Below are 115,343 nucleotides of genomic sequence, written 5' to 3' on the forward strand. Positions count from 1 at the left end.
CTGACCTAATGTATTATATATAAAATTAGTAACAAATCCCTGATGGTCTGTTTTCTTAGTCACAAATCTCTTTGTAACATCATACTCATCTGTAATCGTTCTTGGTACAGGAGGAGTTGGTGCTGCTGGTGCACTTACTGTTTTTGTTAATAAATTACCCAGTGAATCATAGGTCATATCCTCAACAATTGGATATGTGTTGTGTCCTTTCTTTTCAGTTTTAGTTAGATTAGATCCGGTATAAGTATATTTTTCTTCAGAAGTACGGTTATCTCCTGTATAAACGGTACTGGAGGAATTAACTTTTTTAGGTCGCCCTATATAATAAGAACTGCCTGCCCCGGTTGGATTATTATCATAATCAGTATCTACAGTGGTTGTTCCCTGCAAAGTCGCGCTGCTAAATTGTTTTGTTACACTTTGTGTTTCTAAACCAAAATAATTTGTACTTTGAACAGTACCGTCATACGTGAAAGTTGTTTCAGTTTTAGTATCGGTCAAATGATCTATAGAAGTTTGTTTTTTCAACAAAACATTATAAACACTGCTGTTTGATGAAGGCGCTGTTCCAGCCGCAACCAAAGGATATGCTCTAAAACTACTACCACTGGTCCCTTTTGCATTAAAACCAGGTTTTAAAACTACCTGAGCTGCCTGATAATTAACATTTAAATTATCATTTACAACTGAGGAAGCTGTGATACTGTTATTAGCCATAAAATTTTGACTTGTAACTACGGCACTGGTTATACTAATTTGGTCCGTATATGTATTTGATGGTACATCCCCACCTGTCGTAGATACCGCAAACTCATTTGTTTTAGTACTTAATAAATTATTTGGCATACTATTAAAAACAGTTGTCCCATCCGTACTACTCCATGTGATAGTATTAGCACCTCTAAGAGCAACATCATTGTATTGTGTCGTCCATATTTTAGCATCAGAATCACTTAAATACCAACTGCTTCTGGAGGTTTTTATAAACCCAACAGTTCCATAATTAAAATTTGATACAAATCCTCTGTATCTAAAATCTTGATATTTAGAAACGCCATTTATAGTAGCAGTGAGTTTTGAAACTAAATAACTTATAGGGTTTCTGATAATCTCAATATTAGGATAAGCAACGCTGTTACCTGAAGAATAAAAATCAGTAGAAGAATTACCAAGACCTCCATCTACAGCTTCCATTGGTTTATAATCAACAATTTGCTTAATATTTCCGCTTGATTCCGTTACAGAAATCAATCTATTTTCAGTATCTACATTTTTATTGAATTGATAATATTCAATAAGGTTTTTATGTCCTCTAACCACAACAAGATCAGTATTAGAACCATTATATTTATAATTAGAAGTAATAGGTATAGGAATATCAGGTGAATCTGCGTCAAAAACTCCCGAATCATATGTTTGTACAAAACTTGCTCCTCCAACTTTACCTACATTATTTGTAAAAGTCGTTACCTGCCACTGTGTGTTGTGATCATTGATAGTCCACTTTGGTTTATAATATTTTCTCCAAACACGAACTAAATCTGACTTTCCGTCTCCATTAATATCCATTGCATAATAGGTACTAAATTGTACCTGTGTATCGAAAGAGGTACCATCTTTGCTAGTATCTGGCCGATATTCTACAATATCATGAGATTCTTTAGTGAAAAATTCTCCTCCTGCAGGATTAGCATTACTGTAATAGATATGCCATTTTATTTGCCCCGCTCCTCCTTCACCATCTGGAAGCATAATATCCATCTTACCGTCTCCATTATAATCTCCAAGAAGAATTTGTTTTTTACCGGAATATTTATCTATAGTTCCTGAACCTAATAATTGAACTTCTGTCCAAGGAGCAGTATTTAATTGATTAAAACTAATTATCTTATAGGTTTTATCATCTTTAATTGTTAAAATATCTGATTTTCCATCTCCATTAAAATCTCCTACAAACTTTCTGCTATAACTCGGTGTACCATTAATTAAATTTCCTCCATAACTAATATTGGATGCGTTAATGATTTTATGAAATCCCTTGGAATTAAGATTTGTAGAAGAATTTGGATTTAAATCTACAATGTAATATGATATATTTGAAAAAGTGTATTCTGCGGTACAAAATTGGCAACTTCCTTGAGGAGTGGTGACATAGGTATTGTTGCTAATATTATATTCATTATCAAAATGTTCTATCAACACCTCACTAATTCCATCTCCATTAAAGTCTCCCTCTGTATAATTAGTTGAAAGTCCTGAACTAAGAGGAGCACAATTATTGGTACCGCCACATATATAATACGGGTCTTCATTGCTATAAACATCAGTATAAGTATCTTTATTTATAACCGAATTATTAATTGATAATGTTTTTACAAAATCAGCAACAACAGCATTATTTAAAAATTTATAATATCTGAAATTAATTCTATCATCCAGAGTTTCTGCATTAATTATAGAATTAAATTGATTTAGTACTCCTGTTGATAATGTAGTAGCAGTAAACGTCTGAGATGTATTATAGACATTAGAAATAAAAGGTAAATTGATGGGTGCATTTCCACTATTCTCTTTAAATAAGTTAATATAGAGTTTGTCATTTGCTACAAAATCTAATCTTCCATCGCCATCAAAATCACCTGTCAAATCTATTTTGTCAAAAGCGAGGTTATTTGTGTATTCTTTTACTGACCTTTGCTTGTTTACAGGACTTGAATCGTATTTAAACTCTACAGGGTTTGATACCTCATTTTGAGCATTTATTTCCTGAACATTTGTTATTCTTTCGTATCCCAAACTTGTATCCTCTAAATGTGTAAGTTTATAGGTTCTGAAAATATTATTATTTGCAAATACCTGAATATTCGATAATATTTGAGTAGCATAAACCGGAACTCCTTTTAAATAATCCCTCTCTACACGCTTAGCATCCCTGTAATTAAAACTTATTTTATTCTGAGCTGCAACTCCTGCAACACTGTTCCCACTAAAAGCAATATTGTCAATATACAACTGATTTGTTCCAGCGTAAGCAACCGTTTTATAATTATAATCTATAAAATTTCCATTTACATCTTCATAATGAACAATATACCAGGAATTAAGAGATACTGAATTTTGCAAACTTCCGGAACCTTTTGAGCCGTACCAGCTTCTTGATCCATCAGGCGCAGTTACAATAAAATAAACAGTTGAACCTTCTGTCTTTAATTCAATTCGTGTATTACTTTTATATTCTGTTTCATAGGTAGATCCGCTTGCCCAATATGTTCCTGTTTTTATTAAAAGACGCTGACCATCTAATGCTAACTTATCATTATCATCAAAATCGACTCCGTCAACAAAACCATCAATATCGCGTCGAGTCGAAATTCGACTTATTGCAGAAATACTATTAATACTCCAACCTTGTCCGGCAATACCTCCCCTAACTCCACTGCTGTAAGTAAGATTAATTATTGGTGCAACACTTTTTATACTTGGAGGAGTAGCAATAGGCAAATTGTAAGTTGCTGTTCCGGATACTGAAATTTGCAACTCTCCTTTAGTGTCGGTAAAATTTTGAGAAAAAGTAAAATTCGATATTAAAATAAAAATGAAAAAGTAAAAATGCTTCATATGTTTTATTGCTTGATAATTTTTATAGATTTCTGATCTCCATTTTTGTAATACAGCATTACAGCATATACACCTCTTGGATATTCCTGAAAAGGAATATTTTGCGAAGTATTGTGCAAGTTTGGACTATAGCTTCGCAATAGTTGACCCGTTAGAGAAAAAACCTGAATCGATGTAATGTAATTACCTTCTTGAAGTTCCCATTTTATATACAATTCCTCCTTAACTGGATTTGGATAATAAGAAATAACATCTTCTGATGAAAATTTCAATAGATCATCCTCAGTTAGTGCCGCTATCTCTTTCACCTCTTCTGCTTGTTTTGCTGATTGCGAACAACCGGACAAACACAATTCACGAAGAATTTGATTTCCAGCCGAATCGTAATTAAAAGTGATTTTTTGTTGTGCTTTGGTTAAAATGGAAAATCCAAATACTAAAAATGCTACATAATATCTCATACTTCATTGATTTTAAAAATATTTTTATTTTATTTTTTTATTGACAACAGTAGCTTTACCTGAGATTTTAATTCTTCTATTTCTTTATTTTGCTGGATTAAATAAAGAGTCAATTCTTCTATTTTTTCTTGTTGAATTTTAGCCATTTCTCCAAGTTCAAGTCCATTTTTTGTAATATCGCTCGCTGATGGTACATTTTGTAAATGACCATTTTTCGCAATATAATCTTCAACTTCTTTTAAGCTTGACAATGTATAACTTGGGCTAAAAACATAATCTGCCCAGGTATTATAAACTTTTACTTCTTCGGCTCTTACTTTACCTTTTACAGAAAGTCTATAAGTATCTGCTCCATCTGTAAAGTTTGAAGTTCCTATACCGATATTAGTGTCAACATATAAATTTCCTTCAAATCTTGAGTCACCATTTTTTACCATTAATTTATAAGGAACTGGCCAAACTTGCCTGCCACCAATTGTAAGATAAGAATTAGGTTTTGGCAAAAATAAAAAAGTACTTGTACCATCTTCATGTAAGTCAAAAACTGCCGATTGTGTCTTATCACTAATTTTCAGCGTACTTGATCCATTAGCTATTGCATTATGCTTAAACCTGTTTGCATCATTTCTATCTTCTATTGCAAATATCGTTTGTGCATTTGCTGAAATATTTGAAGGTGGTACATCATAAAAAGTTAGTAATCTAGTACCATTATTAGATGTTGAATTTTCTCTCAAACTACCAATATTCAATAAAATACTTTTCATAAATGAGTCTGATTCGCTCGAAAAAACATATGTGGTATTAATTGCTGGAAATCCATTGATATCTAATTTAGCAATCGGATTATTTATTCCTATTCCCAAATTTGTATTTGTATTTGGAGTATTAGACAAAATACTTACTGCTCCGGTTCCAGTACTAATTTGTGCATTAGATATTGCTACGATTAGAAAAAAAATAATAGAATAAATTTTTTTGGTAATTTTTCTCATGTTATTTACTTTATATAAAATTGATTACTTCAAATTTAGTATAAAAATAATGCTCAATAAAAAACAGTTATTTTTTTATTAAGAATTTTATTAACAATATAACATTAAAAAAAATCGAATATATTCCTCTCAAATCAAACTTTTTCGAAAATATACAGCAAGAACAATAAAATAAATAAAATTATCTAAGGCCTGAGCCATAACAACACCTTCAATTCCATAATGATTTATAAAGACCAAACTTAAAAAATATAAGATTGTTAACGAGAATAATTCTGAAACAACAAAGGCAATAGTGAGTTTTTTTGCAAAAAATTGATATCCCAAAATAAGAGAAGCAACTTTAAAAACATCTCCGGTTAATTGCCATAAAAACAAATTGGTAACTGGCAAAAATTCTTTCGTAAACAATAATCTAACAATAAAAAAACGGGAAAAATAAATAAATACTAAACCAATTACAAAAACAGGCAGAATAGATTTATAAAACTGCCAAAAAACAACTTTAGTTTCTCTGTTTTCTTTTGCCATAGATAATTTTGGCAAAAAATAAACCGTTAGAATTGTACTGATAAACATTAAATAATAAGACGATATTCTAGTCATCGATTCCCAATAACCAGCCTGATCAATGCCTAAGTTTTTAATAACATTGTTTCGAATTATTAGAAAAATAATAGGCCCAAAAACAGATGAAATCAAAGCCATCAGTGAATATGAAGACAGATTCTTTATAATATTAAAATCAAATAAACGCAAACGAATTGAACCTCTGAAATTAATTTCTTTATTTAAAAAATAGAATGTGACAAAAAACAAAATTGCCGGAGTAATTACTATTGCCAATAAAGCACCAATAGTTCTAAATTGCAAAATCATAAAAACAGAGACTATCAAACCAACTGCATTGCCAATAATATTAATAGCTATTACTTTTTTGAACCTGCTTAATCCATTTAAGACAGCTAATAAAAAGACAGAAACAGCATACCAAGGCAAGACTAATGCTAAAGCTTTAAAAATAAGAGAATAATCAAAATGATTATTAAAAATAGTATCATTCCAAAATGCTGCGAAGAAGTATAAAATAAAACTTAAAACAACAGCAATAGTTAGCAAACTTATAAAAACAGTAGAAATTATCTTTTGAAGTTCAACTTTATTTTTTTGATTTTCAGCTACATATTTCACAATTCCGTTATTGAAACCAAGTGTAGAAATACTCTCTAAAGAAGTTAAAAAATTACGCAAATTCCCAACTAATGCCATTCCACCAGGACCAATAAAAATTGCCAATATTTTTGATGTAATTAAACCAGTTCCTATTTTAAGTACAACACTAAAACTGTTTAAAGTGGTGATTTTAAACAATGTTGTTTGAGTTATTTTTTTTAAAGAATCCAAAAGTTAATACTTATTTAAAACTTCAATAACAAAACTAACTTCACTTTCTGTTAAAACAGGACTTATTGGCAAACTCAAAACTTCATTATGAATCTTCTCAGTAACAGGAAAAAATAAATTATTAAAATCTAAAAGTGCTTTTTGTTTATGTGGAGCAACCGGATAATGTATAACAGTCTGAATGTTATTTTGACTTAGATACTCTTGTAAATCAACTCTGTTTGAAGTTCTTACCACAAACAAATGAAAGACATGATTAGTCGAGAAATCCCAAACCGGAAGTACTATTTTATCATTTTTTATTTCTGCTAAATATCGTTTTGCAATAACTCGGCGTTTGTCATTATCAATATTTAAATTGGCTAATTTTAAATTTAAAAATGCCGCCTGAAGTTCATCTAATCTTGAATTTACACCAATATAATCGTTATAATATTTTTTCTCAGAACCATAATTGCGAAGCGAAAAAAGAACTTTGGCTAATTCCGGATCATTTGTGGTTATTGCTCCGCCATCACCTAAAGCACCTAAATTTTTTCCCGGATAAAAACTATAGGCAACAGCTGATTTTAGAGTATAAGTGTTCGGTTTTAGAGTACTAATTGCGCCGTGAGATTGTGCTGCATCTTCAACAATTAATAAATTATTCTGACTTGCAATTTCCTTTATTTTATCCATTTCTGCCAATTGTCCGTAAAGATGAACCGCTAAAATGGCTTTTGTTTTTATGGTGATTTTTTCCTGAATTAAATCCGGATTTATATTGTAAGTTTCTAATCTGGGTTCAATCAAAACAGGAATTAAATCTGCTTGTAAAATCGCTAAAATACTAGCAATATAAGTATTTGCAGGTACAATAACCTCATCTCCTTTTTGAAGTTTACCCAGTTGGATATATCCTTTAAAAATTAAAACTAAAGCATCAAAACCATTCCCTACCCCAATACAATAATCTGTTTTGCAATATTTAGCAAAAGCTTTTTCAAACGTTGCCAATTCATTTCCCAAAATATACCAGCCATTATCCAAAACTGTTTTCAGTTTTTCCTGAAAAGCAGCTTCATAAGGCTCATTTATTTTTTTAAGATCCAGAAATGATATCATATTATTTTTTATTAATAAACAAAAATACCTTTTAACTTTTTATAATTGACAGTTTGAAGTTCGTAGAAATCGTGAATTATAGTACTTGCACCAAAACTTTCTTTCCAATATGATAATCCTTCATTTAGGTTTTTTCCCTGATTTTCGTTTGAAATACCAAAATCAAAAAATCTCTTTTCAGCAAATCTTTCCTGAATTAAATGATAAAAAAGAAAATCTAAACTACCCAGGTTTTCCTGATCTTTATCTTTCGAAATATATTGACAATGCGCTACAGTCTGAGTTTCAAAAACAGTTGTTCCTGCCACAATTTTATCTTTTGAATAAACATTGAACTGATAAATGTTTTTAGGGAAAACTGACTTTAAATAATTCATTTCTTCTACAGAATGAACAGGTTTTGCATTATGCCTTTTATCTAAATTAGGAATCAATATTTCATTCCAGAACGATTCAAAATGAGTTTCTTCTTTTATTATCAATTGATTTGAAACGCCTTTTTGAAAACCTCTTTTTCTAATTTTTGAAGTAATATTCTCTTGTGATAAATCAATTACAGAAAGAGAATCGCGACGTACTAATTTTGCATCACTTAAAAACAAGGCATATAAAACTTCATCAGCAGGTTTTAAATGATAAATAGAAGGAAGTGCTTTAAATTGTAAAATTTCAATCTTATTTTCATGCAGAAAAAATAAAATCGCCTGAAAAATTTCTATAACAACCGCTAATTTAGTTTGCTCTTTATACACTAAACTTCCATATGTAAGCCCTTGATGTGAGTATATAATTTCTTCGGATTTATTTGCAGGTAAAACAGAAACCAACTTTTGATCTTCAAAAACCAAAAGCGAAAAATCATTAAAACGATCCTGATGATATTCCATAAAATCGCGATGAAACAAAAATGTGGCGTTTTTAGACTGAGCTACAAAATCATTCCAGATTTTATAGTCATTTTGCTCATATCTTTTTACAATATATTTTGTCATTCTTCTTCCACTTTATTTACTGATTCATTAAGGTTTTAGCCTAAAAAATCTTATTTCATTATAATTCTGTGGCTAATATCGTTTAAAAAATCTTATTTATGTTCAAATGCCGGTAAATACCATTTGAATTTTACTGCTAATAATCGAACTGTAATAATCACAACCGATGTTAATAAATACAAAACGTCGTCATCTAAGTTTAATTTTTTTAGAGCAAAAAATACAATTCCACCAAAAATGCAAATCGTAGCATAAATTTCACGTCTGAATATGGTTGGAATCTCAGTACATAAAATATCACGTGTAACACCGCCAAAACAAGCTGTCATAGTTCCTAAAGCGATACAGATTACGGGGTGTAAACCAATCATGATTCCTTTTTCAAGACCTATTAAAGTAAAAACACCTAAGCCAATAGTATCAAACAAAAACAAAGATGTTCTTAATTTGTCAAACTTTTTTCTAAAGAGAATGGCAAGGCCAAAACCCAAAATAATTACATAAACATATTTTAAATCCTGCATCCAGCCCACTGGCGTTCTGCCAATTAAAACATCACGAAGCGTCCCACCGCCAACTGCCGTAACAAAAGCAATAATAAAAACACCAAACGGATCCAGTTTTTTATGCATTGCCGTTAAAGCGCCGGACATAGCAAAAGCCATCGTACCGATAAGATCTAATAAATGAAACATTCTTTTTTTTTAAGGTACAAAGGTAAAGAGATACTAAGATTATGGGATTAGATTCGTAATTTAATTTAAAATCTTTAAATTTCAATCTTACATTACATATTCTGGGTGTAAAAATTGTAATCTTTCAGGATTACTCTCAAAAAATCACTGCTATTCCCTGATTGATTTTTGATTCCGGTAACACTTTCAATCTTGGCTACCAATTTATAAATTACTTCATGATCATTTCGTGCGACCGCATTTTGAAAAGTTTCTTTAATAATTCGCATATCATTATCAGATAGTTTAATTACCAAAGGATATGTAGGAACATATGCATCGCCAATTTCTTCAAGAATTGTATGACTTATATTGATCTTATTTTTTAACGTTATCACAGCAGTTCCCGCAACCATATCGCCTAATCTTTGGGCTTTTTTACTCGAAACTACACTTACTATCGCCACAATTCCGTATAAAAGTGTAATATCAATTAATCTGAAAAACCAACGCATTAAATAATCGCCAAATCCGGCTTGATAACCATCTATTTTTACGACTTTTATCTTCACTAATTTTTTCCCGATAGTCTGTCCTTCAAAAATACTTTCCAGGGTTAAGGAATAAATAAAAAACGGAAAATAAAGAATTAAAATGATAGAAGTTTTTGACCAATTGTCTAATGTCTGGAATAATTTATCGAAATTTAACCCATAAAAAAAGATTAGGGAAATCACTGTTACATAAGCGAGTTTAATAGCCAGATCGATAAAATAAGATCCTATTCGTTCGCCGGGTGAAGCGGCAATAAAATTTATTTTAACATTTTGTGTTGTATTAATAGATAATTCTGACATATTTTATATTTTAGCCTGTAATGAGAGAAGTTGCCTTCATAAAACAAAATAAAGAAAAATGGCTGGAGTTTGAGCTCGCTATTTTTGGTAAAGCTAAAAAAAATCCTGATGAGTTAGCAAATTTGTACATTCAAATGATGAATGACTTGTCATATGCCCAAACGTATTATCCAAAAAGTAAGACAGTTGTATATTTAAATCATCTTGCTTCTCAGATTTATCAAAAAATTTATAAAACCAAAAGAACCGAAAAAAACAGATTTCTGGAATTCTTTAAAACCGAAGTTCCTTTGATTCTTTATGAATACAAGCGATATTTACTGTATGCATTTATTTTGTTTTTCCTGACAGTAGCGATGGGAGTGATTTCGGCAAGATATGATCAAAATTTCGTGAGGCTTATTTTGGGAGACGGTTATGTAAACATGACTTTAGAGAACATCAAAAAAGGAAATCCAATGGCAGTTTACGGTTCCGGAAGCAACTGGGGAAGTTTTATTGGCATCACCATGAATAACTTGTATGTAGGTGCAAGATGTTATATTTACGGCATCTTTGGCGGATTGGGAACTTTTTATATTTTTCTCCAAAATTCATTGATGTTAGGTTCATTTCAATACTTTTTTTACGAACAGGGCGTTTTCTGGAAAAGTGTCCGCGGAATCTGGATTCATGGATCTATGGAGATTTTTGCAATTGTAATCGAAAGTGCGGCCGGATTTATTTTAGGTGCTTCTATCCTTTTTCCTAAAACTTTTTCGAGGTTAAATTCATTAAAAATAGGTTTTAAAAACAGTTTCAAAATATTTCTAAGCACATTTCCTTTTACCATAAGTGCTGGATTTCTTGAAGGTTTTATAACCAGATATTCAATAGATATCCCCAATTGGCTCAGCAGCCTAATTATTTTATTTACATTAGGAATAATTTCATTTTATTATTTGGTTTATCCATTCATTGTTCACAAAAAAATAACTTCATTATAATGTTTGAACTTTACAAAAAACGACAACTGGGTGACTATATAGTAGACTCTTTTACCTTTTTTAAAACTTTTGGAAAGCATTTTTTCAAGATCTTTTTTATCATAAATGCCACTATGTTACTTGTTACCGGTGCTTTAATGTATTGGTTTTTAAAACTTAATTTTCAGTTTCTATCAAATGATGCTGTACAAAAAGCGAATCCCAATCAATTTTTAGATTACTTAGGGAGTTCTCCAGCTATATTGGCCTTTACAATAGTTTCCATTATTATTCTGGTACTTATCTCCCTGTTTAATTCCGCTTATCCCATTTTGTATTTAAAATTAATAGCCCAACAAAATAACAATGATTTTACGGCAAAAGAGGTGCTGAAAACATTCAGGCAATCTATCTGGAAAATATTTAAGTTTACCATTGGACTTCTGTTTATTGTAATGCCTGCATTATTTATACTTATAATTGCATTGTTCTTTCTTTGTTTTGCTTTAGTGGGCATACCATTGATTATAGTTGCTATTCCTACTCTTTTTACTTTTGTACATCTTAGCTATTATAGCTATTTAACAGAAGAAAAAAGCTTTTTTGAATCTTTAAATCATGCTTACATTTTAGTAAAAGAAGATTTTTGGTCTACGATTGGAGCAAGTTTTATTGTCATGATTATAATTCAGATGGTTCAGGCATCAATTACTATGTTCTTTTATTTTGTGGGGATATTTGCCTTTATTTTCTTTGCTATAGCAAATCCTGATTTCGAAAAATCATCTTTTCAGGTTTCTCCGGTAATTATAATTCTCCTGACAATAGTCTTTGTATTAATTCTTGTATTGAGCAATATTTTTAATAACATACTAGTCATTAATCAAGGAATTATCTACTATAGTTTAGGGTCAGAAAATAAAATTTCGGCAACTGAAATTGAATCAATTGGAAGTAATAATGAATAAAATTTTCCTCATTATATCTTTCCTCTTCTTTTCCGGCATTTCGCATGCCCAGGATTCTTTGGTTACAGCCGAACCTCCAAAAGTTGCATCTATAAAATATACAGAAAAAGATATTCAAGTTGATTCCAGTACTATAGAAGCCAAAACCTTCACTAAAAATTTCAAGAAAAAATATACCGGATCAGATTTCGTTTACGAACAAAAAGCACCAGAAAAATCTCTTTGGCAGCGTTTTATCGAATGGCTCGCCCGTATTTACAGAAGCCTTTTTAAAGAACAAAATGCACAGACCTCTGTTGATTTTGTTACCGTTTTTTTAAGAACGATAGCTGTTTTAATTATAGTCTTTGTAATCTATTTAATTGTAAAAGCCCTGATCAATAAAGAAGGACAATGGATTTTTGGAAAAAACTCCAATAAAAGAAACATCTATTATTCTGATATCGAAAAGAATATTCATCTTCTTGATTTTGAGAAATTAATCCAGGAAAGTATTCAATCTGGAGAAAAAAGAATTGCTGTTCGCTATTATTATTTGTGGTTACTAAAAGTAATGGCGCAGAATCGCTATATCGAATGGGATATCGAAAAAACGAATTCAGATTATTTATACGAACTTCAAAAACCCGCTCATAGAGAAGAGTTTACTTATTTGTCATACTTGTATAATTATATTTGGTATGGTGAATTCGAAATTAATGAAAACTCCTTTATAAAAGCCGAAAATAGATTTAAGAATGCCATAAAAACCTTTAGTAATGGATAAAAGCATGAAAATTTACATTGCTGTTCTGGTTTTTATTTTAACCTTGATTTTAATAATAGACCGCGACCAGCCAAAGCCAATAGATTGGCGCCCAACCTATTCTGTCAATGACAAAATCCCTTACGGATTGTATGTTTTTGACAAGGAAATCAATGGTCTTTTTAAAAATAATAAAGTAGAAAGAATCTCAACCGTAACGCCTTATGAGTTCTTAGATTCTAAGTATGATGAAGATACTCTGGTAGAAAATTATAAAATAAAAGGCAGTTTTATAAATATATCAGAAGCAAATACAATAGATGAGCAATCTATTAAAGAGATATTTTATTTTGTTTCTCATGGAAATAATGCTTTTTTGAGCATGAAAAATTTTCCTAAATATTTACTCGACACTTTAAAAGTAGAAGTCCAATCTGATTTTCAAAATACAGGAAATACTTCTGTATGGCTCGCGAATAAAAAAATAAACACTAAAAAGTATAAATTTTCTCAAACATTAGAAGATTATTTTTCTAAGATAGACACCTTAAACACAACCGTTCTGGGATATCAGGGAGTAAAACAAAAGCATATTAATTATATAAAAGTTCCTTACAGAAACGGATATTTTTATTTGCATACACAACCTGTTGCTTTTACAAACATTAATTTATTAAAAGCAGATCATTATCAATATGCAGAAAGCATTTTATCGTATGTGCCAAAAGGGGATGTTTTTTGGTACACCAAAGGTCAAAATGATGAAAATATTTCTCAGTCACCCTTAAGATACATATTAAGTCAGCCCGGATTAAAATGGGCATGGTATTTCTTTTTAATCGGAATGTTGATTTTTATTATTTTTAATGCCAAGCGAAAACAACGTATTGTACCTATCCTTAAACCTTTATCAAATTCAACTGTAGATTTTACAAAAACAATCGGGAATTTATATTATCAGGAAGGCGATCACAACAATATTATTGATAAAAAGATCATTTACTTTTTAGAAAAAATAAGAAATGAATATTTGATTGACACCACAAAACTGGATGACACATTTATTCAAAAATTACATCATAAAACAGGAAAAAGTGTAACCGATATTCAGGAACTTGTATTTTTGATCAACGAACACCGAAACAGTTATCACGGAAGTCTTGAAGAAGATTTAATTAGAATTAATAATGCAATAGAAAAGATTATACATTAGATAAAAAAATACGATTTCTTGTCATTTCGACGAAGGAGAAATCACACACGAAGAGAACACAAGTAAAATAGCACAAAGAGAAAAAACGGTGCGGAATATTGGATGTGATTTCTCCTCCGTCGAAATGACAAAAAGTAATCAAACTATAAAAGAAAACAGACCAAACATGGACGATATCAATACAACACAAAACGAAATCACAAATGAAAATGTGAATTTTGAAACCAGAATAAATTTAGCGCCGCTTTTAGATCATGTAAACAGTATCAAAAAAGAACTGGAAACTGTGATTGTAGGACAGCATAAAATGATCGATCAGCTTTTGGTTGCCATTTTATCAAACGGTCACGTTTTACTAGAAGGTGTTCCTGGAGTTGCTAAAACAATTACAGCAAAATTATTATCTAAAACATTGAATATAGGCTTTAGCCGAATTCAGTTTACACCAGATTTAATGCCGTCTGATATCTTAGGAACTTCGATTTTCAATCTTAAAACTTCAGAATTTGAGTTTAAGAAAGGCCCTGTATTTTCGAATTTAATTTTAATTGACGAAATCAATCGTGCGCCTGCCAAAACACAAGCTGCACTTTTTGAAGTTATGGAGGAGCGCCAGATCACAATTGACGGATTTGCTTATCAGCTCGAAACACCATTTTTGGTTATTGCCACACAAAACCCAATTGAGCAGGAAGGAACATATCGTTTACCGGAAGCACAATTAGATCGTTTTTTATTCAAAATCACAATTGATTATCCTAAGCTTAACGAAGAAATTCTAATCATTCAAAGAGAGCATTTATTGCAGGATCACGGAAAATTAGAAGCGATAAAAACGATACTTTCTGCAGCTGAAATAAAAGAATATCAAGGATTGGTAAAACAAATTAGAGTCGAGCAAAATCTACTGGAATACATTGCCCGAATTGTAGTTAACACGCGCGAAAATGCTTTTTTATACTTAGGAGCTTCGCCTCGCGCCTCAATCGCAATCCTAAATGCATCAAAAGGTTTTGCAGCTATTCGAGGACGCGATTTTGTTACTCCTGAAGATATTAAAGAAGCCGCAATTCCAGTTTTGCAACATCGTGTAATTGTAGCTCCTGAACGTGAAATGGAAGGAATTACAAGCTCAGAAATTATTAAGCAAATTATAGAAACTGTAGAAATTCCCCGATAGTTTCAGTCGCAGTGACACTTATCAGTTATTACACTTAAAATATTAAACTTTTTTAAAATGAAATTTTCTAAATTATTATTCCTTTCTTTTATATGCATGCTATTGGTAAGTTTTAAACCAATAAATACTAAAACTTTAAGCAATAGAAATACGTCAATATATTTTTTAAGCGACAAACAACAACTTGAAACATTGATGAGAAAAGCTTATGAGTGGATCGAAACAAAAAAAACACAAACCGACTTTGATGTTGTTGAAAACAAAAAAGGAGATAAATATGTTGGATTAAATTTAAAATCACACAACAAAATAGTAGAAGAGCTTAAAAAATCTAACTTTTTTGCACAACAATTTATCGACAATTACAATAAAATAGGTCTAAAGATTGGAGATAATCTTAAAACCAATAAATGGGAATATTTTGTAGGCGAACTTCCTCCGTATGGGAATGACAGCAATCCTTGGTGCGATTGTCAGGACAATCCTGATGCATTTTGGAAAACCATGAAACTAAACAATCTAAAAGTCGAAAATAATAAAGCTACATTTTACTGGACTTGGACGGAATGGAAAGAAACTCCTAAATATAAAGTAACTGCAGTTAAAGAAAATGGAGTTTGGAAAATAGCCTATTTACAAGGCTTTGATTCAAAAACATATTTCTAAATAATTTCATCTAAACACTAAAATATTTAAAATTGAAATTCATAAAAAGCCTTTACCTCAATAACTTCTTCTTCTATATGCTGCTTGGCATTATAGGAATGTTTGTCTGCGCTTTTATTTTTCCAAATTTATATAATGCCGTTTGGTTTGTGGTTTTGATTTTATTCACTTTTTTAGTGCTTGATATTTTAATTTTATATGCAACAAAAACCGGAATCGAAGCTGAAAGAATCACAGCCGAAAAACTTTCAAACGGGGATTTAAATCCTGTAACAATCAGTATAAAAAACTATTATACTTTCAAAATTTCAGTTAAAATCATAGACGAAATTCCGTTTCAGTTTCAGGTACGTGATTTTAAAATTGTAAAAACAATTAAAGCTTCAGAACAAAAAGAAATTGGTTATGATTTGCGCCCAACAGAACGAGGTGAATATTATTTTGGATATCTGAATGTCTATGTTTCTTCTCCTTTAAAATTAATTTCGAGAAGATTTTCTTTCGATAAGGATAAAATGGTGCCCACATACCCGTCTTATATGCAGTTGAGAAAATATGATTTATTGGCTTTTTCGAATAATCTATATCAATATGGCATCAAAAAAATCCGTCGTATTGGTCACACCATGGAATTTGAACAAATTAAGGAATATGTTCAGGGAGATGATCTTAGAACTTTAAACTGGAAAGCAACAGCAAAGAAAAGTTCTTTAATGGTTAATCAATTTCAGGACGAAAAATCACAATCTGTTTATATGGCGATTGATAAAGGCCGTGTAATGCAAATGCCTTTTGATGGTTTGAGTTTATTAGATTATGCTATAAATTCGACCTTGGTTTTATCAAATGTAATTCTGAAAAAACAAGACAAAGCCGGAATTTTTGCTTTCTCAAAAAAAGTAGAAAACAGAGTTTTTGCTGAGAAAAGATCTTCGCAAATGCAAAAAATCCTGGAGACTTTATACAACATCAAAACCGATTTTTTCGAAAGTGACTACAGTCGTTTATATGTTGATATCAAGAAAAACATCAATCAGAGAAGTTTGATTATTCTATATACCAATTTTGAAACAATGGACGGTTTAAATCGTCAATTACCTTACTTAAAAGGAATTGCAAAAAGTCATTTATTGGTTGTCGTATTTTTTAGTAATACGGAACTGAATAGCATCATCAATAAAAAAACAGATACAATTCAGGAAATCTACGATAAAGTCATAGCCGAAAAATTCATGTTCGAAAAACGCTTAATCGCAAATGAACTAAAAAAATACGGAATTTATTCGGTTCTTACCCAACCTGAAAATCTGACTTTAGATACTATTAATAAATATTTAGAGATTAAAGCAAGAGGGATTTTGTAATTTTTACCTTGTATTAATTTATAGTTACATTACGTTATCACGTAAAAATTGATTAATTAAATTAAGTAGTTTTGAAACAAATTCTAACGAATCAATGTAATTTCAAATTAATAAAAAATGAAAAAGTCAATCCTAATTCTGTTCATTTTATTAAGCTATAAATCTCAGGCACAAAAAACAGAAAACATTATCGTTATCACTACAGACGGTTTTAGATGGCAGGAAATTTTTAAGGGAATAGATGCTGCAATTGCTAATGATAAAAAATTTAATCAGGGCGACAGCACTTATATTTATAAAAAATATGCAGGTTCTGACTTCCGGGAATCCCGAAAAAAAATCATGCCTTTTTTATGGTCAAAAATTGCTGAAAAAGGGCAAATTTATGGCAATCGTGATTTGGGTAATAAAGTAGATGTTTCAAATCCATACTGGTTTAGTTATCCGGGATATAGCGAAATCATGACAGGAAATGTAGATGTTGCGGTGAATTCTAATAGTTATAAAGCGAATCCAAATATAAATGTTTTGGAGTTTTTAAACCAGCAATCAAAACTAAAAGGAAAAGTTGCCGCTTTTGGTGCGTGGGATGCTTTTGACAGAATCTTAAATGAAGAAAGAAGTGGATTCCCGGTAATTTCTGCTTTTGATAATGTGGGAGGAAATAAACCAACAGCAACTCAGAAATTATTAAATGAAATGCGAAATAATTCATTTAAACCTTTTCATGAAGATGAATGTTTAGATGTTTTTACGCATTACCAAGCTTTGGATGAATTGAAAACCAAGAAACCAAAAGTACTTTATATCGCCTACGGAGAAACTGATGAATGGGCACATTCCGGACATTACAGATCCTATCTTGACGCTGCAAACCAAGTAGACAAATGGATTAAGGAAATCTGGGATTTTGTACAAAATGATCCGCAATACAAAAACAAAACTACACTACTAATCACGGTAGATCATGGCCGCGGAGACAAAACAAAAGCACAATGGACAGATCATGGAGCTGATGTTGTTGGTGCATCACAAATTTGGTTTGCAGCAATTGGACCAGAAATTGCGGCAAAAGGCGAAATCAAAACCGAATCGCAATTGTATCAAAAACAAATTGCCCAAACCATTGCAAAAATCATGGGATATACTTTTACAACGTCGCATCCTGTTGCGAATGAGATCACAGAAGTATTTCAGAAATAATTGAAACAACCAAAATAATAATCAACCAAAACCAATTTATTCAAATGAAAAAAACGTTACTATTTCTTTTTTTAATTTCTATTTTCATTCCTAAAATAATAGCGCAAAAAAACGATACTATTGCTGCTTATTATGACAAAGTCGAAAAATCATTTAAATACGAAACTGGAAAAATCAGTTTAGCCGAAGGTGAAGGAACGCTTAATGTTCCTAAGGGATTTAAATTTCTGAATGCAGAACAAACACAGAATGTCTTAAGCAATTTATGGGGGAATCCTGAAGATAAAACCGTTTTAGGATCTCTCGTACCTGACGGAAAAGGCGTTACACACAGCAACAGCTGGATGTTTGTAATTAGTTATCAGGGAGATGGTTTTGTAAAAGATGATGATGCAGGAGATATTGACTACGATGATTTGCTTAAAACCATGAAAGAAGATGTTGTGGCAGAAAATGAAGAACGTAAAAAAGGCGGTTATGAAGAAGTACAATTAATAGGCTGGGCATCAAAACCATATTATGACAGTACTCTAAAAGTATTGCATTGGGCAAAAGAACTGAAATTTGGAAAAGACGAAGCGAATACTTTGAATTATGATTTAAGAGTTTTAGGTCGAAAAGGAATGTATAATATTTCTGCAGTTGCCGGAATGAGCGAACTTGCAGAAGTAAAAGCGAGTATTCCGGGAATCTTAAAAAGTGTAGAATTCAATGACGGACACAAATATCTGGACTTTGACGCTGATACAGATACAGTTGCAGCATGGACTATTGGCGGATTAGTGGCTGGAAAAGTGTTGGCAAAAGTGGGATTCTTTGCTATTCTGGCAAAATTTGGTAAAATCATTTTTTTAGCGATTGCAGCAGGATTCGCAGCTGTTAGAAAATTTTTCTTTGGCAAAAAAGATCAGGTAACAACAAGACCTCAAGAAGAAGAAACTGCTTTATTAGAAGAAAACAACCCTACAGAAGAATAGATATTTTGCCATGAATTTCACAAATTATTACGAATTAATATTTCGCTTTAGCGAATAAAAATTTGCGAAAATTTGTGAAATTTGTGGTTAACTTTTTTATTTCTAATTCAATAAAACATTAAGATTTGGCACTTATAATTCACTAAGTTATAACCATAAAGTGTTGAGAACATATTAAAAATTCTATTCAAAACATAATACCTTTGTAATTCTTATAATTTTAATTTTATAGAATAAAAATGATGAGTATTAGACTGAATTTAATCGCTGACCTTAAATCATTCCCTCAAAAATCACACAATCAATATAACCTAGATAAAACAGTTGATCGAAATAATTATTTTGATTTAATGAAACGTGTAAATTTACTCAAAAAAGAAGACTTTGAATCTGAAGAAAAATACAAATATTTTCTAAATTTTATTAAGCAGCCACAAAACCAAGCTGACAGATATGTTTTTGAAATCAATTTTACTGAAAATCATTTAGAAATTCATTTGTTCTTATGGATGGTTAGCTATGTGTCTCGATTAACAGATTGGTTAAAGTAAATTCAATAATTACTAACCAAAGACATCATGAAACTCTTGCAGAAAAAAGCCTCTGAATCTTTGTCCCTCTGAACCTTTGTAACTTTACAAAAAAACTCAGTATCTTAGCGCCTTAGAAACTCAGTAACTTTCAGAATGAAACAAATTACCTCAATACAAAATCCGTTTATAAAATCACTTGTTTTACTGCAGGAAAAAGTAAAAGCCAGAAAACAAACCGGAACATTTTTGATTGAAGGATTACGTGAAATTTCATTAGCCATAAAAGGCGGTTACGAAATAGAAACCGTTTTATTCCTACCCGAATTAGTAACTGAAAATGAAATTAATAAATTGGTTAATTCACCAGTTCAGTTAATCGAAATTAATAAAGAAGTTTACCAAAAACTAGCGTATCGCGATACGACCGAAGGTATTTTGGCTATAGCCAAAACCAAATCGATGTTGCTATCTGATTTAAAATTATCTGATAATCCATTGATTATAGTTGCAGAAGCACCAGAAAAACCAGGAAATATTGGTGCACTTTTACGTACGGCCGATGCTGCAAATCTGGACGCCGTTTTGATCGCAAACCCAAAAAGTGATTTATACAACCCAAATATTGTTCGCTCAAGTGTTGGCTGTTTGTTTACAAACCAAATTGCTACGGGAACAACAGCTGAAATTATCGCATTTTTGAAAGAAAAAAAGATTGATTTTTACTGTGCAACTTTACAAAACTCGACATCATATCATACACAGGATTTTACTACTCCAACCGCATTGGTTGTGGGTACTGAAGCTACCGGATTAACGCAGGACTGGCGCGATGCAGCAACTCAGAATATTATTATCCCAATGCAGGGTGAAATTGACAGTATGAATGTTTCAGTGGCAGCTGCTATTTTAATTTTTGAAGCCAAACGTCAAAGGGGTTTTAACTAAATTATCTACATAAACTATTTTGTTTTCTACCAATATGTAGATTCTGTCTCCCCTTTTTTTGTCCCGTTAGGGACTACACCTGCATTCAATCAAACTCAGAAAAATTCAAGAATCTCCCCTCTAAAATCCAAAATATAAAATATAAAATCAACCCTCTATTCCCTTGTGTATGTTCAAACTTATTGCTATTTTTAGTACTTGAACTATGCCGTTATGATAGAAATAGATATTGAAAAAGAAAATAAAGCAATTGCCCAAGAGTATAAAGAATTACTTCGCATCAGTTATCAGACTTTAAGTCCTACTGATAAAAAATTAATCCGGAAAGCATTTGATGTTGCAGTAGACGCACATAAAGAACAAAGACGTAAATCTGGTGAAGCGTATATCTTTCATCCTATTGCAGTTGCAAAAATTGTAGCTTCTGAAATAGGTTTAGGAGCAACCTCTATTGCTGCGGCTTTATTGCATGATGTTGTTGAAGACACTCCAATAACTGTCGAAGATATCGAACGATTATTCAACCCAAAAGTGGCTCAGTTAGTTGAAGGATTAACAAAAATTTCCCTGGTTCAAAAAGATCTGAATGCCTCCATGCAGGCAGAAAATTTTAGAAAAATGATTCTTACACTGAACGATGATGTTCGTGTAATACTGATTAAACTGGCAGATCGCTTGCATAATATGCAAACCATGGATTCGATGGCAGAATACAAACAAACTAAAATTGCCTCGGAAACGCTTTATATTTATGCTCCCCTCGCCCACCGTTTAGGACTTTACAATATTAAAACTAAACTCGAAGACCTAGGTTTAAAATATACAGAACCCGCTGTTTACAATGATATTGTAAGCAAAATAAGAGAAACAAAAGAAGAACAAGATGCTTACATCAAAGACATTTCGGATGTATTGAAGAAATCTTTAGATAATGAAGGCATTGATTACATTATAAAAGGGCGCCCGAAATCTATTTATTCGATTCGCCGAAAAATGCGTGCTCAAAATGTGAGTTTCGATGAAGTTTATGACAAATTCGCTTTAAGAATAGTTTATAAATCAGATCCACACGATGAGAAATTTGTCGCCTGGAAAATTTATTCTATTGTAACAGATCATTACAGACCAAGCCCAAGCCGTTTGCGTGACTGGATTTCATCTCCCAAATCAACCGGGTATGAAGCTTTGCATATTACTGTTATGGGACCAAAAGGCCGATGGGTTGAAGTACAGGTTCGAAGCGAGCGTATGGATGAAATTGCAGAGAAAGGATATGCCGCACATTATAAATACAAAAATGGGGCGACAGAAGAAAGCGGTTTAGATGTCTGGCTGAATTTACTTCGTGAAGCACTTGAAAATCAGGAAACCAATGCGGTTGACTTTGTAGAAGATTTTAAAATGAATTTATATTCTAAAGAAATCTTCGTATTTACTCCAAAAGGGGAAATAAAATCTCTGCCAAAAGGCGCCACTTCACTTGATTTTGCGTTTAGCATTCACTCAGAAATTGGAATAAAAACCAGAGGAACACGTGTAAACGGACGTTTGGTTCCGCTAAATCATGAACTAAAAAGTGGCGATCAGGTCGAAGTTATAACTTCCGCAAATCAAAAACCAACCGTAAACTGGTTAGAATATGTAACAACTTCAAGAGCTAAAAATAAGATCAAAAACGTTCTTAATGAGAACACCAAAAAAATTGCTGAAGAAGGAAAAGAATTACTTACCAGAAAACTTCGCCATTTAAAAATAACTATCAGCGAACAAGTCATCAATGAATTGGTCAACTTTTTTAAACTAAAAACAAGTTTAGATCTATTTTACAGAGTTGGTATTGGCGCTATAGAAAATCAGCAATTAAAAGATTATGCAGCCCAAAAAGGCAATACGTTTATCAATTTCTTTAAAAATAAAATCAAAAGAAATAAAGATACAACAGCCGCTGATGATATTCACAAACCCGTTATCAGCAGTAATTATGATATGCTGGTTTTTGGAACTGAGCATGATAAATTAGATTACAAACTTTCGCCTTGCTGTAATCCGATTCCGGGTGATGATGTTTTTGGTTTTGTAACTATAAACGAAGGAATTAAAGTTCATAAAAAAGATTGTCCAAACGCTATCGGAATGCAATCAAATTATGCTTACAGAATTATGAGCGCCAAATGGATAGACTCTTCTCAGGAAGAATTCAAAGCCATTATAAACATAACCGGAATGGATGTTTTGGGACTTACAAATCAATTGACAAGAGTTATTTCGAACAACATGAGCGTGAATATTCAAAGTATTTCGTTAAGCACAGATGCCGGAATTTTTCATGGTCAGATTGCAGTAATTGTTCAAAACAATACTATTTTGAAAAAAATGATCAATGCTATCAAAAAAATTGACGGAGTTGATAAAGTTACAAGAGAATACAGAACATAAATCAGTCGAAGTTTAAAGCTTTAAAGTCAAAAAAAGAACACTATATCGTGACTATTTTGCTTAAATTATTGATATAAATATTTTTTTCATGAAAAGCATTTCCTTAGAAATAGAAATCCCTAAAGTAAATTTTGGCGAAAACGGAGAACTTTCAATTGTTGCTTCTGAATCTTCGTCAAAAGATGATTTTGATTTTTTTCAGGGAAAATCAGTTATTCGGAACAAAAAATTAAAAAAGAGGTTTGCAAATTGTACCGAATGGCTTGAGTTTTCTTCTACTCAGGAAATGTACAAGATTTTAAACGGAATTGGCAATATTGATAATTTCCTGGCCACTTTTGACGGTGAACCTTTTGAAGGAATGACCGTTCGATTGTTTAACCCTGCAACAAGATTGTGGAGTATTTATTGGGCAGATTCAAATACAGGAACTTTAGACAGACCTGTAATTGGCTCTTTTGAAAACAAGGTGGGACATTTTTTCTCTAAAGATATTTTTGAAGACAAAGATGTTTTACAAGTTTTTCGATGGGATGCCAGAGACGAAAACAATCCTGTATGGAGCCAGGCCATGTCTGATGACAACGGAAAAACCTGGGAATGGAATTGGTACATGTATATGACAAAAACGAAGTAAAAAAATGTTAGTTTTATCATAAATAAAAATAATTATGTTAATTAAGTTCCTTGGAACTTATTAAAATTTAATGCTGTAAATGCCTGTATTTGATGCATTACAAAGAATCAAATACAGACCTTAACGTTAAACTTTAAACCCGAAACTTTTATTCATTAAAAATAAAAAATTATCTTTGCCGGATATGACACTCATTTCAACTGACAACACTAAGAATCAAGAAATTGTAAAAAATGTTTTTACAATGTATCTTGAGCAAAAAGGGCATCGCAAAACTCCTGAGCGTTATGCTATACTTCAGGAAATTTACGATAGCGAAGAGCATTTTGACATAGAAAACTTATATATCAAAATGAAAAACAAGAACTATCGTGTTAGTAGAGCTACATTATACAACACGATCGAGTTATTGCTAGACTGCGCTTTGGTTAGAAAACATCAATTTGGACAAAATCAGGCTTACTACGAAAAATCATATTTTGATAAACAGCATGATCACATTATCATGACTGATTCTGGTGAAGTAATAGAATTTTGCGATCCAAGAATTCAAACCATCAAAAAAACAATCGAAGAAATATTTGATATCGAAATTACGAATCATTCACTTTATTTCTACGGAAACAAAAAACAAAAGCAATAATCCTCAAAAGGCATTATTTAAAAATAAAAAAAAAGAAAATTAACTACATTAATCAGTAGGGCAACTCAAATTGCCCCAACGCAAATTAAAACAGAATGACCGTAGATTTATTACTAGGATTACAATGGGGAGATGAAGGTAAAGGGAAAATTGTTGACGTTCTTACCTCTAATTATGATATTATTGCACGTTTTCAAGGAGGACCAAACGCAGGACATACATTAGAATTTGACGGAATCAAACATGTACTTAGAACCATTCCTTCTGGAATTTTTCATAAAAATTCAATAAACATCATTGGTAATGGTGTTGTAATAGATCCGGTAGTTTTTCAAAAAGAAATTGAAGGTTTGGAGAAATTTAACCTTGACATCAAAAGCAAATTGATCATTTCAAGAAAAGCACATTTAATTTTACCAACTCACCGTTTACTGGATGCAGCATCTGAGGCATCAAAAGGAAAAGCAAAAATTGGTTCTACCCTAAAAGGAATTGGACCAACTTATATGGACAAAACCGGTAGAAACGGTTTACGTGTTGGTGATATCGAATTAGAAGATTTTAAAGAGCGTTACAGAGCATTGGCAGACAAACATGAAGCTATGATTGCTTTTTATGACGTAGCGATTCAATATAATTTAGCAGAGCTTGAAAAAGAATTTTTTGAAGCTATCGAAGAATTAAAAAAATTAGACTTTATTGACAGTGAAGAATATATGTACCAAGCTCAAAAAGCTGGTAAATCTATTTTATGCGAAGGAGCTCAGGGATCATTATTAGATGTTGATTTTGGAACTTATCCTTTCGTAACTTCTTCAAATACTACTGCCGCCGGAGCTTGTACAGGTTTAGGAATTGCTCCTAACAAAATCAAGGAAGTATACGGAATTTTCAAAGCTTATGTAACTCGTGTTGGTAGCGGACCTTTCCCAACGGAACTTTTTGACGAAGTTGGTGCAACAATGGCAAGAGTTGGTAACGAATTTGGATCTGTTACAGGAAGACAAAGACGTTGTGGATGGTTAGATCTTGTAGCTTTAAAATATGCAGTTCAGGTAAACGGTGTTACACAATTAATGATGATGAAAGGTGACGTTCTTTCAGGATTTGAAACTTTAAAAGTTTGTACAGAGTACAACTACAAAGGACAAAACATTTCTCACTTTCCTTATAACATCGAGCCGGAAAACGTAACTCCTGTTTATAAAGAATTTAAAGGATGGCAAGCTGATTTAACAGGATTGACAACTTACGATCAATTACCTATCGAGCTAAAAGAATATATTGAGTTTATTGAAGAAGAAGTTGGAGTGCCAATTAAGATTGTTTCTGTTGGACCGGACAGAAAACAAACAATAACAAAATAACACCTCTAAACGCTCTGATAACCAGAGCGTTTTTTTATACAAAACATTTCTAATCATGAGAAATCCAGAAATTAAAGTTACGGAAACAAAATTGCTTTCAGACAATTGGTATATACTAAACAAAGTAACTTTTGATTATCAAAAGAAAGATGGTAAAGTAGAATCTCATATTCGTGAAGTCTACGACCGTGGCAATGGAGCTGCTATTTTACTATACAACTCCTCTAAAAAAACGGTAATCCTAACTAGACAATTTAGACTGCCTACTTATCTTAACGGAAATAAAACCGGAATGATGATCGAGGTTTGTGCAGGACTTTTGGATCAGGACAATGCAGAGGATGCTGTTATTCGTGAAACTGAAGAAGAAACAGGTTATCGTCTAAAAAAAGTCGAAAAAGTTATAGAAACTTATATGTCTCCGGGTTCTGTCACAGAGATTTTATATCTTTTTGTTGGCGAATACGATGAAACGATGAAAGTAAATGATGGTGGAGGATTAGATGCTGAACAAGAAAACATTGAAGTGCTTGAATATACTTTTGATGAAGCATATTCTATGATTGAATCCGGTGAAATTACAGATGCTAAAACTATTTTATTATTGCAACATGCTAAAATAAAAAACCTTATTTAGGATTATTATTTATTTTTGATAAAGACTGATTAAATTTTCAACACCCCAAATTTTAAATAATTTTATTGAAGAATAATAAGCAAAACAAATATTATGTCTTACACAGAACTCGAACATATCTTGAAATTAATTGATACAAAATAGAATGAAGGTTTTTAAAAATCGGAGAAATTTTATCCTAATAGTAGCCATTATTTTTATAATAATTAATATTATAGCTTTTATTCATGCTTATAAATTCACTCATTTTGCAGAAAATGGATCAATAAAAACTAAGAGCCCCGAAAGATTATCTTCGTTTGAAAAAACCAAAACTTTAATTTTTGGGGTCAATAATCCCAAACCAAAAAACACAAAGTTTCCGCTTCAAAAATATCAAACCATAAAACTAAAAAGTAACAAAAAAATTGAATGTTGGTTAATTAAAAACCAAAAATCAAAAGGAACAATTATTCTGTTTCATGGTTATGGCGCCGAAAAATCTTCAATGATAGATAAATCAAATGAATTTATAAAACTCGGCTTCAGTACTATACTTGTTGATTTTATGGGAAGTGGTAATTCAGAAGGAAATCAAACTACAATTGGCTACAAAGAAGCTCAGGAAGTAAAGAGCGTATTTGATTATTTAACTCAATCAGGAGAAAAAAATATCTATTTATTTGGTACTTCAATGGGTGCTGTAGCAATCATGAAATCCATTACCGATTATAAAATAAAACCAAAAGGGATAATCATTGAATGTCCGTTTGGTTCCATGTACGAAACAGTTTGTGCGAGATTTAATAAAATGAACGTACCAAACTTTCCAATGGCTGGAATTTTAGTTTTTTGGGGCGGCATTCAAAACGGATTTTGGGGATTTAGTCATAATCCAGCAACATTTGCAAAAAATATAACTTGCCCCACTCTATTATTATATGGAGAAAAAGACAAAAGTGTAACCAGAAAAGAAACCGATGAAATTTACAGTAATTTAAATGGATATAAAAAACTAGTCATTTATAAAAATACGGGACATGAAAACTACCTGATAAAAAACAAAATAGAATGGACTAAGAATGTTTCTGATTTTTTAACAAAATGAGAATCAAACAAACAATTCAAAAAATTGTGTAAGTTCCGTTAGCTACTATTAAAATAACTTTACAGTAATAAAAAACCAGTTTATGAAAAAGTTATATTACACATCCAATATCTTATTACTATTAGTATTAGTATTATTAGGTTCATGCAAAAAAAGTGAATCAACTGAAGTAAAAAAAGAGGCAAAACCAAAGAAAACTATCGAATATAAAAAGCCACAATCAGTTTCTTATAAATTTGAGAAAACAAAAGAATGGTTGAAAACAAATGAAGCTGACAGCAGTAAACTTAAAATTGCTTATGCTCTAAACAGAACTGATAAAGCAAATTTCGCAAAAATGGATTCAGTAATAATTCCTGGTGATTTTACAGGAGATATTGTTTATTATCTTCCGTTTCCTTTGCATGTTAGTGCTTTAGAAGAAGTTTCAAAAGTTATTATTTTCTCTTATCCTGCTCAGGCATTTGCTGCTTACGAAAATGGAGAATTAGTATATACAGGACCTACAAATATGGGTAGAAAAAAAGATCCAACTCCAACCGGATTATTTTTTACCAATTGGAAAGCCGAAAAAACAACCAGTACATTTAATGATGAGTGGGACTTAAAATGGAATTTTAATATTGAGAACAAACTTGGTGTTGGTTTTCATGAATATGAATTACCAGGATATCCTGCATCACATTCTTGCTTACGATTACAAGAAAACGACGCTAAATATTTGTACAAATTTGCTGATGAATGGATCTTAAAAGATAAAGAAAACGTAAAAGTAAAAGGAACTCCGGTTATTGTTTTTGGAAGTTATCCGTTTGGTGAACCAAAACCTTGGTATGCATTAGTCAAAGATCCAAAAGCTCTGGATATTTCAGAATCTGATCTGGAAACTCAGATACAACCTTTTATCCAAAAGATATTAGAGAATCAAAAAGTTAGGGAAACAGAAAAACAAACTGCTTCACTTTAAAATATAATCTAAAGAAAAAACTGCTAATAAGTTTTGACGAATTATATTAGTAGTTTTTTTAGATTTAAAATAAAACAAAAGGCATAAGATCAAGCATCTTATGCCTTTGTTTTATTTATAGTAAAGTCAGTTATTTTTTTATATTTTTAATTCCATAACTTTTCCTATAAAAATAATGAAACCATTACTTCTATTAGTCTTCATACTTTTCTTTTTTACAGCAAAATTGTATTCTCAAACTAAAAAAGAAATCTATCAGTTTTCTCAGGATATAGAGCACAAAATCGAAAAAGATACTGTAAAATGGAAATATCAAACTGGAGCAACTGCTTATTCTATTAGCGGGTACTATAAAAAAGCACTTGAAACATGGGATAAAAATGGTGCCAGAATACCGGCAATAACAAAGGAAGATAGTTTATACTTTAAAAATTTTCATCCTGAAAATGCAGTAGATTATATTGTTAGCAGATCCAAAACTGAAAAAGTTATTATGATTAACGAAGCCCATAATAATGCCAGACATAGGATATTTACCACTTCAATACTTCAAGGACTATATAATAACGGTTTTCGTTTTTTAGGCATTGAAGCTCTAAATGATTCCTTGATAAATACAAGAAAATTTCCCGTTTTAGAAAGCGGATTTTATACTCAGGAACCTCAATTTGGTAATTTGATTGATGAGGCTATCAAAATTGGTTTTACCGTATTTGGTTATGAGGACTTTTCAAACTCTAACATTACGGGAAAAGAAAGAGAAATTAAACAAGCTCAAAATATTACTAAATGGATAGAAAAAAATCCTGATGGTAAATTTTTAATTCATTGTGGATATGACCATATTATTGAGGGAATACCGGGAATAAAATCCTGGGAAAAAGCTATGGCAGGCAGATTAACTAAATTTACAGGAATAAATCCGTTTACAATTGATCAAATTCAATATTCTGAAAGAGGCAACAGCAAATTGAATCAGCCTTATATAGAAATGTTAAATTTAAATTATCCTGCAATTCTAGTAGATTCTAATGATAAAACATTTAATGGTGCGATAGATAATCCTAAAAGAATTGACTGTTCAATAATACATCCCATTACTAAATATGATAATGGAAGACCGGATTGGATGACTTTATCAGGAAAAAGAAAGATTTACAATATTTCAAATTCTAAAATAACGGAGTTTCCAGCTTTAGTTATCGCTTACCGAATTAATGAATTTGAAAAAGATGGAATACCTGCGGATGTTATCGAAATTTTAGATAATAAAAATAAAGGTCATTTAATACTAAACAAAGGCAAATACAAGATTGTCATTAAAAATAAAGATTACAAAGTAACAAATGAATATACTATAAAAATCTAAATTTTATAAAATTAAAAAAGGCATAAGAAACTAAATCTTATGCCTTTTGTTTTATTATTGATATCATTTTCAACTAATCAGTATTTCAACTTCATCTAATTGAATTTGCTTCCGTTTTACTCCGTATAGTTTTTTTAATAAATTAAAAATACTAAAAGGATTAGCACCAATCATGGAATAAAACACAGTCAGATCTTCATAATTATGAACTGAAATTCTATATTTTGATTTATCAGTGACCTGAAAACTAAAAAATTTCACTGCTCTTTTTCCATTTTTATAATCCCTTACTTTTAAGCTTTTTTCTCTTAAAAGTATTGCTTCATTGGTTTTTAAATCCAGAATTTCGATAAAAAAATCATCATTTACCTGAACATCAAAACCACCCAAAACAAAAATATCATAAAAACCATAATACAAATCAACTTCAAGAATGTCTTTTAACTTGAACTGTAAATTCATATTGGATTATCTTGAATAATTTGGAGCTTCTTTTGTAATAGTTACGTTATGCGGATGACTTTCAGTAATTCCGCTTGAGGTGATTCTAACAAAACGTCCGTTTTCTTGTAAAGTCGGAATATCTTTTGAACCACAGTATCCCATTCCGGCGCGAAGACCTCCAACAAATTGAAGCATACTTTCGTTTAATTCTCCTTTATAAGGAACACGACCAACGATTCCTTCCGGAACTAATTTTTTAACATCATCTTCAACATCCTGAAAATAACGGTCTTTAGAACCGGTTTGCATCGCTTCAACAGAACCCATTCCGCGGTATGATTTGAATTTTCTTCCTTCAAAAATAATTGTTTCTCCCGGAGATTCTTTTGTTCCTGCTAATAAAGATCCTAACATTACACAATCAGCACCTGCAGCGATTGCTTTAGGGATATCTCCTGTATAACGAATTCCACCATCTGCAATTACCGGAACTCCAGTTCCTTTGATAGCCGCAGCTACTTCAAGTACTGCTGAGAATTGTGGAAAACCAACACCTGCAACGATACGGGTTGTACAGATAGAACCAGGTCCAATTCCTACTTTTACACCATCAGCTCCGTTTGCTACTAAATATTTGGCAGCTTCAGGAGTCGCAATGTTACCTACAATTACATCAATATTTGGGAATTTGGATTTTATTTCTTTTAAGGTATTTACAACACCTTCCGTATGTCCGTGAGCGGTATCGATGATAATAGCATCTACTCCGGCAGCTACTAATGCTTCTGCTCTTTGAACTGCATCACCGGTAACACCAATGGCAGCAGCAACTCTTAAACGTCCGAAAACGTCTTTGTTGGCGATTGGTTTTTGAGTTAATTTTGTAATATCTCTGAAAGTAATTAAACCAACTAATTCGTAGTTAGCGTTTACAACTGGTAATTTTTCGATTTTATGTCCTTGTAAAACTACTTCGGCTTGTTCTAATGAAGTTCCTTCGGCAACAGTAACTAAGTTAGTACTTGTCATTACTTCGGCGATTGGTCTTGCTCCGTTTTTTTCGAAACGTAAATCACGGTTAGTAACGATTCCTTTAAGGATTTTGTTTTCGTCAACGATTGGTATTCCGCCAATTCCGAATTCTTTCATGGCATTTTTTGCATCTGCAATTGTAGAATTCATTGGTAAAGTTACCGGATCGATAATCATTCCTGACTCAGCACGTTTTACTCTTCTAACTTTCGCAGCTTGTTGCTCGATCGTCATGTTTTTATGTAAAACACCTATTCCGCCTTCTTGTGCCATAGCAATTGCCATAGAACTTTCAGTAACGGTATCCATAGCAGCTGATACTATTGGAACGTTTAGTGTTATATTTCGTGAAAATTTTGATTTGATACTCACTTCGCGAGGAAGCACATTAGAGTAGTTAGGTACTAATAATACATCGTCGTAAGTTAAACCTTCGCCGATAATCTTGGAGTTGTGTGCTATCATGTTGCAATTTCTAGTTGAATTGCGTGCAAATATAGTGAATAAATTGGAAACTTGATTACTAACTTATTCATAAATTTAACTTTACAGGAAAAGTCTCATAAATATAACTGCATTAGCCCTGATGGAAATGGAAAGCCACGAAAAGCGAAATAACATTTTTTTCAGGACTTAAAAAGCGACCGGCGGAAGCTCTTTTAAGGCATTGAAAAAAAGTTGTTTTGCCTGAGTGCTTGTAGTGAACAGCAGGAATAGCTTCTTATTATATTATTAAACCATATAAGCGATAAAGCTAATCTTCAGAATCTTTAAAAACAAAATTAAAGCCGAATTGAAACGCTATACTATTGGCTTTTGAAACATCTTTATATTCGAGAACATTATCGACGAGAAGGTACATATTGAGTTTTCCGAGTGTTCCTGAAATTCCTAAACCTATATTTTTATTCGAATATGAATCGAATGTATAAGTAGCTTTAATATCTAATTTTTCGAAGATACTTCGTTTATAAAAAGCAGTCAAAGCAACAAATGGTTCAACTGGCATCGACATCATAAACAACTGACCACCAATTGCATTAACATATTTCCTATTGATTTTTCCTTTACAATTGCAATCTCCATCATAGCGTGCTTCACCAAATGAATATTGAAGTGAAGAATAGAATTTTGTTGGCCGCCAAGTGGTATATTTATTATAAAGTGTATCTCTTGGTATGGCTTTTTCAAATTCATCAAAAATATTTTCAGGCTCATTTGTTGGATCAAAACTAGGATTTACGCCCTGATAATTATAAGTTCCTTTGTACCTTATTGTTTCGATATCTTTGGTATGTCTTATAAAACCAAGATCGACAATACTTGCTGTAAACTGTAGATTTTCCTTGAAATAATAAGTAAGTCCGGCATCAAGACCAAGCCCCAAACTCCCGTTAAAGAAAGTATTATGTGCTATATCTTTTGGGATACTTCCTTCGTATTCATCTTTTGTAAAACTGGCAATTCCGGAAGTTTTAAGTTCTAAATTAGAAGATATTATTTGGTCATAAATATTTGGCGTTCCCGCGCTTTGACCCGTATAAATATATCCGGAATTTTTAACCGATGTTGCATTTGCACCACTTGAATACAATTTTGCACGACCACCTAAAACCAATTTCTCATTAAGTTTTTTATGAAAACCCACATGAAAAACGGACAAAACTTCTGCTCTGACATTTAAATCTCCCAGATTGAATGATTTGCCTATATAATTTCTATTTCCGTCTAATGCCAATATTGCAGGATCTTTTGGAACATACATTAAAAAATCGAATTCCTGATAAAAACCAAACGAAATATAAGATTGACTATCCTCTCCTCCTACTCTAAAGCCGCCAGAGAATAATTCGAGTTGTTGATTGACTTGTGCTTTATCTTTACTCGAAGAATTATTAATAACATTGCGGACTTTATCATTAAAATTGATTCCGTTATTAGCAAATAAATCATAAGCCGAAAAACTACTGGAACCGAAATTGGCTGAAACTCCGGACAAAACCGGAATTCCGAAATAGAATTTATAGGAAACATCGGCCCCAGGATTTAGTAGTGACGATTGCGGAATAGGGGTAAAATTATAAAGCACTTCTTTGTTTTGAGCAAAGCAGGAAAGTTGAAAAGTGATCATTAAGATTAGATATGCTTTTCTCATTCTATTTCCATATAAGCGGTTGCGCCTGAGCGTAATTTCAAACTTCCTGTACTATTTTGATCTAATGCTGGTCCAGGTGCCATTCTAACAAAAAAAGCTAGTTTCGCTGTCTTTTTTAAAAGCTCTAATCTTTGATTTTCAAATACTTCAGTAGGATATTTTATAACATTTGAGTTGCCTGAATAGGCTGGAACCGAATAGGAATCTGTTTCTAAAATCTGGCCATTTGCATCCAGAAGCAATATCTCAACCGTAAAATCTCTAATAATCGTGTTTTCTATTTCAAAATCAAGTTCTGCTTTAATCAGATTATCTCTGAAAAATTTTTCTTTAAAAGCATCAAAAAACTGTTCGTCAAATAGTACTTGTCCTCCACCACTATTAGCGAGTTGAGTAGCAGGAACATTAAAATAAGCCAAATTAGTTACAAATACAGGTTCTAATTTCAGGTCTTTAGTCTGGTCAAAATCTAAATCACTTGAGCATGAAAAAAATAAGACTGATAAAAAAAGTATCTTAAAAATTCTATATATAAAGTTTACTTTCATAGCTTAATCTGTATTAAACAATAACAAACGTTATTATCTCATTACTTATTATCTGCCTGATAGTAAATATAGTAATTTTCTTAATGAAATTTGCCGAATAACTTTGAAGCTTCGTTATAAGCACTTTCAAAACTTAAAGAGTTTAGTCCGGTTGCTTTTTTATGGGATGTAAAATAAGAAATTAATTTTTCTGTAGGCATATTTCCTGTTAGCTTATCTGTTGCCATTGGACATCCTCCAAAACCTTGAATAGCACCATCAAAACGAGTACAACCTGCTTTAGAAGCGGCATCTATTTTTTCGAACCAACTGTTTGGAGTTGTGTGCAAATGCGCGCCAAACTCTATTTGAGGGTATTTCGGAATTAAATTTGAATAGAGATACGTAATCACTTCTGGTGTAGAACTGCCAACGGTATCTGAAAGTGATAAGATTTTTACCCCCATTCCGGCCAGTTTTTCTGTCCATTCGCCAACAATCTCGACATTCCAGGGATCTCCGTACGGATTCCCGAATCCCATAGAAAGATAGGTTACGACTTCTTTATTTTTTTTATCTGCGATTTCCAGAATTTCTTCCAGCGTTATTAAAGATTCAGCTATGGTTTTATGGGTATTTCGCATTTGAAAATTCTCAGATATAGAAAAAGGAAATCCCAAATATTGAATAGGTTCATGTTCTGCTGCTAATGTTGCGCCTTGAGTATTGGCAATGATAGCCAATAATTTGCTTGTGGTTTGCGATAAATCAAGTTGTGCCAGAACCTCAGCCGTATCCTGCATTTGCGGAATTGCTTTTGGAGATACAAAACTTCCAAAGTCAATCGTATCAAAACCCACTCGAAGCAAAGCCTGTATATAAGAAACCTTGTTTTTAGTAGGAATAAAAGTTTTGATACCTTGCATAGCATCACGAGGACATTCGATAATCTTGATTTCTTTATTCAAAGCTTATTCTTTAGTGAAGGCTAAGTTAGCTTCTTTTTTAAAGAAATAAAAACTATAATTTTCATTAATTCTACTATTACATTAAATCGTAATAACAAAATATATTACGGATATCCGTAATATTGTATTATATTACACTAAATTGTAATATTGTATATATTTGTACTATTAAATTTATTTATTTTTAATTATATTTGAATTATGACAAGCGTAATTACAGGTGATATTATTGGTTCAAGACAGCAAATCTCAAAACATTGGGTAGAAGATCTAAAAAAGATCTTATCTCTGTTTGGAGAAATGCCAAGCCAGTGGGAAGTTTACAGGGGAGATGAATTCCAGATCGAGATTAAGAATCCGGAAGACGCTTTATGGTCTGCTATTTTGATAAAAGCCCATCTAAAAGCTATAAAATTAGATGCGAGAATGAGTATTGGTTTTGGAAGTAAAACACACAATGCAGAGAAAATATCAGAAAGTAACGGTACTGCTTTTATACATTCCGGCGAACTTTTTGGAACTTTAAAAAAACAAAAAGTAACTTTAGCCATTCGAACCGATGATACAGATATTGATGAAAAAATCAATTTAATGATACAGCTGGCTTTAACTTTTATGGACAGCTGGCTTGCACAGCCAGCAGAATTTGTAGTGGCAGCAATACAAAACCCAACATTATCGCAGGAAGAATTAGGGCACAAATTAGGCATTAATCAGGCGGCCGTAAGCCGTAGACAAAAAAGGGCGCAGTTTGATTTGATACTGCAATTAGATCGTTATTTCAGAAAACAAATAAAACAACTTACGACGTCATGATTTTATTTATAAAACTGCTTTTAGCACATTTATTGGGAGATTTTATATGGCAACCCAACTCGTGGGTAATACATAAAGAAGCAAAAAAACATAAAAGTATTTATTTATATCTTCATATTCTTTTGCACGGTCTTCTGGCTGCAATTTTAGTGGGAGAAATTCAATTTATACCTTATGCTTTTTTAATTGCCGTAACACATGGCATAATCGATTTGATTAAATTAAATTTTCAGAAACCAAAAACAAGACGTACCTGGTTTATTATGGACCAAATTGCGCATGTTTTAATTTTAATTGCAGTTGTACTGCTTTATAAAGATGAAACTATCAACTTTAATTGGTTCAACAATCAGTTTTGGATTTTAATTACCGGTGTTTTATTTATTACAAAACCCACTTCTATTTTTATCAAAACAATTATTTCTATCTGGAGTCCGGAGAGTCAAAATAGTCACAATGATAATTCACTTGCTACCGCAGGAAATTATATTGGTATACTGGAACGCTTGTTTGTATTTTGCTTTATCCTAACAGGACATTTTGAAGCAATTGGATTTTTACTCGCCGCTAAATCTATTTTTAGATTCGGAGATTTAAAAGAAGCCAAAGACAGAAAACTTACCGAATACGTTTTAATAGGTACATTAATTAGTTTTGGGACTGCAATTGTTACTGCATTAATTGTGCAGGCACTACTTTTGCAATTGCTTTAAAACTTTTTTATTAATTGCTTTTATCAAAGCTGGTCCTTCGTAAATAAAACCAGTATATAACTGTACCAGACTTGCTCCGGCATTTAACTTTTCGATAGCATCATCTGCAGAATGTATTCCTCCTACTCCAATAATAGGAAATGCTTTATTGCTTTTTTCAGAAAGAAAACGAATCACTTCCGTAGAACGTTTTGTTAATGGTTTTCCTGACAATCCACCCATTTCAGATTGGTTTGAAGATTGTAACCCTTCTCTTGAAATGGTAGTATTTGTAGCAATTACACCCGCAATTTGGGTTGTTTTTACAATATCTATAATATCTAATAATTGCTCGTCTGTAAGATCCGGCGCAATTTTTAATAAAATTGGTTTTATTTTTTGAGTGCTCGTTTTTTGCTTTTCTACATTTCTGTTTTGTAACGTTTGCAATAAAGCTGTTAAAGGTTCTTTATCCTGTAAAGCTCTCAGATTTGGCGTATTTGGAGAACTTACATTCACCACAAAATAATCAACATGGTCAAATAAGGCATCAAAACAAATAATGTAATCATCTACAGCATTTTCGTTTGGTGTTATTTTATTTTTACCGATGTTTCCTCCAATCAAAACTCCTGAATTCTTTTTCAAACGTTCTACAGCTTCCAGAACTCCGCCGTTATTAAACCCCATTCGGTTAATAATGGCCTGATCATCTTTTAATCTAAACAAGCGTTTCTTAGGATTTCCTTCTTGTCCAACCGGTGTTACGGTTCCTATTTCTATGAATCCAAAACCAAAATCAGAAAGTTCTTTATATAATTTAGCATCTTTATCAAATCCCGCTGCAAGTCCTACTGGATTTTTAAATTTAATTCCAAAGACTTCTCGCTCTAAACGAGCATCTTTTACTTCGTAAATTGATCTTATAATTGATGAAACTCCGGGAATTTTTGAAATGAATTTAACAAATGAAAAAGTAAAATAATGCACTTCTTCTGGATCAAACCAAAAAAGTATCGGACGAATTATCAATTTATACATAAGAGTGTTGTTGTGTGTGTTTTTTCGGTTGCAAATTTAATTATAATACTTCAGACAATTATAAACTAAAATGATTTTTATTTTTCGCGATTATTCCTATTTTTTTCATAATTTTAATCATCTTAAAATACTGAAAATGAAAAGTATAAAAAAAATTCTTAGAAAATTAGCACTAGTATGTTTGATGGGATCATTTTTTTTGATTTCAATAGATAGTATAGCGCAACGTCATGGCGGCGGAGCACACAGAGGCGGAAATATGGCAAGACCGGCTCAATCCAGACCGGCTCAGGCAAGACCTGCAACCCATACCAGACCCGCATCTAATGCGTCGACTATAAAACGACCTGCAACTACAACCAAACCAGGATCTGGTGGTACCGGAACAAATAAAATTACAAGACCATCATCAGGATCAAACTCTAAAATTGGGGATAGAACAAATAATCGAAACTCAAATACGGTCAATAGAAATAAAACCGGAAACAGAAATACTAATATCAGCGGCAATACAGTTAATAGAAACAGAAATAATGTAAATATTGACAGAAGCAGAGATATTAACATCAACAATAATAGAAATACTGTTGTAAGACGAAACAATGTCGTGATTTACAATCGTCCGCCTTACAGATATGGAGGTTATCGATACAATACTTTTCACCCTTATTATTTCCATCCTTATCATCCATTTTATTATGGGCCAGTTTGGCATCCATGGGGATTTTTTGTAGCAACTTTGGCCGTTACAGCAATTGTAGTTAGCGTAGAAAGTACTCAATATCATTATGATCAGGGAGTTTGGTATGCGCCATCAAATGGTGGATATACAGCCGTGCCTGCGCCCGTTGGAGGAACAGTTAATAATATACCAAGTGGAGCAGAAACCGTCAATACCGGAACTGTCAACAACTATTATTATGGAGGAACTTACTACGAAAAAGATGGGAGTTCGTATAAAGTTGTGCCGCCAACAGCAGGAACTTTAGTCGATAATTTGCCTGAAGGAGGTGAAGAAGTTACCATAGGTGATGTCAAGTATGTAAAATTTGGAGAAACCTATTATCAACCTGTACAAGTAGATGGAAAATCCAAATACGAAGTTGTATTGGTCGAAGAAGACAAATAAAACTATATTAACCTTATCAAATAAATAGAGATTGATAAGGTTATTTTTTTAACTTTATAAAATTTTATCAGAAAATTTATTTCTATAATTTTTATACTAATTAACCTGCCATTTACCACATTAAAATAATTATAATGAAAAATAAAACCTATTGGATATTAGCAATTCTTACGATCTCCATTATTTCAATTGCATATGGTTACAGCACTTTTATTGTTCCCAAACAAAAGTTAGCTGCATTAGATTGTGCTGAAAGTCCAAATCCAGCTGACTCCTCTCTATTTAAACCTACAATAGAAAATAAAAATCGTCCTTCTGCTAATAAAACACCCAAAGGTATGGTGTGGATTCCCGGTGGTGAATTCTCAATGGGAAGCAATGTTGAAGATGAAAGTTTATGCAGTATTAAAGGAGTTACAAAAGATGCCGCACCTATACATCAGGTATATGTAGATGGTTTTTATATGGATAAAACTGAAGTTACAAACGAACAATTTGAAGCTTTTGTAAAAGCTACAGGTTATATAACGTTAGCCGAAATAAAACCAAGTCATGAAGAATATCCTGATGCTCCGTTAGAAAATTTAATTGCAGGATCAGCTGTTTTTACTCCTACTCCCGCAAAGGTAGATCTAAATAACTATATGCAATGGTGGACTTATGTTCATGGTGCAGACTGGAGACATCCGGAAGGAGCCGGAAGTTCTATAAAAGGAAGAGAGAAATATCCTGTAGTTCAGGTTTCATATGATGATGCGGCTGCTTATGCAAAATGGGCAGGAAAACGATTACCAACAGAAGCTGAATGGGAATTTGCAGCACGTGGCGGAAAATCAGGACAACTATATGCCTGGGGAAACACCTTAAAACCAAAAGGCAAATTTCAGGCTAATATATATCAGGGACACTTTCCTATAGAAAAAGGAGATACCGGAGAAGATGGTTATATTGGTATTGCACCAACTGCTCAATTTGAACCAAATCCTTATGGTTTGTATGATATTGGAGGAAATGTATGGGAATGGACAAATGATTGGTATACTGCAGATTATTATGATATTTTAAAACAAAGCGGAAAAGTAGCCAAAAATCCTCAGGGCCCTGAATCATCATATGATCCAGGAGAACCAAATTTACCTAAAAAAGTACAACGTGGCGGATCCTTTTTATGTACAGATCAATATTGTACACGTTATATGGTAGGCACAAGAGGAAAAGGTGATTATAAATCACCGGCAAATCATATTGGTTTTAGATGTGTACAGTAATTTTTCAAAGAAAATTTGCCACGACCCGACTGAAGGGAACAGGCGAAGCAATTTCACTAATTTTCACTCATACAAAAATGCTACGCATGCCTCAATATAAAAATCCAATTTTATGAATTATGATTCGTAAAATTGGATCTTATATTTAAATCAATTCGTGCTAATTTGCGAAATTCTTGGCAAAATTTTTTACTTTTTTTTAAATTGTCCTTTTATGACTTCAGTAATTTTTACTTATCAATCACCTAAATAATTGTTTATATTTGCTAAAAAATAAACAAATGCAACATATTATAGATCGTTTTATCAGTTATGTAACTATTGATACCGAATCAGACCCAAATTCACAAACAACTCCAAGTACAGAGAAACAATGGAATCTTGCCAATAAATTAGTCGAAGAACTAAAAGCAATTGGGTTAGATGACGTTACTATCGATGATAAAGCTTATATAATGGCAACTTTGCCAAGCAATGTAGATCATGAGGTACCAACAATAGGTTTTGTATCGCATTTTGATACATCACCAGATTTTAGCGGAGCAAATGTAAAGCCGCAGATTATTGAGAATTACGACGGAAAAGACATTATCCTAAATGCTGAGAAAAACATCGTTTTATCTCCAAACTATTTTAAGGATTTACTACAGTATAAAGGGCAAACAATTATAACAACTGACGGAACTACTTTGTTGGGTGCCGATGATAAAGCCGGAATTACAGAGATTGTTTCAGCAATGGAATATTTAATTCAGCATCCTGAAATTAAACACGGAAAAATCAGAATTGGTTTTACCCCTGACGAAGAAATTGGTCGTGGCGCACATCATTTTGATGTAGAGAAATTTGGCGCTCAATGGGCTTACACAATGGACGGAAGTCAGATTGGTGAATTAGAATATGAAAATTTTAATGCCGCCGGAGCTAAAATTACTTTTAAAGGAAAAAGCGTTCACCCTGGTTATGCAAAAGGAAAAATGATCAATTCGATGTTGATAGCGAATGATTTTATCAACGAACTTCCAAAAGGAGAAACTCCTCAGGAAACTAAAGGTTACGAAGGTTTTTTCCACGTTCACCACTTAACAGGAAGTATTGAAGAAACAGTTTTAGAATTGATTATTCGCGATCACAACAAAATCAAATTCGAAAAAAGAAAAGATCTTATTGGTAAAATTGCCAAAAAAATTAATAAAAAATTCGCTAAACAATTTGGTGAAGATATTGTAAATGCTGTTGTAAAAGATCAGTATTATAATATGAAAGAAAAAGTACTTCCGGTAAAACATATTGTTGATATTGCCGAAAAAGCAATGAGAGAATTAAACATCAAACCAATCATAAAGCCTATTCGTGGCGGAACTGATGGATCTCAATTATCCTTTATGGGGTTACCTTGTCCGAATATCTTTGCTGGTGGTCACAACTTTCACGGAAAATACGAATATGTTCCTGCAGAAAGCATTCAAAAAGCAACTGATGTTATTGTGAAAATTGCTGAATTGACAGCCATTCCAGGTATATTTGACGCACCGGAAAAGTCTAAAAGAAAAAGATAAAATGCAAGAATCCAGTTCTGATAAAAAACACGTTTGGGACAAAGTCAATAACTGGGAAGAAGAGCTTCTTTTCCTGAAATCAATTATTGACAAAACTGAACTTGTTGAAACCATAAAATGGGGCGCACCTATTTATGTTTACAACAAGAGAAATGTTATTGGAATTGGAGGTTTTAAAAATTATTTTGCCATTTGGTTTCTTAACGGGGTTTTTCTAAAAGATGAAAAAAAGAGGCTAATCAATGCTCAGGAAGACAAAACAAAAGCCATGCGACAATGGCGATTTACTTCAAAAGAAGAAGTAAACGAAAAAGAAGTTTTAGAATATATTCTTGAAGCTATCGAAAATGAAAGACAGGGAAAAATTATAAAACCTGCAAAAAAAGAAGCCATTGTTTCTGAACTTCTTCAAAAAGAAATGGATCAGAATCCTGCTTTAGCTGAAGCTTTTCAAAAATTCAGTCCTTATAAACAATATGAGTTTCTGGAATATATTGAAAGTGCCAAACAGGAGAAAACCAAGCTTTCAAGAATTGAGAAAGTGATCCCAATGATTTTAAATAACCTGGGACTGAATGATAAATACAGATAGAAAATTTAAATTATACATGCTATACTGAGCGTCCCGAAGCTTCGGGAGAAGTATCAAATCACAATAGAGACCTTTGTCAAAGTTAAAACTTTGACAAAGGTTTTTTTATTACACAAAAGCACCCACAATCTTGTAATCCCGAGGAACGAGGGATCTCCGCAAATAGCTCGTCAAAGATTGGCGATTTTGATTGCAGAATTTCTTGTAAAGATCCCTCGTTCCTCGGGATGACATACTTTGTAGAAATACTAATTGAGATTGATTCATTCCTCGCAAACACATAAAATGTGCTAAACAAAAAAAATCCCAAACTCCAGTTTTGGAATTTGGGATTTTAAATATTGTAATTTTAAAAAAATTATGCCTTTTTAGCTAAAGCAGCACTCATTTCCATAGAAATAGCTGAACGCTCAATTTTTAATTTTCCAGACATTGTTTCGATAACAGCACTTGTTTCTGCAAGCTCAACAATTTTACCGTGAAAACCACTTTTAGTTATTATCTTATCACCTACTTTCAGGCTGCTTTCAAATTCTTTTTCGTTTTTTGCTCTTTTTTGTTGCGGTCTGATCATGAAGAAATACAGTACTACAAACATTAGTAAATAAGGAGCAAATTTCATTAAATCTTGCATAGTATTCAGTTTTTATTTTTTGTTATTAATATTTATGTTTTTCAAATTTTACATCAAACCTCTACCTACTTTAATCATCTTTTTATTAGCGGTAAGTTCTTTTACAAGATTATCTAAAATTCCGTTGATAAAAATACTACTTTTTGGCGTAGAATACTCTTTAGCAATTTCTAAATATTCGTTAAGAGTTACTTTTACTGGAATTGAGGGGAATTTTAAAAATTCACAAATTGCCATTTTCAAGATAATGGTATCAATTTCAGCAATCCTTTCGCTATCCCAATTTGGCGTTTTGTCATCATATTCCTTTGCCAAAATAGATTCATTTAAAACTGTTCTTCTGAACAAATCTTTAGCAAAATCCTTATCCTCAACATCTTTATACAATTTTGGCACTCTAAAATCATCAGAATCCTGAGTTTTAATTGCTTTTAATTGCTTAACAATATGAGTATTTACAACCGGAATATCATCAACCCAAGTTAATTTATCATCCTCTAAATATTCATATAATTTTTCGTTAGGAACAATTACATCAGCAAATAAATCAATTACAAATTGTCTGTCTTCCTCAAAAGTATTGGTAGAAGTACTCATGTATTTTGCATACAATTCACTTGATTTTATATCATTTAAAAGTAAGATAATATAATCGTCATTAAGTGACCAGTTGTTGATTTTACGATTTTCTAAAGCAATGCTAAGGGAATTACTTTCAGCAAGGAGTTGAAAAATTTTGTTATTGATAAATTTTTCATTCGGATTACGTTCTGCAGCAGTTGCAAGATGTTTTTTGCTTGACAGATGCAAAAAAACAGATTCTTTTTTGCAAATTTCAATTAATGAAGAAAGCATTATAAGATATAAGTCCTGAATATTATCGATACTATAGAAAAGAAACTTTTCTTCTTTTTCCAGATTATCAGAACCGCTTTGATGCATTGCATAAATGGACTGCATTACTTTAACGCGTATGTGTCTTCTATTTACCACCTTGTAAGAACATTTAAAAATTAGTCTGCAAAAGTATAACTTTTGAGCCATATTTTAAAATTAAAACATGAAAAAATCTTGATTTAGTCACACTTTACAGTCCCAGTATTCATTGATTTAGAAATTATATAAAAAAAGTCGCAGTTTTCAGTCGCAGTTTTCAATCGTAACGCATAAAAAAAGTCCCAGTCTCAATTTTCAAAACTGAAAACTGGGACTGAGACTGTAAACTATAAACTAAAAATTACTTCTTAGCAGCGTTTTCAATTTTTCTTAAATCAATACGATTTTGAGCAATTGTAAGGGCAGCTTTATGAGTTGTCATTCCGTTTTTTACAGCATAATCGATAATCTCTAAAGTAGTATTATAGATATTTTCTGTTTTAGTCATGATTTCAGCTTTACCATAATGCTCTAATTCTGCATAAACATTGATAATACCACCAGCGTTGATCAAGAAATCAGGTGCATATAAAATACCTCTTTCCTGTAATCTTGCCCCATGAATATTTTCATCAGCTAATTGATTGTTGGCAGCACCAGCAATAACCTTAGCTTTTATTTTATTTACAGTATCGTTATTAATAGTTGCTCCCATTGCACATGGTGCATAAATGTCAACATCAGCAGCATATAAATCTTCTCCTGTAAATATTGTTGCGTTGTATTTTTGAGCTACTTCGTATAATTTTTCTTCGTTGATATCACTAATTGTTACGATTGCTCCTTCTTTAGTCAAATATTCTACTAAAGCCTCACCAACGTGACCAATTCCCTGAACCAAAACTTTTTTACCATCTAAAACATCAGTACCAAACTGACTTTTAGCAGCAGCTTTCATTCCTAAATAAACACCATAAGCAGTTATTGGAGAAGGATTTCCTGAACCACCTCTTTCTTCAGAGATACCCGTAACATAAGGAGTTACATCTCTTACGGTGTCCATATCTTTAGTTTCCATCCCAACATCTTCAGCTGTAATATATCTACCACCCAATGAGTGAACAAATTCACCAAACTTGCGCATTAATTCAGGTGTTTTTTGCGTTTTAGCATCACCAATAATTACTGCTTTACCTCCACCGATGTTTAATCCGGTAATGGCAGATTTATATGTCATACCTCTTGAAAGACGCAAAACATCGTTTAATGCTTCCCATTCGGTATTATAGTTCCACATTCTGGTTCCTCCTAAAGCTGGTCCCATAACTGAATTATGAATACCAATAATTGCTTTTAAACCCGTATCTTTGTCATTGCAAAAAACAATTTGTTCGTGATCGTCAAAAGATAACTGACCAAAAACAGGATCCATTTTTTGAAGTTCTTTTCCAGTTGCGAAAGTTGCATCCATAGCGCTACTAATTTATTTGTTAAAATTATGAATTTGTTAAAAAGACTTCTCAAATTTATACAAATAATATACATGTGCTAATTTTTTATCCTTAAAATAACAATTTAACAATCGTTTTGTTTTGATTAAATTATATATTCCGCTAATTTTAATTCACAATAATTTATAAAATCAAAACATTTCATCATTGAATCTCTTAAAAAAATGAAAGAATTAAGCTATTTAAACAAATATTTCATCAAATATAAATATAGTTTCTCTTTAGGAATTTTAATCACCATAATCGCACAAATATTCTCTTTATTTACTCCAAAGCTAATTAGCAAGTCTTTAAACGCAATTGAGAAGTTTGATAAACTGCCCAAAACAGATCAGACATCACAAGTAATTATTGATAGTTATCGTGATGGTTTAATTCATAACGTACTGCTAATCATAGCCACTACAATTGTCGCGGGTTTCCTGACTTTTCTTATGCGCCAGACTTTGATCGTAATGTCCCGTCATATTGAATTTGATTTAAAAAATGAAGTTTTTAAGCAATACGAGAATCTTTCACAAAATTTCTACAAACAAAACCGTACGGGAGATTTAATGAATCGTATTAGTGAAGATGTTTCTAAAGTTCGTATGTATGTTGGCCCGGCGGTAATGTATACCATTAATACTTTTATACGTTTTGCCATTGTTATTATATATATGTATAATGTTTCGCCATTATTGACCTTATATACTATTTTACCTTTACCAATTCTTTCGTATTGTATTTTTAAACTAAGTTCAGAAATCAACAAACGAAGCACCACTTTTCAGCAATATTTATCTAAGGTTTCAAGCTTTTCGCAGGAAATATTTTCCGGAATACGCGTTATTAAAGCATATTCATTAGAAAACCAACATCAGAATAATATGGTAGCTCTTGCCGATGAAAGCAAAAAGAAGAGCTTAGACTTAGCTAAAGTTCAATCTTTATTTGGTCCTTTGATGATTGCCTTAATCGGAATCAGTAATTTGGTGGTAATTTATTTTGGAGGTGTCATGTACATCAACGGAACAATTCCTAATATTGGTACAATTGCAGAGTTCATTTTATATGTAAATATGTTGACATGGCCTGTTGCTTCTTTAGGTTGGGTTTCATCTATGGTTCAGGAAGCAGAAGCTTCTCAAAAACGTTTGAATGAATTTTTAAAAATCGAACCTGAAATTAAAAACGAAAATGAAAATTCATCAGATATTCAAGGATCAATTGCTTTCGAAAATGTGAGTTATACGTATCAGGACACTAATATTGAAGCCTTAAAAAATGTAACTTTTACAGTAAAAAAAGGGGAAACATTAGCTATTTTAGGAAAAACCGGCTCTGGAAAATCAACTATCTTATCCTTAATTTCCCGTTTATATGATGTTACCGACGGAAGAATTACAATTGATCAGAATGAAATTAGCACATTAAATTTGAATGATTTGCGAAACAACATCGGAATTGTTCCTCAGGATGCTTTTTTATTCTCTGACACTATAAAAAACAACATCAAGTTTGGCAATCAAAATGCTACCGATGAAGAAGTAATCGAAGCTGCAAAAAATGCTGTTGTTCATGATAACATCATTGCTTTTAACAAACAATACGACACGATTTTAGGCGAGAGAGGTATTACACTTTCAGGCGGACAAAAGCAGCGTGTATCTATTGCACGTGCAATAATAAAGAATCCGGCAATTTTACTTTTTGACGATTGTTTATCTGCAGTTGATACAGAAACAGAAGAAACAATTTTGAACAATTTATTTGAAATCTGTAAAGATAAAACTACAATAATAGTCAGTCACAGGGTATCATCAGCAAAAAATGCCGACAAAATAATCATTTTAGAAGACGGCAGGATCATCCAACAAGGCTCTCATAATCAATTAATAAATCAGGAGGGATATTATTCGTCATTATATTTAAAACAACTTTCAGAAAAAGAATTACTTTAAATGTTGCGTAATAGATAATTTTTTATGATTTTTGAGTACTATTAATTCCAAAAATGATAGAACGTATTATGAGAGAAAATGACATGTTAGAAAAAGAAGAGATTTTTTCTAAAGTATTACGAGCAGGAAGAAGAACTTATTTCTTTGATGTGAGAGCTACTAAAGCTGATGATTACTATATCACTATTACCGAAAGTAAAAAATTTACTGAAGAAGATGGTTCTTTTCATTTTAAAAAACACAAAATTTACTTGTACAAAGAAGATTTTAGTGCTTTTGCCGAAATATTAGAAGAAATGACTTCGTATGTCTTGAACCACAAAGGCGAAGAAGTAATTTCAGAAAGACATCAAAAAGATTTTAAAAAAGAATATGGTTCTGATAAGCCTGAAACACAAAGAACCAGTTTTACTGATATTGATTTTGACGATATTTAGTCAAAAAATAACTTTTTAAAAGTACGAGTCCAATATGTCCTGCATTTTGGACTTTTTTTATATATTTAAATTAAAAAAGCTAACCTTGATGACACTAACCACAAAACCACATTATTGTTTATTATTTTTTCTCTTTATAATATCAATATCGTACAGTCAAAAAGCGGATTCAAATGTTGAAAAGAAAATTGATAAGATCATAAAAAACATGACCCTGGAACAAAAAATTGGTCAGGCATGTCTTAAAGGAACTTCAAGCCGCAGTAAAGGCTTATCTGATGAACTTAAAAATGATGTTCGAAAAGGTTTAGTTGGTGCCATTTTAAACCTTACAGATCCCAATTTAGTTCTTGAAATACAAAAAATTGCCTTAGAAGAAAGTCCTAATCATATTCCTTTATTATTTGGAAGAGATGTTATTCATGGTTATAAAACTATTTTCCCGATTCCGTTAGGATTAGCTGCTTCTTGGAATATGGATTTAGTCGAAAAAACATCCAAAATTGCTGCTAATGAATCCTATTCAAGATGTATTAATTGGACTTATGCGCCAATGGTCGATATTGCCAGAGATGCCCGCTGGGGAAGAATCGCAGAATCTCCAGGCGAAGATCCTTTACTCGCATCACGATTGGGAGTAGCTTATATTAAAGGTTTTCAGGGAAATAATCCAGCCGTTCCGGGACAAATTTTGGCTTGTGCCAAACATTTTGCTGCTTATGGTGCTGCAGAAGGCGGACGGGATTACAACACCGTCAGCATGTCTGAATCTTTACTGCGAAATGTATATTTAAAACCTTTTGAAGCTGCAGCAAAATCTGGAGCAGCTACTTTTATGAGTTCCTTTAATGACCTTAATGGAGTTCCTGCTTCCGGGAATCGTTTTTTGCTAAAAAAAATACTACGCGAAGAATGGAAATATGATGGTTTTGTGGTAAGCGACTGGAATTCTGTTACAGAAATGATTCCGCACGGTTATGCTGCTGACGAAAAAGATGCTGCACTAAAATCTGCAGCAGCAGGTCTTGACATGGAAATGACCAGTTTATCGTATGCACATCATTTAAAAAACCTGATTGCTGAAAAGAAAATTTCTGAAAAGCAATTGGATGAAATGGTTCGAAATATTCTTCGAATAAAATTCAGAGCCGGAATTTTTGAAAATCCATACTTTAAAGACCGTGAAAAATTTTCATTATTGAGTACTGATGCTTTACATATCGCCAGAATTGCGGCCAGTAAAAGCTGCGTTTTATTAAAAAATGAAAATCAGATTTTACCTTTAAAATCCAATCAAAAAATAGCTGTAATTGGTCCATTGGCAGATGCATCACGAGAACAATTAGGAACCTGGATTTTTGACGGAAATAAAGAAGATTCTAAAACACCGCTAAAAGCATTACAAAATAGTTTTGGGTCAAATAATGTATTTTATTCTGCCGGGCTTTCGCATAGCAGATCTTTATCTGATGAAGGTTTTGAAGCAGCCATCACAGAAGCAAAAAAATCAGATATAATTTTATTTTTCGCCGGAGAAGAAGCCATTCTTTCCGGAGAAGCACATTCCAGAGCAAATATTAATTTACCGGGTTTACAGGAAAAATTAATAGCGGAATTACAAAAAACCGGAAAACCAATTGTATTAGTATTGATGGCCGGAAGACCTATAACTTTAGGAACTGTTTTACCAAAAGTAAACGCCTTAATTATGGCATGGCATCCAGGAACAATGGCTGGTCCTGCAATTTCTGATTTGCTTTTGGGAGTCATAAATCCGTCAGGAAAATTACCTGTAACGTGGCCAAAAGAAGTGGGTCAGATTCCTATTTATTACAATCACCCAAATACCGGACGACCGGCAGATCCAAAAACTTTTGTAGCAATTCAGGATATTCCTGTCGAAGCCTGGCAAAGTTCATTAGGGAATAATTCTCATTATCTTGATGCAGGTTATGAGCCTCAATTTCCTTTTGGATTTGGATTGAGTTATACGACTTTCTCCTATGAAAATTTAAAAATCGAAAAAGCAATTCTTAAAAATAATAATACTGAAAAATTAAACGTATCAGCAATTATTACTAATACCGGGAATACTACCGGAACAGAAACCGTACAACTATATATTCGTGATATTACAGGAAGCATAGTGAGACCAATTAGAGAACTGAAAGATTTTGTACAAATTGAATTAAAACCTCAGGAATCCAAAACCGTACAATTCTCAATTCCGGTTTCGGAGCTTGCTTATTATAATGATAAAATGGAACTTAAAACTGAACAGGGTGATTTTAAAGTTTGGATTGCTTCGCATGCAGAAAACGGTCTGGAAGGTGATTTTAAAATAGAATAAAATTTATGTTATGAAGAAAATAATAGTATTACTTTGTTTTTTTATTGGAGTTTCTTCTTTTGCTCAACAAAAAGAGTACGAAACAAAGTCTAATATTCAATATTACAACACAACAATCAACAAATCCGATAATTATATCAACGAACGTTGTGTTCTTGATATTTACTATCCAAAAAATACTAAAAATTTCGCAACAATAGTCTGGTTTCACGGAGGAGGATTAACGGGAGGAAACAAAGAAATTCCGGAAGCATTGAAAAATAAAGGTTTTGCCATTATTGGCGTTAATTACAGATTATCGCCAAAAGTAAAAGCTGCAAAAGCTATTGAAGATGCAGCTGCAGCTGTGGCCTGGGCATTTAATAATATTGCTAATTATGGCGGTGATACTTCGCAAATTTTTGTTTCAGGACACTCTGCAGGAGGATATTTAGGTTTGATGATTGGTTTAGATAAAAAATGGCTGCAAAAAGAAGGAATCGATGCTAATAAAATCGCAGGACTTATTCCGTTTAGTGGTCAGTGTATTACGCATTTTGAAATTAGAAAAGAAAACGGAATCCCGGAAACACAACCAACTATAGATACTTTTGCACCGTTATATTATGTTCGTGCAGATGCTCCGCCACTTTTACTAATTACAGGAGATCGTGAATTAGAAATGCTCGGCAGATATGAAGAAAACGCTTATATGGCACGTATGATGAAACTGACAGGGCACAAACAAACCAAAATTTTCGAGTTAGATGGTTATGGTCACAATATGACGGAACCTGCATTTCCCTTGCTTTTAAATGAAGTTAACCGAATTATAAAAGAAAAACAAAACAAATAATAGTAATTAAAATCCACGGCAATGGACACACAAATATTAATATTACCCGGACTTGGAGATTCAGGTGAGAAACACTGGCAAACCTTTTGGCATAAAAAATTCAAAAATTCAATTCGACTTGTTCAGGACAATTGGGATGAGCCCGTTCGCGAAGAATGGCTTCAAAGATTGAATGAAGAAGTTGCAAAACTAGACAAACCAACTATTTTAGTAGCGCATAGTTTAGCCGTTTCGCTAGTTTTGCATTGGGCAAAAGAAAATAAAAATCCTAATGTTGTTGGAGCATTATTAGTCGCTCCTGCAGATGTAGATTCGCCTCAGCATACACCAGACATCATTAGGAACTTTTCGCCAATACCTATTTATAAATTACCTTTTCCGTCTATAGTTGTGGCTAGCGAAAATGATCCTTATGCTTCTTTCGAAAGAAAACAATATTTTGCGGAACAATGGGGAAGTGATTTTGTAAATGTTGGTCAACAAGGACACATCAACTCAGATTCAGACTTACAATATTGGGAAGAAGGGCAATTGATATTAAAACAGTTAATTGAAAAAATAAAATAGTTTTCAGTCTCAGTCTCAGTTTTGAACTGAGACTGAAAACTAAATCACCCTATACGCAATCCATTTTCTATTTTAAAATCCGGAGCCAATAAAATAACGTCTCCCTCCTCTCCTACTGCACCAAGAACAAGACATTCGCTCATAAACTTACCAATTTGTTTTTTTGGAAAATTTACTACTGAAACAATTTGACGGTTTAATAAATCTTCTTTTTGATAGCGTTTGGTAATTTGTGCCGATGATTTACGAATACCAATTTCAGCACCAAAATCAATTGTGAGCTGATAAGCCGGTTTTCTTGCTTCAGGAAAATCATTTACTTCTATAATAGTTCCAATACGCATATCGGTTCTTTCGAATTCGTTCCAGGTTAAATCCATTTGTTCTAATTTCTAGTGATTTACAAACCTATTAATTTTGTAATTATTACCACTAATTCTATAACCCTTTTTTTAGTACTACTGCTAATTTTACCTGACAACTTATTAAACTATACTAAAAAATATAAAATGGAAAACACTCTCCTTAATGCCGACCAATCTCTAAGAGATTTTGAATTTGATCTTCAGGAACTAAATACAGACAAATACATCGAAACTGCCAAGAACGTAAGATTATATGTAAAGGATTATGGAAAAGGAAAACCTGTAATTTTAATTCATGGCTGGCCACTTTCTAATGAAATGTGGGAATATCAAATTGATTTTTTAGTTCAGAACAATTACAGAGTAATTGCGTATGATCGTCGTGGATTTGGTAAATCTTCTCAACCTTACGACGGATATGATTATGATACTTTAACTGATGATTTAAAAGAAATTATCGAACAGTTAAATTTAGAAAATGCAACTCTTGTAGGCTTTTCTATGGGTGGTGGTGAAGTTGTTCGCTATTTTAGCCGTTATGGGGGAAAAGGTGTTACAAAAGCAGCGCTGATTTCTTCTGTTGTTCCTTTTTTATTAAAAACCAATGATAATCCTGATGGTCATCCTAAGGAAAAAAGCGAAACTACAGCAAATGCAATCAACGAAGATAGAATAGGATTTGTAGATAATTTTGGAAAAACTTTTTTCGGTATTAATATCATCAACAAACCTCTGAGCACTCCGTTGTTAGAATATTACAGAACTTTATGTTCATTTGCTTCTCCTCGTGCAACATTAAAATGTGCAGAATCTTTTTCGTATACTGATTTTAGAGAAGAACTGGATTTTATAAAAGTTCCAACATTGATAATTCACGGTGATGATGATAAAATAGTTCCTATTGATCTTACCTCAAAAAAGGCCGCAGAAGCAATTCGAGAAAATACTTATATTGTTTATGAAGGAGCTCCACATGGATTATTTTATACAGACAAAGACAAATTGAATACCGATTTACTGAATTTCCTGAATTCATAAAATCATTACTATATCTTAAAAAATATCCAAAGAAGCTTTAATAAACTTCTTTGGATATTTTTTTTATAGTGGTGCATTTTCTTTTACAGAATATTAAAGTTATTTTTGGGTAAATAATTTCTCAAAATGGCACGAACTCTTTCAAATATGTTACCTCTTGGAACAATTGCTCCGGATTTTATATTAAAAGATACTAATTCTAGTAATCAATATTCTTTTGAAGACTTAAAAGGATCAAAAGGTACGTTAGTTATTTTTATTTGTAATCATTGCCCATTTGTACTTCATGTTATTAGAGAAATTGTAATGATTGCCAATGATTATCGTGTTCAGGGAATTGGCGTAATTGCTATTTCAAGTAATGATATTGAAAAATTTCCGCAGGATTCTCCGGAATTAATGACAGAATTTGCTTTTGAGAATAAAATTGATTTTCCGTATTTATTCGACGAAAGTCAGAAAGTTGCCAAAGCGTATGATGCTGCTTGCACACCGGATTTTTACTTATTTGACAATCAGAACCGTTTGTTTTACCGAGGTCAGCTAGACGATTCCAGACCTGGAAACGGAATTCCGCTAAGTGGCAGCGATCTTCGCAGTGCCATTGATGCGCTCCTCTATAACAGAAGCTTAAAAGAACCGCAAAAGCCAAGTATTGGCTGCAATATTAAGTGGAAATAAAAGAAATTAGCTATTTCAAAAAGTTTACCTATCTTTGCAGATCAAATTAATCATTCTCATTTTGAGCACTATAAATATATTTACAGTTTTTATGTTGCTGTTTTCTCTAACGAGAAGACCGCTTACTGCTGTATTTATTTCACATAGTAAGGCCTTTATTAATTAGGCCTCCGTCTATTTCAATTTCTTCTTTCAGGCGGAGGATTTTACCACCATTTAATTATCTATTTTATTTGAAAGAGTAAATCCTCTCTCAAATAATTTTCTGGTTTTCTAAATCAAAAAAATCAAACATACATTTCTATCAATTTCAATTGTACACATGCAATCTGAAATGGTTTTTATGTATATACAAGCCCTGAAAAGAAGCATAAAACACTAATATTCAAATAATAATAATAATAATAATAATAAAACAAAATATAGTTATGAAACCAATACCCACTTTTTGTAAAACAGATTATCAGTTTTTAAGAGAATTGATATTAAAAAGTAAAAATTCAACAAATGCTAAAGAGGCAAATCAGCTTTCTCAAGAACTTGATCGCGCTATAATTAGCAAAGAAAGCGAACTGGATAATTCGATTGTAAAAATCAACTCGTACGTCACTATTGAAGATGTAAAAGCAAAAAAACAAATGAAAATTCAAATCGTTCTACCTTCTTTTGCAGACGTAAAACAAAGTAAAATTTCAATTCTGGCACCTTTAAGTGTTGCTATTATTGGCTTTAAAGAAAATGATGAAGTAGACTGGGAATTACCTGCCGGAATAAAAACTTTAAAAATAGTTGCAGTTAATCATGCGACTGAAAACAATTCTTAATTTTTCAAACACCTCATTCGTGAAGGTGTTTTTTTATGCCCTATTTTAAACAAAAAAACTATCCAATACAACCAGTACTGAATAGTTTTATGAATTTACAACTATAACTTTTATAATTGAGAATTTATATAATTTGATATTGACGCTATTTGAGTATCGTCTAACTTTGCTTTTTTCTGCATTCTTGTCAAAATTGGTTTCCACTCTTCCTGAGTAAATTTCTTTGCCTCATATAATTTATGGCATCTTCCACAACTGTTTTCATACAAGTTTTTAGCCTCGGCTAATTCAGGTGTTAATGGTGCAGCTTTTGCAGTTTCAGTTATTGGAGCGGCAGGTGTTTCTGTAGTTGCAACTGCAGCAGACTTTTGAGTTCCGCAAGAAACTACAAACAATACCACAGCAGCCAGAATTAAGATTTTTGATTTCATTGTTTTTCTTTATTTGATAAGTAAATATAAAAAAATCCCATTCGCCGTGGCAAATGGGATTATAATTTAAAACAATACTAAATTGTATTTAATATCCTTATTTTACTTCCATTAATTCTACATCAAAGATCAAAGTTGCGTGTGGAGGGATAACTCCTCCTGCACCAGATGCACCATATCCTAAATCAGACGGAATTACAAAACGAGCTTTATCTCCTACTTGTAATAAAGCAATACCTTCATCCCATCCTTCAATAACCTGACCTTGTCCTAATCTAAATTCGATTGGTTTTTTACGTGGGTAAGAAGAATCAAAAACTTTTCCGTTTTCTAAAGATCCTTCGTAATGAACTGCAACTGTTTTACCAGCTTCAGCTTTTTTACCATCACCTTTATTAATCATTTTGTAACGTAAACCACTTTCTGTTTTATCAAAACCAGCAGCCAATTGTTCCATTTTTGCTTCAGATTCTGCTTTTAAAGCTGCATCTCTTTTTAGACGGGCACCTTTTAAACCTACAAAAGCTTCGATAGCATTAAATTTTTCTGCTTCTTCTCCAACTCTTAAAATTTCTACACTTTGCAAAGCATCTCCCTGAGCAACTGCATCAACGATATCCTGACCTTCGATTACGTGACCAAATACAGTATGTTTTCCGTCTAACCAAGAAGTTGGAACGTGCGTAATGTAAAATTGAGAACCATTACTTGCAGGTCCTGAATTTGCCATTGCTAAAACTCCTGGACGATCGTGTTTTAAACTTGGGTGAAATTCATCATCAAATTTATATCCTGGATCTCCGGTTCCTGTTCCTTTTGGGCAACCACCCTGAATCATAAAATCAGGAATTACTCTGTGAAATGTTAAACCATCATAGAATTTTTGTCCTTGAGGTTTTACTTTATTTTCCATATTCCCTTCTGCAAGAGCTACAAAATTCCCTACAGTTCCCGGTGTTAAATCGTGTGTTAGTTTTACTAAAATCGAACCTTTACTAGTGTTGAATTTAGCATATATTCCGTTTTCCATGTTGTTATTTTTTATTTGATTGCAAATTTACAAATTAATTTTAAATCAATTTGTGGTTTCTATTTTTTAGATTTATATGTAAGTCCGTAAACTGTAAATGCCAATGCTGACAAGCCAACACAACCAATAGTTACTGCATGCCATCCTCCTAGTTTCCATAGTAACAATCCGTAAGCTGATCCGGCTGCTGTTCCTAAAAAACTAAACGACATAAATACCGTATTTAATCTGTTTCTGGCTTCCGGAAGTAATGAATATACTCTGGTTTGGTTTGAAATATGAACTCCCTGAATTCCTATATCAATAAAAACAATTCCAATCGCAATTCCGATTACGCTTTCTATTGAAAAATAAAAAATCAAAAAGCTTATTAAAATAAGTAAACAACCATAACCCACAGCTACTCTTGAACCTCCTTTATCCCCCATTTTACCAACTAAAGGCGCTGCTAAAGCTCCTGAAGCCCCTACAATTCCAAATAAACCAATTGTGGCACTACTGTAATGAAAAGGTTCTCCTGAAAGCAACAAAACCATTGTAACCCAAAAAGCACCAAATTGAGCAAAACTAAATACATTTATCAGTGTAGCTTCACGTAAAATTGGCTGTGTTTTTATAAGTGTAAAAAGAGATTTAATTAACTGTCCGTACGACCCCTGAAACTGCGGTTTGTTAACTGGAAATTTATTCTGAATTACAAAAAAGATCAAAAGACAAATTCCTGCCGCAATATAAAACATCGACCTCCAGCCTAAAACCTGACCAATGAATCCGCTTAAAGTTCTGGAAAGTAAAATCCCAACAAGTAATCCGCTCATTATGGTACCAACAACTTTACCGCGTTGTTCCGGCGCACTTAATGAAGCCGCCAAAGGCAAAATAAGCTGCGGAACTATTGAAGTGATTCCGATTAGTAAAGAAGCAATTTGTAAAAGAAAAAAACTTTTAGCCGTAGCGGCAATAATTAATGCTATCACTGAGGCAAAAGTGGTCATTAAAATTTGCTTTTTTCGCTCGATTTTATCTCCTAACGGAACCATAAAAAATAACCCAATTGCATAACCTGCCTGAGTTAAATAAGTTATTGTTCCCGCATTGGCTTCCGGAATCTTAAATTCGTTGGCAATTAAAACAATTAAGGGTTGGCAGTAATACAGATTTGCAACTATAAGTCCAGTGCAAGCTGCCATAAATAAGACATTCGTTTTGGATAAATTCATCTGGCAAAAATACTATTCTAATTCGTACGAAAACTTTAAAAAAAGTATAAATTTTATAAAATCATAACCACAATATATCTTTATTATAGTAATTATACTGGTTTTTAAAATATTATGACGGCATAAAATCTTCACGAATCGGACTGAATACATCTGTCAAAAGTCCACTTTCTAAACAAACAACTCCATGAATCGCATGAGGCGGAATATAAAAACTGTCGCCCTCTTTCAGGGTTTCAGTAACACCATTTATGGTAACATCAAATTTACCGCTTGAAACATAGGTTACCTGAGTATGATAATGTTCATGCAAAACACCAATTCCGCCTTTCTCAAAATGAACATTTACTAACATTACTCTATCATCATATGCTAATATTTTACGTTTTATTCCTTCACCCACTACTTCCCATTCGATGTCATCACCTTTTAGAAATTCTTTACTTGATCCAAAACTCTTCATATCTGTTTTTTTTATTGAATTTATTTAAAAATATATTTTTAGGCGGTTTTTATTTTCAGATCAAATTTTTAGAAATAAAATCACAACTCCTTTTAATAGATTCAAAGGGATTTGGGTCATAATTATTTTCCTGTTCCACAAAAAAATGCTTCATTCCGGACTTTTTCAATGCTTCAAAAATAGTTTTAAAATCAATTGTTCCTGAACCTATTTCTGTATTCAAAGCAGGATTTTCTTTATCCATATCTTTAACATGCCACATTTTAAAACGACCGGGATTGTTTTCAAACAATTGTAGTGGATTATTTCCTGAACGAATTACCCAGTATAAATCCAATTCAAAACAGACTAAGTTTTTATCCGTTTCTTTTAGTAGAATTTCATAACCTGTGATTCCTTCATGTTTTTGAAACTCAAAATCATGGTTGTGATAAGCCAGTTTTAAACCCGCATTTGCACACATTTTTGCAGCTTCATTTAGTCGGGCAGCAATTTTTTTATAATCCTGAATATTTTTTCTAAAAGGTTCATCAACCCACGGAATCGTTAAAAATTCGCTTTTTAACATTTTAGCTGCTTCGATGGCAGCAATCAGTTCTGTTGTATTTCCATCATACAAAAAACTTCCTAGGTTATAATGTCCGCTTACTGCTTTAAGTCCGTTGTTATCTAATACATTTTTCAATTCGATTGGGGACAATCCCCAAAACTGATCTTTTATAGAAAAACCATATGTTTCAACTGTAGTAAAACCTGCTGCTGCGACTTTATCTAAAGTCGACTTTACATTTTTAGCAATCTCATCTCTTAAAGTATACAATTGCAAACCTATTTCTTTTTTATCCATAGTAAAGGCTAATGATGGCAAAGCCAGAACTGCAGTAGCAGCGAGGCTCGTATTAATGAGAAAGTTTCTACGTGTTACCATTTTACATTTTAAAATAGAAAAGTAAAACTAAACTTTTTTACTACACTTTTATCAGATGCTTAAAAATTGATTCTCAAAATTATGAATAAAATCTTGTAAAGCTTTAAAAGTAGATTCGTTTACAATTTTTCCGTCGTCATCAATTTTACCCCGAATTCCTTGTATCAAAAGCAAACTTTCGTCGGTATAATGACTTCCCAATGTTTTCATTATTAAAATTAATTGTTCTTGCGCCATTTCACCAGAAGCCGAAGCTGTAATTAATCCTGTCTTTTTATTTGAAAAAACAGTAGTTGAAACACACCATTCTAATGCATTTTTTAAACTCCCCGGCAAACTAAAAACATATTCGGGAGTACAAATTATAATTCCATCAGCATTTTTAATTTTATTTCTAAAAGATATAACCTCTTCAGGAGGATTTTCATTGTCCAGATCCGGATTAAAATGAGGCAATTGATCCAAGTTTTCGAATATTTCAACCTCAAATGAATTTTTAATTTGTTGAGAAATAAATCTGAGAATTTTATAATTACTTGAATTCTTTCTCGTGCTGCCAGTTATGGCAAGTATTTTTATTTTTTCCATTTTCATTTATTGAATAATTTCAATATCCTTTTTCATCAAATCAAAACCGTCAATTAAATCATTCTTTTTAAAATATTTTTCTAAATCACTTAATCTCTTTTTATTATCATATGGTATACAGGAATTGAGTTTTCTTTGACAAACAGAACATAATCTTATCGAATGCATGTCAGTTTCTTCCATACTATTGGTACCATTCATAACGCAGTTTGCATTTATACAATGATGCAGGCCAAACATATGTCCTATTTCATGAGAGCTTATTTTAAGCAATCTTGATAAACACAGATTAAAATTTTCAGAAGTTAATTCTCCATCCTGTAATCTATAAATGGAGCTCACACCTACTTTATCGCGATAAGAAGCCAGACCAAAAACATAATTCCATTCTGGCTTAGGATACAAATCCAGTTCTGAAAGTCCCATTGAAGCAATCCTGTTTAACGGTTTTTCTTCTTTTAAAATATCATTTAAAAGATAACCCGCCAATAATTGCTCATGACCTTCTGCAGTCATTCTTCTGGCAGAATTTGGAACTACATTATTAGAAATTGGGGCTAAAGTTTTGGTTTTTAATTGAAAGTAAATTTCTAAATACTCATTGGTGAGTTGAATTTGTTTCTTTTGTAAAGAATTGAAATTCCCGATAGGTCGAATGTAAATAATATTCGCATCGGTTGTGGGAACAATATGTTTAGACCTAAAATATTGTTCAAAAGTTTGGCATTTTTCTTTATGAGAGAACAACCAATCTCCATAAACAGGTTCAGCCAATTTAACGTCATTACTTTTAATTTGTTTAAAATATGACGCCTCTTGAGGAATTTCTTTTAGGATCTTTCCTGGTGTTTCTTTTACTTTTTCTTTATTACAGGAAGAAAATAATATAAGGAGAAAGAGGATTATTTTTTTCATTTGCTTTTAGTCTGTTTTTAAAAACTAATTTTAAATTAATCCTTAAAAATAAACTTTTCATCAAAATTTACCTCATTTTTTTTAAGAAAGTCATGATATTCTTTCTAAAAGTTTTCTTCTTGTGATATAGTTTTTGATTATAAATATTATTAACCACTGCAACTAACTTGTGACTACAGGATAAAAGTCCATAACCCACATTTCCAGCTAAAAGTTAGCGATCCTATGAATTGCAATAATGTTTAGTTCATAAGAAAAAAAGAAAACCAATAATTTATTTTACGGCAATTTCCTGAGGTGTATGCTGCTGTGTATCTGTTTTATAAGAATAAATCTTTCCCTCCTTATTTATGTATATATATCTATAATTCCAATAATTGGGTCCGGCTATTCTTGAACCTTCATTATTATTAGCATTTTCATAAACCTGCTCTCCATAAATAAGTATTTCTCCTTGTTCAGCATTATTTAAGGTTCTTATTGGAGTTCCCCAACTTTTTATTAGACTTTTCTTTGATTGTCCAATCCAATTATCGTTTGAGTTTTTAGTACTTGCACAAGAATGCAACACCATAATTGCAATTAAAAAAAGTATCTTCTTCATCATAATAGTCAATTTAAAAATTATTTTTTTGTAAAAATTTCACATTATAATATTAATTGAAAATCAGCCGCATAAATTTACATGAAAAAAATTATTTCTTATATAATTTCTACTCATTTTATTACATAACAAGCTGTTAAACAGATACATTAACTAAAAATCTTATTAAATATATGAACTTATAAATCTTTAAATTTCTCAAATATTAACTTTGTATCTTTGCCAACTGAACTATTGAAGAAAAAAAATGCGAATTGACATTATAACGATTTTGCCTGAATTATTAAGAAGTCCGTTTGAGGCTTCGATTATGAAACGTGCCATAGACAAAGGTCTTGTCGAAGTACATTTTCATAATTTACGTGATTACACTACAAACAAACAAAAAAGCGTCGACGATTACCCTTTTGGCGGAGGTGCCGGAATGGTGATGACCGTTCAGCCAATTGATGCTTGTATTACACATCTAAAAACCGAACGTGAATACGACGAAATTATTTATATGTCACCTGACGGGGAAACGCTGAACCAAAAAATGGCCAATACAATGTCGATGTATGAAAACATTATCATTTTATGCGGACATTATAAAGGTGTAGATCAGCGTGTTCGTGATCATTTTATTACTAAAGAAATTTCGATTGGCGATTATGTTCTGTCTGGAGGAGAACTGGGAGCTTTAGTTTTATCTGATGCTTTAATCAGACTTATCCCTGGTGTTTTAAGTGATGAAACATCAGCATTGACAGATAGTTTTCAGGATAATTTACTTTCAGGACCTATATATACAAGACCCGCAGATTATAAAGGATGGAAAGTTCCTGATGTTTTAACCAGCGGTCATTTTGCTAAAATTGACAAATGGCGCGAGGATATGGCGTATGAACATACAAAGAACAGACGTCCGGATTTACTGGAAGGACAAGATTAGTTTTCAGTCGCTGTCGCAGTTTTTACTGAATTTGATTGCCATATAATTAGTTTTCAGTCGCAGTCGCAGTTTTTACTGAATTTGATTGCCGGATAAAAACTGAGACTGAGAATAAAAACTGAGAGTAACAATCTTTTTATCAACAACTTAAAATAATTTATAATTTACAATTTATAATTCATAATTATTTTCTACATTTGCACCCGAATTAGACTAACCTCTGGCGAGATCCGTGAATGTTGCTCTATATAAAAACCATAATTACAAGATATCATGGCAGATTTAATGAAATTCGTTCAAACCGAATTAGTTGCTAAAAAAGATTTCCCTGTTTTCGGAGCTGGAGATACTATCACAGTTTACTACGAAATTAAAGAGGGTGAAAAAACAAGAACTCAGTTTTTTAAAGGAGTTGTTATTCAAAGAAGAGGTTCTGGTAACACAGAAACTTTTACTATCCGTAAAATGTCAGGTGCAATTGGAGTTGAGCGTATCTTTCCAGTAAACTTACCAGCTTTACAGAAAATTGAAATCAACAAAAAAGGAGCTGTACGTAGAGCTAGAATTTTCTACTTCAGAGAACTTACTGGTAAAAAAGCTAAGATTAAAGATAAAAGAAGATAATCATTTATCGATTTGTTATAAAAAAGCTCGTTTCATTTATTTGAAACGAGTTTTTTTTATGTCTTTTTTTTAAAATTTTCAGGAGCTAATCCCGCACACGAGCCTGAAAGTGCGAACTGGCGAAGCAATTCACTTCAATCTTTTGTGGCTCCCGAAGCCTCGGGACCGGAACAAAAGGATTTCCTCCCGACACTTCGGGACTATCGGGGCTAGGGCAATCGTTTTCATAACAATATTTTCGCTGAGTTTGTCATTTCGACGAAGGAGAAATCTTCGCAAGAAACTCGACAAAAATTGGCGACAATATTGAACACGGATGACGCCGATTCGCCTTGCGAAAACACAGATTAAAACGGATTTTATCTGCTTAATCTTGTCATTTCGACCGAAGGGAGAAATCACACTAGAAACTCCACAATCAAAATCTCCAATCTTTGCCGAATCCCGCGTGTGATTTCTCGTTCCTCCAAATGACAAGATTGTGGAGATAATTACGCTTAATAAACAAATAATTTCTTGTTTAACCGTTTGCGTGAGGGATAGAAGTGGAAAGCCCACAGCCTGACGAAGGAAGTGCGAGGACTTGCAGCGAATAGCCCGACCCTTGTGGTCACGCCCAAACTAAAAAAAAATAAAAAAACCGACACTCATAAGCATCGGTTTGTATTTTAAGGAAATATTGGTTTTCTATTTATTCAATAGTTTTTCTAAATATTCGATTTTGTCTTTTTCAGATTGTAGCAAACGTTCGTAAAGTTTTTCTTTTTCCTGATAAGTTTCAATTAATTTATCTAATGGATTGAAAGTACAATTATTATTATGTCCCAAATGACCGTTATTAATACTATTATCGTGGAAAGTATTAAAATAGCTAATCATATTTTCTTCTGAAAAATTTTTAATTGCTTCAACACTTACTCCCAAAGCTTTTGCAACTTCGGCAAGTTTTTCATCATCTATAGTTTCACTGTTTTCAATAGCCGATATAGTTTGTTGGCTCATGCCTAAAGCCTGTGCCAAAGCTTCTTGTTTCATATCTCGAAGTTCACGAATACGGCTAATTTTTCGCCCTATATGATTTGGTTTTGTAAGTGTGCTCATAATTCAAAGATAATGATTAAGCATAATATTAAACAACAAGTAAAAAACATATTAAACAATGTATCTCACATTTGTTATATGTCTTATGCATTTTAGCCAAAAATACAACTTTTCATACAAAAATAATCAAAGCTAAAATGTTTTTATACAACTTTAGCGTTTTCATTTTTCGAAATGTTCTGCTTTTACTTAAGATTCATCAAAACTGTAATTTTTTAATACCAAAATCGCCAATTTAGCAATTAAATGAGTCCGAAATAACAATCTGATAATTTCAGCATTTCTCATCAAAACTACACCGTTTTCGGACTGTTTTTATTATATTTGCTCCGCTCATTCTGAGCCGACTATACCTTTTACATCGCCATTTCCTGGCGATACGATTATAAAAAAAAAAAAAATGACACAGAATTCAAAAATTTATTACACCTTAACTGATGAGGCGCCATTGTTAGCGACTTATTCTTTTTTACCAATTGTTCAGGCATTTACTGCTACGGCAGGTATTGCAATTGAAACTAGAGATATCTCTTTGGCAGGTAGAATTTTATCAAATTTTCCTGAGCTTTTAACTGATGCTCAAAAAACCGGAGATGCTTTGGCAGAATTGGGTCAATTAGCAACACAACCTGAAGCTAATATCATCAAATTACCAAACATTTCAGCATCTGTACCACAATTAAAAGCGGCTATTGCTGAATTGCAATCTCACGGGTACAAAATCCCTGATTTTCCGGAAGATCCTCAAAATGATGCCGAAAAAGATGCTAAAGCAAAATATGCTAAAGTTTTAGGTTCTGCAGTAAATCCGGTTTTACGTGAAGGAAACTCTGATCGTAGAGCGCCAAGAGCGGTTAAGAATTTTGCAAAAGCAAATCCGCACTCAATGGGTGCCTGGTCTGCTGACTCAAAAACTAAAGTTGCTTCTATGCCAAACGGTGATTTCTACGGAAGCGAAAAATCACTTACAGTTGCTGAAGCTAATGATGTAAAAATCGAATTTGTTGCAAAAGACGGTACAACTACTGTTCTTAAAGCAAGTACTCCATTAAAAGCTGGTGAAATAATCGACAGCTCGGTTTTAAGTGTAAAAAAATTAAAAACTTTTGCTGCTGAAGCAATTGCTGAAGCAAAAAAAGACGGTGTTTTACTTTCTGTGCATTTAAAAGCTACAATGATGAAAGTTTCAGATCCAATTATCTTTGGCGCTATCGTTGAAGTATATTTTGCTGATCTTTTCAAAAAATATGAAACTTTATTTACTGAATTAAACATTGATACAAGAAACGGTTTAGGCGATATCTATGCAAAAATTGCCGGAAGACCTGAACAAGCTGAAGTTGAAGCTGATATTACGAAAGCTATCGAAAACGGACCAGCTCTTGCAATGGTAAATTCTGATAAAGGAATTACAAACTTACACGTTCCGTCTGACGTTATTGTTGATGCTTCTATGCCGGCAATGATTCGTACTTCTGGACAGATGTACAATAAAGAAGGAAAACAACAAGATACTCTTGCTGTTATTCCGGATCGCTCTTATGCTGGAATTTATACTGCAACTATCGATTTTTGTAAAAAACACGGTGCTTTTGACCCTAAAACAATGGGAAGTGTTCCTAACGTAGGTTTGATGGCTCAAAAAGCAGAAGAATACGGATCTCATGATAAAACTTTCCAAATGAAAGGTGACGGAGTTGTTCGTGTTCTGGATAACAAAGGAACAGTTTTAATGGAGCAAAACGTTGAAGCTAATGACATTTTCAGAATGTGTCAGGCTAAAGACGCTCCTATTCAGGACTGGGTTAAACTTGCTGTAAACAGAGCGCGTTTATCTGATACTCCTGCTGTTTTCTGGTTAGATGAAAACAGAGCACATGACAGAGAATTGATCGTAAAAGTTCAAAAATATTTAAAAGACCACAATACAACAAATCTTGATATTCGTATTTTAAATCCTATTGCTGCAACTGAATTTACTTTAGACAGAATCATCAAAGGATTAGATACTATCTCTGTAACAGGAAACGTTTTACGTGATTATTTAACTGACTTATTCCCAATTTTAGAATTAGGAACTTCGGCTAAAATGTTATCAATCGTTCCGTTAATGAATGGTGGTGGATTGTTCGAAACTGGTGCCGGAGGTTCTGCTCCTAAACACGTTGAGCAATTTACTGAAGAAGGATATTTACGTTGGGATTCATTAGGAGAGTTTTTAGCTCTTGGTGCTTCTTTAGAGCATTTAGGACAAACTTTAGACAACTCTAAAGCAATTGTTTTATCTGAAACTCTTGACGAAGCTAATGACAAATTCTTAGCAAACGATAAATCTCCTGCTCGTAAAGTAGGACAAATTGATAACCGTGGTTCTCATTTCTACCTTGCTTTTTATTGGGCACAAGCATTAGCTGCTCAAAATAAAGATGCAGAATTGAAAGCAATCTTTACTCCAATCGCTGCTCAATTTGAAGCTAACGAAGCTAAAATCGATGCTGAACTAATTGGTGCACAAGGAAAACCTCAAACTCTTGGTGGTTATTACCAACCAACTCCTGAGTTAGTGAGCAAAGCAATGCGTCCAAGTGCAACATTTAATGCAATTATTGCTGAAATAAAATAATAATAAAATTTGATAAGGATATCAAATAAAGACGCACCGCTGTGCGTTTCTATAGAGAAACCTTTGACCCTTTGAGCCTTAAAACCTCAGAGCCTTTATAAAAAAAGACAACTTTAAACAGTTGTCTTTTTTTTTAGAATACTAATTTCAGGTTTGGTTTTAATAATTATCAAAACACAACAATAAGAAACTGAATTAGTTTTAAAGTCTAAAAAAATAAAAACTCTAAACCTGTAACAAATAGAAGGTATTCTTAACTAATGTTTAACAATCTTTCTATGAAAATATTTAGTAAGAATTGTTAACTATGTGATTCAAATACAAGACAATGATTACAAAAAAAATTGGCCTTCTTTTTATCTTCCTTTTCACAACTTTGACTTCATTTGCTCAGGAAAAATTTACACTTAGCGGCACGATCACTGATTTTAAAAATAATGAGACCTTAATTGGTGTCAATGTTTATATTCCGTCCTTAAAAATTGGAACTACAACCAATGAATATGGATTTTATTCGCTTACTGCTCCTCAAGGTGAATATGAAATAGAGATTAGTTATGTAGGCTACAAAACCATTGAAAAAACAGTTTCTCTAAATCAAAACACTAAAAATAATTTTGCCATAAACGAAAGCGGTGAAGAACTTCAGGAAGTTATTATTAAGGATAACAGAGGTAAAATCAATATAAAATCGCCTGAAATGAGTGCCAATAAACTTTCTATTGCCACCATAAAAAAAATGCCGGTAGTAATGGGCGAAGTCGATGTTCTAAAATCTATTTTGTTACTTCCTGGTGTTACAAATGCCGGCGAAGGAGCTTCAGGATTTAATGTTCGCGGCGGCGGAGCTGATCAAAACTTAATTTTGTTAGACGAGGCAACAATTTTTAACTCTTCTCATGTCTTTGGATTTTTCTCTGTTTTTAATCCTGATGCTATCAAAGATTTAAAATTATATAAAGGCGGAATTCCCGCTCGCTATGGCGGAAGAGCTTCATCTGTACTTGATATTTATCAAAAAGACGGAAACAGTAAAGAATTTCATGTAAATGGAGGAATTGGTTTAATCTCCAGTCGAATTCTTGCCGAAGGTCCAATTGTAAAAGACAAAGGTTCGTTCTTAATTGGCGGAAGGGCATCGTATGCACATTTATTTTTAAAATTGTCAGAAGACCAAAAAGATAACTCGGCTTATTTTTATGATTTAAACACAAAATTAAGTTATAAACTCGATGATAATAATAGTTTGTATTTATCCGGTTATTTTGGCCGTGACGTGTTTAGCCTTAATAAAAGTTTTACAAATACCTACGGAAATGCAACCCTGAACTTACGTTGGAATCATTTATATTCTGATAAATTATTTGCAAATTTATCGTTGATTTACAGTGATTACTATTATGGTCTCGATTTAGATTTTGTAGGTTTCAAATGGGATTCCGGAATTAAGAATTACAATATCAAATACGATTTTAAAAACTATATTTCAGATAAATTCAAATTAAACTATGGCTTAAACGGAATTTACTACGAATTTAATCCCGGAACAATCAAACCAAGCAATGAGACTTCAGGAATTAATCCGGATCAATTAGATAAAAAATATGCCTTTGAGCCCTCTGTTTATATTGAAGCAGAAAACCAGCTTTCGAAAAAAATTACAATTTCTTACGGGTTGCGTTATAGTTTATTTTATCGTTTAGGTGCTTCGACAATCAATTATTATGATAATAATGAAACCGTTATTTTCAATAGTGAAATGCAGATTTATGAAAAAGCGACACCAACATCGACTAAATATTTTGGCAAAAATAAACAAATCCAGAATTACAACAATTTAGAACCTCGTTTTTCAGCCTCTTATCAATTAAATGATGATCAGGCAATAAAAGCGAGTTATAACCGAATGGCACAGTATCTTCAATTGATATCAAACACCTCATCACCTACTCCGCTTGATGTCTGGATGCCAAGTGATAATTATATCAAACCTCAAATTGCAGATCAGGTTGCGTTGGGTTATTTTAAAAATATAAATAATGGTGCTTATTCTGTAGAAGTTGAAACCTATTACAAAAAAATTCAAAACAGATTAGATTATATCGATGGTGCAGATTTAATTGCAAATGATGCCATCGAACAGGTAATCCTGAACGGAAGAATGCGTTCTTACGGGCTGGAATTTATGCTCAAGAAAAACGAAGGTAAATTTAATGGCTGGGTTTCATATACTTTATCAAAATCAGAACAGCAAACTCCAGGAAGAACTCCTGAAGAAACAGGCATTAATAACGGTCAATGGTATAGTTCTGCTTATGATAAAACTCATAACTTAGCGGTTACATCAGCTTATAACTTAAACGAGAAATGGTCTTTTGGTGCCAACTTCGCTTTGCAATCCGGTCAGCCTGTTACATATCCTAACGGTCAGTACGAATATTTAGGAATTACGGTTCCCAGTTACGGGCAAAGAAATGAAAACCGCTTACCGGCGTATCACCACTTAGATGTTTCGGCAACTTTGACACCCAGAAAAAATAAAGATCGAAACTGGAAAGGAGAATGGGTTTTCAGTATTTACAATCTTTATAATCGTCATAACGCGGCTTCTATCAACTTTCGTCAAAACGTTGATACAGGCGCAAATGAAGCTGTGCAAACCTCAATTTTTGGGATTGTTCCTGCTGTTAGCTATAATTTTAAATTTTAAAAAACACTTTCTGTAAAAAGAAAACAAAAGATATATCATGAAAAAAGCATCCTTATTAATTGTACTTTTCTTATCGATTTTCTTCACAAGTTGTGAAGAAGTTGTCGATGTTGATCTTGATACCGCTGCACCAAAATTAGTGATCGAAGCTGCTATAAACTGGCAAAAAGGGACTGCAGGAAAACAACAAACTATAAAACTAACGACCACAACAGGTTATTTCGAAAATGTAATACCAACCGTTTCCGGAGCAACAGTATACATAAAAAACAGTCAAAACGTACAATTCAACTTTATTGAAGTCCAAAAAACAGGAAGATATGTTTGTACTAATTTTATTCCCGTAATCGATGAGAACTATACTTTAACGGTAATTAATAACGGAATCACTTATACAGCTACTGAAACAATGAAATCTGTAGCACCAATAACCCGAATAGAGCAAAATAATGAAGGTGGTTTTACAGGAAAAGATATTGAAACCAAAGCCTTCTTTAACGATCCGGCGGATATAGATAATTTCTACTTGTTTAAATATGTCTACTCAAATAAAGTTACCTCAACCTATTATGTTAGTGAAGATAAATTTTTTCAGGGAAATGAATATTTCAGTTCATCAGATGATGATGATTTAAAAATTGGAGATGAAGTAGAAATGACACATTACGGAATTTCAAAACAATATTACAATTACATGAGTATTCTGGTGAGTATTGCCGGAAGTAATGTTGGCGGACCTTTTCAATCACCACCGGCAACTGTAAAAGGAAATATCATCAATATGACTGATAAATCAAATTATCCGTTAGGTTATTTTTCGCTTAGCGAAATCGACATAAAAAAATATAAAATTCAATAATCACTACATGGAACACAGAATTGAGATTTTATCCGAGAAAAAACTAATTGGTAAGTACATTATAATGTCATTTATCGAAAACAAAACTTTTCAATTATGGAGTTCTTTTATGCCAAATCGAAAAGACATTAAAAATTCAATTGATTCTAATTTATATTCTCTTGAAGTTTTTCCTGATGGTCATTTTGATAATTTCGAACCAGGCAATTCTTTCGAAAAATGGGCAGCAGTTGAAGTCACTGATTTTGATGAAATTCCTTCAGAAATGGAACCTTTAGTAATTCCAACCGGATTATACGCTGTTTTTATTCATAAAGGCCCACAAAGTGAAGGTCATAAAACCTATCATTCTATTTTTGTAGAATGGCTTCCCAATTCAGAATATACTGTAGATGAAAGACCTCATTTTGCTGTAATGGGAGCGCAATACAAAAAAGAGCATCCGGATTCTGAAGAAGAAATCTGGATTCCGATAACAAGTAAAAATTAACTTTATCACAGATTTCAATCTGTCAAAAAAAAATAAAAACACTATGCTAATCGAAACCTTAAAATCACTTTTTAACAGAGATCTCAACAAATTAAAAGTTGAAATCGAATCGTACCAAAATGAAAGTCAGATTTGGGAGATTGACAAAAACATTTCCAATTCGGCAGGAAACCTCTGTTTGCATCTTATCGGGAACATCAATACTTATATTGGCGCAGAAATTGGAAAAACCGGATATGTTCGGGATCGTCCTTTAGAATTTTCACTAAAAGATATTCCAAAATCAGAATTAATAGCTAAAATTGAAGCAACAATTATAGTGGTAAATGACGCTTTTGATATTCTAAACGAAAATGATTTAGAAGATATCTATCCACAAATTGTTTTCGAAAAAGAAATGACAACAGGTTACTTTTTAGTGCATCTTGCAACACATTTAGCCTATCATTTAGGACAAATCAATTATCATAGAAGGTTGGTTTAGTCGCGGTTTACAGTCGCAGTATTCAGTCGCAGTATTCAGTCGCAGTATTCAGTCGCAGTTTGCAGTCACAGTTTGCAGCAAATAGTGAGACTGTAAACTGAGATTGAGACTGCCACTGCGACTGAAAACTGAAAACTAAAAACCCCTCAACATATGTAATGGTTTAGGAATTAGAATTAAGCAAACTTTGCAAATAATTAATTTAAAATTCCTAAAACATGAAACACTTCATTTTTACCCTATTTTCTCTTTTTGCCTTTACTGCAAAAGCACAGACTTTTAAAAATCCTGAGTCATTATTCGACCCAACTCCTTATGGTTTCAGTCATGCATCATCAGTTTCGACTCCGGGAGAATTTGTTTTTATTTCCGGACAAAGCGGTGGATTAGGAAAAGAGCACATTCTAAGCAGTGACTTTAGAGAACAAACACAAGTTGCCTTAAAAAATATTGTAACAGTTTTGGATAGTTACGTTTTAAAACCGGAAAACATCATGAAAATAACGATTCTAATCGTAAACCATTCACCGGAAAAACTTAAAATCTGGAACGAAGAAATTAGAAAAATCTGGAAAAACAAACCTTTTCCGGCAAGTACATTAATCCCGGTTCCTAAACTAGCCATCGACGGAATGTTAATCGAAGTTGATGCAACGGCTTTTAAAGCAACAAAATAAAAAAAATTACCATTAAGACATTAAGTTTCATTAAACAATCAACTTAAATATCTTAATGGTAAAAAAGTCTAAAAATCTAAAATCTAACCTCTACAATCTTATCCTTTCGTACATTTGCAGCACATTTCAAACCAAAAAACTAAATGTCTTCACATCATATTGTACGCGACGATCAGGAACCAGCTTTAATTATTGCAAACGGAGCAGCCTGTAATCCTGAATTATTAGGACAATTACTAGAATGGTCACCGCTTGTTATCGTACTCGATTCTGCTATAGAAAGAGTTATACCTTTAGGCATAAAAGTCGATGTACTTTTGGGAGACTTTGATCGTGGTTTTGATCCTGAAATCTACAAAACATCACAATATCCTATAGAAATTGTACATACTCCGGATGAGGATAAAACAGATTTAGAGAAAGCTTTTGATTATTTGATCGCCAGAAAAATCCCTGCCGTAAACGTAGTCTGGGCGACCGGAAAACGGGCAGATCATACTATTACAAACCTTACTAATATTGTTCGTTACCGCAATTTGCTTAAAATTGTTATTCTCGACGACCATTCAAAAATATTTTTATTACCCAACAAATTCGAGAAATGGTATACCGCAAAAACACCAATTTCATTGATTCCAATTGGGGTTGTAAATGGCATTTCTTCTGTCAATTTACAATATCCGCTTAATAATGATACCTTAACCATTGGTTATAGAACCGGCAGCAGCAATGCAGTTCTTCAGGATGGTTTGGTAAGTATCACACATACAAATGGGGACTTGCTGTTAATGGAATGTATGGATTAGAAGCTATTCCTGCTGTACGCTATATCTTTTCCCGGTTAAAGAAACCGGAAAAAGGATGCCGCTTCCATCAGGGCTAGGGCAATCGTTTTCATAATTACCTCTTTCTCCAAAAGGAATGACTATCTTTGCACGGAAATTTACAAAATGAAAGCAACAGACAATTCCGAAAAAAATAATTTACATCCTCGAAATCTTCATCGTTCCCGTTACGATTTTGAACTTCTTATCGCGAATTGTCCTGAGCTAAAAGCATATGTTGCGATAAATATCCACGGAATTGAAACAATTGATTTTAGTAATCCAATGGCTGTAAAAGCGCTTAACAAAGCCTTATTGCAAACCTATTACGACATACAAAACTGGGATATTCCTAAAAATTATCTTTGTCCTCCCATTCCCGGAAGAACAGATTATATTCATTATCTGGCTGATTTACTTGCCGAAACCAACAACGGAATCATTCCGCAAGGATCTTCAGTATTAGGTTTAGATATAGGAACCGGTGCTAATTGCATTTATCCTATTTTAGCAAATGCTATTTACGACTGGAGTTTTGTTGGAACTGACATTGACGAAAAAGCGATTGAAAATTGCAGTAAAATTATCGAAGCGAATCCAAAATTAATTGATGCGATAAGTTTACAACAGCAAACCGAATCCCGCTTTATTTTCAAAAATATTATCACACCTGAAGATCGTTTTACTTTCACAATGTGCAACCCTCCTTTTCATTCTTCTGCCGAAGATGCAAATCAAAGTACCGTTCGTAAAGTTTCGAACTTGACAAAGGAAAGAAAAAAAACAAATCCTGTATTAAACTTCGGAGGTCACAATGCCGAATTATGGTGCGATGGCGGCGAAATTGGTTTTGTAACTCAAATGATTTACGAAAGTTCAAAATTTGCAATGCAATGTCTGTGGTTTACTACTTTGGTTTCAAAAAGAGAAAACCTTTCCAGCATTTACAAAACATTAAATAAAGTAAATGCTTCTTCAATAAAAACAATCGACATGGCTCAGGGTCAAAAAAACAGCCGTATCGTTGCCTGGACTTTTCTAAGTGAAAGCCAGCAAAAGGCTTGGAAGTTTGAAGACATGTCTATTTAATTCTTATACTTCTCTGTTTTTTTGTTAAATATCACCTACAATTCTCACGATTATAAGGTTATTTTTTATTTAACGTAATATTTTTCTTTAAAAAAATTAAAACATAGTAAATTTTACTTATGTTTGTTATTCAGTTATGCACTGAATTTCTTTAGAAGTCAACTTTAAAAGTTGCAAATACCACCATCTTATCGAAATTAATAATGGAACTAACAAATTAGTTCCATGTTATGTTCATTTATATATGTTTTTAAATCATATAAAAATGTAATACTGTCAATTACATCTGTAATCAGACAAACTTTTTTTTACATAAAAATTAATTAAACGAATCAACCCACAGATGAAAAACGTATTTATCATATTGCTTTTGATACCATTTTGTGGATATTCACAATATAAAATATCAGGAAAGTTGGTTAATGAAAATAATTCTCCAGTAGAATATGCAGAAGTAACTCTTCAAACATCAAATTCTATTTCCTTACACTCTGAACTTACCAATAAATATGGTGAATTCAACATAAATAATATTAAGGGAGATAATTATGAGCTTTCTATAAAATATTTTTCACAAAATGTTTATTCTCAATTTATTATAATCGACAATAATTTAGATTTAAAGACTATCAATCTTAATATCGGAATATCCCTAACAGGAGTAATCCTTGAAAATAAAAAATCACTTATTGAAAATAAAGTAGACAGAATGGTTTTTAATGTTGAAAATTCTGTGGCGGCAACCGGCGGCAATGCCTTAGATGCTTTAAAACTTACCCCTAGAATAAAAGTTCAAAATGATGAAATATCAATGATTGGCAAAGGCAGTATGCTTATTATGATAAATGATAAATTAGTTCAATTTTCAGGTGAAGAATTAGCAACTTACCTCAAAACCCTTAATGCAAGTGATTTAAAAAAGATAGAAGTACTATCAAATCCTCCTTCAAAATATAGCGCAGAAGGTAATAGTGGTATAATAAATATTGTAACAAAAAAAACAAAAAAAGATGCTTGGGATGCCTCTTTAAGGACCATTTACCAACAATCTACATATGCAAAAACAAATAATGGCGGGAGCTTTAATATACAAAAAGGGAGAGTACAAGTAAACTCTGGTTTAAACTACATTAATGGATCAAATGCTCCTGAATATACTAATCAAATTTATTACCCTTCTCTTACTTGGGAAAAGGTAAACAATCGTCGGGATTTTTCTAATCTTCTTTCTACAAAATTAGGAATGGAATATAAAATTAATGATAAGCTTTCTACAGGTTTTAATTACAATTTCGTAAGTAATAAGCCTCTCAGGAAGGAAATTGGCAAGACGAATTTATTTGATTCCCAAACCAAAGCTCTTGATTCTATAATTAAAACTATCAGCAGAGGCAATTACGAAAAAACAACAAGCACTTTAAATTATCATATCGCCTATGATATAGATAGTATTGGCAGAAAACTTTCGATAGATTTTGATTATTTTAATTACAAAAACATAGCAAACAGATTTCTAAAAACACAAACCTTTTTACCAAGTAATGAACCTATTGAAAATAATCTTCTTGACGCACGAAATTATGGATTTCAGGATATTCAAAATTATGCTGTAAATATAGACATGGTGCATCCAGGCAAATGGGCTGAATTTAATTACGGAGGCCGAATATCATTTACTAATACTAATAATTATTTCAACTATTTTAATATTAAAAGTAATATAGAAGAAATCGATTCTGGTCTTAGTAATGAATTCATTTATAAAGAAAACACTCAAGCTGTATATTTTAGCGCTGAGAAAAATCTAAGTGAACAATGGAAAACTAAAATAGGGATAAGATATGAATTTACACAAACTGAAGGTTTGTCCAAAACAGTTATTCAAAGTAACAGTAAGAGTTATGCCAGGCTTTTCCCGACATTCTTCTTATCCTTTACTCCTAATGAAAATCATTCCTTTAGCGCCAATTATGGCAAAAGAATTAAAAGACCGGGGTATAGTTTATTAAATCCCTTTAAATATGTCTCTAATCTTTATTCTTACTCAGAAGGGAATCCTTTTTTACAGCCTTCTTTTACAAATAATATTGAATTAGAATATGCTCATAAAAGTAATCTGATAACTAAAATCTATTTTTCTCATACTAATAATAATTTTGACCAGGTTACTATACTAGATGAAATAACCAATATTGAAAAAATTATTCCTTTAAATTATATTACTAATAAAATGCTGGGAATTAATCAAACATTCATTTTTAAGCTTTCAAAATGGTGGAATATCAATACTTCAGTAGACGTATACTATAGTAGTACAAACTCTACAATACCTGTAACCTTGCAATATTTAAAAGGATGGAACGGAGAATTTAACATTTCAAATGATTTAACCTTAAATAACAACAAAACAGTAGTATTTAATACAAATGTGTGGTTCATTACAAAAGGCGTAAATAATTTAGACTATAATTCAAATGGAATCCAGGTCGACACATCTTTTAAATGGCTTTTACTAAATAAAAAATTAATTATTAGTCTAAACTTAGAAGATATTATTAACCCTAAAGGCATAAAGTATACATCCTATTCTAATGGAATTAAAAATTCATTCAGAAATTACAATGATGACCAATGCTTTAAACTAGGTATTATTTACAATTTTGGAAAGAAAATTAATGTAAATAAAAGAGAGTACAAAAATCAAGAAGAACAAAATAGAATTGATTAAGAATTGATATTTCAAGTACGCTGTAGTTGCAAATACAGAGGAAAGAATTCAATATAAATTGTTTGCAAACAACTACCAATTAAGAGTTTTATGTAGTAAAAGATAACTCAATCTATTAATGTAAAAATAAAATTAGTATGAAAAAATTAACATTATCTAAGCTAGTAGAATCTAAAGGAATTTTAACTGGAGGCTTTACAACACTTACTCCAAAGCAACAAGCAAAATTAAAAGGAGGAGCTGACAATTGTGACTGTACAAATAAAAAAAATTGTAAAGTTAAAGAAGCAGATTAAGCTCAATGAATAATTATATCTAATACATAGTTGGGTAGAAAATAATCTACCCAACTATCCAAATAAAACAAAAAATTATGATCATTAGTCAGTTTAACACTTTTTTCTATCATGAAGGTTCAATGATAGGATACAATGCTTTATCAAATGAATTTATTATTCTGGAATTAGAATTATTTGAACTTTACCAAGCTGCTATTGCTGAAAAAAAAATTTCAGAATTAAATGACATACACCCTGGCTTTTATAAACATATTAAAGATAAAGGTTTTATTATTAATAAAAATACAGATGAAATTCAATCTGTAAAAAAATTAGTAGCCTCTATTGATCAAAATGATAAAATCTATGAATTAATTATTAATCCCACAATGAACTGTAATTTCAAATGCTGGTATTGTTATGAGACTCATATAAAAGATTCGAAAATGTCATCATCAATAATAGAAAATGTCATCTTATTTATAAAAAGCATTTTAGAAAACAATAATTTAAAACAATTTCATCTAAGTTGGTTTGGTGGTGAACCTTTACTTTATTATGATAAAACTATTCTTCCTATACTAGAAAAAATCTATCCATTAATAAAACTTAAAGGAATTGAGTTTTCATCAAATTTCACAACCAACGGATTACTTGTAAATCAAAAAATTCTAACAGATTGTAATCTGTTTGGGGTTAATCATTTTCAAATAACTCTGGATGGCCACAGGGAACGTCACAATAAAGTAAGATTTGTGAATAAGGAAAGAGGATCGTACGATGAAATAATCAACAATATAAAATTGATATTGAAAAACAAAATAAATGTTACTGTAAGATTAAATATTTCAGAAGAAACTTTAAATGGTAAGATTACCGAAATAATTAAGGATTTTTCAGATTTGACTTCTCAACAGAGAAAGCTTTTAAATTTTTCATTTCATAAGGTATGGCAAGAAGAAAAAAATATTGAAAATGAAATGTCTAAAATTATTGATGAATTTAAAATAAATAAATTATCAACACAAACAATAGATGAAGTAGATCATGTTAGAAACTCTTGTTATGCTGATAAAAAAAATCAAGCAACAATAAATTACAATGGAGAAGTATTTAAGTGTACTGCCCGAGATTTTAAATCAGAAAATAAAGAAGGCATTTTACAAGATAATGGATCTATTTTATGGAATGAAAAATATTATCAAAGAATGAATGCTAAATTTAAGAACCAACCATGCATAGAATGTAAAATATTACCTATTTGCAATGGTTCTTGTTCACAATTGTCAATTGAAAGTAAAAATGAGGAATATTGTATTCATGATTTTGATGAAGATAAGAAAACAATGGTTGTTAAAAATATATTTTTAAATGCATTAAACTAATTTGAAAAGAAATTCTATTATGAAATTTACCGCCCAACATGACCAAATGGATTGTGGTCCAGCCTGCATTAGTATGGTGGCAAGTTTTCACGGAAAAAATTATCCTTTAGAATATCTACGCAAAAATGCATATGTGACCAGAGAAGGCGTCTCTGTATTGGGAATAAGTGAGGCATCCAGGCAAATTGGTTTCGAAACACTTTCAGTACAAACAACAACTGAAAAGCTTATAAAAAATAAACAGATCATTCCTTTTATACTTTATTGGAATCAACGTCATTTTGTTGTTCTTTATAAAATAACTAAATCATTATTTTCAAGAGAACAAATTTTTCATATAGCCGATCCTAAACATGGAAAAATAAAAATAACTCAGGAAAAACTAGAAAAATCATGGCTTTCTGACAGAGCTCAGGGAGTAGCAATATTTTTAAACCCTACTGAAAAATTTTACCAAAAAGAAGCTCCAAAAGAAGACAAATTAAATATAAGATACTTGTTTTTCTATCTTATACCCTACAAAAAGCAGTTAGTCATTATGTTTTTACTACTTTTAATAGGTTGTGGCTTAACTTTATTTCTCCCTTTTTTAACAGAAGCCCTAATAGATGAAGGCGTAAACAACAAAGATCTTAATTTTATATCTCTTATACTTTTAGCACAATTAAGCTTGTTCATAGGTTCACTAACAATTGGTATATTTCGTAATTGGTTATTGCTATACATTGGTACACATTTAAGCATTACAATTGTTTCGGACTTTTTAAAAAAAATGCTTCGGCTTCCAATAAAGTTTTTTGACACAAAATTAATGGGAGATTTTCAACAACGAATACAAGACAATGATCGTATAGAGGAATTTCTTACTTCACAAAGTTTAACTACTTTCTTTTCTATTATTACTTTTTCAGTTTTTTTTACTATATTATGGTATTATGATATTAAAATTCTTTTAGTATACTTTCTATTTACAACTTTATCAATTATATGGTCATTTTATTGGCTAAAAAAAAGAAGAATATTAGATTACTTTCGTTTCCAGCAAAGGAGTGAAAATCAAGAATCGATTTTTGAAATGCTCAATGGCATTACAGAAATGAAACTTAATCAACTTGAAAATTTTAAAATAAAAGAGTGGGAAAAAATTCAAAAGAAACTTTTTAAACTTAATTCGAAAATTTTAAAACTTGATCAAATTCAACTTTCAGGTTTCGACTTTATAAATCAACTTAAAAACATTCTGGTTACTTTTTTAGCAGCAACTTACGTAGTACAGGATACAATGACATTAGGTATGCTACTTTCTATTTCTTATATTATTGGACAAATGAATGCGCCAGTAAATCAATTAATAAGTTTTTTTCGATCTATGCAAGATGCAAAATTAAGTTTAGAGCGTTTAAATGAAGTGCAAAATAATAAACCTGAAGAAGTTAATGAGCAAATACGTTTATTAGATAATATTAGAAATAAAAAAAACTGTCCAGAAAATGGAATTTCTTTTAAAAACCTATCATTTCAATATGAAGGGCCAAAATCCCCTTTTGTTTTAAAAGATATAAATCTGTTTATTCCTGAAGGAAAAATAACAGCTATTGTTGGAGCAAGCGGCAGTGGAAAGACTACATTAATAAAATTGCTATTAAGATTTTACGACCCAATTGATGGTGAAATTTTCTATAATAAAGACAATATACTTACTATTTCACCAAAAAGCATTAGAGAAAATACAGGTGTAGTAATGCAAGATGGCTTCATTTTTTCAGACACAATACAGAGAAACATTGCAACTAAAGATAAAAAAATCAATAAAACTCAACTTAAGAAAGCAGTAAAAACTGCCAACATCAAAAATTTCATGGAATCATTACCACTAAAATACAATACAAAAATAGGTTCTGCAGGTAGTGGTTTATCAGGTGGAGAAAAACAAAGAATTTTAATTGCAAGAGCTGTTTATAAAAATCCACATTACATATTTTTTGACGAAGCCACATCTGCACTTGACTCAGAAAATGAAAAAATAATACATGATAATTTGCAAGAATTTTTTAAAGATAAAACAGTAATTATAATAGCTCATCGATTAAGCACAGTAAAAAATGCGGACAATATTGTAGTTTTAAAAAAAGGAAAAATAGCCGAAACAGGAAACCATAATCAACTAGTAAAAAATAAAGCGGATTATTTTAATTTAATCAAAAATCAATTAGAATTAGGAAATTAAATCTAATCGTTATAATAACTGAACATTATAATTATAATACTTTAAAATAAAATTCTGATACTTTATCGGCGCGCAATTTACGTACCTTTAATATCAATTGAATTTTATGACTATGCCAAAAATATACTTTAGAATACTATTATTAATTCTACTTACTGGTTGTGCTTCAACTAAAAAGGCAAAATTTGAAGACTATGTCTTTAAAACCAAAAGCGAAAAAACAGCCTATATCAAATCCTACGACAAAGCTTTAAAACTTTGGGATATCCCTTACACTGAAGAAGATATAAGAACAACTTACGGAACTGCACACGTTATTATGGCTGGTCCCAAAAACGGAAAAGATCTGGTTTTACTTCACGGAATGGATGCCAGTTCAACAATGTGGTATCCAAACATTAAACCTTTAGCTAAAAATCATCGCATTTACGCCATTGATTTTATGATGGAACCAGGCAAATCTACTTTGATTTCAAAACCACTTTCTTCAGAAGATATCGTAATTTTGTACAACGAAATTTTCGATCATTATAAATTAAAGAAATTTGATATTGTAGCCGCTTCAAGAGGTGGCTGGATCGCAACTTTACTGGCTACAGAAAAAAGAAATTCGATAGATAAAATAGTGTTGTTAAGTCCGGCGCAAACCTTTAAATTTATAGATAAAGTTGGTAAAACAACTTCTGCTTTAATGCTAAAACTCTTCCCAAGCGAAAAGAAATTCGGAAAAACCCTGACTACATTTTCAACTCATCCTGAAAAAATTAGTCCTGTTTACAAAAGACAATTTTATCTGGCCAATAAATACGCAAAATCAAATTCAAGTATGCTTAAAATGCATCCATTTTCTGATGATGAATTAAAATCTATTACGAATCCTGTATTGGTATTAATAGGCGATCATGATGTTATTAATTCAGAAGAAAGTCTGGAAAGAGCAAATAAATATTTAATCAAAGGCAAAACACAAATAATAAAAGATGCAGGACATTTTTTATCCATCGATCAGTCAAAAGTGGTAAATAATGCAATGATTGATTTTTTAGAATAATTGACAAACGGTAGGCCAGCCCCTATCATTAAGTGAAGAGTTTTTACTCAGATTTAAAAAGGTTGAAGCAGATCTACGCAGATTATAATTAAAATAAATCTGCTCAAATCTTTTTAAATCTGCGTGAAACAAAATCAACAATAACAAAAAATTCGGGCAATTCGTGTAATTCGTGACAACACTTTTTTATAGAATTCAAACTTTGTATCTTTACAAAACTAATCTTTTCATCATCCCAAAATGAATTTCCAAGTATCCTCAGAGTATAGTCCAAAAGGTGATCAGCCACAAGCAATCGAAAAACTTTCGCAAGGTGTAGTAGATGGCGAAAAGTACCAGACATTATTAGGCGTTACCGGATCAGGAAAAACATTTACAGTTGCCAATGTTATTCAGGAAGTTCAAAGACCTACTTTGGTTTTGGCACATAATAAAACGCTGGCAGCACAATTATATTCTGAGTTCAAACAATTTTTCCCGAATAATGCTGTGGAATATTTTGTTTCGTACTACGATTATTATCAGCCCGAAGCTTTTATGCCCGTAACAGGGGTTTTTATAGAAAAAGATTTATCTATCAACGAGGAGCTAGAAAAAATGCGTTTAAGCACTACTTCTTCCCTACTTTCAGGACGTCGTGATGTTTTGGTTGTAGCTTCTGTTTCGTGTTTATATGGTATTGGAAATCCGGTTGAATTTAAAAAGAACGTAATTGAAATAAGCAGAGATCAGGTTATTTCGAGAACTAAATTGCTTCATAGTCTGGTTCAAAGTTTATACGCCAGAACCGAAGCCGATTTTAATCCGGGAACTTTTAGAATCAAAGGTGATACAGTCGAAGTATATCCAAGTTATGCTGATGATGCGTTTAGAATTCACTTTTTTGGTGATGAAATTGAAGAAATTGAATCCTTTGATGCCAAGACTTCACAAGTCATTGAAAAATTCAAGCGATTGACTATTTATCCCGCAAATATGTTTGTAACGTCTCCGGATGTACTGCAAGGTGCCATTTGGGAAATTCAGCAGGATTTGGTAAAACAAGTCGATTATTTTAAAGAAATAGGAAAACATTTAGAAGCAAAGCGTCTGGAAGAACGTACCAATTTTGATCTTGAAATGATTCGTGAATTAGGTTATTGCTCCGGAATCGAAAACTATTCAAGATATCTTGACGGAAGACAAGCCGGAACAAGACCGTTCTGTTTATTAGATTATTTCCCAAGTGATTATTTGATGATTGTCGACGAAAGTCACGTAACTGTTTCTCAGGTTCACGCTATGTATGGAGGCGACAGAAGCCGTAAAGAAAATCTGGTTGAATATGGTTTCCGATTACCTGCCGCAATGGATAACAGACCTTTGAAATTTGAAGAGTTTGAAGCCATACAAAATCAGGTAATTTATGTATCTGCAACACCGGCAGATTACGAATTGCAAAAAACGGATGGTATTTATGTAGAACAAATTATTCGCCCAACGGGATTATTAGATCCAATTATCGAAGTAAGACCAAGTTTGAATCAAATCGATGATCTGATCGAAGAAATTCAGGTGCGTTGTGAATTAGACGAAAGAGTTTTAGTAACTACTTTGACTAAAAGAATGGCCGAAGAACTGGCAAAATATTTGACCAAAGTAAACATTCGTTGCCGTTATATACATTCTGAAGTAGATACACTGGAACGTATCGAAATCATGCAGGATTTACGAAAAGGTATTTTTGATGTTCTTATTGGAGTAAACTTACTTCGTGAAGGACTTGATTTACCAGAGGTTTCGCTTGTTGCAATTCTTGATGCTGATAAAGAAGGTTTTCTTCGTAATCACAGATCTTTAACACAAACTATTGGTCGTGCGGCAAGAAACCTTAACGGAAAAGCAATTTTGTATGCCGATAAAATTACGGCAAGTATGCAACGAACAATAGACGAAACGGAATATCGCAGAACCAAACAGATCAATTATAATACAGAACATGGCATTACGCCACAGGCTTTAAATAAAAAAATCGACAGTGCTTTTACCAAAAATCCTTTAGTAGAATACGAGTTGGGTCATACATTATCTGTAGCTGCAGAACCGGAAACTGCTTATTTATCGAAATCTGAATTAGAAAAAATGATTCGGGAAAAACGTAAATCAATGGAGAAAGCGGCGAAAGAACTTGACTTTTTACAAGCGGCAAAATTACGTGATGATATCAAAAAATTACAGGAACAATTAGCTTAATTGTGTTGTTCCTGAAAAACTTTCAATAAAACTTTAGGATCAATGATAGCGTTTGGAGCTTTTTTCATTAGATCTAAAACCCGTTTGGTTGCATTGGGGTTTAATCCCATTTCGATCGCAATTTGCTGTATGGCTTTAGCTTCTTTTTCATGCAAGATGCCATCGCAATACATGATAAGGGCTAATCTGTAAAACTGTTGAATTCTCTGAAACTCAGATTTTATAATTTGAGTGGAGTATTCCTGATGAAATAAATCTTTAAAAACAGCCAATTCAATTTTTAATTCCTTAGCCACCAGCCACAAAAACTCATATTCCCTTTTATGCAATTGCCCATCAACAGTAGAAAAAGCAATCATTTCTAAAAGTAAACTTCTCTTTTGTGTTTCGGTATTCATCAATTTATTATTTTTAGCTAAAATATTGTTTTTAAATCTAAAACACAAGAGAACTAAAGGATTAGAGGATTCCTCTTTTTGTATTCTTGTCGATTACCTCTGTTTGGTTAGAAATATAAAAAACATTCGAACTCACTATGGAACTAATTTTAAGAGAATACAACTTACAACTCAAACATACTTTTACCATTTCCAGAGAATCAATTGATTTTCAGCCTTCCTTGATTGTCGAGCTCAAAAGTGATGGTTTTTCGGGTTTTGGAGAAGCAACTTCAAATCCCTACTATAAAACCACAGTTCCGGTGATGATTCAGGATTTAGAGAAAATAAGAACCATTATTGAAACTACAAAAGACGAAACTCCTGATGTATTTTGGGCAAAAATATATCCGCATTTAAAAAACGATATGTTTGCTTTGTGCGCTTTGGATCTGGCCTATAATGATCTTTATGCCCGCAAAAAAGGAAAGAAATTATATGAATTATGGAATTATTCAATCGAAAGAAATCCATTAACCGATTATACAATTGGGATTGCTTCTATAGAAAAAATGGTTTCAAAAATGCAGGAACTTCCCTGGCCTATTTATAAAATTAAGTTAGGCACTAAAGAAGATATCGCGATCGTAAAAGAACTTCGAAAACATACCAATGCCATTTTTAGAATCGATGCTAATTGCGGCTGGGGAGTTGATGAAACGATTAATAATGCGGTTGAACTCAAAAAATTAGGAGTAGAATTTCTGGAACAGCCTATGAAAGCCGATAATTGGGAAGCTCATAAGGAAGTTTTTAAACATTCCGTTTTACCAATAATTGCAGATGAAAGCTGCATTATAGAAGAAGATGTCGCCAAATGCTTCAATCATTTTCATGGAGTAAATGTAAAACTCGTAAAATGTGGGGGATTAACTCCCGGAAAACGGATGATTGAAGAAGCTAAAAAACTAGGCTTAAAAACAATGGTAGGCTGCATGACCGAATCGACAGTTGGAATTTCTGCTATTGCGCATTTATTACCTCAACTAGATTATGTTGATATGGATGGAGCATTACTTTTAGCAAAAGATATAGCAACCGGAGTAACTATAAAAAATGGAATAATACATTATTCTAAACTTAACGGAACCGGAGTTACCTTAATATAAATGCTATGAATGTCAACCAGTTTCCAGATAGAATTATTGAGATAGAAGAGCAACAATATTTGTATTTTGGAGGAACGGCATATTTAGGATTACCTACAAATAAGGATTTTCAGGAATTGGTGATTAAGAACATACGCAATTGGGGAACGACTTACGGAAGTTCCAGAAGCGCTAATATAAAACTCAACGCTTACGAAAATGGTGAGATTTTCTTAGCCAATCATATCAAGGCCGAAAGTGCCGTTACCGTTTCATCAGGAATGCTCGCAGGAAAGTTGGTAATTGATGAATTGAATAAAAATACGGATTGCTTTTTTCATTTTACCGATATTCATCCTGCCATCAAAGCAAATAGTTTACCACTCTTTATAAACGATACTATAAATCCTCGTTTGTTAGATTCTAAACCAGAAAGAATTACAATTCTGACTGATGGCGTTCCGTCTTTTCAAACAAAAGCAATAGATTTATCTGTTTTAAACGAAATTCCAAATCATAAAGAAATCACTTTACTTATTGATGAATCTCATTCTTTGGGAATATTAGGAAAAAATGGATCGGGAATCTACTCCCAAATCAATCTTCCAATTAAAAGAAAAATTATGGTTTCGTCTTTGGGGAAAGCATTTGGCGTAAATGGCGGTGTTATTGCAAGTGATACTTTGTTTATCAATCAAATAAAAAGTCTGGATACTTTTATTTCTGCCGCCGGAATGAATCCTGCTTTTGTTCAGACTCTGGCAGATGCGGCGGATCTTTACCAAATTCAACATCAAAAACTATTGGAAAACCTGAATTATATCGATCGAAAGTTAATTAAAAATGACACAATCAAATTTGATAAAAATTATCCGCTAATCTATTTAGAAAATGAAGATCTAATCGAAAAACTAAAAGAAAATAAGATTATCATCGCCAATTTTAAATACCAGGAAAACTCCAATAATCTAAATAGAATTGTAATCACAGCAAATCATTTGCATGAAGATTTAGATAAATTAATTGGATTTCTAAACGAAAATATTTAAAAACAAAAAGTAAAAAGGTTGCCACCAATTACACGAATTTTTACTAATTGTATCACGCTTAAGTTTTAATTGGTGAAAATTCGTGTAATTCGTGGCAAAAAAACTTAGCTCAACTCAATAAATTGCAATCAAATTAGTTTTAAAACGTACCTTTGTAAAAAATTAAACGATGACAAACAACGATATCCTAAAAAAACTTCGCGTGGCTTTGATGCTCCGTGACGACCAAATAGTTGAAATTTTAGAATTAGTAGATTTTAGAATTACAAAATCAGAATTGGGCGCTTTTTTTAGAGCCGAAGATCATGAAAATTACATGGAATGTGGTGATCAGGTTTTGCGTAATTTCTTAAACGGATTAGTAATTCATTTAAGAGGAACGAAGGAAAACCCGAAAAACCCAAATGAGGTTTTAGCAAAACACAAAGCTGAAATCCCAAAGAAAGACAGTACTAAAGAAAGACCTGAATTTAAAGCAAGTGCAAAAGATGCTGAAAGAGGAAGAGGCGATAAAGCTCCTTCTAAATCTGGTCCGGCAGCTGGAAAACCTAAAAAGAAAGAATTCCCTAAAGGAAATGGAAAAGTATCTGTTGTAGAAAAAGTGGTTTACAAAAACGGAAAAAATAAAAAATCGTAATTTTTGTAAAATATAAAATGTGATATGAAAAATGCACATTAATGTATTTATAAAAATAATTTCATCAAAATCCCTTCGAACAATTGAAGGGATTTTTTATTATACCTTATTTCATTATAGAGACGCACAGCAATGCATCTTAAGTATTGCAAAAAAAATCTCTGCTACAGATAGTTATCAGGATTGCGGTTAAACCAAACCTAAACTTCTATATTTTATTCTGATCAATTCGATCAAAAAAAGCATCTTTAAATGTAGCCCCAATTGGCAATTCTTTTCCGTTAATAAAAACAGAAAAACTATCTGTGGATTCGATTTGTTTTAAAGCAATTACAAACGATTTATGAATCTGAATAAAATTGTTTTCAGGCAACGATTCAATTACATTTTTTAACGATGAATGTGTAATAATCTGTTGTTTCAGCGTATGAATACAAACGTAATTCTGAAGACTTTCTACATATAAAATCTCATCTAAAAAAAGCTTCTGAAATTTATTCTTTCCATCTGTTTTTATAAAAATAAAATCCGGTGAATTGTTCGATACAAATTCCGTTTTAGGTTCTGCTTTTAGTTTTGAAACTGCCTGATAAAAACGTTCGAAAGCAATTGGCTTCAATAAATAATCAATAGCATTTAGCTCAAAACCTTCCAAGGCAAAATCCGGATAAGCAGTTGTAAAAATCACTTTTATATCTTTGGAAATAATTCTGGAAAGCTGCAAACCTGTCAATTGTGGCATTTGAATGTCCAAAAAAATAACATCTATACTTTGTGTATTCAAAAATTCCAATGCTTTTAATGCGTCATTAAAAACACCTTCTTTTTCCAGAAAAGATATTTTATCAATATAATTTTCGAGAATGCGGGTTGCTGGCGGTTCATCATCAACAATGATACATTTAAAATTCATACATTATTTCTTTAGTGGTATTTTTAAATAGGTTTTAAAGATATTGTTTTCTGCAGTTTTTTCAAGAACAAAGTCATTTTTATAAGCATATTCTAAACGTTTCGTTAGATTATCAAAACCAATTCCTGTTGATGAATAATTCTCCCCCTCAACATTATAATTAAAGGTTGATAGTTCTAAAAAGTGCTCTTTTACCCGGATCGTAATACTTGCTTTTTTATCCGGATTATTTAATGTCCCGTGTTTAAAAACATTTTCTATAAAATGAATCAAAGCTGCTGAAAGTATTTTTTCAGTTGAATAGTTTCCTTCAATTTCAAAGTCTAAATAAAGCTGGTCTTCGAATCGTTTTTTCTGCAAATGAATATAGTTTTGAATGAATTGAATTTCTTTTGAAAGTAAAACCTCTTCTTTATCTGTTTCCGTAATCACATAGCGAAGTAAATCTGAAAGAACTAAAACATCTGATGCCATTTTATCATCTTTCAAAATCAATTGGCTATAGAAAGAATTTAACGTATTAAACAAAAAATGCGGACTAACTTGTGATTTCAGCATTTGTAGTTCTGCTTTTTTATTCTCTAAAAGCAATTGCTGATTGTGTTTATATGTTTCCTGAAATTGCCAAAATAAATAACTCAAAGCACTTAAAATGATAGAAGGTAATCCGAAGAAAAAATTATCCCTGACATAATACGTCAACTCCCTTGTTTTTTTAGCATAATTATGAATTCCTGTAATTTCAAAAATAACTATTTCCTGCATAAAATAGCGGACTCCGGCAAAAATCAACAAGGAAACGGGAATACTTAATATATAAAATAAGAGTCTTTTTTTATTTAAAAACCAATCACAAAACGTGTAAAAGTTCAAAAGATATACAATGAAAATCGAAAACACAAAGCCAGCATTAAATGCAAAATAAAGACTGCTGAAAACGAAATTCATTTTCTGGTTATTTACGCCAATATCCCAAATATAAAAGGTTATAAATAGTCCTGAAAAAAGAAGAATATGATAATAGAAAGGGATCTTTAGCTTCATAATAATGTGGTTGTTATTTCAAAAATACAACTATGAGTTTATATGAATACTATATTTATATAAAACCTGTATTTCTGGTGATGAACTATCAAAAACAGTACATGAAATTTTTCGAAAGTATATTATCAACGTTTGTAATTTGAAAACCGGTGTTTATCAAAAACTAATAAATCACCTTAAAAGCGACTATATATTTGTCATGAATTTAAAACAAATCATCATGAAAAAAATCGCTTTATTACTCCTTTTTGCAATTGCATTTAATACTGTTTCTGCTCAATCAAAAAAGAAACAAATTTTATTACTTGGAACTTTCCACTTTGAAAATCCGGGACTTGATGTTGCAAAAGTAAATACGTTTAATGTTATGTCTGACAAAAGCCAAAAAGAACTGGAAAACATTACCGATAAAATTAAAAAGTTTGGTCCTGATAAAATTTTCATTGAATGGAATTATGAGAGACAAGCCAAACTGGATAAATTTTACAATAAAAACACAGATAGTTTACTTCGTAAAGATGCAGACGAAATCGTTCAGGTGGCTTTAAGATCAGCTAAAAAATTAGGTCATAAAAAGCTTTACGGAATTGATTACAACAACGCCGATTTTCCTTATGACAGTTTGGTAAAAGTAATGACAGCAGCAAATCAGCTTGATTTAATCAAGAAGAATGAAGAAACCATGAAACATTATGAAATAGATCAAAACAAAAAAATTGCGAAATATTCATTGACTGAATTGCTTTTGGATATTAACACAAAAGCATCGAATGAAGATAATATTAGCTGGTATCTAGAAACAGCTGTTAAAGGCGGAAAAACAGATAATTTTGTTGGTGCTTTCTTAGTTTCAGAATGGTATCGAAGAAACCTTTATATGTATGCTTTAATTGAGAAACTAACTGAAAGTAAAGACGATAAAATAATGGTTTTATTAGGAGCGGGCCATACGGCAATGATTAGGGAATTTGTAGAACACAATCCTGAATTTGAAATTGTAGAATTAGCAACGGTTTTGAAATAGTTTTCTAACCGCTAATATTTTTTACCGCAAAGTTCGCAAAGTTCGCAAAGTTTTTATCAATAAAGCTTTGCTAACTTTGCGTTTACATAAAATCTTGTGAATAAAAAAACTTTGCGTGCTTTGCGGTTAAATTGACCACAAAAAAAATCCCTCCGAAGATCGGAAGGATTTTCTATATAATTGATTTCTTATTTGATTAAGAAAGTGCAGCTTTAACTTGGTCAGCAGCTTCTTGAAACTGAACAGCTGATAAGATTGGCATACCTGAATTGTCAATTAATTCTTTTGCAATTTCAGCATTTGTTCCTTGCAAACGAACGATAATTGGCACATTGATAGCATCACCCATATTTTTGTAAGCATCAACAACTCCTTGCGCCACACGGTCACAACGAACGATACCACCAAAAATATTAATTAAAATAGCTTTTACGTTAGGATCTTTTAAGATGATACGGAAAGCAGTTTCAACACGTTTTGCATCAGCAGTTCCACCAACGTCTAAGAAGTTAGCAGGCTCAAAACCAGCATATTTAATTAAATCCATAGTTGCCATTGCAAGACCTGCTCCGTTTACCATACATCCTACAGTACCGTCAAGATCTACGTAGTTCAAACCTACTTCTTTAGCTTCAACTTCGATTGGATTCTCCTCACGGATATCTCTCATCTCAGCATATTTTGGTTGTCTGTATAAAGCATTATCATCGATATTTACTTTAGCATCTACAGCCATAATTTTATTATCTGAAGTTTTCAAAACCGGGTTGATTTCAAACATAGAAGCATCAGAACCAATGTAAGCATTGTATAATGAATCGATGAATTTAACCATTTCCTTGAAAGCATTTCCAGAAAGGCCTAAGTTAAAAGCAATTCTTCTTGCCTGAAAACCTTGTAATCCAACAGAAGGATCAACTTCTTCAGTAAAAATTAAATGAGGAGTGTGCTCAGCAACTTCTTCAATATCCATTCCACCTTCAGTAGAATACATAATCATGTTACGACCAGTAGCTCTATTTAATAAAACAGAAACATAAAATTCAGAAGTTTCACTTTCACCAGGATAGTAAACGTCTTCTGCAACTAATACTTTGTTTACTTTTTTACCTTCAGCAGAAGTTTGAGGTGTAATCAATTGCATTCCGATAATCTGACCTGCAATTTCTTCAACTTGTTGTAAGTTTTTAGCTAACTTAACTCCACCACCTTTTCCACGACCACCTGCGTGAATTTGTGCTTTTATTACGTGCCATCCTGTACCAGTCTCGGCAGTTAATTGTTTTGCAGCAGCCACAGCTTCAACTGCATTGTTAGCCACAATTCCGCGTTGAATGCGTACTCCGTAACTCGCTAAAATTTCTTTTCCTTGATATTCGTGTATGTTCATAATATAGAATTTGTCTGGTTCTGAATTTATTTCAGAATAAAAGTGCGACAAAAGTAGCAAAATTCAACTTAAAAGTAAAATCTTTTTCAATTAAAAAACAAGTAGGGAATTTATAAAACGTTTATTCTTTTTCTATGCAAAGAAATAGTTAACTAAACAATTTGTTAATATTAACTGGAATCCGCTAAAACGTTTGATATTTAACAAAAACATCACCGTATTTATTAGCCTTACGGCGATTTTTCTTAATATATTATAACGCGTGTTGTCATTTTATCAATTCGCAATGGCTAATATAATATTATTATCAATTAAGAAGCGTTTTTCTAATATTACAATAAAAATGTAAGTCAAATTATAATTTCAATACATTATGTTTAACGAAATCTTTATTTTTGTAGAAAAAATATCAAGAATGAAAGTTAAAGAACAAGGGCTTTATTTGCCTGAATTTGAACACGACAATTGTGGTGCAGGATTTATTTGTAATCTGAATGGTATTAAATCAAATGATATTATTCATAAAGCATTGGACATCTTAATAAAATTGGAACATCGTGGTGCCGTTAGTTCTGATGGAAGAACTGGAGACGGGGCTGGAATTTTATTCGATATCCCACATGCTTTCTTTAAAAAAGTATGTGATTTTGAAATCCCTGAAACACGTGAGTATGCAGTAGGAATGGTTTTTTTACCAAAAAGCAAAAACCAGGTTTCTTTTTGTATCAACGCTTTCGAATCGACTATTAAGGATCAGAATTTGAAGATCCTGGGTTGGAGAGATGTACCTGTTGAAGTAGAAAATTTAGGACAGATTGCCGCAGAAAAAGAACCAACAGTTAAACAGGTTTTTGTTAGCAAAAACGGTCAGGATTTAACTGAACAAGAATTTAATGCAAAACTTTTTGCAGCTAGAAAAATTGCTGAACATGCCGTAAGAGGATCTAAAACCTCTGAAAGTCATATGTTTTATTTCTCTAGTTTATCGACAACTACCATAATATATAAAGGTTTATTGATGCCTGAAGACATCAGCCGTTATTATGTTGACTTAAAAGATCCAGATTTAGTGACTCGTTTGGCATTAGTGCACCAACGTTTCTCTACAAATACTTTCCCTTCCTGGGAACTAGCTCAACCGTTTAGATACATGTGTCATAATGGTGAGATCAATACACTTCGTGGAAACGTTAGCCGTATGCGTGCCCGTGAAGAACTGATGGAAAGCAAAGTTTTTGGAAATGATATCAAAAAATTATTCCCAATTATCTTAGAAGGAAAATCAGATTCTGCTTCTATGGACATGGTGGTTGAACTTTTATTAATGACAGGTCGCTCATTGCCGGAAGCGATGATGATGGTGGTTCCAGAAGCTTGGGAAAAACACCAGACAATGTCTCCGGAAAAAAGAGCATTCTACGAATTCAATTCTTGTATCATGGAGCCTTGGGATGGTCCAGCTTCTATTCCGTTTACAGATGGTAACGTAATTGGTGCTTTATTAGATCGTAACGGATTACGTCCTTCTCGTTATACATTAACAAAAAGCGGTTTCGTAATTATGTCATCAGAAATTGGTGTACTTGATGTAGAGCCGGAAGATGTAATACAACACGGTCGTTTAGAACCAGGAAAAATGTTCCTTGTTGACATGAACGAAGGTCGTATTATTGAAGATGATGAAATTAAAAAAGCAATTGTAACAAAACGTCCGTATCAGGAATGGATCGACGCAAACTTGTTGCCTTTGTCTAAAATACCTTATACTAATAATCCTACTCCGGTTGAGAAACTTGATTTCCAGACCAGACAAAGATTATTTGGTTATACTATCGAGGATTTAAAAACAATCATTAACCCAATGGGAGCTCAAGGCGCTGAAGCCATCAGTTCTATGGGTAACGATACACCATTGGCAGTATTATCAGAGCAGCCACAATTGTTGTACAACTATTTTAAACAATTATTTGCTCAGGTGACCAACCCGCCTTTAGATGGTATTCGTGAAGAAATCATTACTGATATCAGTTTAGCAATTGGTGGTGATTTTAATATTTTTGAAATTGAATCGAAACAATGTAAAAAACTAAAAATCCAAAATCCGGTTATCTCGAATGAGGATTTAGATAAAATCAGAAACATTGATCACGCAGATTTCAAATCGGCTACTATTTCTACTTTATATAAAATAGAAAAAGGAGTTAACGGTTTAGAAAGAGCACTTGAAAAATGTGTTCAGGCAACTTTCAAAGCTGTTTCTGAAGGATGCAATATTATCATCTTATCAGATAGAGGTGTTAGCGAAGAATTAGCCCCAATACCTATGTTATTGGCTTGTTCTTACATTCACCACTCTTTAAACATCTTACAGGTACGTTCTAAATTCGGAATCATAATCGAATCTGCAGAACCTCGTGAGCCGCATCATTTTGCTTTATTGTTTGGATATGGTGCAAGTGCGATCAATCCTTATATGGTAAACGAGATTATTCACGATCAGGTAAACCAAGGATTTATTACAGGAGTAAAAGCTGATTATGCGATTGTAAATTACAACAAAGCGATTGCAAAAGGTATCCTTAAAATCATGAACAAAATTGGTATCTCAACTTTACATTCGTACAGAGCTGCTCAGATTTTCGAGATTTTAGGTTTAAACAAAACTTTCACTAATAAATATTTCCCTTACACCCCTTCAAGAATCGAAGGAATTGGTTTGATGGAAGTAGAAAAAGAAGTGAAGAAACGTTTCCAGAAAGCATTTCCAAACTCTAAAATCGCAAACTTGCTTTCTTTAGAAATTGGAGGTATTTACAGATGGAGACGTGGCGGAGAAAAACACATGTTTAACCCGACAACGATTTCTAAATTACAACAGGCGGTTCGTTTGAACAGTCCTGAAAGTTATAAAGAATACTCGAATATGGTCAATGAGCAAAGCTCAAACTTAATGACGATTAGAGGTTTATTCGAATTTAATAATTTAGATCCAATTTCTATTGATGAAGTAGAACCTTGGACAGAAATTGTAAAAAAATTCAAAACGGGTGCAATGTCTTACGGATCTATCAGTAGAGAAGCACACGAAAATTTAGCCATTGCAATGAACAGAATTGGCGGAAAAAGTAACTCTGGAGAAGGTGGAGAAGATCCTAAACGTTTCCAGAAAGAAATTAACGGAGATTCAAGAAATAGTGCGATCAAACAAGTAGCTTCAGGACGTTTTGGTGTTTCGATCAACTATTTGACAAATGCTAAAGAGATTCAGATTAAAATGGCTCAAGGTGCAAAACCTGGTGAAGGTGGTCAATTACCCGGAGAAAAAGTAGTGCCGTGGATCGCTGAAACCAGAAACTCTACACCTTATGTAGGTTTGATTTCGCCTCCGCCACACCACGATATTTACTCTATTGAGGATTTATCACAGTTGATTTTCGACTTAAAAAATGCCAATCGTGAAGCACGTATAAACGTAAAATTAGTTTCTGAAGTTGGAGTTGGAACCATCGCTGCCGGTGTTGCCAAAGCAAAAGCTGACGTTATCCTGATTTCAGGTTACGACGGAGGAACTGGTGCTGCGCCATTAACATCTTTACAACACACCGGTATTCCTTGGGAACTTGGACTAGCCGAAGCGCAACAAACTTTAATCTTAAATGATTTAAGAAGCCGTGTAGTTCTGGAATGTGACGGACAATTAAAAACAGGTCGTGACGTAGCTATCGCTGCATTATTAGGAGCAGAAGAATTTGGTTTTGCTACTGCCCCGCTTGTTGCTTCCGGTTGTATTATGATGAGAGCTTGTCACTTGAATACTTGCCCGGTTGGTATTGCAACTCAGGATCCTGAATTGAGAAAAAATTTCAAAGGAACGCCGGAGCACGTAATCAACTTCATGTATTTTATTGCTGAAGAGTTAAGAGAAATCATGGCACAATTAGGTTTTAGAACATTGAAAGAAATGGTGGGTCAGTCACAAAAATTAAATGTGAACAAAGCGATCAAACATTATAAAGCAAATGGTTTAGATTTATCATCGATTTTATACAAACCAGAAAAAGCTAAAACAGAACCAATTCACAATACAACTGAGCAAGATCACGATTTAGACAATGTATTGGATTTTGCCATTATCAAAGAAGCGATTCCTTCTATTTATAGAAAAGAAAAAACAAGAGTTACATTTAAAATTAAAAATACAGACCGTTCTGTAGGTGCTATTTTGAGTAATGAAATCTCAAAAATATATGGCGCACAAGGTTTACCTGATGACACTATTTTAGTTGATTTTGAAGGTTCTGCCGGACAAAGTTTTGGTGCATTTGCAACAAACGGATTGTCGTTTAAAATTCACGGAAACTGTAATGATTATTTAGGAAAAGGATTATCAGGAGGAAAATTGATTATCAAAGTCCCTCCTACTGCAACTTTCAAACCTGAAGAAAATATCATTATTGGTAACGTTGCCCTTTATGGAGCTATTACCGGAGAGGCGTATATTAACGGAATGGCCGGTGAGCGTTTTTGTGTGAGAAACTCCGGAGCAACTGCAGTTGTTGAAGGAATTGGAGATCACGGATGCGAATACATGACAGGTGGTACAGTAGTAGTTTTAGGAAAAACAGGAAGAAACTTCGCAGCGGGTATGAGCGGTGGTGTTGCTTATGTTTATGACCCTAATCAAAAATTCGATGCAACAGTTTGCAACATGGAAATGGTTGCTTTTGACCCTATCGAAGAAGAAGATGTTACGAAACTAAGAAAACTGATCAAAAACCACTCTTTGTACACCAATAGTCCATTAGCAAAAAGAATTTTAGCAGACTGGGAAAATGAACAAAACCATTTCGTAAAAGTAATGCCAACTGATTACAAAAAAGCATTACAACGAATTGCAGAAGAGAAAAAAATAGAAGAATTAATAGCGTAATTAAAAGGTTCTGAGTTACAAAGGTGCAGAGGTACTAAGTTGAAAGTTTTCAACTCCCTTCTCATATTTCATATCTCACAACTAAATTTAATAAAAATGTCATGGGTAAAATAGGCGGATTTAAAGAATATAGCAGAGCCGACGAAAGTAATTTAGCAGTAGCAGAGCGTGTTTCTAACTACAATGAATTTACGATTCCGTTAGCAAAAGATAAAATAAAAGAACAAGGTTCAAGATGTATGGATTGTGGCATTCCTTTTTGCCACAGTGCTTGTCCGTTAGGAAATTTAATTCCTGACTTCAACGACATGGTACATCAGGAAGAATGGCAAAGTGCTTTAGAGATTTTACAATCTACTAATAACTTTCCGGAATTTACAGGCCGCTTATGCCCTGCTCCATGTGAGAAATCATGTGTATTAGGTATCATCAAAGAACCTGTTGCAATCGAAAACATCGAGAAAAACATCATCGAAAGAGGTTTTGCCGAAGGTTGGATCAAACCACAAACACCAAAAACCAGAACAGGAAAAACTGTAGCCGTTATTGGTTCAGGACCTGCAGGTTTAGCAGCAGCTCAACAATTAAACAGAGCCGGTCATACGGTAACGGTTTTTGAAAGAGACAACGCTATTGGAGGATTATTACGTTACGGAATTCCGAATTTCAAACTAGAAAAAGGAATCATCGACAGACGTGTAGCCATTCTTGAAGCTGAAGGAATTACTTTTAAAGTGAATGTAAATGTTGGTGTAAACTTTAGCGTAGCAGAACTAAATACTTTTGATTCTATCGTATTGTGTGGTGGAGCGACCGAAAGAAGAAGTTTGCCAACTAAAGGAATCGAAAGCAAAGGCGTTGTTCAGGCAATGGATTTCCTTACACAGCAAACTAAAGTTTTATACGGCGAATCTGTTCCGGATCAGGTAAAAGCAACCGGAAAAGACGTAATCGTAATTGGTGGTGGAGACACAGGTTCTGACTGCGTTGGAACATCAAACAGACACGGAGCAAAATCTGTGACTAATTTTGAGATTTTACCAAAACCTCCGGTTGGAAGAAGCGAATCAACTCCTTGGCCTTTCTGGCCGTTACAGTTAAAAACGTCTTCATCACACGAAGAAGGTTGCGACAGAAACTGGTTAATCAATACTAAAGAATTCTTATCTAACGAAAAAGGAGAATTAACAGGTTTAAAAACTGTTGAAGTACAATGGAAAATGACTCCGGGCCAACGTCCTGAATTAATCGAAAAAGAAGGTTCTGAGAAAATCTGGCCTTGTGATTTGGCTTTATTAGCTTTAGGATTTACAGGTCCTGAAAAAACTTTAAGCGAGCAATTAGGTCTTGAAGTAGATATGAGAAGCAATTATAAAGCTACTAATTATCAAACAAACGTTCCGCATATTTTCACTGCAGGTGATATGCGTCGAGGACAATCATTAATTGTATGGGCTATTTCAGAAGGTCGCGAAGCAGCAAGAGAAGTAGATTTGTTCTTAATGGGCTCTACTAACTTGCCAACCAAAGGAAACGGAGACTTACCAAGTCTTTAATTCCGATAAACAACATAACTACTAAAAAAACCCTTGAATTTATATTCAGGGGTTTTGTTTTTTTAATTAGCCCACGGATTAAACAGATTTACGCAGATTTTTTTTATCTTTATTGTAAATCTGTGTTCATCAGTTTGATCCGCACAATCGGTGGGACATATATATAATTTTATAAAAATCCGAAATAAAGCACTTTTTGTTTAAAAACAAACAATTTGTTACAATTTGTTATTTTTCTACAAAAAATTTGCTGTTACTCAAAAGTGTAATAACTTTGCTCAAAATAGTTTAAAAATGCAAGCAAAAGATTTACTGCAGTTAGCAGACCAATTTGGAAGTCCATTATATGTTTATGATGCCGAAAAAATCCAATCTCAGTACAACAGGTTAACTAAAGCTTTCTCTAAGGTAGAAAACTTAAGAGTTAATTACGCCATGAAGGCATTGTCTAACGTTGCGATTCTTCAGTTATTAAAGAACATGGGGTCTGGTTTAGATACTGTATCGATCCAAGAAGTTTTATTAGGACTTCATGCTGGCTATGAACCTGAAAAAATCTTTTTTACACCAAACGGAGTTTCTCTTGAAGAAATCGAAGAAGTTGCCGCAATGGGTGTACAAATCAATATTGACAACTTATCTATTCTGGAGCAATTCGGAACAAAATATCCACAAATTCCAGTATGTATTCGTATCAATCCGCACGTAATGGCGGGAGGAAATGCTAATATCTCGGTAGGACATATTGATAGTAAATTCGGAATCTCTGTTCACCAAATTCCGCATATATTACGAATTGTAGAGAACACAAAAATGAGCATCGTGGGAATTCACATGCACACAGGATCTGATATCCTTGATATCGAAGTATTCTTGTATGCTGCCGAAATCTTATTTGATACGGCAAAACACTTCAAAGATCTAGAGTTTTTAGATTTCGGAAGCGGATTCAAAGTTCCTTACAAAAAAGACGATATCGAAACAGATATTGAAGAATTAGGAAAAAAATTATCAAAAAGATTCAATGCTTTCTGTACAGAATATGGCAGAGATTTAACGTTGATTTTCGAACCCGGAAAATTTTTGGTGAGCGAAGCAGGTTTCTTCTTAGCAAAAGTAAACGTAGTAAAACAAACAACATCAACCGTTTTCGCGGGAGTTGATAGTGGTTTCAACCACTTAATTCGTCCTATGTTTTATGGTTCACAACACTATATCGAAAACATCTCAAACCCAAAAGGAAAAGAGCGTTTTTACTCGGTTGTAGGATACATTTGCGAAACAGATACATTTGCGAACAACCGCAGAATTTCAGAAATTACCGAAGGCGATATTCTAGCTTTTAGAAACGCCGGAGCATATTGTTTCTCAATGGCATCAAACTACAATTCGAGATACAAACCAGCTGAAGTTTTATGGAAAGACGGAAAAGGAATCTTAATTCGCCAACACGAAACATTTGAAGATTTGCTTAAAAATCAAATTCCGTTGCCACAAGAAGTTGCTGCAACAGTTTAAAATAAAAAAAAAGAGAATATCTATTTAATCCCATTTCTTAATTGAAGCGGGATTTTTTTTGTTTTAGATTGCAAATATTTGTCAGGCTGAACAATCACAAATCTTCGCGAGAAGCCTTAGCCCAATCTTGTCATTCTGAGGAACGAAGAATCCCCACAAGAAACTCGCCAGTATAGTACGCGGATGATACGGATTCGCCTAGCGAAAACGCGAATTAAAACGGATTTTACCCGTCCAATATTGTCATTTCTTAAATAACAAAGTTCATGAAAATCTCCTTTTGCTTAACAAACTCAAATCCCCACACTAATTACAAATTCACATTATTGGATTATTATTTTAATTCGTATTTTCGTCTGGTAAAATATTCCCAAAACCAAACCCAAAAACCATGAAAATTACGATTCCCCTGTCGGTATTATTTCTGTTACTTACTACCAATATATTCAGCCAGACGCTTGCTGATTTAAAACTAAAACCTAAAGAAATTCCAAAAAGCTACACACCTATCGACGGTCAGATTTGTGTAACTCCTCAGGCTTGCAATTTTTATACTGATATTGAAACTTACAGCAACATTGTAGGAATCGTAAAAAGTAAAGCAATCCAGAGTTTTAAAAATAAAACAGATCGCGGCTCTATTATGTATTTTGAATTTGAACACACCTTTAAAGGCGATCGGTTTCTGCAAGGATTACTTTGGGGAAAAGACGGTCAGCCCACAGATGAACATCCGGAAGAATATCTGGCAAAAGGAAAATTCCTGATCATCTGGAGTTTTCGTCCGGACAGCACGATCAAAGAAAAATCAGAAGCTAAAATAGAAGCGATTTTGCAATAGCTAAATAACTCCAGGATAACTACATTAAGTTTTTATATATCTTAAAATAACAATGGAACAAGGAAAAATTGTTACTAAACCTAATCTTAAAAAAAGAATATTTGCAGGATTAATTGATTATGTGTTAATGTTTTCAATGCTTTATATTATGTTCGCTTATTTTGGCGAAAGAACGCCAAAAGGATATGAACTAAAAGGATTTCCCGCTTTAGCAACTACTTTAATTTGGGGTTTATATATGATAGGATTTGAATTAAAATTTGGAGGGACTCTGGGTAATCTCATGTTTGATTTACAAGTTATTTCTATACGCGATACTAATAGTACAAGCTTAAGTTTTGGGCAGTCTTTTAAAAGACATTTATTAGATATAATTGATTTGTGTTTTTTTGGACTAATAGGAATAGTGTTAATCAAAAACACAAAATATAATCAGAGACTTGGGGACCTTTGGGCAAAAACAATCGTAATAGATTCGACAGATAATCGGCAATTTTATAAACGTTTTGTTTAAAATCCTATTCCCTAAATCTACCCGATTTGTAGCAACAACGACAAACAAAAAAACGTTTTTTAAATACCTTAATTACAGCTTCATTTTTAATTCGTAATTTCGCCAAAGCAAAAAAACATCAAAATGAAAATACAAATAAGAATTCTAATTTACTCCATTCTATTTTTTCTATACCTTTCTACGACTTCACTTTTATTGTCGTTAGGAGAATTATTAAAAACAGATCCGTACGTTACTTTAGGCTGTGGTTTTGCAGTTTTAAACCTAATCTATACTTTCTTTGCCCTAAAATGGACTCCTATATTAAATATAATTTTTTCTATTTTAATTGCAGCATTATCGTTATTCTTAGCAGTGCAATTTGCTAATCTACATTTGCTGGCAAAATATGATCCTTATTTGGTTAAAACAGCAATATTTACAAATGCTATTTTATCAATAATATTTTGGGAAATTGTGTATCAGGTAAAAATCAGAAAGGCAAAATAAAACATTCCTGGTGTTAGATGAATGTTGTGCATCTATCAAATAAAACATTGTCATATATGTCTATGAATCTGTAAAGACGCACAGCAGCGTTTCTTTTCTATATTTTATTTTTAAAAAATTCCTAAATTTAGTATCCGATTATATAATCCGGATTGAATTCTAATTTTTAAAATAAATCTAATGGAAACGAAAAAAATATGGGCAAATCTGGGTGTCGAAAACTTAGAACGCACAACGAAATTCTATACCGAATTAGGCTTTAAACAAAACGGTCACAATACGTCTAACGAACTAACGAGTTTTCTTTTTGGCGATGACAATTTTATAATTCACTTTTTTATAAAAGAAAGATTTAAATGGGCTGTCAATGATGAAATGGCAGATTTAAAACTTGGAAACGAAATTATATTTTCACTTTCGGCAGATAGTAAAGATCAGGTAGATCAATGGTATTCAATCGTTAAAAAAGCCGGTGGAACTATTTTTGCAGAACCACAAGACTATGGAAAAGGATATTTCTTTGGATTTTGTGATCCTGATGGTCATAAATTTAATTTTTTATACTGGCCAAAATAAAAAAACTTTCTCTTTTAAATCCTAAAAAACTGATTCTGAGAACATAAGTTTTGGTTCATCAAAAAAATAAAAAACTCCTTAATATTTATAAGTATTTATTTATATTTTTAGCATAAGATTTTACAATAATCACAATCTTTAACGCTAAAACCACTAAAAATAAATTGATAAAAATGGAGAATTTTAAAGAAATTAGTTTAGACGATGCAATTCAATTAATCAACAAAAACAACTCTGTACTTAAGGATGATCTTATTGATGAATTAAACGGATTTTACGAAGTAGCAGGTAAAATTGTTTTATATTCAGGAGAAACTAATTTAGAAAACTTAACCGTAGGAAACGATATTGTCCTTGTAAACGGCGATCTTAATGTTACGAATATAATTGAAGATTGTGATAAAGTAGATTCGTCTTTGCTTATTGTTTTAGGAAATGTGAATTGCAAAAATTTGATTACGCTTTCCAGCATGTACTTCACGGGAGATTTGAATGCTAAAAATGTTATTTTAGGAGATTCTCTTTGTGACTATGTTTTAAATGTAGGCGGAAATATCGTAACAAAAACAATATTAGATTATGGACATTGCATTATAGCCGAGAAAAAAATTACGGTTACAGATGTTTTCTCTTTTAACTCAATTGAAGATGAAAATGGAGCGATCGAACAAAATATGGAACGTGACGAATTAGCAGATGAAATTACGGAATTTGATGATGATGAGAAAATGGAAAACTTAAGCAAAACAATTGATTATATAAAAAGCGGAGGCGAGGTATTTAAAGTATCTTAGACCAGACAATGTCTTAATTGCATAATTTAAAGTTTAAAAAATAAAAATCTGATGAAAAAATGTTTCCTGGTTGCTTTATTATTTTGTTTTCAGTTTTCGTTTTCACAAAATACCGATTATTTAAAGTCGGTTTTAAAACAGCTTAAGATTAAGGAAAGCCAAATAAATCAGGAACTTTTTACTCAGAAAGTATTACCATATGATAAAGGCAAAAGCGTTTTTGTGATTGCCAAATACGCATCAGAAGTATCTGTAGATTATTTTGTGGCAGATGCTTATATACTCGTAGTTGATAATGCGACCGGAAAAATAATCAACAAATTTATTGAGCCAAATGCCTGGACATCTGATGCTGTAATGTTAAGCAGTATTACAATCGATACGGGATTATATATTTTAAATAAAACAACAAGAGCCTTCGGGATTCGGGTTGATTATACCGGCAGCAGCCGACCTAATCCCTACAGCGAAAGTGACTTATCGTTGTATATTACAGATAAAAATTCGCTAAAGCCAGTGCTTAAAAATTATCAAATTTCGCAATCTAATGGCGAATGGGATACGAATTGCGCCGGAGAATTTGAAGACAACAATTCGACTATTGATATCGATAAGGTGATGACTAACAATTTTTATAATATTATTGTTAAAACTAAAACGGTCAATACTAAAAATATCCCCACAAACGATGATTGTATCGCTAAGGAAACTATTAAAAGAAAAACTTCAAAATTAATTTTTAATGGAAAAGAGTATAAATAAATAAATAAATATGACGCTCTTGAAAAGTTCTATTATTTTGAAGATGACTATTGTGTTTTAAATCAATAATTGTCCACAAAACATGACTAAAATTTACAGACAAGGCGCCATTGGAGCTTTACTTGACGAATACGAAAAAGCTATTTTAGATTTAAGTCAAATAATTTCAGACATTAATGATAATGAACTCATCACAATAGTTGATACTGTTACCCAGGATTCCGGTTGTGAATCGGTTCAGTCAATATTGGCACATATTGTATGTTCCGGATATGCTTATGCTTTATATATTAGGCAATTATCTGGGGATCAAAGCGATTTTCTTGATGATGTTATTAGAACTACAATCTCTGATTATCAAAAGGATCTGGCTGATTTTTTTATTTTTACAGAGGACACTTTTAAAAATATCACAGACAATCAACTCGAAGAATCTGACAATACTAAAAAAATAGTGACTTCGTGGGGACAAGTTTATGATATTGAACAAATAATGGAACATGCGATTGTACATGTTTTACGTCATAGACGACAAATTGAAAAATTTAAAATACAATTGCGGGAAAAATAATATTTAAGCAAAAACAAACTCACTGCTCTGGCAAACTTTCTTATAAAAACTAAATTTCTAATCTAGCCCCGATAGAGCCGTTATCCTCGTATCCCGATGGCTATCGGGAGAAGAGATATAGGCGAAAGCGGGAAAAGTGGTCTTTGCAAAAACGAAAAATTCTGCTTCTAAAATTTCAAAACATACTTTACCTGAATTCATCTAAAACAGATATATTTACAGCTTGAAAATCAACTGGTCTTAGAATGAAAAAAATTACTTTACTGTTTTCTATATTATTTTTGACACTTGGGTCATGTGGTGTAAAAACAACTCAATCGCTATTAAGCGACGGAAATTATGATGGCGCAATCGATAGGGCTGTTGAAGCATTGAGAACAAAAAAAGACTCAAAAGGGAAACAGGATTATGTGTATCTACTCGAAGAAGCTTTTGCAAAAGCAAAAGACAGGGATTTACGCAATCTTGATTTGATGATAAAAGAGGCAAATCCTGCCAATTCAGAACGTATATATAACACGTATTTGCAACTGAATAACCGTCAGGAAAAAATCAGGCCTTTATTGCCTTTGCCATTATTGAAACAAGGAAAAAATGCGTCTTTTGCATTTGATAATTATTCTGATCAGATTGTAAGCAGCAAAAATGCACTCTCGAAATATTTATATGAAAATGCTTCGGCCCTTTTAAAATCGAATAATAAACTGGATTTCAGAAAAGCATATGATGATTTTTTCTACCTCGAAAGTATTAATCCAAATTATAAGAACACAAAAAAACTGATGGATGATGCACAGTTTAAAGGAACTGATTTTGTAGATGTTTACGCCAAAAACCAAACTAATATGGTGATCCCAAAGCAGCTTCAGGATGATTTACTTGATTTTAAAACCTACGGATTAAACGATAAATGGACAGTTTATCATAGTCTAAGGCAAAAAAATGTAACGTACGATTACAGCTTAATCATCAATTTTAGACAAATTAATATTTCGCCTGAACAAATTAAAGAGAAAGAATTCATTAAGGAAAAACAGGTTAAAGATGGCGTAAAAACACTGTTAGACAATCGCGGAAGACCTGTAAAAGATAGTTTGGGCAAGGAAATAAAGGTGGATAATTACAGAACACTTCGTGCCAATATTTACGAATTCAGACAATATAAATCGTGTCAGGTTACGGCACAAGTAGATTATGTAGAGGTAAAAACAAACCAATTACTACAATCGTTTCCGGTAACGAGCGAATTTATTTTCGAGAATATTTATTCGACTTATAAAGGTGACAGAAATGCTTGTGAAGATAATTATATGACCTGTTTTAATAAACGTGCGGTGCCTTTCCCTAACAACGAACAAATGGTTTACGATACAGGTGAAGATTTAAAAGCACGGCTTAAAGATATTATTGTCAGGAATAAATTTAGGGGATAAAGAGCCGTGACTTTAAGATTTTCTATATAACTTAATTTAATACCAGTAAAAAATGAAATCAAAAATTCTGTTTGTATTTATTACGTTCTGTTTGATAAGCTGTAAAAATTCAGATAAATTAGAAAGAGAAAATCAACCCGACATTTATCATGTTGAGGATAATGACAAAGAAATGGCTCAGGCAATTAAAGAAGCAAATGAAACTCTATCCGATTTTAACCTGGCTTTGGGAAACCCAAAAATTGAAGTAAAATCATTGAAAGTAAAATTTGAATCGGCTAATGGAAACGAACATATCTGGCTAAGTAACGTTACATACAAAAACGGAAAATACTCCGGAGTTTTAGACAATGAACCTGAATATATTACAGAACATAAAATTGGTGATAAAATAGCCGTTGACAGCAAAAACATAAGTGATTGGATGTATCTGGAAGATGGAAAATTGTTTGGCGGATATACTATAAAAGTATTGCGTAACCGAATGTCTCTTCCCGAAAGAAAACAATTTGATAGCGAAAGTGGAATGCAGATAGATTAAAATTAAAAGTATCACGATTCATATAAACATTAGTTTCATATTCTATAAACCATTCAAAAAACAATGCTAAATAAAAAACATACCACAAATATCGTCATTCTGTCTTTACTTATTTTACTATTTACAGGTTGCAAACCAGATGCAAAAGAGCAAGCAAAAACAACTGAAAAATCAGCATTAAGCGATACTGAAGATTTCGTTTTAGAAGTAAATAAAATTGATTCTACACAATTTCCTGCTTCTGTAAAATATGAAGGTTTTATTAAAAATGCAGTGCGATGGAAAGATAAATCAGGAGATAATATTGTAATTACAACTGAAACCGGAATTTATACCAGTAAAAAATTCAAACATGAAGCTGAGGACAGCAGTGATGCAGAATTATTTGCTTATCATTATATACTATCAAATAATGAAGCAAAACAAACCTGGAAAGTGTATGATTATATTTCTGATTGTCCGGTTGATATCGTAGCATCATTTGTTAAAAATACTTTTAAAGTTACTGACTTAGATAATAACGGGATCGCTGAAGTCTGGTTGATGTATAAAACCGTTTGTCATGGCGATGTAAGCCCTTCTAACATGAAAATCATTATGTATGAGGGAAATAATAAATTTGCCATGCGCGGAGAAAACAAAGTGCAGGTTGGAAGCGATGAAAATGATAAAAAATCGTTTTTGGGCGGCGAATATAAAATGGATGAAAACTTTAAAAAAGCACCAAAAGCTTTTAAAGATTATGCCCAAAAATTATGGAATGACAATATAATTGAAAACTGGGAGAACTAGAAATTATCTAATATATTTGAAGATCCAATCATTAAGATTTAATACCTAATACAAAGACGTACAATTGTTTGTACGTCTTTTTTTATGCCTAATTTTAAAAAAAATCAAAAAAAAGCGTTACGAAACCAAAAGGTTGCGTATATTTGCAACTGATTGGTTGCTAATTAAGATTAAATCAAAATGAAACGAGATATATTTCAAGCGATTGCTGACCCAACCCGTAGAGCAATTTTAGTGTTAGTTGCTACAAATGCGCTGACACCAAATACTATTGCAGAGCAATTTAATACAACACGACAAGCAGTTTCTAAACACATCAAAATTCTAAACGAATGTGAATTGTTAGAAGAAAAAAAAATAGGAAGAGAAATTTATTACCAACTGAAAATTGACAAGATGAAAGAAATAGACAAATGGTTAGCCCAGTTTAAAGAAATCTGGGAAGACCGTTTTAGTCAACTCGATCAAGTATTAATGAATCTAAAATCTAAAGAAAATGAAATCTAATCTTTTAATGAATTTTACTGTAGACAAAGAAAACAGCACGGTACACATAAAACGGGAGTTCAACGCATCGCTTGCCAATGTTTGGTCAGCCTGGACAGAACCTGAAATATTAGACCAATGGTGGGCCCCGGCTCCATTTAAGTCTAAAACAAAAAGCATGGAATTTAAGGAAGGCGGACGAAGATTGTATGCAATGGTAGGTCCTGAAAATCAGGAAAAATGGAGCTTTTTTGAGTATACCTCAATTTCTCCAAAAACGAATTTTAAACATTCCTCAACTTTTTGTGATGCCGAAGCAAATCCGGATCCTAATATTGGAAGTTCGTACTGGGATGTAACTTTCTCTGAAAAGGGAGATTTAACAACTGTTGATATTGCCATTAAACGAAATAGTCTGGCTGAGTTAGAAAAAATAATTGAAATGGGATTCAAAGAAGGATTCACTATTGCTCTGGAAGGTTTGGATAAAATCTTAGCATCATAAAATCAAATACCGTTTTTAATCAAATATTTATCAATTTTAAATCTTAAAAAAATGAAATCTGATTTATTAATGAATTTTACTGTAGACAAAGAAACAAGCACTGTAAATGTAAAACGTGAGTTTAATGCATCACTTTCGAATGTATGGTCCGCATGGACAGAAGCCGAAATACTTGATCAGTGGTGGGCTCCTGCTCCATGGAAAGCCAAAACAAAGAGAATGGATTTTAAAGAAGGCGGTCAGAGACTCTACGCCATGCTTGGTCCAAGAGGTGAAGAACATTGGGCTTTAGCAGATTTTAAGTCTATAACTCCAAAAACTAATTTTAAATATTTAGATGCTTTTTGCGATAACGAAGGTAATCTAAACAAGGATTTTCCCCGCTCTGACTGGGATGTAAGTTTTTCAGAACATGGAGATATGACTATTGTAGATATCGCTATCAAACATGAAAATCTTTCTGATCTTGAAAAAATAATCGAAATGGGCTTCAAGGAAGGTTTCACAATTGCGATGCAAGGTCTGGACGAAATTTTTGCTTCGAGAGCATAATATTTTCTACATTTTATTTATACAATCCCGTTCGTCTTGTGGCAAACGGGATTTTTTTCAACTTTTAATTCGTATTTTCGTTATTCAAAAAAAACTACTTTTCAAAAACTTAAAAAGTATTTAATTAATACCACAAAATGAATAAATTTAAAACTCTTACAATCCTGTTTTTTACTTCCGCTTTAATTTTTAGCCAATCCAATAAATCAAAAACAACAGAAACAATCAAACCTTTTGTTTTAGGTGTTATAGAAGAAATACAATCGAAAGAATTAGGCGAAAAAAGAATCCTGAATATTTATCTTCCGGAAGGTTACAAACCAGAAGATGCGACAAAATATCCCGTGATTTATTTATTGGATGGATCGGCAGACGAAGACTTTATTCACATTTCAGGATTAGTACAATTTAATAGTTTCGAATGGATCAATCAGGTTCCCAAGTCGATTGTAGTAGGGATTGCAACGGTTGACAGAAGAAGAGATTTTACGTTTCCTACAACTATAGAAAAAGATCAAAAACGTTTTGCTACTGCAGGACATTCTGATAAATTTATTGCTTTTATCGAAAAAGAATTACAGCCTTTTATTGAGAAAAAATACAAAACGACCAATTCTAAAACGATCATCGGGCAATCGTTAGGCGGATTACTTGAGACCGAAATTTTATTTAAAAAACCAACTCTTTTTAATAAATACATTATTGTAAGTCCAAGCATCTGGTGGAATAATGGTTCTATATTAAATCAGGAAAGCATAATGCTTCAGGAGTTTTTTAGCCAGCAAACTGATATTTATATTGCAGTGGGCAAAGAAGGTCTTACACCAACAGAACCAGCAAGAGTGATGGAAGTTGATGCCAATTTACTTGCCGAAAAAATTAAAGCCACAAAAAGTAAAAACATAAAAGTTTATTTCGACTATCTTCCTAAAGAAAATCATGGCACAATTTTACACCCTGCAGTTTCAAATTCTTTTAAATTCTTCTATCCAATACAAGAGATTAAATAAAGGAAAGTTTTAAGATTATCGAAAAATAGTTTATAATGAAAAATACAGAAGAATATAAATTAGACAATCCGGTATGGAATTCTTTATCAGAAACTCATGCTGATTTTGCCATAGATTATAACGGAACTCAGTTTTATAATCCTGATTATTGTCCGTTTGGTGGTTTTGTAAAAACAGAAAGTACTTTAGACGCCACAAATCAATATTCAGCATTAGGAGAAAGTTTTTTTATTGTGGGAGAAAAACCTGAAATAGCTGATTCCTTAAAAATTGCAAAAGAATTAGTTTGTCTTCAAATGATTGTTTACAATAAAATACAGCAACCCATAACTGCAGAAATTATAAAACTTACTAAGGAACATAACGATGAATTGGTTGATTTAGTCAATTTCGTACAGCCGGGATATTTTAAAAATAAAACTTCGTCGCTTGGTAATTACTTCGGGATTTTTAATGACAATAAACTAGTTGCCATTACGGGCGAACGCATGAAAATGAATGACTTTACAGAAATCAGTGCTATTATAACACATCCGGATCATACCGGAAAAGGATATGCCAAACAATTGATTACTCATGTAGTCAACAAAATTTTTGAAGAGAATAAAATTCCCTATTTACATGTAGTCGAAAGTAATATTGGAGCAATTGCGCTTTATGAAAAACTAGGTTTTGTAACGAGAAGAAAAATTAGTTTTTGGAATATTTCTAAAAATTAGTATTTTTACCTTATAACTCTAATAACCATGCAATTATGCAAAAAACAATTTTAATCTTTATCTGTTTAATTGGTTTATCTGTAAATGCACAAACCTCTAAAGAACTTATTGGAAAATGGCAATTAGTAAAATGGGAAAAGAAAGGCAAGGAAAAAGATATTAAGGATTATTTTAAAACGGATCAGGTTTATCAGGTTTTTAGAGAGAATGGAGATTTTGAAAGCCTGGTGGGGGATGAATCACACAAAGCTAAATGGAAATTGTCACAAGATAATTCTGAACTTACTATTATTGCCGTGTTATTGCCCATAAAATTTACAATAGATTATTTTGATGCCACAAAACGTATTATTACAACGCCGCAAATGGGAACCCTCGAATACAAAAAAGTTAGTGAATAAATTATTCAATCTTAATCTCTTTTGAATATGAGTGCAAATAAACAAACTGTAAACGAATACATGGAAGCTTTTAAAGTAAGTGATCATGAAAGAATACTTGCTTGTCTTACTGATGATATTATCTGGGAAATGCCGGGAATCTATCAACATGTTGGCAAAGAAGAATTTGATAAAGAAATTGAAAATGATAATTTTGTTGGAAGCCCGGCAATTCAAATTATAAAACTTGTTGAAGAAAACAATGTTGTCATTGCTGAAGGTGCAGTTCAGGGAAATATGAAAAACGGGAATATATTAAATGCTGTTTTTTGTGATGTTTTTGAAATGGAAAATGGTAAAATAAAAAAGTTAACTTCTTATTTAATGTCGAAAAGTGCGAGTTTAAAATTCGAATAATTTTCTAACCATAAACATAACATCAGCCAAGCCAGCCATCACGATCAAGACTTCTATATTGAATTGCTTCGGCGATATGTTGCGATATGACCAACGGCGCATTATCGAGATCAGCTATTGTGCGGGCTACTTTCAGGATTCTGTCATAAGCACGTGCAGAAAGATTCAATCGTTCCATCGCAGTTTTTAATAATTCTTTTGACTGATCGTCAAGCGCACAATATTCCCTGATTAACTTACTGCTCATTTGTGCATTATAATGTATGTTTTCTAATGCTTCGAATCGTTGAGTCTGAATTTCCCTTGCTGCTGTAACTCTCTTCCTAATTTCAACACTGCTTTCGGCTTTTCGATCATCAGATAATTTTTCAAAAGGAACCGGCGTAACTTCAATATGAATGTCGATCCTGTCTAATAAAGGCCCTGATATTTTACTTAAATAACGCTGCATTTCCTGTGGCGAAGAAGTATTTGGCATACTTGGGTCATTAAAAAAACCACTTGGGCTTGGGTTCATACTCGCCACTAACATAAAAGATGACGGATAAGTTACTGTAAATTTAGCACGCGAAATAGTTACTTCACGATCTTCAAGCGGCTGACGCATAACTTCTAAAACATCACGTTTAAATTCCGGTAATTCGTCCAGAAACAAAACTCCGTTATGTGCCATCGAAATTTCGCCAGGCTGCGGATAACTTCCTCCACCAACAAGTGCAACATTCGAAATAGTATGATGCGGACTACGAAATGGCCGCTGATTCATTAAACCTACTTCTTTTAATTTTCCAGCAACACTATGAATTTTAGTCGTTTCTAATGCTTCCCGTAAAGTCATTGGCGGTAAAATACTGGGCACACGTTTGGCAAGCATCGTTTTTCCTGCTCCAGGCGGACCAATTAAAATAATATTGTGACCTCCGGCAGCAGCAATTTCCATACATCGTTTTATACTTTCTTGTCCGCGCACATCAGAAAAATCGAATTCCGGAAAATCTAAGGTTTTATAAAATTCGGCTCGCGTATCAATAATGGTAGGTTGAAGAGTTCCTTTGCCAGCAAAAAAGTTAATTACATCTTGCACATTTTCGACTCCGTATACATTTAATCCGTCAACAATCGCAGCTTCTTTTACGTTTTGAATTGGGAGGAAAAAACCTTTATAACCTTCTTCTTTCGCTTTTATGGCAATGGGTAAAGCTCCGCGAATGGGTTGTAAACTTCCGTCGAGAGAAAGCTCTCCCATAATGACATAATTTTCAATTTCAGGAGCTTTTATCTGATCTGAGGCTACTAAAATTCCCATTGCTAATGGTAAATCATACGCAGAACCTTCCTTTCTTAAGTCTGCAGGTGCCATATTGATCGTTATTTTTTTGCCGGGTAAACTGTAGCCATTATTTTTAAGAGCGGCAGCAATTCGGTAACTGCTTTCTTTTATTGCATTGTCAGGCAATCCAACTAAGTGATAACCAATCCCTTTATCCATATGAACTTCTACAGTAATTGTAGTCGCCTCAACTCCAAAAACGGCACTTCCGTAAACTTTTACTAACATAAAATCTCTTCATTAAATATTTTTAAATCTAATGAAAAAAATCTTAATTATAATATTTTTACTACAAAATGTATTATTTAAAATTCTAAACCTATTTGAGTTTTAATCTCGTCTGTTATTTTACTCAAATCAAGACAATTTTGATGTGACCAAAGCTGACTTTCGATTTGATTATTTCTGATACAATCATGACATTCAATTGCTTCATGGGTATATCCAGTTCCCAGATTTGGCAAACTAAAATTTTCTTCATTACCATTTTTAGAAACAGAATATCCGTCAGCAATATACCACGGAGAATTAAGCTGAATATGTCCTTGTGTACCGCTTATTGTGGCGTTCATATCAGACTCTGAAATTATAGAAGCATGCAAAACTGCCTGAGCATTCTCATATTGCAAAATCATGGATGTTTGAAGATCGATTCCGTTTTTATGATCAATAGATTTTGCTGTTATTTCTTTTGGAATCCCAAGCATTATATAGGAGAGAAATAACGGATAAACGCCAATATCAAATAAAGCGCCACCGCCAAGATTTTTATCAAAAAGTCTTCCTCCTTGTTTTTCGTCTGCATAGAAAGCAAAATCAGCTTTTATATGTTTTACATCGCCAATAATTCCCTGATTTATTTTAGCCAAAACTTCCTGAACCGACGGAATGAAACGCGTCCAGAATGCTTCCATAAAAAATTTATTGTGTTTTTTAGAAGCTTCGACCATTCGAACAGCATCTTTATAAGACAGTGCAAGTGGTTTTTCGCATAATACATGTTTCCCGTTTTCTAATGCTTTTATAGATAATTCGGCATGCGAGTCATGTGGCGTTGCAATATAAATAATGTCGACCTGATCATCTTTAAAAAGCATATCATAAGAATCGTATGCTTTGAGGCAATCGTACTTTTTTGCAAACTCAATTGCTTTACCATGATCTCTGGAAGCAACTGCAAACAAATGAGCGTCATCTAACAGCAGCAAATCTGCAGCAAATTGATTTGCAATGTTTCCCAGGCCAATGATTCCCCATTTTATTGTCTTGTTATTTTTCATACTATTCTATAAGTGCTACTTATCAATGGTTTAATTAAATTATTAACCAAATAAAGAAAAAACATTTAACTAAATAAATTTTAGATAACATATATTTCATATTTTTAGCAACAAAATTGCAAATTAACTATGAAAAAAGCCCTACTCCTACTCTTTTTGAGTGTTTTTTTAACAAAAACCTACGCTCAGGAATACTTCCCAATTAATGAAAGTGTGCAGAACAAGAACAAGAATTACACTGTTTTTACCAATGCCACGATTTATGTTACACCAACTCAAAAAATCGAAAAAGGAACTTTACTCATTCAGGATGGGAAAGTTGTTGCAGTTGGAAATACTATTACAATTCCTAAAAACAGTATTGCTATTGATCTTGAAGGAAAAACAATTTACCCTTCATTTATTGATATTTATACCAGTTTTGGCGTTGAAAAACCAAAAGCTAATGTAACCAGAGGACGCGATCGTAACCCACTATACGATACGAAACGAGTTGGTTATTACTGGAACGAAAGTGTTCGCCCGGAAGTAAATACGTATGAAACGTTTAAATATGACCAGCCAAAAGCCGAAGAATTACTAAAAGCAGGTTTTGGTGTTGTTGGAACTCATATTCCTGACGGAATCGCTCAGGGAACAGGAGTTTTAGTTGCCCTGAATAATGCTGAAAACAGTAAACAAATCATCGCCAATAAAATTACCAATCACTTTGCATTCTCAAGAAGTGCCTTAACAAATCAGGCATATCCAAGCTCATTAATGGGTATGATGGCCTTATTGCGTCAGATGTATTTAGACCTGGATTGGTATAAAAAAGGAAATTCTGACACTAAAGATTTATCGTTAGAGGCATTGGCAAACAACGAAAAACTAGTTCAGATTTTTGCTTCAGAAGACAAATTAAATAGTTTGAGAGCCGCTAAAATCGCTAAAGAGTTTGGCTTAAGTTATGTTCTGAAAGGCAGCGGAAATGAGTTTGAAAGAATCGACGAAATCAAAAATACAAACGCAAAATATATTATCCCAATAAGTTTCCCTGAGGCTTATGATGTTTCAAATCCATATTTATCTAATCAAATAGAGTTGACAGATATGCGTTTCTGGAATCAGGCACCTTCAAACCTAAAAGTATTATCAGATAATGGTGTTGTTTTTGCCCTGACGACTGACAAATTAAAAAAGACTGAAGACTTTAAACCTAATTTATTAAAAGCCATTAAATATGGTTTTGATAAAACGAAAGCTTTAGAAGCCCTGACAACAATTCCGGCCGCTATTTTAGGAAAAAGCAATGAAGTTGGAAGTTTAAAAACCGGAAGTTATGCCAATTTTGTAATTACTTCAGGTGAAATTTTTGACGAGAAAACGGTTTTATATGAAAACTGGGTTCAGGGAACAAAATATGTAGTAAATGATATTAATGGAAAAGATATTCGCGGAAACTATGACTTAACAGTTGGAAAAGATACTTATAAATGGAAAATTGACGGAACTGTTGATGCGCCAAAATCTGAAATAACTACTGCCGATGCAAAAAAATTAAAAACCACTTTTGCTGTTTCTAAAAATTGGATTTCCCTTTTAATTAAACCTGCAGACACCATTAAATCAAACTATACACGTTTAACCGGATTTATCGAAAAACCGGAAAGTTTATCCGGAAAAGCTGTTTTATCAAATGGTGATGAGTTGACCTGGACTGCTTTAAGAACAAGTGCATTTGTTGCTGTTAAAGATACTGTCAAAGTAGAAAAACCAAATCCTATTATTCCAACAACTTATCCTAACGTTGCTTTTGGTGATTCGAAAAAACTAACGGCTCAAACCTTATTATTTAAAAATGCTACTGTTTGGACAAATGAAAAAGAAGGCGTTTTGACAGAAACTGATGTTTTAATTAAAAACGGAAAAATTGCTGCAGTTGGTAAAAATCTTTCAGATGCATCTGCTACAGTAATTGATGCAAAAGGAAAACATATTACAAGCGGAATCATCGATGAGCATTCGCATATTGCTATTTCAAAAGGTGTTAACGAAAGCGGTCACAACTCAACTGCCGAAGTTACGATTCAGGATGTTGTAAACTCTGAAGATATTAATATTTACAGGGATCTTGCCGGAGGTGTAACGATTTCTCAGCTTTTACACGGATCTGCAAACCCTATTGGCGGTCGTTCTGCAATTGTAAAATGGAAATGGGGATCTTCTCCTGATGAAATGTTATACAAAAACCAACCTAAGTTTATCAAATTTGCTTTAGGAGAAAATGTAAAACAAGCCAATTGGGGAATAGATAATCCAACTCGTTTTCCTCAAACGAGAATGGGTGTTGAACAGGTTTTTACAGACTATTTTCAACGTGCCAAAGAATATGACGAAAACTGGAAAAAATTCAACGCCGGTTCTAAAAAAGGAAAAGCGCCAAGAGTTGATTTAGAATTGCAGACTATTGCAGAAATCATCAATAAAGAGCGTTTCATTACCTGTCACTCATATGTAGAATCTGAGATTTTGATGTTGATGAATGTTACTGAGAAATTCAATTTTAGAGTAAACACTTTTACGCATATTCTAGAAGGGTACAAAGTAGCTGATAAAATGAAAGAACACGGAGTTGGAGCTTCTACCTTCTCTGATTGGTGGGCTTATAAATTTGAAGTAAATGATGCAATTCCGTTCAACGGGCCAATTATGCACAATGAAGGATTAGTTGTGGCTTATAACTCTGATGATGCAGAGATGTCCAGAAGATTGAATCAGGAAGCTGCAAAAGCAGTTAAATACGGAAATATTTCTGAGGAAGATGCCTGGAAATTTGTAACCCTGAATCCTGCCAAATTATTACATATCGATGATAAAGTAGGAAGTCTTAAAGTAGGTAAAGATGCTGATGTTGTATTATGGAGCGACAATCCATTATCTATTTATGCAAAAGCAGAAAAAACAATTATTGAAGGTGTTGTTTATTTTGATATTGAAAAA

At 32.6% G+C, this 115,343-nt stretch carries 107 protein-coding genes (2 of these 107 running past the window's edge); 74 read left to right on the forward strand and 33 right to left on the reverse strand.

The features are described 5' to 3' along the window. The 8 genes from RC62_RS21740 to RC62_RS21775 form a co-directional block, all read right to left on the reverse strand. Positions 1 to 3,618, reverse strand: the 5' portion of a protein-coding gene (locus tag RC62_RS21740) for an RHS repeat-associated core domain-containing protein (protein ID WP_055098442.1). The gene continues 3,204 nt to the left of window position 1, outside the view; only the first 3,618 of its 6,822 coding nucleotides appear in the window; the start codon lies at positions 3,616 to 3,618; its stop codon lies beyond the left edge, outside the window. Positions 3,619 to 3,623: 5 nt separating this feature from the next. Then, complete coding sequence (locus RC62_RS21745; protein WP_055098443.1) at positions 3,624 to 4,079, reverse strand: T9SS type A sorting domain-containing protein; 456 nt, start codon at positions 4,077 to 4,079, stop codon at positions 3,624 to 3,626. Between the two features lie 29 nt (positions 4,080 to 4,108). Then, entirely contained in the window at positions 4,109 to 5,074 is a 966-nt protein-coding gene (locus RC62_RS21750) for a hypothetical protein (RefSeq protein WP_055098444.1), read from the reverse strand. Positions 5,075 to 5,203: 129 nt separating this feature from the next. Then, on the reverse strand, positions 5,204 to 6,478 hold the full coding sequence (locus tag RC62_RS21755) for an O-antigen translocase (RefSeq protein WP_245176859.1): 1,275 nt from the start codon (positions 6,476 to 6,478) through the stop codon (positions 5,204 to 5,206). 3 nt (positions 6,479 to 6,481) lie between these two features. Next, on the reverse strand, positions 6,482 to 7,582 hold the full coding sequence (locus tag RC62_RS21760; protein ID WP_055098445.1) for a DegT/DnrJ/EryC1/StrS family aminotransferase: 1,101 nt from the start codon (positions 7,580 to 7,582) through the stop codon (positions 6,482 to 6,484). Positions 7,583 to 7,593: 11 nt separating this feature from the next. Further along, complete coding sequence (locus tag RC62_RS21765; RefSeq protein WP_055098446.1) at positions 7,594 to 8,574, reverse strand: hypothetical protein; 981 nt, start codon at positions 8,572 to 8,574, stop codon at positions 7,594 to 7,596. A 92-nt stretch (positions 8,575 to 8,666) separates the two neighbouring features. Next, positions 8,667 to 9,269, reverse strand: coding sequence for a trimeric intracellular cation channel family protein (locus RC62_RS21770; protein ID WP_055098447.1), 603 nt, complete (start codon positions 9,267 to 9,269; stop codon positions 8,667 to 8,669). 92 nt (positions 9,270 to 9,361) lie between these two features. Continuing rightward, positions 9,362 to 10,105 carry an RDD family protein gene (locus RC62_RS21775; RefSeq protein ID WP_055098448.1) on the reverse strand — a complete coding sequence of 248 codons (744 nt, stop codon included), beginning with the start codon at positions 10,103 to 10,105 and terminating at the stop codon, positions 9,362 to 9,364. A 20-nt stretch (positions 10,106 to 10,125) separates the two neighbouring features. Between RC62_RS21775 and RC62_RS21780 the strand changes: the two genes are divergently transcribed. From RC62_RS21780 to RC62_RS21870, 19 genes are all read left to right on the forward strand, one after another. Then, a complete protein-coding gene (locus RC62_RS21780; RefSeq protein ID WP_055098449.1) occupies positions 10,126 to 11,091 on the forward strand; it encodes a stage II sporulation protein M in 966 nt (321 codons plus the stop codon). A 113-nt stretch (positions 11,092 to 11,204) separates the two neighbouring features. Further along, complete coding sequence (locus tag RC62_RS21785) at positions 11,205 to 12,038, forward strand: hypothetical protein (protein ID WP_245176860.1); 834 nt, start codon at positions 11,205 to 11,207, stop codon at positions 12,036 to 12,038. After that, positions 12,031 to 12,804, forward strand: a complete 774-nt coding sequence (locus RC62_RS21790; protein ID WP_055098451.1) for a hypothetical protein — start codon at positions 12,031 to 12,033, stop codon at positions 12,802 to 12,804. The genes RC62_RS21785 and RC62_RS21790 overlap by 8 nt, the downstream gene beginning before the upstream one ends. A gap of 4 nt (positions 12,805 to 12,808) precedes the next feature. Beyond that, positions 12,809 to 13,996 (forward strand): DUF4350 domain-containing protein, encoded by a 1,188-nt coding sequence (locus RC62_RS21795; protein WP_245176861.1) that lies wholly within the window; start codon positions 12,809 to 12,811, stop codon positions 13,994 to 13,996. 166 nt (positions 13,997 to 14,162) lie between these two features. Further along, positions 14,163 to 15,176, forward strand: coding sequence for an AAA family ATPase (locus RC62_RS21800; protein ID WP_055098615.1), 1,014 nt, complete (start codon positions 14,163 to 14,165; stop codon positions 15,174 to 15,176). A 57-nt stretch (positions 15,177 to 15,233) separates the two neighbouring features. Then, positions 15,234 to 15,842, forward strand: coding sequence for a hypothetical protein (locus RC62_RS21805; protein WP_055098453.1), 609 nt, complete (start codon positions 15,234 to 15,236; stop codon positions 15,840 to 15,842). A gap of 77 nt (positions 15,843 to 15,919) precedes the next feature. Continuing rightward, positions 15,920 to 17,206: a DUF58 domain-containing protein gene (locus RC62_RS21810; protein ID WP_055098454.1), complete on the forward strand. Its 1,287-nt coding sequence runs from the start codon at positions 15,920 to 15,922 to the stop codon at positions 17,204 to 17,206. A 117-nt stretch (positions 17,207 to 17,323) separates the two neighbouring features. Beyond that, positions 17,324 to 18,409 (forward strand): alkaline phosphatase family protein, encoded by a 1,086-nt coding sequence (locus RC62_RS21815; RefSeq protein WP_055098455.1) that lies wholly within the window; start codon positions 17,324 to 17,326, stop codon positions 18,407 to 18,409. 44 nt (positions 18,410 to 18,453) lie between these two features. Beyond that, a complete protein-coding gene (locus RC62_RS21820; protein WP_082421343.1) occupies positions 18,454 to 19,386 on the forward strand; it encodes a DUF2167 domain-containing protein in 933 nt (310 codons plus the stop codon). A 239-nt stretch (positions 19,387 to 19,625) separates the two neighbouring features. After that, a complete protein-coding gene (locus RC62_RS21825) occupies positions 19,626 to 19,937 on the forward strand; it encodes a hypothetical protein (RefSeq protein WP_055098456.1) in 312 nt (103 codons plus the stop codon). A gap of 135 nt (positions 19,938 to 20,072) precedes the next feature. Then, positions 20,073 to 20,864, forward strand: a complete 792-nt coding sequence (locus tag RC62_RS21830; RefSeq protein ID WP_055098457.1) for a TrmH family RNA methyltransferase — start codon at positions 20,073 to 20,075, stop codon at positions 20,862 to 20,864. A gap of 213 nt (positions 20,865 to 21,077) precedes the next feature. Beyond that, a complete protein-coding gene (locus RC62_RS21835; protein ID WP_055098458.1) occupies positions 21,078 to 23,300 on the forward strand; it encodes a RelA/SpoT family protein in 2,223 nt (740 codons plus the stop codon). Positions 23,301 to 23,388: 88 nt separating this feature from the next. Next, positions 23,389 to 23,937, forward strand: a complete 549-nt coding sequence (locus RC62_RS22810; protein WP_082421344.1) for a hypothetical protein — start codon at positions 23,389 to 23,391, stop codon at positions 23,935 to 23,937. A gap of 184 nt (positions 23,938 to 24,121) precedes the next feature. After that, positions 24,122 to 24,580, forward strand: a complete 459-nt coding sequence (locus tag RC62_RS21845; RefSeq protein WP_026981862.1) for a Fur family transcriptional regulator — start codon at positions 24,122 to 24,124, stop codon at positions 24,578 to 24,580. A 95-nt stretch (positions 24,581 to 24,675) separates the two neighbouring features. Continuing rightward, positions 24,676 to 25,947, forward strand: coding sequence for an adenylosuccinate synthase (locus RC62_RS21850; RefSeq protein ID WP_055098459.1), 1,272 nt, complete (start codon positions 24,676 to 24,678; stop codon positions 25,945 to 25,947). Between the two features lie 55 nt (positions 25,948 to 26,002). Continuing rightward, the gene (locus RC62_RS21855) at positions 26,003 to 26,584 is read left to right on the forward strand and encodes an NUDIX domain-containing protein (RefSeq protein ID WP_209435113.1); all 582 of its coding nucleotides are present in this window, start codon (positions 26,003 to 26,005) and stop codon (positions 26,582 to 26,584) included. A 145-nt stretch (positions 26,585 to 26,729) separates the two neighbouring features. Continuing rightward, positions 26,730 to 27,671 (forward strand): alpha/beta hydrolase, encoded by a 942-nt coding sequence (locus RC62_RS21860; RefSeq protein ID WP_055098461.1) that lies wholly within the window; start codon positions 26,730 to 26,732, stop codon positions 27,669 to 27,671. A gap of 82 nt (positions 27,672 to 27,753) precedes the next feature. Then, positions 27,754 to 28,638, forward strand: a complete 885-nt coding sequence (locus RC62_RS21865) for a L,D-transpeptidase (RefSeq protein WP_055098462.1) — start codon at positions 27,754 to 27,756, stop codon at positions 28,636 to 28,638. Between the two features lie 175 nt (positions 28,639 to 28,813). After that, positions 28,814 to 30,007, forward strand: coding sequence for a hypothetical protein (locus RC62_RS21870; protein ID WP_055098463.1), 1,194 nt, complete (start codon positions 28,814 to 28,816; stop codon positions 30,005 to 30,007). Positions 30,008 to 30,076: 69 nt separating this feature from the next. Here RC62_RS21870 and RC62_RS21875 read toward each other — a convergent pair whose 3' ends face one another. The 5 genes from RC62_RS21875 to RC62_RS21895 all read right to left on the reverse strand — a co-directional run bounded on the left by RC62_RS21875 (position 30,077) and on the right by RC62_RS21895 (position 35,133). Then, on the reverse strand, positions 30,077 to 30,469 hold the full coding sequence (locus tag RC62_RS21875) for a hypothetical protein (protein WP_055098464.1): 393 nt from the start codon (positions 30,467 to 30,469) through the stop codon (positions 30,077 to 30,079). A 6-nt stretch (positions 30,470 to 30,475) separates the two neighbouring features. Then, the gene (gene guaB, locus RC62_RS21880; protein ID WP_055098465.1) at positions 30,476 to 31,948 is read right to left on the reverse strand and encodes an IMP dehydrogenase; all 1,473 of its coding nucleotides are present in this window, start codon (positions 31,946 to 31,948) and stop codon (positions 30,476 to 30,478) included. A gap of 289 nt (positions 31,949 to 32,237) precedes the next feature. Continuing rightward, positions 32,238 to 33,638, reverse strand: coding sequence for a DUF5723 family protein (locus RC62_RS21885; protein WP_055098466.1), 1,401 nt, complete (start codon positions 33,636 to 33,638; stop codon positions 32,238 to 32,240). Continuing rightward, positions 33,635 to 34,186, reverse strand: a complete 552-nt coding sequence (locus RC62_RS21890) for a hypothetical protein (protein ID WP_055098467.1) — start codon at positions 34,184 to 34,186, stop codon at positions 33,635 to 33,637. The genes RC62_RS21885 and RC62_RS21890 overlap by 4 nt, the downstream gene beginning before the upstream one ends. Positions 34,187 to 34,266: 80 nt before the next feature. Continuing rightward, the gene (locus tag RC62_RS21895) at positions 34,267 to 35,133 is read right to left on the reverse strand and encodes a hydroxymethylglutaryl-CoA lyase (protein WP_082421345.1); all 867 of its coding nucleotides are present in this window, start codon (positions 35,131 to 35,133) and stop codon (positions 34,267 to 34,269) included. A 201-nt stretch (positions 35,134 to 35,334) separates the two neighbouring features. On the opposite strand from RC62_RS21895, the gene RC62_RS21900 reads away from it, so the two are divergent. Together RC62_RS21900 and RC62_RS21905 are read left to right on the forward strand one after the other, a co-directional pair. Continuing rightward, positions 35,335 to 35,949: a SatD family protein gene (locus RC62_RS21900; RefSeq protein ID WP_055098468.1), complete on the forward strand. Its 615-nt coding sequence runs from the start codon at positions 35,335 to 35,337 to the stop codon at positions 35,947 to 35,949. After that, positions 35,946 to 36,662 (forward strand): DUF3307 domain-containing protein, encoded by a 717-nt coding sequence (locus RC62_RS21905; protein WP_055098469.1) that lies wholly within the window; start codon positions 35,946 to 35,948, stop codon positions 36,660 to 36,662. Before RC62_RS21900 ends, RC62_RS21905 begins: the two co-directional genes overlap by 4 nt. Here the strand turns inward: RC62_RS21905 and RC62_RS21910 are convergent. Continuing rightward, a complete protein-coding gene (locus tag RC62_RS21910; protein WP_055098470.1) occupies positions 36,642 to 37,682 on the reverse strand; it encodes a quinone-dependent dihydroorotate dehydrogenase in 1,041 nt (346 codons plus the stop codon). The genes RC62_RS21905 and RC62_RS21910 overlap by 21 nt on opposite strands. Positions 37,683 to 37,818: 136 nt before the next feature. On the opposite strand from RC62_RS21910, the gene RC62_RS21915 reads away from it, so the two are divergent. The 4 genes from RC62_RS21915 (at position 37,819) to RC62_RS21930 (ending at position 42,230) form a co-directional block, all read left to right on the forward strand. Next, complete coding sequence (locus RC62_RS21915; protein ID WP_055098471.1) at positions 37,819 to 38,811, forward strand: DUF6515 family protein; 993 nt, start codon at positions 37,819 to 37,821, stop codon at positions 38,809 to 38,811. A 134-nt stretch (positions 38,812 to 38,945) separates the two neighbouring features. Then, positions 38,946 to 40,079 (forward strand): formylglycine-generating enzyme family protein, encoded by a 1,134-nt coding sequence (locus RC62_RS21920; protein ID WP_055098472.1) that lies wholly within the window; start codon positions 38,946 to 38,948, stop codon positions 40,077 to 40,079. A gap of 281 nt (positions 40,080 to 40,360) precedes the next feature. After that, positions 40,361 to 41,638 (forward strand): peptidase T, encoded by a 1,278-nt coding sequence (gene pepT / locus RC62_RS21925; protein ID WP_055098474.1) that lies wholly within the window; start codon positions 40,361 to 40,363, stop codon positions 41,636 to 41,638. A 1-nt stretch (position 41,639) separates the two neighbouring features. Further along, entirely contained in the window at positions 41,640 to 42,230 is a 591-nt protein-coding gene (locus tag RC62_RS21930) for a YdeI/OmpD-associated family protein (protein WP_055098475.1), read from the forward strand. A gap of 358 nt (positions 42,231 to 42,588) precedes the next feature. Here the strand turns inward: RC62_RS21930 and yajC are convergent, their stop codons facing one another. The 3 genes from yajC to RC62_RS21945 all read right to left on the reverse strand — a co-directional run bounded on the left by yajC (position 42,589) and on the right by RC62_RS21945 (position 45,211). Then, positions 42,589 to 42,864, reverse strand: a complete 276-nt coding sequence (gene yajC, locus RC62_RS21935; RefSeq protein ID WP_055098477.1) for a preprotein translocase subunit YajC — start codon at positions 42,862 to 42,864, stop codon at positions 42,589 to 42,591. Between the two features lie 48 nt (positions 42,865 to 42,912). Beyond that, positions 42,913 to 43,824, reverse strand: coding sequence for a transcription antitermination factor NusB (gene nusB, locus RC62_RS21940; RefSeq protein ID WP_055098618.1), 912 nt, complete (start codon positions 43,822 to 43,824; stop codon positions 42,913 to 42,915). A gap of 277 nt (positions 43,825 to 44,101) precedes the next feature. Further along, a complete protein-coding gene (locus tag RC62_RS21945) occupies positions 44,102 to 45,211 on the reverse strand; it encodes a Glu/Leu/Phe/Val family dehydrogenase (protein WP_055098478.1) in 1,110 nt (369 codons plus the stop codon). Between the two features lie 204 nt (positions 45,212 to 45,415). Between RC62_RS21945 and RC62_RS21950 the strand changes: the two genes are divergently transcribed. The 5 genes from RC62_RS21950 to RC62_RS21970 all read left to right on the forward strand — a co-directional run bounded on the left by RC62_RS21950 (position 45,416) and on the right by RC62_RS21970 (position 51,383). Next, positions 45,416 to 47,194, forward strand: coding sequence for an ABC transporter ATP-binding protein (locus RC62_RS21950; protein ID WP_055098479.1), 1,779 nt, complete (start codon positions 45,416 to 45,418; stop codon positions 47,192 to 47,194). 68 nt (positions 47,195 to 47,262) lie between these two features. Then, complete coding sequence (locus RC62_RS21955) at positions 47,263 to 47,631, forward strand: PUR family DNA/RNA-binding protein (protein ID WP_055098480.1); 369 nt, start codon at positions 47,263 to 47,265, stop codon at positions 47,629 to 47,631. 88 nt (positions 47,632 to 47,719) lie between these two features. Continuing rightward, positions 47,720 to 49,981, forward strand: a complete 2,262-nt coding sequence (locus tag RC62_RS21960) for a glycoside hydrolase family 3 N-terminal domain-containing protein (RefSeq protein WP_055098481.1) — start codon at positions 47,720 to 47,722, stop codon at positions 49,979 to 49,981. Positions 49,982 to 49,991: 10 nt separating this feature from the next. After that, positions 49,992 to 50,816, forward strand: a complete 825-nt coding sequence (locus tag RC62_RS21965; protein ID WP_055098482.1) for an alpha/beta hydrolase — start codon at positions 49,992 to 49,994, stop codon at positions 50,814 to 50,816. 21 nt (positions 50,817 to 50,837) lie between these two features. Next, positions 50,838 to 51,383: an RBBP9/YdeN family alpha/beta hydrolase gene (locus RC62_RS21970; protein ID WP_055098483.1), complete on the forward strand. Its 546-nt coding sequence runs from the start codon at positions 50,838 to 50,840 to the stop codon at positions 51,381 to 51,383. A gap of 44 nt (positions 51,384 to 51,427) precedes the next feature. On the opposite strand, the gene RC62_RS21975 is transcribed toward RC62_RS21970, so the two are convergent. Then, entirely contained in the window at positions 51,428 to 51,763 is a 336-nt protein-coding gene (locus RC62_RS21975) for a tRNA-binding protein (protein ID WP_055098484.1), read from the reverse strand. A gap of 129 nt (positions 51,764 to 51,892) precedes the next feature. Between RC62_RS21975 and RC62_RS21980 the strand changes: the two genes are divergently transcribed. The 3 genes from RC62_RS21980 to RC62_RS21990 all read left to right on the forward strand — a co-directional run bounded on the left by RC62_RS21980 (position 51,893) and on the right by RC62_RS21990 (position 54,291). Continuing rightward, positions 51,893 to 52,786 carry an alpha/beta fold hydrolase gene (locus RC62_RS21980; RefSeq protein ID WP_082421347.1) on the forward strand — a complete coding sequence of 298 codons (894 nt, stop codon included), beginning with the start codon at positions 51,893 to 51,895 and terminating at the stop codon, positions 52,784 to 52,786. A 126-nt stretch (positions 52,787 to 52,912) separates the two neighbouring features. Further along, positions 52,913 to 53,467, forward strand: a complete 555-nt coding sequence (locus RC62_RS21985; RefSeq protein ID WP_055098485.1) for a thioredoxin family protein — start codon at positions 52,913 to 52,915, stop codon at positions 53,465 to 53,467. A 428-nt stretch (positions 53,468 to 53,895) separates the two neighbouring features. Continuing rightward, positions 53,896 to 54,291, forward strand: a complete 396-nt coding sequence (locus tag RC62_RS21990) for a GreA/GreB family elongation factor (protein ID WP_055098486.1) — start codon at positions 53,896 to 53,898, stop codon at positions 54,289 to 54,291. A 110-nt stretch (positions 54,292 to 54,401) separates the two neighbouring features. On the opposite strand, the gene RC62_RS21995 is transcribed toward RC62_RS21990, so the two are convergent. The 8 genes from RC62_RS21995 to RC62_RS22030 all read right to left on the reverse strand — a co-directional run bounded on the left by RC62_RS21995 (position 54,402) and on the right by RC62_RS22030 (position 60,473). Continuing rightward, positions 54,402 to 54,722: a cytochrome c gene (locus RC62_RS21995; RefSeq protein ID WP_055098487.1), complete on the reverse strand. Its 321-nt coding sequence runs from the start codon at positions 54,720 to 54,722 to the stop codon at positions 54,402 to 54,404. 97 nt (positions 54,723 to 54,819) lie between these two features. Continuing rightward, positions 54,820 to 55,752, reverse strand: coding sequence for a peptidylprolyl isomerase (locus RC62_RS22000; RefSeq protein ID WP_055098488.1), 933 nt, complete (start codon positions 55,750 to 55,752; stop codon positions 54,820 to 54,822). A gap of 59 nt (positions 55,753 to 55,811) precedes the next feature. After that, positions 55,812 to 56,942, reverse strand: coding sequence for an MFS transporter (locus RC62_RS22005; RefSeq protein WP_245176862.1), 1,131 nt, complete (start codon positions 56,940 to 56,942; stop codon positions 55,812 to 55,814). 142 nt (positions 56,943 to 57,084) lie between these two features. Then, a complete protein-coding gene (locus RC62_RS22010; RefSeq protein ID WP_055098490.1) occupies positions 57,085 to 57,435 on the reverse strand; it encodes a cupin domain-containing protein in 351 nt (116 codons plus the stop codon). A 55-nt stretch (positions 57,436 to 57,490) separates the two neighbouring features. Next, the gene (locus RC62_RS22015) at positions 57,491 to 58,363 is read right to left on the reverse strand and encodes a sugar phosphate isomerase/epimerase family protein (protein WP_055098491.1); all 873 of its coding nucleotides are present in this window, start codon (positions 58,361 to 58,363) and stop codon (positions 57,491 to 57,493) included. A gap of 51 nt (positions 58,364 to 58,414) precedes the next feature. Continuing rightward, the gene (locus RC62_RS22020; RefSeq protein WP_245176863.1) at positions 58,415 to 58,951 is read right to left on the reverse strand and encodes an NADPH-dependent FMN reductase; all 537 of its coding nucleotides are present in this window, start codon (positions 58,949 to 58,951) and stop codon (positions 58,415 to 58,417) included. Positions 58,952 to 58,957: 6 nt separating this feature from the next. Then, positions 58,958 to 59,866 (reverse strand): Zn-dependent protease, encoded by a 909-nt coding sequence (locus tag RC62_RS22025; protein ID WP_055098493.1) that lies wholly within the window; start codon positions 59,864 to 59,866, stop codon positions 58,958 to 58,960. Positions 59,867 to 60,140: 274 nt separating this feature from the next. Then, a complete protein-coding gene (locus RC62_RS22030; RefSeq protein WP_245176864.1) occupies positions 60,141 to 60,473 on the reverse strand; it encodes a hypothetical protein in 333 nt (110 codons plus the stop codon). A gap of 244 nt (positions 60,474 to 60,717) precedes the next feature. Between RC62_RS22030 and trmD the strand changes: the two genes are divergently transcribed. Both trmD and rplS read left to right on the forward strand, forming a co-directional pair. Continuing rightward, complete coding sequence (trmD, locus tag RC62_RS22035) at positions 60,718 to 61,401, forward strand: tRNA (guanosine(37)-N1)-methyltransferase TrmD (RefSeq protein ID WP_055098495.1); 684 nt, start codon at positions 60,718 to 60,720, stop codon at positions 61,399 to 61,401. A 273-nt stretch (positions 61,402 to 61,674) separates the two neighbouring features. Beyond that, positions 61,675 to 62,025: a 50S ribosomal protein L19 gene (gene rplS, locus RC62_RS22040; protein ID WP_055098496.1), complete on the forward strand. Its 351-nt coding sequence runs from the start codon at positions 61,675 to 61,677 to the stop codon at positions 62,023 to 62,025. A 687-nt stretch (positions 62,026 to 62,712) separates the two neighbouring features. On the opposite strand, the gene RC62_RS22045 is transcribed toward rplS, so the two are convergent. Beyond that, positions 62,713 to 63,126 (reverse strand): helix-turn-helix domain-containing protein, encoded by a 414-nt coding sequence (locus RC62_RS22045; protein WP_055098497.1) that lies wholly within the window; start codon positions 63,124 to 63,126, stop codon positions 62,713 to 62,715. Positions 63,127 to 63,526: 400 nt separating this feature from the next. On the opposite strand from RC62_RS22045, the gene RC62_RS22050 reads away from it, so the two are divergent. The 14 genes from RC62_RS22050 to uvrB all read left to right on the forward strand — a co-directional run bounded on the left by RC62_RS22050 (position 63,527) and on the right by uvrB (position 82,783). After that, entirely contained in the window at positions 63,527 to 65,749 is a 2,223-nt protein-coding gene (locus tag RC62_RS22050) for an NADP-dependent isocitrate dehydrogenase (RefSeq protein WP_055098498.1), read from the forward strand. A gap of 328 nt (positions 65,750 to 66,077) precedes the next feature. After that, a complete protein-coding gene (locus tag RC62_RS22055) occupies positions 66,078 to 68,459 on the forward strand; it encodes a TonB-dependent receptor (protein ID WP_055098499.1) in 2,382 nt (793 codons plus the stop codon). 37 nt (positions 68,460 to 68,496) lie between these two features. Then, positions 68,497 to 69,318 (forward strand): DUF4249 domain-containing protein, encoded by an 822-nt coding sequence (locus RC62_RS22060; protein ID WP_055098500.1) that lies wholly within the window; start codon positions 68,497 to 68,499, stop codon positions 69,316 to 69,318. Positions 69,319 to 69,325: 7 nt separating this feature from the next. Continuing rightward, a complete protein-coding gene (locus tag RC62_RS22065) occupies positions 69,326 to 69,808 on the forward strand; it encodes a GyrI-like domain-containing protein (protein WP_055098501.1) in 483 nt (160 codons plus the stop codon). Positions 69,809 to 69,851: 43 nt separating this feature from the next. Continuing rightward, positions 69,852 to 70,292 carry a DinB family protein gene (locus RC62_RS22070; RefSeq protein ID WP_055098502.1) on the forward strand — a complete coding sequence of 147 codons (441 nt, stop codon included), beginning with the start codon at positions 69,852 to 69,854 and terminating at the stop codon, positions 70,290 to 70,292. A 218-nt stretch (positions 70,293 to 70,510) separates the two neighbouring features. Then, entirely contained in the window at positions 70,511 to 70,969 is a 459-nt protein-coding gene (locus tag RC62_RS22075) for a RidA family protein (RefSeq protein WP_055098503.1), read from the forward strand. A 143-nt stretch (positions 70,970 to 71,112) separates the two neighbouring features. Next, positions 71,113 to 71,775 carry a thiamine diphosphokinase gene (locus RC62_RS22080; protein ID WP_055098505.1) on the forward strand — a complete coding sequence of 221 codons (663 nt, stop codon included), beginning with the start codon at positions 71,113 to 71,115 and terminating at the stop codon, positions 71,773 to 71,775. A 144-nt stretch (positions 71,776 to 71,919) separates the two neighbouring features. After that, a complete protein-coding gene (rlmF, locus tag RC62_RS22085) occupies positions 71,920 to 72,882 on the forward strand; it encodes a 23S rRNA (adenine(1618)-N(6))-methyltransferase RlmF (protein WP_055098507.1) in 963 nt (320 codons plus the stop codon). A gap of 343 nt (positions 72,883 to 73,225) precedes the next feature. Then, positions 73,226 to 75,610, forward strand: a complete 2,385-nt coding sequence (locus RC62_RS22090) for an outer membrane beta-barrel family protein (protein ID WP_055098508.1) — start codon at positions 73,226 to 73,228, stop codon at positions 75,608 to 75,610. A gap of 137 nt (positions 75,611 to 75,747) precedes the next feature. Continuing rightward, entirely contained in the window at positions 75,748 to 75,906 is a 159-nt protein-coding gene (locus RC62_RS22950; protein ID WP_157472609.1) for a hypothetical protein, read from the forward strand. Positions 75,907 to 75,983: 77 nt separating this feature from the next. Further along, positions 75,984 to 77,273, forward strand: a complete 1,290-nt coding sequence (locus tag RC62_RS22095) for a radical SAM/SPASM domain-containing protein (protein WP_082421348.1) — start codon at positions 75,984 to 75,986, stop codon at positions 77,271 to 77,273. 19 nt (positions 77,274 to 77,292) lie between these two features. After that, on the forward strand, positions 77,293 to 79,500 hold the full coding sequence (locus tag RC62_RS22100; RefSeq protein ID WP_055098510.1) for a peptidase domain-containing ABC transporter: 2,208 nt from the start codon (positions 77,293 to 77,295) through the stop codon (positions 79,498 to 79,500). A gap of 112 nt (positions 79,501 to 79,612) precedes the next feature. Beyond that, positions 79,613 to 80,551 carry an alpha/beta fold hydrolase gene (locus RC62_RS22105; RefSeq protein ID WP_055098620.1) on the forward strand — a complete coding sequence of 313 codons (939 nt, stop codon included), beginning with the start codon at positions 79,613 to 79,615 and terminating at the stop codon, positions 80,549 to 80,551. Between the two features lie 240 nt (positions 80,552 to 80,791). Beyond that, the gene (gene uvrB / locus RC62_RS22110) at positions 80,792 to 82,783 is read left to right on the forward strand and encodes an excinuclease ABC subunit UvrB (RefSeq protein WP_055098511.1); all 1,992 of its coding nucleotides are present in this window, start codon (positions 80,792 to 80,794) and stop codon (positions 82,781 to 82,783) included. Here the strand turns inward: uvrB and RC62_RS22115 are convergent. After that, on the reverse strand, positions 82,780 to 83,181 hold the full coding sequence (locus tag RC62_RS22115) for a hypothetical protein (protein ID WP_055098512.1): 402 nt from the start codon (positions 83,179 to 83,181) through the stop codon (positions 82,780 to 82,782). The genes uvrB and RC62_RS22115 overlap by 4 nt on opposite strands. A 137-nt stretch (positions 83,182 to 83,318) precedes the next feature. Here RC62_RS22115 and RC62_RS22120 point away from each other — a divergent pair, with 137 nt between their 5' ends. The 3 genes from RC62_RS22120 (at position 83,319) to RC62_RS22130 (ending at position 85,994) form a co-directional block, all read left to right on the forward strand. Beyond that, positions 83,319 to 84,329 carry a dipeptide epimerase gene (locus RC62_RS22120; RefSeq protein ID WP_055098513.1) on the forward strand — a complete coding sequence of 337 codons (1,011 nt, stop codon included), beginning with the start codon at positions 83,319 to 83,321 and terminating at the stop codon, positions 84,327 to 84,329. 5 nt (positions 84,330 to 84,334) lie between these two features. Continuing rightward, positions 84,335 to 85,357 (forward strand): aminotransferase class I/II-fold pyridoxal phosphate-dependent enzyme, encoded by a 1,023-nt coding sequence (locus RC62_RS22125; RefSeq protein ID WP_055098514.1) that lies wholly within the window; start codon positions 84,335 to 84,337, stop codon positions 85,355 to 85,357. Positions 85,358 to 85,526: 169 nt separating this feature from the next. Next, on the forward strand, positions 85,527 to 85,994 hold the full coding sequence (locus tag RC62_RS22130; protein ID WP_055098515.1) for a DUF1456 family protein: 468 nt from the start codon (positions 85,527 to 85,529) through the stop codon (positions 85,992 to 85,994). A gap of 208 nt (positions 85,995 to 86,202) precedes the next feature. Here the strand turns inward: RC62_RS22130 and RC62_RS22135 are convergent, their stop codons facing one another. Further along, positions 86,203 to 86,907, reverse strand: coding sequence for a LytR/AlgR family response regulator transcription factor (locus tag RC62_RS22135; RefSeq protein WP_055098516.1), 705 nt, complete (start codon positions 86,905 to 86,907; stop codon positions 86,203 to 86,205). A gap of 3 nt (positions 86,908 to 86,910) precedes the next feature. After that, positions 86,911 to 87,951 (reverse strand): sensor histidine kinase, encoded by a 1,041-nt coding sequence (locus RC62_RS22140; RefSeq protein WP_055098517.1) that lies wholly within the window; start codon positions 87,949 to 87,951, stop codon positions 86,911 to 86,913. 220 nt (positions 87,952 to 88,171) lie between these two features. Here RC62_RS22140 and RC62_RS22145 point away from each other — a divergent pair, with 220 nt between their 5' ends. Continuing rightward, positions 88,172 to 88,975: a DUF5694 domain-containing protein gene (locus RC62_RS22145; RefSeq protein WP_055098518.1), complete on the forward strand. Its 804-nt coding sequence runs from the start codon at positions 88,172 to 88,174 to the stop codon at positions 88,973 to 88,975. Positions 88,976 to 89,171: 196 nt separating this feature from the next. Here the strand turns inward: RC62_RS22145 and sucC are convergent, their stop codons facing one another. Then, positions 89,172 to 90,365, reverse strand: a complete 1,194-nt coding sequence (sucC, locus tag RC62_RS22150; protein WP_035684436.1) for an ADP-forming succinate--CoA ligase subunit beta — start codon at positions 90,363 to 90,365, stop codon at positions 89,172 to 89,174. 415 nt (positions 90,366 to 90,780) lie between these two features. Here sucC and gltB point away from each other — a divergent pair, with 415 nt between their 5' ends. From gltB to RC62_RS22250, 20 genes are all read left to right on the forward strand, one after another. Continuing rightward, positions 90,781 to 95,295, forward strand: coding sequence for a glutamate synthase large subunit (gene gltB, locus RC62_RS22155; RefSeq protein ID WP_055098519.1), 4,515 nt, complete (start codon positions 90,781 to 90,783; stop codon positions 95,293 to 95,295). Between the two features lie 101 nt (positions 95,296 to 95,396). Further along, positions 95,397 to 96,851: a glutamate synthase subunit beta gene (locus RC62_RS22160; protein WP_055098520.1), complete on the forward strand. Its 1,455-nt coding sequence runs from the start codon at positions 95,397 to 95,399 to the stop codon at positions 96,849 to 96,851. 294 nt (positions 96,852 to 97,145) lie between these two features. Further along, positions 97,146 to 98,369: a diaminopimelate decarboxylase gene (gene lysA, locus RC62_RS22165; protein WP_055098521.1), complete on the forward strand. Its 1,224-nt coding sequence runs from the start codon at positions 97,146 to 97,148 to the stop codon at positions 98,367 to 98,369. A gap of 391 nt (positions 98,370 to 98,760) precedes the next feature. Further along, a complete protein-coding gene (locus RC62_RS22170; protein WP_055098522.1) occupies positions 98,761 to 99,210 on the forward strand; it encodes a hypothetical protein in 450 nt (149 codons plus the stop codon). 52 nt (positions 99,211 to 99,262) lie between these two features. After that, positions 99,263 to 99,724, forward strand: a complete 462-nt coding sequence (locus RC62_RS22175) for an RDD family protein (RefSeq protein ID WP_055098523.1) — start codon at positions 99,263 to 99,265, stop codon at positions 99,722 to 99,724. 123 nt (positions 99,725 to 99,847) lie between these two features. Beyond that, on the forward strand, positions 99,848 to 100,213 hold the full coding sequence (locus RC62_RS22180) for a hypothetical protein (protein WP_055098524.1): 366 nt from the start codon (positions 99,848 to 99,850) through the stop codon (positions 100,211 to 100,213). Between the two features lie 180 nt (positions 100,214 to 100,393). Next, positions 100,394 to 100,789, forward strand: a complete 396-nt coding sequence (locus RC62_RS22185; RefSeq protein ID WP_055098525.1) for a VOC family protein — start codon at positions 100,394 to 100,396, stop codon at positions 100,787 to 100,789. Between the two features lie 173 nt (positions 100,790 to 100,962). Beyond that, entirely contained in the window at positions 100,963 to 101,583 is a 621-nt protein-coding gene (locus RC62_RS22190; RefSeq protein ID WP_055098526.1) for a hypothetical protein, read from the forward strand. Positions 101,584 to 101,634: 51 nt separating this feature from the next. After that, on the forward strand, positions 101,635 to 102,345 hold the full coding sequence (locus RC62_RS22195; protein WP_055098527.1) for a hypothetical protein: 711 nt from the start codon (positions 101,635 to 101,637) through the stop codon (positions 102,343 to 102,345). Between the two features lie 82 nt (positions 102,346 to 102,427). Then, positions 102,428 to 102,916 (forward strand): DinB family protein, encoded by a 489-nt coding sequence (locus tag RC62_RS22200; protein ID WP_055098528.1) that lies wholly within the window; start codon positions 102,428 to 102,430, stop codon positions 102,914 to 102,916. 245 nt (positions 102,917 to 103,161) lie between these two features. Continuing rightward, the gene (locus RC62_RS22205; protein WP_055098529.1) at positions 103,162 to 104,349 is read left to right on the forward strand and encodes a hypothetical protein; all 1,188 of its coding nucleotides are present in this window, start codon (positions 103,162 to 103,164) and stop codon (positions 104,347 to 104,349) included. A 52-nt stretch (positions 104,350 to 104,401) separates the two neighbouring features. After that, on the forward strand, positions 104,402 to 104,890 hold the full coding sequence (locus tag RC62_RS22210; protein ID WP_055098530.1) for a YegJ family protein: 489 nt from the start codon (positions 104,402 to 104,404) through the stop codon (positions 104,888 to 104,890). Between the two features lie 63 nt (positions 104,891 to 104,953). Beyond that, positions 104,954 to 105,682 carry a M949_RS01915 family surface polysaccharide biosynthesis protein gene (locus RC62_RS22215; RefSeq protein ID WP_055098531.1) on the forward strand — a complete coding sequence of 243 codons (729 nt, stop codon included), beginning with the start codon at positions 104,954 to 104,956 and terminating at the stop codon, positions 105,680 to 105,682. Between the two features lie 180 nt (positions 105,683 to 105,862). Then, complete coding sequence (locus RC62_RS22220) at positions 105,863 to 106,189, forward strand: ArsR/SmtB family transcription factor (RefSeq protein WP_055098532.1); 327 nt, start codon at positions 105,863 to 105,865, stop codon at positions 106,187 to 106,189. Then, positions 106,179 to 106,673 (forward strand): SRPBCC family protein, encoded by a 495-nt coding sequence (locus tag RC62_RS22225; RefSeq protein ID WP_055098533.1) that lies wholly within the window; start codon positions 106,179 to 106,181, stop codon positions 106,671 to 106,673. The genes RC62_RS22220 and RC62_RS22225 overlap by 11 nt, the downstream gene beginning before the upstream one ends. A 51-nt stretch (positions 106,674 to 106,724) precedes the next feature. Continuing rightward, positions 106,725 to 107,225 (forward strand): SRPBCC family protein, encoded by a 501-nt coding sequence (locus RC62_RS22230; RefSeq protein ID WP_055098534.1) that lies wholly within the window; start codon positions 106,725 to 106,727, stop codon positions 107,223 to 107,225. 137 nt (positions 107,226 to 107,362) lie between these two features. Further along, entirely contained in the window at positions 107,363 to 108,235 is an 873-nt protein-coding gene (locus RC62_RS22235) for an alpha/beta hydrolase (RefSeq protein WP_055098535.1), read from the forward strand. Between the two features lie 35 nt (positions 108,236 to 108,270). Beyond that, positions 108,271 to 108,954 carry a GNAT family N-acetyltransferase gene (locus RC62_RS22240; RefSeq protein WP_055098536.1) on the forward strand — a complete coding sequence of 228 codons (684 nt, stop codon included), beginning with the start codon at positions 108,271 to 108,273 and terminating at the stop codon, positions 108,952 to 108,954. Positions 108,955 to 108,989: 35 nt separating this feature from the next. Beyond that, entirely contained in the window at positions 108,990 to 109,355 is a 366-nt protein-coding gene (locus RC62_RS22245) for a hypothetical protein (RefSeq protein ID WP_055098537.1), read from the forward strand. A 27-nt stretch (positions 109,356 to 109,382) separates the two neighbouring features. Next, the gene (locus RC62_RS22250) at positions 109,383 to 109,751 is read left to right on the forward strand and encodes a nuclear transport factor 2 family protein (protein WP_055098538.1); all 369 of its coding nucleotides are present in this window, start codon (positions 109,383 to 109,385) and stop codon (positions 109,749 to 109,751) included. Between the two features lie 22 nt (positions 109,752 to 109,773). Here RC62_RS22250 and RC62_RS22255 read toward each other — a convergent pair whose 3' ends face one another. Both RC62_RS22255 and RC62_RS22260 read right to left on the reverse strand, forming a co-directional pair. After that, entirely contained in the window at positions 109,774 to 111,309 is a 1,536-nt protein-coding gene (locus tag RC62_RS22255) for a YifB family Mg chelatase-like AAA ATPase (protein WP_055098539.1), read from the reverse strand. A gap of 77 nt (positions 111,310 to 111,386) precedes the next feature. Further along, complete coding sequence (locus RC62_RS22260) at positions 111,387 to 112,361, reverse strand: Gfo/Idh/MocA family protein (protein WP_055098540.1); 975 nt, start codon at positions 112,359 to 112,361, stop codon at positions 111,387 to 111,389. Positions 112,362 to 112,490: 129 nt separating this feature from the next. Between RC62_RS22260 and RC62_RS22265 the strand changes: the two genes are divergently transcribed. Beyond that, positions 112,491 to 115,343, forward strand: the 5' portion of a protein-coding gene (locus RC62_RS22265) for an amidohydrolase family protein (RefSeq protein WP_055098541.1). 147 nt of this gene lie beyond the right edge of the window; the window shows 2,853 of its 3,000 coding nt (coding positions 1-2,853); it begins with the start codon at positions 112,491 to 112,493; its stop codon lies off the right edge, out of view.

The organism is Flavobacterium aquidurense (genome assembly GCF_001404985.1).
Taxonomy (GTDB): Bacteria; Bacteroidota; Bacteroidia; order Flavobacteriales; family Flavobacteriaceae; genus Flavobacterium; species Flavobacterium aquidurense_B.

What these genes read in the sequence shown, in the direction of transcription:
- RC62_RS21745 (WP_055098443.1), bottom strand. Translation starts at nt 4,079, where the DNA reads ATGAGATATTATGTAGCATTTTTAGTATTTGGATTTTCCATTTTAACC.
- RC62_RS21750 (WP_055098444.1), bottom strand. Translation starts at nt 5,074, where the DNA reads ATGAGAAAAATTACCAAAAAAATTTATTCTATTATTTTTTTTCTAATC.
- RC62_RS21760 (WP_055098445.1), bottom strand. Translation starts at nt 7,582, where the DNA reads ATGATATCATTTCTGGATCTTAAAAAAATAAATGAGCCTTATGAAGCT.
- RC62_RS21765 (WP_055098446.1), bottom strand. Translation starts at nt 8,574, where the DNA reads ATGACAAAATATATTGTAAAAAGATATGAGCAAAATGACTATAAAATC.
- RC62_RS21770 (WP_055098447.1), bottom strand. Translation starts at nt 9,269, where the DNA reads ATGTTTCATTTATTAGATCTTATCGGTACGATGGCTTTTGCTATGTCC.
- RC62_RS21775 (WP_055098448.1), bottom strand. Translation starts at nt 10,105, where the DNA reads ATGTCAGAATTATCTATTAATACAACACAAAATGTTAAAATAAATTTT.
- RC62_RS21780 (WP_055098449.1), top strand. Translation starts at nt 10,126, where the DNA reads ATGAGAGAAGTTGCCTTCATAAAACAAAATAAAGAAAAATGGCTGGAG.
- RC62_RS21785 (WP_245176860.1), top strand. Translation starts at nt 11,205, where the DNA reads ATGTTACTTGTTACCGGTGCTTTAATGTATTGGTTTTTAAAACTTAAT.
- RC62_RS21790 (WP_055098451.1), top strand. Translation starts at nt 12,031, where the DNA reads ATGAATAAAATTTTCCTCATTATATCTTTCCTCTTCTTTTCCGGCATT.
- RC62_RS21795 (WP_245176861.1), top strand. Translation starts at nt 12,809, where the DNA reads ATGAAAATTTACATTGCTGTTCTGGTTTTTATTTTAACCTTGATTTTA.
- RC62_RS21800 (WP_055098615.1), top strand. Translation starts at nt 14,163, where the DNA reads ATGGACGATATCAATACAACACAAAACGAAATCACAAATGAAAATGTG.
- RC62_RS21805 (WP_055098453.1), top strand. Translation starts at nt 15,234, where the DNA reads ATGAAATTTTCTAAATTATTATTCCTTTCTTTTATATGCATGCTATTG.
- RC62_RS21810 (WP_055098454.1), top strand. Translation starts at nt 15,920, where the DNA reads ATGCTGCTTGGCATTATAGGAATGTTTGTCTGCGCTTTTATTTTTCCA.
- RC62_RS21815 (WP_055098455.1), top strand. Translation starts at nt 17,324, where the DNA reads ATGAAAAAGTCAATCCTAATTCTGTTCATTTTATTAAGCTATAAATCT.
- RC62_RS21820 (WP_082421343.1), top strand. Translation starts at nt 18,454, where the DNA reads ATGAAAAAAACGTTACTATTTCTTTTTTTAATTTCTATTTTCATTCCT.
- RC62_RS21825 (WP_055098456.1), top strand. Translation starts at nt 19,626, where the DNA reads ATGATGAGTATTAGACTGAATTTAATCGCTGACCTTAAATCATTCCCT.
- RC62_RS21830 (WP_055098457.1), top strand. Translation starts at nt 20,073, where the DNA reads ATGAAACAAATTACCTCAATACAAAATCCGTTTATAAAATCACTTGTT.
- RC62_RS21835 (WP_055098458.1), top strand. Translation starts at nt 21,078, where the DNA reads ATGATAGAAATAGATATTGAAAAAGAAAATAAAGCAATTGCCCAAGAG.
- RC62_RS22810 (WP_082421344.1), top strand. Translation starts at nt 23,389, where the DNA reads ATGAAAAGCATTTCCTTAGAAATAGAAATCCCTAAAGTAAATTTTGGC.
- RC62_RS21845 (WP_026981862.1), top strand. Translation starts at nt 24,122, where the DNA reads ATGACACTCATTTCAACTGACAACACTAAGAATCAAGAAATTGTAAAA.
- RC62_RS21850 (WP_055098459.1), top strand. Translation starts at nt 24,676, where the DNA reads ATGACCGTAGATTTATTACTAGGATTACAATGGGGAGATGAAGGTAAA.
- RC62_RS21855 (WP_209435113.1), top strand. Translation starts at nt 26,003, where the DNA reads ATGAGAAATCCAGAAATTAAAGTTACGGAAACAAAATTGCTTTCAGAC.
- RC62_RS21860 (WP_055098461.1), top strand. Translation starts at nt 26,730, where the DNA reads ATGAAGGTTTTTAAAAATCGGAGAAATTTTATCCTAATAGTAGCCATT.
- RC62_RS21865 (WP_055098462.1), top strand. Translation starts at nt 27,754, where the DNA reads ATGAAAAAGTTATATTACACATCCAATATCTTATTACTATTAGTATTA.
- RC62_RS21870 (WP_055098463.1), top strand. Translation starts at nt 28,814, where the DNA reads ATGAAACCATTACTTCTATTAGTCTTCATACTTTTCTTTTTTACAGCA.
- RC62_RS21875 (WP_055098464.1), bottom strand. Translation starts at nt 30,469, where the DNA reads ATGAATTTACAGTTCAAGTTAAAAGACATTCTTGAAGTTGATTTGTAT.
- guaB (WP_055098465.1), bottom strand. Translation starts at nt 31,948, where the DNA reads ATGATAGCACACAACTCCAAGATTATCGGCGAAGGTTTAACTTACGAC.
- RC62_RS21885 (WP_055098466.1), bottom strand. Translation starts at nt 33,638, where the DNA reads ATGAGAAAAGCATATCTAATCTTAATGATCACTTTTCAACTTTCCTGC.
- RC62_RS21890 (WP_055098467.1), bottom strand. Translation starts at nt 34,186, where the DNA reads ATGAAAGTAAACTTTATATATAGAATTTTTAAGATACTTTTTTTATCA.
- RC62_RS21900 (WP_055098468.1), top strand. Translation starts at nt 35,335, where the DNA reads ATGACAAGCGTAATTACAGGTGATATTATTGGTTCAAGACAGCAAATC.
- RC62_RS21905 (WP_055098469.1), top strand. Translation starts at nt 35,946, where the DNA reads ATGATTTTATTTATAAAACTGCTTTTAGCACATTTATTGGGAGATTTT.
- RC62_RS21910 (WP_055098470.1), bottom strand. Translation starts at nt 37,682, where the DNA reads ATGTATAAATTGATAATTCGTCCGATACTTTTTTGGTTTGATCCAGAA.
- RC62_RS21915 (WP_055098471.1), top strand. Translation starts at nt 37,819, where the DNA reads ATGAAAAGTATAAAAAAAATTCTTAGAAAATTAGCACTAGTATGTTTG.
- RC62_RS21920 (WP_055098472.1), top strand. Translation starts at nt 38,946, where the DNA reads ATGAAAAATAAAACCTATTGGATATTAGCAATTCTTACGATCTCCATT.
- pepT (WP_055098474.1), top strand. Translation starts at nt 40,361, where the DNA reads ATGCAACATATTATAGATCGTTTTATCAGTTATGTAACTATTGATACC.
- RC62_RS21930 (WP_055098475.1), top strand. Translation starts at nt 41,640, where the DNA reads ATGCAAGAATCCAGTTCTGATAAAAAACACGTTTGGGACAAAGTCAAT.
- yajC (WP_055098477.1), bottom strand. Translation starts at nt 42,864, where the DNA reads ATGCAAGATTTAATGAAATTTGCTCCTTATTTACTAATGTTTGTAGTA.
- nusB (WP_055098618.1), bottom strand. Translation starts at nt 43,824, where the DNA reads ATGCAGTCCATTTATGCAATGCATCAAAGCGGTTCTGATAATCTGGAA.
- RC62_RS21945 (WP_055098478.1), bottom strand. Translation starts at nt 45,211, where the DNA reads ATGGATGCAACTTTCGCAACTGGAAAAGAACTTCAAAAAATGGATCCT.
- RC62_RS21950 (WP_055098479.1), top strand. Translation starts at nt 45,416, where the DNA reads ATGAAAGAATTAAGCTATTTAAACAAATATTTCATCAAATATAAATAT.
- RC62_RS21955 (WP_055098480.1), top strand. Translation starts at nt 47,263, where the DNA reads ATGAGAGAAAATGACATGTTAGAAAAAGAAGAGATTTTTTCTAAAGTA.
- RC62_RS21960 (WP_055098481.1), top strand. Translation starts at nt 47,720, where the DNA reads ATGACACTAACCACAAAACCACATTATTGTTTATTATTTTTTCTCTTT.
- RC62_RS21965 (WP_055098482.1), top strand. Translation starts at nt 49,992, where the DNA reads ATGAAGAAAATAATAGTATTACTTTGTTTTTTTATTGGAGTTTCTTCT.
- RC62_RS21970 (WP_055098483.1), top strand. Translation starts at nt 50,838, where the DNA reads ATGGACACACAAATATTAATATTACCCGGACTTGGAGATTCAGGTGAG.
- RC62_RS21975 (WP_055098484.1), bottom strand. Translation starts at nt 51,763, where the DNA reads ATGGATTTAACCTGGAACGAATTCGAAAGAACCGATATGCGTATTGGA.
- RC62_RS21980 (WP_082421347.1), top strand. Translation starts at nt 51,893, where the DNA reads ATGGAAAACACTCTCCTTAATGCCGACCAATCTCTAAGAGATTTTGAA.
- RC62_RS21985 (WP_055098485.1), top strand. Translation starts at nt 52,913, where the DNA reads ATGGCACGAACTCTTTCAAATATGTTACCTCTTGGAACAATTGCTCCG.
- RC62_RS21990 (WP_055098486.1), top strand. Translation starts at nt 53,896, where the DNA reads ATGAAACCAATACCCACTTTTTGTAAAACAGATTATCAGTTTTTAAGA.
- RC62_RS21995 (WP_055098487.1), bottom strand. Translation starts at nt 54,722, where the DNA reads ATGAAATCAAAAATCTTAATTCTGGCTGCTGTGGTATTGTTTGTAGTT.
- RC62_RS22000 (WP_055098488.1), bottom strand. Translation starts at nt 55,752, where the DNA reads ATGGAAAACGGAATATATGCTAAATTCAACACTAGTAAAGGTTCGATT.
- RC62_RS22005 (WP_245176862.1), bottom strand. Translation starts at nt 56,942, where the DNA reads ATGGCAGCTTGCACTGGACTTATAGTTGCAAATCTGTATTACTGCCAA.
- RC62_RS22010 (WP_055098490.1), bottom strand. Translation starts at nt 57,435, where the DNA reads ATGAAGAGTTTTGGATCAAGTAAAGAATTTCTAAAAGGTGATGACATC.
- RC62_RS22015 (WP_055098491.1), bottom strand. Translation starts at nt 58,363, where the DNA reads ATGGTAACACGTAGAAACTTTCTCATTAATACGAGCCTCGCTGCTACT.
- RC62_RS22020 (WP_245176863.1), bottom strand. Translation starts at nt 58,951, where the DNA reads ATGGAAAAAATAAAAATACTTGCCATAACTGGCAGCACGAGAAAGAAT.
- RC62_RS22025 (WP_055098493.1), bottom strand. Translation starts at nt 59,866, where the DNA reads ATGAAAAAAATAATCCTCTTTCTCCTTATATTATTTTCTTCCTGTAAT.
- RC62_RS22030 (WP_245176864.1), bottom strand. Translation starts at nt 60,473, where the DNA reads ATGATGAAGAAGATACTTTTTTTAATTGCAATTATGGTGTTGCATTCT.
- trmD (WP_055098495.1), top strand. Translation starts at nt 60,718, where the DNA reads ATGCGAATTGACATTATAACGATTTTGCCTGAATTATTAAGAAGTCCG.
- rplS (WP_055098496.1), top strand. Translation starts at nt 61,675, where the DNA reads ATGGCAGATTTAATGAAATTCGTTCAAACCGAATTAGTTGCTAAAAAA.
- RC62_RS22045 (WP_055098497.1), bottom strand. Translation starts at nt 63,126, where the DNA reads ATGAGCACACTTACAAAACCAAATCATATAGGGCGAAAAATTAGCCGT.
- RC62_RS22050 (WP_055098498.1), top strand. Translation starts at nt 63,527, where the DNA reads ATGACACAGAATTCAAAAATTTATTACACCTTAACTGATGAGGCGCCA.
- RC62_RS22055 (WP_055098499.1), top strand. Translation starts at nt 66,078, where the DNA reads ATGATTACAAAAAAAATTGGCCTTCTTTTTATCTTCCTTTTCACAACT.
- RC62_RS22060 (WP_055098500.1), top strand. Translation starts at nt 68,497, where the DNA reads ATGAAAAAAGCATCCTTATTAATTGTACTTTTCTTATCGATTTTCTTC.
- RC62_RS22065 (WP_055098501.1), top strand. Translation starts at nt 69,326, where the DNA reads ATGGAACACAGAATTGAGATTTTATCCGAGAAAAAACTAATTGGTAAG.
- RC62_RS22070 (WP_055098502.1), top strand. Translation starts at nt 69,852, where the DNA reads ATGCTAATCGAAACCTTAAAATCACTTTTTAACAGAGATCTCAACAAA.
- RC62_RS22075 (WP_055098503.1), top strand. Translation starts at nt 70,511, where the DNA reads ATGAAACACTTCATTTTTACCCTATTTTCTCTTTTTGCCTTTACTGCA.
- RC62_RS22080 (WP_055098505.1), top strand. Translation starts at nt 71,113, where the DNA reads ATGTCTTCACATCATATTGTACGCGACGATCAGGAACCAGCTTTAATT.
- rlmF (WP_055098507.1), top strand. Translation starts at nt 71,920, where the DNA reads ATGAAAGCAACAGACAATTCCGAAAAAAATAATTTACATCCTCGAAAT.
- RC62_RS22090 (WP_055098508.1), top strand. Translation starts at nt 73,226, where the DNA reads ATGAAAAACGTATTTATCATATTGCTTTTGATACCATTTTGTGGATAT.
- RC62_RS22950 (WP_157472609.1), top strand. Translation starts at nt 75,748, where the DNA reads ATGAAAAAATTAACATTATCTAAGCTAGTAGAATCTAAAGGAATTTTA.
- RC62_RS22095 (WP_082421348.1), top strand. Translation starts at nt 75,984, where the DNA reads ATGATCATTAGTCAGTTTAACACTTTTTTCTATCATGAAGGTTCAATG.
- RC62_RS22100 (WP_055098510.1), top strand. Translation starts at nt 77,293, where the DNA reads ATGAAATTTACCGCCCAACATGACCAAATGGATTGTGGTCCAGCCTGC.
- RC62_RS22105 (WP_055098620.1), top strand. Translation starts at nt 79,613, where the DNA reads ATGCCAAAAATATACTTTAGAATACTATTATTAATTCTACTTACTGGT.
- uvrB (WP_055098511.1), top strand. Translation starts at nt 80,792, where the DNA reads ATGAATTTCCAAGTATCCTCAGAGTATAGTCCAAAAGGTGATCAGCCA.
- RC62_RS22115 (WP_055098512.1), bottom strand. Translation starts at nt 83,181, where the DNA reads ATGAATACCGAAACACAAAAGAGAAGTTTACTTTTAGAAATGATTGCT.
- RC62_RS22120 (WP_055098513.1), top strand. Translation starts at nt 83,319, where the DNA reads ATGGAACTAATTTTAAGAGAATACAACTTACAACTCAAACATACTTTT.
- RC62_RS22125 (WP_055098514.1), top strand. Translation starts at nt 84,335, where the DNA reads ATGAATGTCAACCAGTTTCCAGATAGAATTATTGAGATAGAAGAGCAA.
- RC62_RS22130 (WP_055098515.1), top strand. Translation starts at nt 85,527, where the DNA reads ATGACAAACAACGATATCCTAAAAAAACTTCGCGTGGCTTTGATGCTC.
- RC62_RS22135 (WP_055098516.1), bottom strand. Translation starts at nt 86,907, where the DNA reads ATGAATTTTAAATGTATCATTGTTGATGATGAACCGCCAGCAACCCGC.
- RC62_RS22140 (WP_055098517.1), bottom strand. Translation starts at nt 87,951, where the DNA reads ATGAAGCTAAAGATCCCTTTCTATTATCATATTCTTCTTTTTTCAGGA.
- RC62_RS22145 (WP_055098518.1), top strand. Translation starts at nt 88,172, where the DNA reads ATGAAAAAAATCGCTTTATTACTCCTTTTTGCAATTGCATTTAATACT.
- sucC (WP_035684436.1), bottom strand. Translation starts at nt 90,365, where the DNA reads ATGAACATACACGAATATCAAGGAAAAGAAATTTTAGCGAGTTACGGA.
- gltB (WP_055098519.1), top strand. Translation starts at nt 90,781, where the DNA reads ATGAAAGTTAAAGAACAAGGGCTTTATTTGCCTGAATTTGAACACGAC.
- RC62_RS22160 (WP_055098520.1), top strand. Translation starts at nt 95,397, where the DNA reads ATGGGTAAAATAGGCGGATTTAAAGAATATAGCAGAGCCGACGAAAGT.
- lysA (WP_055098521.1), top strand. Translation starts at nt 97,146, where the DNA reads ATGCAAGCAAAAGATTTACTGCAGTTAGCAGACCAATTTGGAAGTCCA.
- RC62_RS22170 (WP_055098522.1), top strand. Translation starts at nt 98,761, where the DNA reads ATGAAAATTACGATTCCCCTGTCGGTATTATTTCTGTTACTTACTACC.
- RC62_RS22175 (WP_055098523.1), top strand. Translation starts at nt 99,263, where the DNA reads ATGGAACAAGGAAAAATTGTTACTAAACCTAATCTTAAAAAAAGAATA.
- RC62_RS22180 (WP_055098524.1), top strand. Translation starts at nt 99,848, where the DNA reads ATGAAAATACAAATAAGAATTCTAATTTACTCCATTCTATTTTTTCTA.
- RC62_RS22185 (WP_055098525.1), top strand. Translation starts at nt 100,394, where the DNA reads ATGGAAACGAAAAAAATATGGGCAAATCTGGGTGTCGAAAACTTAGAA.
- RC62_RS22190 (WP_055098526.1), top strand. Translation starts at nt 100,963, where the DNA reads ATGGAGAATTTTAAAGAAATTAGTTTAGACGATGCAATTCAATTAATC.
- RC62_RS22195 (WP_055098527.1), top strand. Translation starts at nt 101,635, where the DNA reads ATGAAAAAATGTTTCCTGGTTGCTTTATTATTTTGTTTTCAGTTTTCG.
- RC62_RS22200 (WP_055098528.1), top strand. Translation starts at nt 102,428, where the DNA reads ATGACTAAAATTTACAGACAAGGCGCCATTGGAGCTTTACTTGACGAA.
- RC62_RS22205 (WP_055098529.1), top strand. Translation starts at nt 103,162, where the DNA reads ATGAAAAAAATTACTTTACTGTTTTCTATATTATTTTTGACACTTGGG.
- RC62_RS22210 (WP_055098530.1), top strand. Translation starts at nt 104,402, where the DNA reads ATGAAATCAAAAATTCTGTTTGTATTTATTACGTTCTGTTTGATAAGC.
- RC62_RS22215 (WP_055098531.1), top strand. Translation starts at nt 104,954, where the DNA reads ATGCTAAATAAAAAACATACCACAAATATCGTCATTCTGTCTTTACTT.
- RC62_RS22220 (WP_055098532.1), top strand. Translation starts at nt 105,863, where the DNA reads ATGAAACGAGATATATTTCAAGCGATTGCTGACCCAACCCGTAGAGCA.
- RC62_RS22225 (WP_055098533.1), top strand. Translation starts at nt 106,179, where the DNA reads ATGAAATCTAATCTTTTAATGAATTTTACTGTAGACAAAGAAAACAGC.
- RC62_RS22230 (WP_055098534.1), top strand. Translation starts at nt 106,725, where the DNA reads ATGAAATCTGATTTATTAATGAATTTTACTGTAGACAAAGAAACAAGC.
- RC62_RS22235 (WP_055098535.1), top strand. Translation starts at nt 107,363, where the DNA reads ATGAATAAATTTAAAACTCTTACAATCCTGTTTTTTACTTCCGCTTTA.
- RC62_RS22240 (WP_055098536.1), top strand. Translation starts at nt 108,271, where the DNA reads ATGAAAAATACAGAAGAATATAAATTAGACAATCCGGTATGGAATTCT.
- RC62_RS22245 (WP_055098537.1), top strand. Translation starts at nt 108,990, where the DNA reads ATGCAAAAAACAATTTTAATCTTTATCTGTTTAATTGGTTTATCTGTA.
- RC62_RS22250 (WP_055098538.1), top strand. Translation starts at nt 109,383, where the DNA reads ATGAGTGCAAATAAACAAACTGTAAACGAATACATGGAAGCTTTTAAA.
- RC62_RS22255 (WP_055098539.1), bottom strand. Translation starts at nt 111,309, where the DNA reads ATGTTAGTAAAAGTTTACGGAAGTGCCGTTTTTGGAGTTGAGGCGACT.
- RC62_RS22260 (WP_055098540.1), bottom strand. Translation starts at nt 112,361, where the DNA reads ATGAAAAATAACAAGACAATAAAATGGGGAATCATTGGCCTGGGAAAC.